Origin of the sequence: Micromonospora sp. ANENR4 (genome assembly GCF_015354395.1) — a bacterium.
GTDB lineage: Bacteria > Actinomycetota > Actinomycetes > Mycobacteriales > Micromonosporaceae > Micromonospora > Micromonospora aurantiaca.
Genome location: NZ_JADKYQ010000007.1, coordinates 225,617 through 338,582, shown reverse-complemented (window position 1 = coordinate 338,582; position 112,966 = coordinate 225,617). Strand labels below are relative to the sequence as shown.

At 73.0% G+C, this 112,966-nt stretch carries 105 protein-coding genes (1 of these 105 only partly in view); 57 read left to right on the top strand and 48 right to left on the bottom strand.

Annotated elements, in window-relative coordinates; all coding sequences use genetic code 11:
* Positions 1 to 22: 22 nt before the first annotated feature.
* Positions 23 to 790, top strand: coding sequence for a polyprenol monophosphomannose synthase (locus tag IRY44_RS15005; RefSeq protein WP_194801004.1), 768 nt, complete (start codon positions 23 to 25; stop codon positions 788 to 790).
* A 389-nt stretch (positions 791 to 1,179) separates the two neighbouring features.
* Here the strand turns inward: IRY44_RS15005 and IRY44_RS15000 are convergent, their stop codons facing one another.
* Positions 1,180 to 2,772 carry an NAD(P)/FAD-dependent oxidoreductase gene (locus IRY44_RS15000; protein ID WP_194801003.1) on the bottom strand — a complete coding sequence of 531 codons (1,593 nt, stop codon included), beginning with the start codon at positions 2,770 to 2,772 and terminating at the stop codon, positions 1,180 to 1,182.
* A gap of 72 nt (positions 2,773 to 2,844) precedes the next feature.
* Between IRY44_RS15000 and IRY44_RS14995 the strand changes: the two genes are divergently transcribed.
* On the top strand, positions 2,845 to 4,278 hold the full coding sequence (locus tag IRY44_RS14995) for an aldehyde dehydrogenase (RefSeq protein ID WP_194801002.1): 1,434 nt from the start codon (positions 2,845 to 2,847) through the stop codon (positions 4,276 to 4,278).
* Between the two features lie 60 nt (positions 4,279 to 4,338).
* Here IRY44_RS14995 and IRY44_RS14990 read toward each other — a convergent pair whose 3' ends face one another.
* Positions 4,339 to 4,743, bottom strand: a complete 405-nt coding sequence (locus tag IRY44_RS14990; protein WP_194801001.1) for a ChaB family protein — start codon at positions 4,741 to 4,743, stop codon at positions 4,339 to 4,341.
* Positions 4,744 to 4,880: 137 nt separating this feature from the next.
* Here IRY44_RS14990 and IRY44_RS14985 point away from each other — a divergent pair, with 137 nt between their 5' ends.
* The 5 genes from IRY44_RS14985 (at position 4,881) to IRY44_RS14965 (ending at position 7,667) form a co-directional block, all read left to right on the top strand.
* Positions 4,881 to 5,933 (top strand): YihY/virulence factor BrkB family protein, encoded by a 1,053-nt coding sequence (locus tag IRY44_RS14985; RefSeq protein ID WP_194801000.1) that lies wholly within the window; start codon positions 4,881 to 4,883, stop codon positions 5,931 to 5,933.
* Positions 5,934 to 5,990: 57 nt separating this feature from the next.
* Complete coding sequence (locus tag IRY44_RS14980; protein ID WP_194800999.1) at positions 5,991 to 6,407, top strand: DUF2795 domain-containing protein; 417 nt, start codon at positions 5,991 to 5,993, stop codon at positions 6,405 to 6,407.
* Between the two features lie 58 nt (positions 6,408 to 6,465).
* Positions 6,466 to 6,927 (top strand): SRPBCC family protein, encoded by a 462-nt coding sequence (locus IRY44_RS14975; protein WP_013285389.1) that lies wholly within the window; start codon positions 6,466 to 6,468, stop codon positions 6,925 to 6,927.
* A gap of 101 nt (positions 6,928 to 7,028) precedes the next feature.
* A complete protein-coding gene (locus tag IRY44_RS14970; RefSeq protein WP_194800998.1) occupies positions 7,029 to 7,289 on the top strand; it encodes a hypothetical protein in 261 nt (86 codons plus the stop codon).
* 165 nt (positions 7,290 to 7,454) lie between these two features.
* Positions 7,455 to 7,667, top strand: coding sequence for a hypothetical protein (locus tag IRY44_RS14965; RefSeq protein WP_018784964.1), 213 nt, complete (start codon positions 7,455 to 7,457; stop codon positions 7,665 to 7,667).
* Between the two features lies 1 nt (position 7,668).
* On the opposite strand, the gene IRY44_RS14960 is transcribed toward IRY44_RS14965, so the two are convergent.
* The gene (locus IRY44_RS14960) at positions 7,669 to 8,115 is read right to left on the bottom strand and encodes a hypothetical protein (RefSeq protein ID WP_194800997.1); all 447 of its coding nucleotides are present in this window, start codon (positions 8,113 to 8,115) and stop codon (positions 7,669 to 7,671) included.
* A gap of 163 nt (positions 8,116 to 8,278) precedes the next feature.
* Between IRY44_RS14960 and IRY44_RS14955 the strand changes: the two genes are divergently transcribed.
* Positions 8,279 to 8,641: a DUF6401 family natural product biosynthesis protein gene (locus tag IRY44_RS14955; protein WP_194800996.1), complete on the top strand. Its 363-nt coding sequence runs from the start codon at positions 8,279 to 8,281 to the stop codon at positions 8,639 to 8,641.
* A gap of 60 nt (positions 8,642 to 8,701) precedes the next feature.
* Here the strand turns inward: IRY44_RS14955 and IRY44_RS14950 are convergent, their stop codons facing one another.
* Positions 8,702 to 9,562, bottom strand: coding sequence for a hypothetical protein (locus tag IRY44_RS14950; RefSeq protein WP_194800995.1), 861 nt, complete (start codon positions 9,560 to 9,562; stop codon positions 8,702 to 8,704).
* 200 nt (positions 9,563 to 9,762) lie between these two features.
* Here IRY44_RS14950 and IRY44_RS14945 point away from each other — a divergent pair, with 200 nt between their 5' ends.
* The 3 genes from IRY44_RS14945 to IRY44_RS14935 all read left to right on the top strand — a co-directional run bounded on the left by IRY44_RS14945 (position 9,763) and on the right by IRY44_RS14935 (position 13,994).
* The gene (locus IRY44_RS14945) at positions 9,763 to 11,916 is read left to right on the top strand and encodes a SpoIIE family protein phosphatase (RefSeq protein WP_194800994.1); all 2,154 of its coding nucleotides are present in this window, start codon (positions 9,763 to 9,765) and stop codon (positions 11,914 to 11,916) included.
* A gap of 9 nt (positions 11,917 to 11,925) precedes the next feature.
* Positions 11,926 to 12,603, top strand: a complete 678-nt coding sequence (locus tag IRY44_RS14940) for an HAD family hydrolase (protein ID WP_194800993.1) — start codon at positions 11,926 to 11,928, stop codon at positions 12,601 to 12,603.
* A 101-nt stretch (positions 12,604 to 12,704) separates the two neighbouring features.
* Positions 12,705 to 13,994 (top strand): sodium:proton antiporter, encoded by a 1,290-nt coding sequence (locus IRY44_RS14935; RefSeq protein ID WP_194800992.1) that lies wholly within the window; start codon positions 12,705 to 12,707, stop codon positions 13,992 to 13,994.
* 10 nt (positions 13,995 to 14,004) lie between these two features.
* On the opposite strand, the gene IRY44_RS14930 is transcribed toward IRY44_RS14935, so the two are convergent.
* On the bottom strand, positions 14,005 to 14,946 hold the full coding sequence (locus IRY44_RS14930; RefSeq protein WP_194801053.1) for an FAD-dependent oxidoreductase: 942 nt from the start codon (positions 14,944 to 14,946) through the stop codon (positions 14,005 to 14,007).
* A gap of 101 nt (positions 14,947 to 15,047) precedes the next feature.
* Here IRY44_RS14930 and IRY44_RS14925 point away from each other — a divergent pair, with 101 nt between their 5' ends.
* Positions 15,048 to 15,272, top strand: coding sequence for a DUF3072 domain-containing protein (locus IRY44_RS14925; RefSeq protein WP_135239321.1), 225 nt, complete (start codon positions 15,048 to 15,050; stop codon positions 15,270 to 15,272).
* A 2-nt stretch (positions 15,273 to 15,274) separates the two neighbouring features.
* On the opposite strand, the gene IRY44_RS14920 is transcribed toward IRY44_RS14925, so the two are convergent.
* Together IRY44_RS14920 and IRY44_RS14915 are read right to left on the bottom strand one after the other, a co-directional pair.
* Positions 15,275 to 15,775, bottom strand: a complete 501-nt coding sequence (locus IRY44_RS14920) for a metallophosphoesterase (protein WP_194801052.1) — start codon at positions 15,773 to 15,775, stop codon at positions 15,275 to 15,277.
* A gap of 82 nt (positions 15,776 to 15,857) precedes the next feature.
* Positions 15,858 to 17,645 carry a glycoside hydrolase family 15 protein gene (locus IRY44_RS14915; protein WP_194800991.1) on the bottom strand — a complete coding sequence of 596 codons (1,788 nt, stop codon included), beginning with the start codon at positions 17,643 to 17,645 and terminating at the stop codon, positions 15,858 to 15,860.
* Positions 17,646 to 17,757: 112 nt separating this feature from the next.
* On the opposite strand from IRY44_RS14915, the gene IRY44_RS14910 reads away from it, so the two are divergent.
* Entirely contained in the window at positions 17,758 to 18,345 is a 588-nt protein-coding gene (locus tag IRY44_RS14910; RefSeq protein WP_013285375.1) for a general stress protein, read from the top strand.
* Positions 18,346 to 18,384: 39 nt separating this feature from the next.
* On the opposite strand, the gene IRY44_RS14905 is transcribed toward IRY44_RS14910, so the two are convergent.
* On the bottom strand, positions 18,385 to 18,972 hold the full coding sequence (locus tag IRY44_RS14905; RefSeq protein WP_194800990.1) for a DUF1684 domain-containing protein: 588 nt from the start codon (positions 18,970 to 18,972) through the stop codon (positions 18,385 to 18,387).
* Positions 18,973 to 19,085: 113 nt separating this feature from the next.
* Between IRY44_RS14905 and IRY44_RS14900 the strand changes: the two genes are divergently transcribed.
* Together IRY44_RS14900 and IRY44_RS14895 are read left to right on the top strand one after the other, a co-directional pair.
* A complete protein-coding gene (locus IRY44_RS14900; protein WP_194800989.1) occupies positions 19,086 to 19,568 on the top strand; it encodes a MarR family winged helix-turn-helix transcriptional regulator in 483 nt (160 codons plus the stop codon).
* An 11-nt stretch (positions 19,569 to 19,579) separates the two neighbouring features.
* On the top strand, positions 19,580 to 20,566 hold the full coding sequence (locus IRY44_RS14895) for a pirin family protein (RefSeq protein ID WP_194800988.1): 987 nt from the start codon (positions 19,580 to 19,582) through the stop codon (positions 20,564 to 20,566).
* 44 nt (positions 20,567 to 20,610) lie between these two features.
* On the opposite strand, the gene IRY44_RS31045 is transcribed toward IRY44_RS14895, so the two are convergent.
* Complete coding sequence (locus IRY44_RS31045; RefSeq protein ID WP_255533052.1) at positions 20,611 to 20,736, bottom strand: hypothetical protein; 126 nt, start codon at positions 20,734 to 20,736, stop codon at positions 20,611 to 20,613.
* A 141-nt stretch (positions 20,737 to 20,877) separates the two neighbouring features.
* Between IRY44_RS31045 and IRY44_RS14890 the strand changes: the two genes are divergently transcribed.
* Positions 20,878 to 22,467: a phospholipase D-like domain-containing protein gene (locus tag IRY44_RS14890; protein WP_194800987.1), complete on the top strand. Its 1,590-nt coding sequence runs from the start codon at positions 20,878 to 20,880 to the stop codon at positions 22,465 to 22,467.
* On the opposite strand, the gene IRY44_RS14885 is transcribed toward IRY44_RS14890, so the two are convergent.
* On the bottom strand, positions 22,416 to 23,153 hold the full coding sequence (locus IRY44_RS14885) for a hypothetical protein (RefSeq protein ID WP_194800986.1): 738 nt from the start codon (positions 23,151 to 23,153) through the stop codon (positions 22,416 to 22,418). The two genes, IRY44_RS14890 and IRY44_RS14885, sit on opposite strands and share 52 nt — an antisense overlap.
* A 288-nt stretch (positions 23,154 to 23,441) precedes the next feature.
* On the opposite strand from IRY44_RS14885, the gene IRY44_RS14880 reads away from it, so the two are divergent.
* Together IRY44_RS14880 and hrpB are read left to right on the top strand one after the other, a co-directional pair.
* Positions 23,442 to 24,263: a SigB/SigF/SigG family RNA polymerase sigma factor gene (locus tag IRY44_RS14880; RefSeq protein WP_194800985.1), complete on the top strand. Its 822-nt coding sequence runs from the start codon at positions 23,442 to 23,444 to the stop codon at positions 24,261 to 24,263.
* A gap of 132 nt (positions 24,264 to 24,395) precedes the next feature.
* Positions 24,396 to 26,903: an ATP-dependent helicase HrpB gene (gene hrpB, locus IRY44_RS14875; RefSeq protein ID WP_194800984.1), complete on the top strand. Its 2,508-nt coding sequence runs from the start codon at positions 24,396 to 24,398 to the stop codon at positions 26,901 to 26,903.
* A 3-nt stretch (positions 26,904 to 26,906) separates the two neighbouring features.
* Here the strand turns inward: hrpB and IRY44_RS14870 are convergent, their stop codons facing one another.
* Positions 26,907 to 27,632, bottom strand: coding sequence for a PP2C family serine/threonine-protein phosphatase (locus tag IRY44_RS14870; protein ID WP_194800983.1), 726 nt, complete (start codon positions 27,630 to 27,632; stop codon positions 26,907 to 26,909).
* Between the two features lie 212 nt (positions 27,633 to 27,844).
* Between IRY44_RS14870 and IRY44_RS14865 the strand changes: the two genes are divergently transcribed.
* Both IRY44_RS14865 and IRY44_RS14860 read left to right on the top strand, forming a co-directional pair.
* Complete coding sequence (locus tag IRY44_RS14865; protein ID WP_194800982.1) at positions 27,845 to 30,451, top strand: glycoside hydrolase family 9 protein; 2,607 nt, start codon at positions 27,845 to 27,847, stop codon at positions 30,449 to 30,451.
* 44 nt (positions 30,452 to 30,495) lie between these two features.
* The gene (locus IRY44_RS14860; RefSeq protein WP_194800981.1) at positions 30,496 to 30,816 is read left to right on the top strand and encodes a multidrug efflux SMR transporter; all 321 of its coding nucleotides are present in this window, start codon (positions 30,496 to 30,498) and stop codon (positions 30,814 to 30,816) included.
* On the opposite strand, the gene IRY44_RS14855 is transcribed toward IRY44_RS14860, so the two are convergent.
* The gene (locus IRY44_RS14855; RefSeq protein WP_194800980.1) at positions 30,794 to 31,336 is read right to left on the bottom strand and encodes a DinB family protein; all 543 of its coding nucleotides are present in this window, start codon (positions 31,334 to 31,336) and stop codon (positions 30,794 to 30,796) included. The two genes, IRY44_RS14860 and IRY44_RS14855, sit on opposite strands and share 23 nt — an antisense overlap.
* 367 nt (positions 31,337 to 31,703) lie before the next feature.
* A complete protein-coding gene (locus IRY44_RS14850) occupies positions 31,704 to 32,231 on the bottom strand; it encodes a GNAT family N-acetyltransferase (protein WP_269696524.1) in 528 nt (175 codons plus the stop codon).
* Positions 32,232 to 32,427: 196 nt separating this feature from the next.
* On the opposite strand from IRY44_RS14850, the gene IRY44_RS14845 reads away from it, so the two are divergent.
* Both IRY44_RS14845 and IRY44_RS14840 read left to right on the top strand, forming a co-directional pair.
* The gene (locus IRY44_RS14845; protein ID WP_194800979.1) at positions 32,428 to 33,690 is read left to right on the top strand and encodes an MFS transporter; all 1,263 of its coding nucleotides are present in this window, start codon (positions 32,428 to 32,430) and stop codon (positions 33,688 to 33,690) included.
* A gap of 23 nt (positions 33,691 to 33,713) precedes the next feature.
* Complete coding sequence (locus tag IRY44_RS14840; RefSeq protein ID WP_194800978.1) at positions 33,714 to 34,247, top strand: GNAT family N-acetyltransferase; 534 nt, start codon at positions 33,714 to 33,716, stop codon at positions 34,245 to 34,247.
* A 1-nt stretch (position 34,248) separates the two neighbouring features.
* On the opposite strand, the gene IRY44_RS14835 is transcribed toward IRY44_RS14840, so the two are convergent.
* From IRY44_RS14835 to IRY44_RS14815, 5 genes are read right to left on the bottom strand one after another with little or no spacing between them, the layout of a single operon-like run.
* Positions 34,249 to 34,506 (bottom strand): UBP-type zinc finger domain-containing protein, encoded by a 258-nt coding sequence (locus IRY44_RS14835; RefSeq protein ID WP_194800977.1) that lies wholly within the window; start codon positions 34,504 to 34,506, stop codon positions 34,249 to 34,251.
* Positions 34,503 to 36,083, bottom strand: a complete 1,581-nt coding sequence (locus tag IRY44_RS14830) for a Na+/H+ antiporter (protein WP_194800976.1) — start codon at positions 36,081 to 36,083, stop codon at positions 34,503 to 34,505. Before IRY44_RS14830 ends, IRY44_RS14835 begins: the two co-directional genes overlap by 4 nt.
* Positions 36,084 to 36,120: 37 nt before the next feature.
* Positions 36,121 to 37,086: a TIGR03885 family FMN-dependent LLM class oxidoreductase gene (locus IRY44_RS14825; RefSeq protein ID WP_194800975.1), complete on the bottom strand. Its 966-nt coding sequence runs from the start codon at positions 37,084 to 37,086 to the stop codon at positions 36,121 to 36,123.
* 41 nt (positions 37,087 to 37,127) lie between these two features.
* Positions 37,128 to 38,540 (bottom strand): NADP-dependent succinic semialdehyde dehydrogenase, encoded by a 1,413-nt coding sequence (locus IRY44_RS14820; protein WP_194800974.1) that lies wholly within the window; start codon positions 38,538 to 38,540, stop codon positions 37,128 to 37,130.
* A 12-nt stretch (positions 38,541 to 38,552) separates the two neighbouring features.
* Positions 38,553 to 38,816, bottom strand: a complete 264-nt coding sequence (locus tag IRY44_RS14815) for a DUF6343 family protein (RefSeq protein WP_013285356.1) — start codon at positions 38,814 to 38,816, stop codon at positions 38,553 to 38,555.
* 162 nt (positions 38,817 to 38,978) lie between these two features.
* Here IRY44_RS14815 and IRY44_RS14810 point away from each other — a divergent pair, with 162 nt between their 5' ends.
* A complete protein-coding gene (locus IRY44_RS14810; RefSeq protein ID WP_194800973.1) occupies positions 38,979 to 39,572 on the top strand; it encodes an antibiotic biosynthesis monooxygenase in 594 nt (197 codons plus the stop codon).
* A gap of 99 nt (positions 39,573 to 39,671) precedes the next feature.
* Positions 39,672 to 40,526 (top strand): GDSL-type esterase/lipase family protein, encoded by an 855-nt coding sequence (locus IRY44_RS14805; RefSeq protein ID WP_194800972.1) that lies wholly within the window; start codon positions 39,672 to 39,674, stop codon positions 40,524 to 40,526.
* Here IRY44_RS14805 and IRY44_RS14800 read toward each other — a convergent pair.
* The 3 genes from IRY44_RS14800 to IRY44_RS14790 all read right to left on the bottom strand — a co-directional run bounded on the left by IRY44_RS14800 (position 40,503) and on the right by IRY44_RS14790 (position 42,372).
* The gene (locus IRY44_RS14800; RefSeq protein WP_194800971.1) at positions 40,503 to 41,246 is read right to left on the bottom strand and encodes an EcsC family protein; all 744 of its coding nucleotides are present in this window, start codon (positions 41,244 to 41,246) and stop codon (positions 40,503 to 40,505) included. The two genes, IRY44_RS14805 and IRY44_RS14800, sit on opposite strands and share 24 nt — an antisense overlap.
* Before the next feature lie 38 nt (positions 41,247 to 41,284).
* Positions 41,285 to 41,431 (bottom strand): hypothetical protein, encoded by a 147-nt coding sequence (locus IRY44_RS14795; protein ID WP_166456378.1) that lies wholly within the window; start codon positions 41,429 to 41,431, stop codon positions 41,285 to 41,287.
* Between the two features lie 95 nt (positions 41,432 to 41,526).
* Positions 41,527 to 42,372, bottom strand: coding sequence for a peptidase M23 (locus tag IRY44_RS14790; RefSeq protein ID WP_194800970.1), 846 nt, complete (start codon positions 42,370 to 42,372; stop codon positions 41,527 to 41,529).
* A gap of 393 nt (positions 42,373 to 42,765) precedes the next feature.
* Here IRY44_RS14790 and IRY44_RS14785 point away from each other — a divergent pair, with 393 nt between their 5' ends.
* Genes IRY44_RS14785 through IRY44_RS14775 form a run of 3 tightly spaced genes read left to right on the top strand, consistent with a single transcriptional unit; the run spans position 42,766 to position 44,861 of the window.
* Positions 42,766 to 43,686, top strand: a complete 921-nt coding sequence (locus tag IRY44_RS14785; protein ID WP_194800969.1) for a proteasome assembly chaperone family protein — start codon at positions 42,766 to 42,768, stop codon at positions 43,684 to 43,686.
* 37 nt (positions 43,687 to 43,723) lie between these two features.
* On the top strand, positions 43,724 to 44,521 hold the full coding sequence (locus tag IRY44_RS14780) for an exodeoxyribonuclease III (protein WP_194800968.1): 798 nt from the start codon (positions 43,724 to 43,726) through the stop codon (positions 44,519 to 44,521).
* Between the two features lie 25 nt (positions 44,522 to 44,546).
* The gene (locus IRY44_RS14775; protein WP_194800967.1) at positions 44,547 to 44,861 is read left to right on the top strand and encodes an antibiotic biosynthesis monooxygenase; all 315 of its coding nucleotides are present in this window, start codon (positions 44,547 to 44,549) and stop codon (positions 44,859 to 44,861) included.
* 286 nt (positions 44,862 to 45,147) lie between these two features.
* Here IRY44_RS14775 and IRY44_RS14770 read toward each other — a convergent pair whose 3' ends face one another.
* Both IRY44_RS14770 and IRY44_RS14765 read right to left on the bottom strand, forming a co-directional pair.
* A complete protein-coding gene (locus IRY44_RS14770; RefSeq protein WP_228532082.1) occupies positions 45,148 to 45,909 on the bottom strand; it encodes a class F sortase in 762 nt (253 codons plus the stop codon).
* A 239-nt stretch (positions 45,910 to 46,148) separates the two neighbouring features.
* Positions 46,149 to 46,715 (bottom strand): hypothetical protein, encoded by a 567-nt coding sequence (locus tag IRY44_RS14765; protein ID WP_194800966.1) that lies wholly within the window; start codon positions 46,713 to 46,715, stop codon positions 46,149 to 46,151.
* Positions 46,716 to 46,854: 139 nt separating this feature from the next.
* Between IRY44_RS14765 and trmB the strand changes: the two genes are divergently transcribed.
* From trmB to IRY44_RS14745, 4 genes are all read left to right on the top strand, one after another.
* Entirely contained in the window at positions 46,855 to 47,481 is a 627-nt protein-coding gene (gene trmB, locus IRY44_RS14760; protein WP_228532151.1) for a tRNA (guanosine(46)-N7)-methyltransferase TrmB, read from the top strand.
* Between the two features lie 61 nt (positions 47,482 to 47,542).
* Positions 47,543 to 50,047, top strand: a complete 2,505-nt coding sequence (locus IRY44_RS14755; RefSeq protein ID WP_194800964.1) for an RNA helicase — start codon at positions 47,543 to 47,545, stop codon at positions 50,045 to 50,047.
* Between the two features lie 119 nt (positions 50,048 to 50,166).
* Positions 50,167 to 50,814 (top strand): hypothetical protein, encoded by a 648-nt coding sequence (locus IRY44_RS14750; protein WP_194800963.1) that lies wholly within the window; start codon positions 50,167 to 50,169, stop codon positions 50,812 to 50,814.
* A gap of 307 nt (positions 50,815 to 51,121) precedes the next feature.
* Positions 51,122 to 52,381 (top strand): Nramp family divalent metal transporter, encoded by a 1,260-nt coding sequence (locus IRY44_RS14745; RefSeq protein ID WP_194800962.1) that lies wholly within the window; start codon positions 51,122 to 51,124, stop codon positions 52,379 to 52,381.
* Positions 52,382 to 52,437: 56 nt separating this feature from the next.
* Here the strand turns inward: IRY44_RS14745 and IRY44_RS14740 are convergent, their stop codons facing one another.
* The 4 genes from IRY44_RS14740 to IRY44_RS14725 all read right to left on the bottom strand — a co-directional run bounded on the left by IRY44_RS14740 (position 52,438) and on the right by IRY44_RS14725 (position 56,472).
* Positions 52,438 to 53,382, bottom strand: a complete 945-nt coding sequence (locus IRY44_RS14740; protein WP_135239286.1) for an ABC transporter substrate-binding protein — start codon at positions 53,380 to 53,382, stop codon at positions 52,438 to 52,440.
* Between the two features lie 32 nt (positions 53,383 to 53,414).
* Positions 53,415 to 54,287, bottom strand: a complete 873-nt coding sequence (locus tag IRY44_RS14735; RefSeq protein ID WP_194800961.1) for an ABC transporter ATP-binding protein — start codon at positions 54,285 to 54,287, stop codon at positions 53,415 to 53,417.
* On the bottom strand, positions 54,284 to 55,318 hold the full coding sequence (locus IRY44_RS14730) for an iron chelate uptake ABC transporter family permease subunit (RefSeq protein ID WP_269696516.1): 1,035 nt from the start codon (positions 55,316 to 55,318) through the stop codon (positions 54,284 to 54,286). The genes IRY44_RS14735 and IRY44_RS14730 overlap by 4 nt, the downstream gene beginning before the upstream one ends.
* Positions 55,319 to 55,425: 107 nt before the next feature.
* Entirely contained in the window at positions 55,426 to 56,472 is a 1,047-nt protein-coding gene (locus IRY44_RS14725) for an iron ABC transporter permease (RefSeq protein ID WP_194800960.1), read from the bottom strand.
* A 105-nt stretch (positions 56,473 to 56,577) separates the two neighbouring features.
* On the opposite strand from IRY44_RS14725, the gene IRY44_RS14720 reads away from it, so the two are divergent.
* Positions 56,578 to 57,510: a MerR family transcriptional regulator gene (locus tag IRY44_RS14720; RefSeq protein WP_194800959.1), complete on the top strand. Its 933-nt coding sequence runs from the start codon at positions 56,578 to 56,580 to the stop codon at positions 57,508 to 57,510.
* 4 nt (positions 57,511 to 57,514) lie between these two features.
* Positions 57,515 to 57,874, top strand: a complete 360-nt coding sequence (locus IRY44_RS14715; RefSeq protein ID WP_194800958.1) for a YciI family protein — start codon at positions 57,515 to 57,517, stop codon at positions 57,872 to 57,874.
* A gap of 26 nt (positions 57,875 to 57,900) precedes the next feature.
* On the opposite strand, the gene IRY44_RS14710 is transcribed toward IRY44_RS14715, so the two are convergent.
* Complete coding sequence (locus tag IRY44_RS14710) at positions 57,901 to 58,368, bottom strand: cytidine deaminase (RefSeq protein ID WP_228532080.1); 468 nt, start codon at positions 58,366 to 58,368, stop codon at positions 57,901 to 57,903.
* 66 nt (positions 58,369 to 58,434) lie between these two features.
* Positions 58,435 to 58,992: a CGNR zinc finger domain-containing protein gene (locus IRY44_RS14705; protein WP_194800956.1), complete on the bottom strand. Its 558-nt coding sequence runs from the start codon at positions 58,990 to 58,992 to the stop codon at positions 58,435 to 58,437.
* 60 nt (positions 58,993 to 59,052) lie between these two features.
* Between IRY44_RS14705 and IRY44_RS14700 the strand changes: the two genes are divergently transcribed.
* On the top strand, positions 59,053 to 60,342 hold the full coding sequence (locus IRY44_RS14700; protein ID WP_194800955.1) for an MFS transporter: 1,290 nt from the start codon (positions 59,053 to 59,055) through the stop codon (positions 60,340 to 60,342).
* 44 nt (positions 60,343 to 60,386) lie between these two features.
* Positions 60,387 to 64,382: an ATP-dependent RNA helicase HrpA gene (gene hrpA, locus IRY44_RS14695; protein WP_194800954.1), complete on the top strand. Its 3,996-nt coding sequence runs from the start codon at positions 60,387 to 60,389 to the stop codon at positions 64,380 to 64,382.
* A gap of 107 nt (positions 64,383 to 64,489) precedes the next feature.
* Here the strand turns inward: hrpA and IRY44_RS14690 are convergent, their stop codons facing one another.
* Entirely contained in the window at positions 64,490 to 65,419 is a 930-nt protein-coding gene (locus tag IRY44_RS14690; RefSeq protein WP_194800953.1) for a LysR family transcriptional regulator, read from the bottom strand.
* An 83-nt stretch (positions 65,420 to 65,502) separates the two neighbouring features.
* On the opposite strand from IRY44_RS14690, the gene IRY44_RS14685 reads away from it, so the two are divergent.
* The 4 genes from IRY44_RS14685 (at position 65,503) to IRY44_RS14670 (ending at position 69,714) form a co-directional block, all read left to right on the top strand.
* Entirely contained in the window at positions 65,503 to 66,186 is a 684-nt protein-coding gene (locus tag IRY44_RS14685) for a succinate dehydrogenase cytochrome b subunit (RefSeq protein WP_269698066.1), read from the top strand.
* A gap of 1 nt (position 66,187) precedes the next feature.
* Positions 66,188 to 68,122, top strand: coding sequence for a fumarate reductase/succinate dehydrogenase flavoprotein subunit (locus IRY44_RS14680; protein ID WP_194800951.1), 1,935 nt, complete (start codon positions 66,188 to 66,190; stop codon positions 68,120 to 68,122).
* Positions 68,119 to 68,871, top strand: coding sequence for a succinate dehydrogenase/fumarate reductase iron-sulfur subunit (locus IRY44_RS14675; RefSeq protein WP_013285329.1), 753 nt, complete (start codon positions 68,119 to 68,121; stop codon positions 68,869 to 68,871). The genes IRY44_RS14680 and IRY44_RS14675 overlap by 4 nt, the downstream gene beginning before the upstream one ends.
* 135 nt (positions 68,872 to 69,006) lie before the next feature.
* The gene (locus tag IRY44_RS14670; protein ID WP_194800950.1) at positions 69,007 to 69,714 is read left to right on the top strand and encodes a TetR/AcrR family transcriptional regulator; all 708 of its coding nucleotides are present in this window, start codon (positions 69,007 to 69,009) and stop codon (positions 69,712 to 69,714) included.
* On the opposite strand, the gene IRY44_RS14665 is transcribed toward IRY44_RS14670, so the two are convergent.
* From IRY44_RS14665 to IRY44_RS14650, 4 genes are read right to left on the bottom strand one after another with little or no spacing between them, the layout of a single operon-like run.
* Positions 69,700 to 70,833, bottom strand: a complete 1,134-nt coding sequence (locus tag IRY44_RS14665) for an acyl-CoA dehydrogenase family protein (RefSeq protein WP_194800949.1) — start codon at positions 70,831 to 70,833, stop codon at positions 69,700 to 69,702. The two genes, IRY44_RS14670 and IRY44_RS14665, sit on opposite strands and share 15 nt — an antisense overlap.
* 22 nt (positions 70,834 to 70,855) lie before the next feature.
* Positions 70,856 to 71,884, bottom strand: coding sequence for an LLM class F420-dependent oxidoreductase (locus IRY44_RS14660; protein WP_194800948.1), 1,029 nt, complete (start codon positions 71,882 to 71,884; stop codon positions 70,856 to 70,858).
* Complete coding sequence (locus IRY44_RS14655) at positions 71,884 to 73,044, bottom strand: CaiB/BaiF CoA-transferase family protein (protein WP_194800947.1); 1,161 nt, start codon at positions 73,042 to 73,044, stop codon at positions 71,884 to 71,886. The genes IRY44_RS14660 and IRY44_RS14655 overlap by 1 nt, the downstream gene beginning before the upstream one ends.
* Entirely contained in the window at positions 73,041 to 73,862 is an 822-nt protein-coding gene (locus IRY44_RS14650; RefSeq protein ID WP_194800946.1) for an enoyl-CoA hydratase-related protein, read from the bottom strand. Before IRY44_RS14650 ends, IRY44_RS14655 begins: the two co-directional genes overlap by 4 nt.
* A gap of 43 nt (positions 73,863 to 73,905) precedes the next feature.
* Here IRY44_RS14650 and IRY44_RS14645 point away from each other — a divergent pair, with 43 nt between their 5' ends.
* Positions 73,906 to 74,586: a GntR family transcriptional regulator gene (locus IRY44_RS14645; protein WP_194800945.1), complete on the top strand. Its 681-nt coding sequence runs from the start codon at positions 73,906 to 73,908 to the stop codon at positions 74,584 to 74,586.
* Between the two features lies 1 nt (position 74,587).
* On the opposite strand, the gene IRY44_RS14640 is transcribed toward IRY44_RS14645, so the two are convergent.
* Positions 74,588 to 76,078, bottom strand: coding sequence for an aldehyde dehydrogenase family protein (locus tag IRY44_RS14640; protein WP_194800944.1), 1,491 nt, complete (start codon positions 76,076 to 76,078; stop codon positions 74,588 to 74,590).
* A 76-nt stretch (positions 76,079 to 76,154) separates the two neighbouring features.
* Here IRY44_RS14640 and IRY44_RS14635 point away from each other — a divergent pair, with 76 nt between their 5' ends.
* Positions 76,155 to 77,306, top strand: coding sequence for an acyl-CoA dehydrogenase family protein (locus tag IRY44_RS14635; RefSeq protein ID WP_194800943.1), 1,152 nt, complete (start codon positions 76,155 to 76,157; stop codon positions 77,304 to 77,306).
* Between the two features lie 55 nt (positions 77,307 to 77,361).
* On the opposite strand, the gene IRY44_RS14630 is transcribed toward IRY44_RS14635, so the two are convergent.
* On the bottom strand, positions 77,362 to 79,509 hold the full coding sequence (locus tag IRY44_RS14630) for a 3-hydroxyacyl-CoA dehydrogenase NAD-binding domain-containing protein (RefSeq protein WP_194800942.1): 2,148 nt from the start codon (positions 79,507 to 79,509) through the stop codon (positions 77,362 to 77,364).
* 9 nt (positions 79,510 to 79,518) lie between these two features.
* On the bottom strand, positions 79,519 to 80,733 hold the full coding sequence (locus IRY44_RS14625; protein ID WP_194800941.1) for an acetyl-CoA C-acetyltransferase: 1,215 nt from the start codon (positions 80,731 to 80,733) through the stop codon (positions 79,519 to 79,521).
* A 164-nt stretch (positions 80,734 to 80,897) separates the two neighbouring features.
* On the opposite strand from IRY44_RS14625, the gene IRY44_RS14620 reads away from it, so the two are divergent.
* Positions 80,898 to 82,100: a TetR/AcrR family transcriptional regulator gene (locus IRY44_RS14620; protein ID WP_194800940.1), complete on the top strand. Its 1,203-nt coding sequence runs from the start codon at positions 80,898 to 80,900 to the stop codon at positions 82,098 to 82,100.
* 63 nt (positions 82,101 to 82,163) lie between these two features.
* A complete protein-coding gene (locus tag IRY44_RS14615) occupies positions 82,164 to 83,357 on the top strand; it encodes a TetR/AcrR family transcriptional regulator (RefSeq protein WP_269696508.1) in 1,194 nt (397 codons plus the stop codon).
* A 12-nt stretch (positions 83,358 to 83,369) separates the two neighbouring features.
* Here IRY44_RS14615 and IRY44_RS14610 read toward each other — a convergent pair whose 3' ends face one another.
* Positions 83,370 to 84,587, bottom strand: a complete 1,218-nt coding sequence (locus IRY44_RS14610) for an oxygenase MpaB family protein (RefSeq protein WP_194800939.1) — start codon at positions 84,585 to 84,587, stop codon at positions 83,370 to 83,372.
* 153 nt (positions 84,588 to 84,740) lie between these two features.
* Here IRY44_RS14610 and IRY44_RS14605 point away from each other — a divergent pair, with 153 nt between their 5' ends.
* Positions 84,741 to 85,712 carry an oxygenase MpaB family protein gene (locus IRY44_RS14605; protein WP_194800938.1) on the top strand — a complete coding sequence of 324 codons (972 nt, stop codon included), beginning with the start codon at positions 84,741 to 84,743 and terminating at the stop codon, positions 85,710 to 85,712.
* Here the strand turns inward: IRY44_RS14605 and IRY44_RS14600 are convergent.
* Positions 85,620 to 87,482, bottom strand: a complete 1,863-nt coding sequence (locus IRY44_RS14600) for a long-chain fatty acid--CoA ligase (protein ID WP_194800937.1) — start codon at positions 87,480 to 87,482, stop codon at positions 85,620 to 85,622. The genes IRY44_RS14605 and IRY44_RS14600 overlap by 93 nt on opposite strands.
* Before the next feature lie 204 nt (positions 87,483 to 87,686).
* Complete coding sequence (locus IRY44_RS14595) at positions 87,687 to 88,436, bottom strand: SDR family NAD(P)-dependent oxidoreductase (protein ID WP_228532141.1); 750 nt, start codon at positions 88,434 to 88,436, stop codon at positions 87,687 to 87,689.
* A gap of 155 nt (positions 88,437 to 88,591) precedes the next feature.
* Here IRY44_RS14595 and IRY44_RS14590 point away from each other — a divergent pair, with 155 nt between their 5' ends.
* From IRY44_RS14590 to IRY44_RS14570, 5 genes are all read left to right on the top strand, one after another.
* The gene (locus IRY44_RS14590) at positions 88,592 to 89,815 is read left to right on the top strand and encodes an oxygenase MpaB family protein (RefSeq protein WP_194800935.1); all 1,224 of its coding nucleotides are present in this window, start codon (positions 88,592 to 88,594) and stop codon (positions 89,813 to 89,815) included.
* A 22-nt stretch (positions 89,816 to 89,837) separates the two neighbouring features.
* Positions 89,838 to 90,410, top strand: coding sequence for an isoquinoline 1-oxidoreductase (locus tag IRY44_RS14585; RefSeq protein WP_194800934.1), 573 nt, complete (start codon positions 89,838 to 89,840; stop codon positions 90,408 to 90,410).
* Positions 90,411 to 90,483: 73 nt separating this feature from the next.
* Complete coding sequence (locus tag IRY44_RS14580; protein ID WP_194800933.1) at positions 90,484 to 91,668, top strand: zinc-dependent alcohol dehydrogenase; 1,185 nt, start codon at positions 90,484 to 90,486, stop codon at positions 91,666 to 91,668.
* Complete coding sequence (locus IRY44_RS14575; RefSeq protein WP_194800932.1) at positions 91,665 to 92,609, top strand: SDR family NAD(P)-dependent oxidoreductase; 945 nt, start codon at positions 91,665 to 91,667, stop codon at positions 92,607 to 92,609. The genes IRY44_RS14580 and IRY44_RS14575 overlap by 4 nt, the downstream gene beginning before the upstream one ends.
* A 98-nt stretch (positions 92,610 to 92,707) precedes the next feature.
* On the top strand, positions 92,708 to 93,853 hold the full coding sequence (locus tag IRY44_RS14570; RefSeq protein ID WP_194800931.1) for an MBL fold metallo-hydrolase: 1,146 nt from the start codon (positions 92,708 to 92,710) through the stop codon (positions 93,851 to 93,853).
* A 49-nt stretch (positions 93,854 to 93,902) separates the two neighbouring features.
* Here IRY44_RS14570 and IRY44_RS14565 read toward each other — a convergent pair whose 3' ends face one another.
* Positions 93,903 to 95,414, bottom strand: a complete 1,512-nt coding sequence (locus IRY44_RS14565) for a deoxyguanosinetriphosphate triphosphohydrolase family protein (protein ID WP_194800930.1) — start codon at positions 95,412 to 95,414, stop codon at positions 93,903 to 93,905.
* 101 nt (positions 95,415 to 95,515) lie between these two features.
* Between IRY44_RS14565 and IRY44_RS14560 the strand changes: the two genes are divergently transcribed.
* Positions 95,516 to 97,960, top strand: coding sequence for a Tex family protein (locus IRY44_RS14560; RefSeq protein ID WP_370584939.1), 2,445 nt, complete (start codon positions 95,516 to 95,518; stop codon positions 97,958 to 97,960).
* A 39-nt stretch (positions 97,961 to 97,999) separates the two neighbouring features.
* On the opposite strand, the gene IRY44_RS14555 is transcribed toward IRY44_RS14560, so the two are convergent.
* A complete protein-coding gene (locus IRY44_RS14555; protein WP_194800928.1) occupies positions 98,000 to 99,013 on the bottom strand; it encodes a DUF389 domain-containing protein in 1,014 nt (337 codons plus the stop codon).
* Positions 99,014 to 99,160: 147 nt separating this feature from the next.
* Here IRY44_RS14555 and IRY44_RS14550 point away from each other — a divergent pair, with 147 nt between their 5' ends.
* From IRY44_RS14550 to IRY44_RS14535, 4 genes are all read left to right on the top strand, one after another.
* On the top strand, positions 99,161 to 99,592 hold the full coding sequence (locus IRY44_RS14550; RefSeq protein ID WP_194800927.1) for a hypothetical protein: 432 nt from the start codon (positions 99,161 to 99,163) through the stop codon (positions 99,590 to 99,592).
* A 111-nt stretch (positions 99,593 to 99,703) separates the two neighbouring features.
* The gene (locus tag IRY44_RS14545; protein ID WP_194800926.1) at positions 99,704 to 100,786 is read left to right on the top strand and encodes a GNAT family N-acetyltransferase; all 1,083 of its coding nucleotides are present in this window, start codon (positions 99,704 to 99,706) and stop codon (positions 100,784 to 100,786) included.
* A 166-nt stretch (positions 100,787 to 100,952) separates the two neighbouring features.
* Entirely contained in the window at positions 100,953 to 102,083 is a 1,131-nt protein-coding gene (locus IRY44_RS14540; protein WP_194800925.1) for a DegT/DnrJ/EryC1/StrS aminotransferase family protein, read from the top strand.
* Positions 102,084 to 102,093: 10 nt separating this feature from the next.
* On the top strand, positions 102,094 to 103,353 hold the full coding sequence (locus tag IRY44_RS14535; RefSeq protein WP_228532077.1) for a glycosyltransferase family 4 protein: 1,260 nt from the start codon (positions 102,094 to 102,096) through the stop codon (positions 103,351 to 103,353).
* Between the two features lie 30 nt (positions 103,354 to 103,383).
* Here IRY44_RS14535 and IRY44_RS14530 read toward each other — a convergent pair whose 3' ends face one another.
* Complete coding sequence (locus tag IRY44_RS14530; RefSeq protein ID WP_269696501.1) at positions 103,384 to 104,280, bottom strand: NAD(P)-dependent oxidoreductase; 897 nt, start codon at positions 104,278 to 104,280, stop codon at positions 103,384 to 103,386.
* A gap of 356 nt (positions 104,281 to 104,636) precedes the next feature.
* Here IRY44_RS14530 and IRY44_RS14525 point away from each other — a divergent pair, with 356 nt between their 5' ends.
* Both IRY44_RS14525 and IRY44_RS14520 read left to right on the top strand, forming a co-directional pair.
* Entirely contained in the window at positions 104,637 to 105,857 is a 1,221-nt protein-coding gene (locus IRY44_RS14525; protein WP_228532076.1) for a glycosyltransferase family 4 protein, read from the top strand.
* Positions 105,854 to 106,495: a sugar transferase gene (locus IRY44_RS14520; protein ID WP_194800923.1), complete on the top strand. Its 642-nt coding sequence runs from the start codon at positions 105,854 to 105,856 to the stop codon at positions 106,493 to 106,495. The genes IRY44_RS14525 and IRY44_RS14520 overlap by 4 nt, the downstream gene beginning before the upstream one ends.
* A gap of 46 nt (positions 106,496 to 106,541) precedes the next feature.
* Here the strand turns inward: IRY44_RS14520 and IRY44_RS14515 are convergent, their stop codons facing one another.
* From IRY44_RS14515 to IRY44_RS14495, 5 genes are all read right to left on the bottom strand, one after another.
* Positions 106,542 to 107,891, bottom strand: coding sequence for a glycosyltransferase (locus IRY44_RS14515; protein WP_194800922.1), 1,350 nt, complete (start codon positions 107,889 to 107,891; stop codon positions 106,542 to 106,544).
* Between the two features lie 129 nt (positions 107,892 to 108,020).
* Complete coding sequence (locus IRY44_RS14510; RefSeq protein ID WP_194800921.1) at positions 108,021 to 109,295, bottom strand: oligosaccharide flippase family protein; 1,275 nt, start codon at positions 109,293 to 109,295, stop codon at positions 108,021 to 108,023.
* 50 nt (positions 109,296 to 109,345) lie between these two features.
* The gene (locus IRY44_RS14505; protein ID WP_194800920.1) at positions 109,346 to 110,689 is read right to left on the bottom strand and encodes an O-antigen ligase; all 1,344 of its coding nucleotides are present in this window, start codon (positions 110,687 to 110,689) and stop codon (positions 109,346 to 109,348) included.
* A 36-nt stretch (positions 110,690 to 110,725) separates the two neighbouring features.
* Positions 110,726 to 111,733: an SDR family NAD(P)-dependent oxidoreductase gene (locus IRY44_RS14500; protein ID WP_194800919.1), complete on the bottom strand. Its 1,008-nt coding sequence runs from the start codon at positions 111,731 to 111,733 to the stop codon at positions 110,726 to 110,728.
* A 38-nt stretch (positions 111,734 to 111,771) separates the two neighbouring features.
* Positions 111,772 to 112,509 carry a sugar phosphate nucleotidyltransferase gene (locus tag IRY44_RS14495; RefSeq protein ID WP_194800918.1) on the bottom strand — a complete coding sequence of 246 codons (738 nt, stop codon included), beginning with the start codon at positions 112,507 to 112,509 and terminating at the stop codon, positions 111,772 to 111,774.
* A gap of 142 nt (positions 112,510 to 112,651) precedes the next feature.
* On the opposite strand from IRY44_RS14495, the gene IRY44_RS14490 reads away from it, so the two are divergent.
* Positions 112,652 to 112,966: the 5' end (the start) of an NAD(+)/NADH kinase gene (locus IRY44_RS14490; RefSeq protein ID WP_194800917.1), read on the top strand. It continues 615 nt past the right edge of the window; 315 of the gene's 930 nt are visible here — the first part of the coding sequence; its start codon is at positions 112,652 to 112,654; the stop codon falls past the right edge of the window.

Genomic DNA, 112,966 nt, shown 5'->3' with positions numbered 1-112,966 from the left:
CGGCTGACCGAGGATGTCCGTGATGATCGAACCCGTGCAGTTACCCTCCCCGTGGGGGGATGCGCGCCTGACCGTCGTCGTTCCGACCTACAACGAGGCGGGCAACCTCCCGGTGCTGGTCGAGCGCCTGCTCGCGCTGCCGCTGCCGGGGCTGAAGGTGCTGGTCGCCGACGACAACTCCCCGGACGGAACCGGCGAGGTCGCCGACAAGCTGGCCATCGAGCACCCGGACCGGGTGATGGTGGTGCACCGCCCGGGCAAGGAGGGCCTCGGCCGGGCGTACGTGGACGGCATCGGCCGGGCGCTCGACGACGGTGCGGACTTCGTCGCGCAGATGGACGCCGACCTGTCGCACCCGCCGGAGGCGCTGCCCGGCATGCTCGGCGCGCTGCTGTCCACCCAGGCTTCGGTGGTCATCGGCTCGCGTTACGTGCCCGGCGGTGAGCTGGACGAGAACTGGCCGCTGTACCGGCGCGCGCTCAGCGGCTGGGCGAACCTGTACGTGCACACGCTGCTGCGGGTCCGCATCCGCGACCTGACCGCCGGCTTCAAGATCTGGCGGGCGGACGCGCTGCGCGCGATCGGGCTGGACCGGGTCCAGTCGAACGGCTACAGCTTCCAGGTGGAGATGCACTACCTCGCCACCAAGCTCGGTCACACGATCCTCGAGGTGCCGATCCGTTTCGAGGAACGCCGCGACGGCGACTCGAAGATGACCACGGCCACGAAGATCGAGAGTGCGCTGATGCCGTTCAAGCTGCGCAGCCGGCACCGCAACCTGGACTCCTGACCCGCTCTCCCGCGCCTCCCCGCGCCCTCACGCCGCGTCATCGTCACCGCGCGTGAGGGCGCGGTCGTCCCGCCACATTCCCTCGTCGGCCCTTTGCTCTGCAGCCATCGGCGCAGCAGCGCTCTGAGCAGGGGCGCTGTCCGGGACACCGTCTCGCCGGCCGCCCGCCGCGGACACGGTGCGTGACCGATGCGTATGCGGGTGCAGAGCAAAGGCGGCGGTGCGGTCGCGCCTCGTCCCGGGCAGCCAGCAGATCTTGGTAGGAAACGGCCCCCATAGGGGCACTTTCGTACCAAGATCTACGGCGACTCCCAGGATGCGGGCTGCCGATCTCGTTTTCCGGGATCGCTCCGCCCGTCGTCGGGGCAGCCGGTGGGGGCGCGGGCGGGTCAGCGGTAGACGGTGCGGTGCGCGGCGGCGATCGTGCGGGCGTACACCTCGCCGGTGACCGCCCGGTCGCGTGCGAGCGCGGCGCGTGCCGCGTTCGCCCCCGGCGCACCGTGCACGCCACCGCCCGGGTGGGCGGAGGCGCTGGCCAGGTAAAGCCGGTCGACCGGGGTGTCGGCGCGGCCCAGGCCGGGGATCGGCCGCAGGAACAACTGCTGGTACGCCGCGGCGGTGCCCCCGCCGAGCGCTCCCCCGACCAGGCTCGGCTCGGCGGCCTCCAGATCGGCCGGGCCGGCCACGTGCCGCCCGACGATCGACGCCCGGAACCCGGGTGCCGCCGCCTCCAGCACCTCCTCCATCCGCGCCACGTGCCCCGCCACCTCCTCGGCCCGCCAGTCCCGGCGGAACGGCAGGTGCGTGTAGGACCAGAGCGACTCGGTGCCGGGCGGTGAATGGCTCGGGTCGGCCACCGACATCTGCCCCACCAGCAGGAACGGATCCCGTGGCAGCTCGCCGCGGGCCAGCTCGGCCGCGTACGTGGTGAGCCCGTCGAGGTCGGCGCCCAGGTGCACGGTGCCGGCGCCGGCCAGGTCGCGGTTCTTCCACGGCACCGGCGCGGACAGCGCCCAGTCGACCTTGAGTGTGGAGCCGTCCCACTTGAAGTGCGCCAGGTCCTCCACCATCCGGGATGGCAGCGCCGCCGCGCCGACCAGGTCGAGGAAGAGCGCCGGGGCGGGCACGTCGGCGAGCACCGCGCGCCGGGCCCGCCAGTCGGTGCCGCCGGCGGTGCGGACGCCCATCGCCCGGCCCCGGGCGGTGAGCACCCGCTCGACCCGGGCGCCGTACGTGATCCGCCCGCCCCGCTCGACCAGCCGCGCGACGAGCGCGTCGGTGATCTTCTGGGCGCCGCCGACCGGCACCGGCCAGCCCACCTGCTGGCCGAGCATGGCGAGCAGCCAGCCGTACACCCCGGAACCGGCGTCCTCCGGGGACAGGTCGGTGTGCAGGGCGCAGCCGGCCAGCAGCACCGTGCCGCCCTCGCCCTCGAACAGTTCCGCGCCGAGCTTGCGGACCGGCAGCACGAGGCGGCGGCCCAGGCGCAGCGCGCCGCCGACCCGGAGTTGCCGCAGCAGGCCCAGCCCGCCGCGTACCGGCGGGAACGGGGTGGTGATGGTCTGCAACATCGGCTCGGCCACCTGGCACCAGTCGGCGTACGCGTGCCGCCAGCGCTCCCCGTCGCCGGGGGCGAACGCCTCCAGCGAGGCGGCGGTGACGTCCAGGTCGCGGTTTACCACTGCGGCGCGCCCGTCCGGGAGCAGGTGCGCCAGCACGTCCGGCGCGTGCGTCCAGGACAGGCCGTGCCGTTCCAGGTCCAGCCCGTCGAGTACCGGGGAGGCGTAGCCGAGCGGGTAGAAGGAGCTGTAGAGGTCGCTGAGGTAACCGGGCGCCGTGACGTACGCGGAGCGCACGGCTCCGCCGGGCGCCTCGGTGGCCTCCAGGACCTCGACGTCCCAGCCGGCGTCCACCAGCAGGTTCGCGGCCACCAGCCCGTTGTGCCCGGCTCCGATGACGACGGCGTCTGCGGTGGAGGTCATCGGATCCGGCTACCCGGCCGGTCACCGGGCGAAACGCGTTTGTCCCGCCCAGGCCGGGGCAAGCACGGCCGCATGTACACGGTTGCGCAGCTCATTGGTGGGGTGTGGGGCGCCGGCGGCGAGGGCGGCGAGCTGGTCGTCCACGATCCGGCGGACGGGTCGCCGGTGACGCGGACGCCCGTCGCGACGGCCGACGAGGTGGCCAAGGCGGTGGAGGCGGCCCGGGGGGTGGCGGCGGAGTGGGCCGCGACCGCACCGGCGGAACGGGCCGCGGCGCTGCACCGGGCGGCGGACGCGGTCGAGGCGGCGGCAGGCGAGCTGGCCGAGGCGACCACGGCGGAGATGGGCAAGCCGCTCGAAGACGCGCGGGGCGGGGTGGCGGCGGGCGTCGGCACACTGCGACAGTACGCCGAACTGGCCCCCGTCCGGGGCGGCCGGACGCTGCACGGCGCGCACGACGCGCTGGACTTCATGGCCCCCGAGCCGCGCGGCGTCGTCGCCGTGATCACCCCGTGGAACGACCCGGTTGCGGTGTCCTGCGGCCTGCTCGGCGCCGCGCTGGTCACCGGCAACGTGGTGGTCCACAAGCCGAGCGAGCGGACCCCCGCCACCGGCTGGCTGCTGGCCCGCGCGCTGGACTCGGCGCTGCCGGCCGGGGTGCTGTCGCTGCTCACCGGCGGTAGCGAGGTGGGCGCCGCGCTGGCCGGGCAGGAACTGGACGTGATCGCGCACGTCGGTTCCACCGCCACCGGCCGGGCGATCGCCGCCGCGGGCGCGCGTACCGGGGCGAAGGTGCTGCTGGAGAACGGCGGCAGCGACCCGCTCGTGGTGGACGCGGACGTCGACCCGGTCTGGGCGGCCGGACAGGCGGCGCTCGGGTGCTTCGCCAACGCCGGTCAGATCTGTGTGGCGGTCGAGCGGATCTACGTGCACCGCGACGTCGCCGAGGGCTTCCTGGACGCGCTGGTGGCGCGCGCCGAGGCGCTCACAGTGGGCCCTGGCCGTGACCCGGGCACGCAGCTCGCGCCGCTGGTCGACCGGCGGCACCGGGACCACGTCCACGGTCAGGTGACCGCCGCGCTCGCCGACGGCGCCCGGGTACGCGCCGGCGGCGTACTGCCGGACGGGCCGGGCGCGTTCTACCCGGCGACGGTGATCGAGGGCTGCCGCCACGACATGACGTTGGTCCGCGAGGAGACGTTCGGGCCGGTCGCGCCGGTGGTGGTGGTCGACTCGTTCAGCGAGGGGCTGCGCTGCGCCGCCGACTCCCCGTACGGCCTGGCCGCCACCGTGCTGACCGGCTCGATGAGCCACGCCCAGCGCGCCTGGCGGGAGCTGCCGGTCGGGACCGTGAAGATCAATTCGGTGTTCGGCGGGGCACCCGGCGGTGCGGCCCAGCCGCGCCGGGGCAGCGGCCAGGGCTTCGGGTACGGCCCGGAACTGCTGGACGAGTTCAGCACCATGAAGGCGGTGCACCTGGAGGCGCCGGGCGGCGGCCACTGGTGAGGCGGCACGACACGAGCCCGGGACCGAGGCGGTCCCGGGCTCGACGCGTACCCCCAGGTGTCAGCGACCCCCGCGGGCCTTGCGGGTCGCGTTGTTGTTCGCCTTCTCGATGGCCTTGACCAGCTCCGGCTTGGTCATCCGGGACCGGCCGCGCACGTCCAGCTTCTTCGCCACCTCCATGAGGTGGTCCTTGGTGGCGTTGGCGTCCACCCCACCGGCGGTCGGCGCGCGCCGGGCCGGGCCGCCGCCTGCGGCCTGCTTGTCGCTGGGCCCCTTGCGGCCCTTGGGCTCCCAGTGGTCGCCCACCTTCTCGAACTCGTGCTTGACCGCGGCGAAGGCGGTGCGGTGCGCCCGCTCCCCCTCGCCGTACGTCTCGACCGCCGAGTCGTGCGTCTTCTCCCAGGTCCGCTGCGCCTTCGCCGGGGAGCGCCGCAGCGTGCTGGGCAGTACCTCGCGCCCGGGCATCTCGTCCTCCTGGAGTCGGGATCGGCTGTCTGGTGTGGTTCCCTCCCGCCCGGCGGGCAAACCGGCACCCGGTTTGTCGATTTCCCCCCGGGGGTACCGCCCGCCCACGCCCGTGGCGGGCCCTGGAGGAGGCGGACATGACCGCGACGACACCACAGACGGCCGGCACCCGGACGCGGTCCCGTTTCCCCCGCCGGATCCGTCAGCTCAACTGGCGCACCTGGCGCGGTGTGCTGGTGCGCAGCGGCAAGGGTTTCGTCACCGACAACTGCGCGGACTGGGCCGCGGCGCTCACCTACTACGGCGTGCTGGCCCTGTTCCCGTCCACGATCGTGGTGGTCGCGCTGGTCGGCCTGGTCTCCGACGGCCCGCGCACCGTCGACACCGTGATCGACCTGGCCCGGGAGATCGGCGCCGGCTCGGTGGTCGGCAACGACGCGTTCGTGGGCGTGGTGCGCAACGTGGTCGAGCAGCAGGGCTCGGCGAAGGTGCTGCTCAGCTTCGGTCTGCTCGGCGCGCTCTGGTCCGCGTCCGGGTTCATCGGCGCGTTCACCCGCGCCTCCAACGCGATCTACGGGGTGCGGGAGGGCCGGCCGTTCTACCGGCTGCGCCCGTTGCAGATCGGCATGGCCGCGGTGACGATCGTGCTGCTCGCCGTGGTGGCCACCGGGCTGATCGTCAGCGGCCCGGTCACCGACGCGGTCGGCGACCTGCTGCACGCCGGAGCGGTGGCCCGCACGACGTGGTCGGTGGCGAAGTGGCCGCTGCTCGCCGTGGTCGCGATGACGCTGCTGTCGCTGCTGTTCTGGATCGCGCCGAACGTGCGGCAGCCGCGGTTCCGCTGGCTCACCCCGGGTGGCGCGCTCGCACTCGTGGCCTGGGTGCTCGCGTCCTTCGGCTTCGGCCTGTACGTGGCGAACTTCGGCTCGTACGACGTCACGTACGGCAGTCTCGGCGCGGTCATCGCGTTCCTGGTGTGGCTCTACCTGTCCAACTGCGCGTTGATGCTCGGCGTGCAGGTGAACGCCGAACTGCAACGCGGGCGGGCGATGCAGGCCGGGGTCGAGGAGCCGGACGACCCGGTGCTGCCGCCCCGTGCCCCGGCCGACGACGAGAAGACGGACGGGCAGAAGGCCGGCGACGAGACGGCAGATGCGGAGAAGACGGCCGACCGGTTGCCGCCCGGATGACCGGCTCTCCCGGGCGGCGCCGGTTTACCGGCGGTCCCCCGGGGCATCTCCCAAGGCATGGAACGTGGCAGCAGCAAGCACTCGCCCAGGGTCGACGATCAGATGAGCAGCGAGGTCAGCGGTCTCGTCCAGAGCGCCGGCACCGGCGGTTCGCGGGCCGAGGAGTTCCGGATCCCGGAGCCGGCCGGCGAGGACCAGCCGGAGGCCACCACCGCGCCGGCCGGGGAGCTGCGCAGCGGCACGCCGCAGGGCATGAGCTCCGAGGACGTCGAGGCGCGCAGCCGTCTGGGGCGGTTCATCACGATGACCGCCCTGCCCGGTGACCGGGAGGCGCTGCTGGCGAACGCACGGGAGAACGAGGCGCCGACGGACATCGTCGCCGCCCTGGAGACCCTGCCCGCGGGCGCCCACTACCAGACGATCTCCGAGGTGTGGGCCGCACTCGGGCACAGGAACGAGACGACGCGCTGGTGAGCGGGCCGGCCCACGGCCCGTACGAGACACACACCGGCGGAACAGGAGGAACCCCGACATGAGTGGCGTTACCGAGCACGTGGACGTGGACGTCCCGATCCGGACCGCGTACGACCAGTGGACCCAGTTCGAGGAGTTCCCGCACTTCATGGACGGCGTGCAGGAGGTGCGGCAGCTCTCCGACACGATGACCCACTGGACCGTCGAGATCGCGGGCGTGAAGCGCGAGTTCGACGCCGAGATCACCGAGCAGCTGCCGGACGAGCGGGTGGCCTGGCGCTCCACCGGGGGCACCCAGCAGGCGGGCGTGGTGACCTTCCACCGGCTCGACGAGGGGCACACCCGGGTCACGCTGCAGATGGAGTTCGAGCCGCACGGCGTGGTCGAGCAGGCCGGCGACAAGCTGGGCGTGGTCGACCGGCGCGCCAAGGGCGATCTGGAGCGGTTCAAGCAGTTCATCGAGCGGCGCGGTCAGGAGACCGGCGCCTGGCGCGGCGCTGTCGACCGCCCCACCCCCTGAGCCACCTCCCCCGTACCCGAGTCTGGATGGCCGCCGGCGGTGCCGGCGGCCATCGCCGTGTCCGGCCGTTTGCGATCATCCGGTCCGGGTACCGCAGGGGAATGACCGACAACGACCGCCAGTGGCGCGACGAGGACCGCACTCCCCTGCACGAGCTGGACCAGGCCATCGCCCGGTCGGCCACGGACGGCCAGGGCGACGACGTCACCGCCAACGACGCCGGCGAGGAGGCCGCGTTCGGCCACGGCCCGGAGGCGGTGGACCGGGGCGCCGGCCCCGAGGCCGAGCGGCGTGAGATGACCGATGCGGACCGGGCCTACCGGCCGTCGACGATCGGGCGGACCGGCCCGGACGGCGGGTGATCGCGGGGTGGCTGCGGGCATCGGTGCCGATTCCCGCAGCCGCCGGATTCATGCTCGGCCGACACGACAAAAAGTGCGGTACGGACAGCCAGGAAAACGGACAGCCCATCCAGAATCGGCCGAACGGCTGACGGCACTCCCCCTGATGCGCGCAAGACTTTCGGGATGCAACAGGGCTCCGGTTTCCTCTCCAACCGTCAGCGCAAGCTCGCGTGGCTGGGCTTCCTGCTCGCCGCGATCCAGGCTCCGGTCTCCGCCCGGTTCACCGAGGACAGCTCCTGGCTGTTCAGCCTGGTGGTGGCGCTGATGGTCGCGACCGTGATCATCGCCGACGACGGCGCCCGCCGTCGCCCGGCCGAAGCACGCTCCTCCGACTGAGTCAGCGAGTGCCGGGGCGCGCCTCGTGCCCCGCCATCCCCCGGCTGCGGCGGCGCTCCTTCATCTCCGCCTCGTAGAGGTGCCGCCGGCCCGCGACGAGCTCGTCGCGGGCCTGCCGGTCCAGCTCCCGGAAGAGCGCGTAGTAGCCGTCGTCGAAGTCCTCGACGATCTGGAACGTCCACCGCCCGGCGATGACGTTGCGGCCGAGCAGTTCCCTGTCGATCCGCTCGGCGAGCGCCGGGTGACCGGCGGTGCGGAACATCTCCACCGCGTCGTCGAGCATCAGGTCGGCGTGGCCGATGAGCTGGTGCAGCTCGTAGAGGTGCCCACGGGCCCGCTCGACGCACTCCAGGGCCTCGCTGAGCTTGCCCAGCGCCTCGACCGTGGCGTCACTCACTCCCTCCGGGCGCCGGTGTGCCCGGTCCGGTCCGTCGGCCCGCTGTCCCATCGTGTCCCTCCGTGACCCCGATCGCGTGCTCTGCGTACCGGACTTCTGCCCCCGCACGGGCGACTCAATCCCGCCGGACGGCGCGACGGCTCCCCCGGACGACCCGGGCATCCCCCGCTCGGCCGAGGCCGGCCCCCGGCGGGCGGCGTTAGCCTCGGACACCATGCGCGTGCCGAACAACCGGGTCGCGACCCGCCGCTCCGCGGCCGTGGCCGCGCGGACGACCCTCACCTCCCTGATCGCCGCCGTCGGCACCGCCGGCCTCGCCGCGGCCCACGCGAACCCCGGGCTGCTCGCCGAGGTCGACCAGCACGCCGCCGGGGTACGCGACACCCTCGACGGCGACCGCCGCCCGCTCACCGTGGCGGCGCTCGCCGGGTACGCCGAGGGTCTGCGCGACGCGGCGGCCGAGTACGGCTGGACGCCGCCGACCGTGCCGGACTGGTCCGCGCCCGACTGGACGCTCACCCGCCTGCTCGCGGTGTGCCTGCTGGCCCGTGGACTGGACCCGCGCCACCTCGCCTGACCCGGACACGGCTACGGGGTGCCCGCGATCACCCCGCGGACACCCCGTCACCCGTTGCCGTCAGCCGTTCGGCCGGCGGAACTGCTGCGTCTCGTCGCCCATCTCGCCGGAGCGGTACGTGCCCGCGCCCGACATGGACGACTGCGGCGCCGCCGGTGCTGGTTGCCCGCCCCGGTCGGCCATCCGCCGCTCGTAGTCGCCGCGGCCGGCCTGCTGCGCCTGCCGCTGCTGCCGGATCGCCCGGGACTCCTCGGCGGCCCGGTGCAGCCAGCCGTCCCAGCGGTCCTGCATCGGCTTGACCAGACCACCACCGACACCGACGATCAGGATGCCGGCCACGGTGGCGAGGAACGCCACGAGCACCGGCGTGGTCACCGTGGTGGCGATGCCCACCTGGTTCAGCGCGGCGATGATGCCGAGCGCCAGGATGAAGATCGCCGTCACGTCGGCCAGCACCCGGCCGTACGAGAGCCCGCCGAGCGCACCCGAGACCAGGTCCCGGACGGCGTTGGCGATGGCGGCGGCGATCACCACGATCACGATCGCCACGAAGGCCCGCGGCAGCCAGGACACCACCCCACGGATCAGGTCGCTGATCGCGTTCGGTCCCCACACCCCGAAGGCGAACTGCAGGGTGAACAGCAGGACCGCGTAGTAGGCCAGTTTGGCCAGGATGTCGCTGGCGTCGTACTTGGTGCGTTCCAGGGCCCGTTTGACGCCGCCGCGTTCGACGGCGCGGTCGAAGCCGACCCGTTCCAGTGCCGCGTCCACGATTTTGAGGACGGCTCGGGCGATGAGCCAACCCACGACGAGGATCGCGATGAACGCGATCGCCCGCGGTACGAAGAGCAGCACCGACCTCCAGAAGTCGGTCCAGGCCGCACTGATGTCGACCTGCCCGACCGCGAGGGTTTTCGGCATGATGTCCCTCCTGTCGCGTGAACTGCGCCGCCCGCATACCCGGTGACCTGGGCAGCACGCCGGGCCGGACCGGGGGAATTTCCCGACATGGCCCGCCGAACCGGCCCTGACCTGCCCGAACATCCGCGCCGGGCGGCACCCGTATCCGCCACGGACGCATGATCGGAACCGCCCGGCCACGCTCCGGTTAGGCTGCGGTCATGCCAGGCACCGTCGGTCGGATTCCCACGCCGTCCGCTACCGCACCGGGAGCGCCCACCGATCCCGTCGTCGGCGGGCAGGCGGCCGGGACCGCCCACCCGTGGGCCGGTACGCCGCTGGGCGCCCCGCACACCTGGGACCCCGCGGTCCGCGCCGTCGCGGACGTGGTGCTCGCCTCCCCGGTCCCGATGGCCCTGCTCCTCGGCGACGACCTGGTGGTCTTCTACAACGACGGGTACGCCGAGCTGATCGGCGACCGGCACCCGGAGGCGCTGGGCCGGCCCGCGGCCGAGGCGTTCGCCGAGGTGTGGCGCGACCCGGGCGCAGGCGAGGCGCTGGAGCGGGTCTACCGGCACGGCGAGCCGTTCCTGCAACGGGAGGCGGTGCTGCCGGCCGACCGGCAGGGCCCGGCCGAACCGGCCGTGTTCACCAGGGGCCACTGCCCGGTCCGCGACTCGGCCGGCCGCATCGCCGGCGTGCTCACCGTCTCGGCGCAGACCACCCAGCTGACCCAGCAGTTGCAGAGCCTGAGCGACTTCGCGGCGGCGCTGGCCGGCACGCTCACGCTCGACGACGTGGCGCGGGTGGCGCTGCGCTACTGCCTGCACTCCTTCGACGCCGACCGGGTGTCGTTCGCGGTGGACGAGGGCAGCGCGTGGCGGCTGGTCCGCCGCATCCGCGGTGAGCTGCTCGACGAGGCCGACGAGCGGCTGCCCCCGCTGTGGCGGCGGATGTCCGCCGAGTCGGCGCTGCCCGCGGTGGTGACCGCGCGAAGCGGGGTCGCCTCGTTCACCGCCGACGGGCAGCCGCTGCGCGGCGTCGCGGCGGACCGGCACGACGAGAAGATCCGGGCGCTGGCGGCGCTGCCGCTGCGGACGACTGTGGTGCGGGGCTCGCTGACAGTGGGCTACCGGACGCCGCGGCCCTGGTCACCGGCGGAACGGGCGCTGCTGGCCGCGTCCGCCGAGCTGGTCGGCCAGGCCGCCGAGCGGGCCCGCCGTTTCGAGACCCAGCATGGCACCGCCCAGATGCTGCAGCGCAGCATGCTGCCGGAGCGGCTGCCGGACCTGCCCCGGCTGCGCATCGCCGCGCGTTACGACCCGGGCGTGGACGGCAACGCCGCGGGCGGCGACTTCTACGACGCGTTCCTGCTGCCCACCGGCGCTCTCGGTGTGGTGCTGGGCGACGTGGCCGGGCACGACGTGCAGGCTGCCGCCCGGATGGGCCAGGTACGCGCCGCGCTGCGCGCGCTCGCCCTGGTCGACTCCCGGCCGGACGCGGTGCTCGACGGGCTGGACCGGCTGGTCGCCAGCCTCGGCGTCGAGGGCGGAACCCAGGAGCTGTTCGTGACAGTGGTCTTCGGCGTGGTCGAGGCGGACCGGGAGTTGGTCACGCTGGCCAGCGCCGGTCATCCCGCGCCGCTGATCCGGCGCGCCGGCCCCGGCGCGCCGGTGGCCGAGTTCGTCGACGTGCCGCCCGCACCCCCGCTGGGCCTGGGTGGACGGGCGCGTACCACCACCGTGCCGTTCCGGCCCGGCGACACGCTGCTGCTCTACAGCGACGGCGTGGTGGAGCGGCGCTGGCAGGACCTGGCCGCCGGGATGGCCGGGCTGGGCGCGGCGGTGACCGGGGCGGCCGGCGGCGATCCGCGTGCGCTGTGCGCGGTGGCGACCGCGTCGGTGCCGGGCGCCACCGAGGACGACGTGGCGGTGCTCGCCGTCGAGTACGCGGTGCGCCCCAGCCGGTCGGCGAGCATGGAGGTGCCGGCCGAGCCGACTGCGCCGAGCCGGGTCCGGCACTGGATGACCGCGCAGCTCGGCGAGTGGCGGGTGCCGGAGGCGGTGATCGGCGCGGCGGTGCTGTGCACCAGCGAGCTGACCACGAACGCGCTGCTGCACGCCGGCACCGCCGCCCGGGTCGAGGTCGACCTGTCCGCGGAGCGGCTGCTGGTGTCGGTGGCCGACTCGGGCACCCGGGGTCAGGTCACCCGGGCGCAGACCGACACGCTCAGCAGCCGGGGCCGCGGGCTCGGCCTGATCGAGGAGCTGAGCGACGCGTGGGGCACCGACCCGGCCGTACGCGGATCGACCGTGTGGTTCGAGATCCTCATTCCGGCGGGTGAGTCGCGCGTCGGCGACGCCCCGGCCGGGTAGGAGCCGGACATGGCCGACGACAAGCGACGCGGTGTCCTGTTCGACGTTGACGGCACCCTGGTCGACACGACGTACCTGCACACGGTGAGCTGGTGGGAGGCGCTGCGCCAGGCCGACCACCGGGTGCCGATGGCGCGGATCCACAGGTCCATCGGCATGGGCTCGGACAAGATCCTCGACCACCTGCTCGGCGCGGAGCGGGACCGGGACGCCGACGGCCGGCTGCGCGACGCGCACGACACGCTGTACGCGGAGTACTGGGAGCGGCTGGCGCCGCTGCCCGGGGCGCGGGAACTGCTGCGCGCCTGCGCGGAACGCGGGCTGCGGGTGGTGCTGGCGACCTCGGCCGCCGAGCACGAGGTGACAGCGCTGCGCGCCGCGCTGGACGCGGACGACGTGATCGACTCGGTCACCTCGTCGGCCGACGCGCAGGAGAGCAAGCCGGCGCCGGACATTCTGGTCGCCGCGCTGGACCAGTCGGGGCTGGCCGCCGAGCGGGTGGTGTTCGTCGGGGACTCGGTGTGGGACGTGGCCGCCGCCGGCAAGCTGGACATCCCCTGTATCGGGCTGACCTGCGGCGGCACCGGCCGGGCGGAGCTGGCCGGCGCGGGCGCGGTGGCGGTCTACGACGACCCGGCGGCGCTGCTGGACGCCCTGCCGGACAGCGCCATCGCCACGCTCGGCTGACGGCCCGTCCGATCGACGGGCACGCACACGCTTAACCGGGCCCGCTTCGGGGCACTGCTGGACTCCGCCGCCCGGTCCACGGGCGGCCGAAGGGTGGTGTCGTGGAACCGGTCGATGTCGCGTTCGCTCTGCTGGGCGTCGGTGCGCTGCTGGCCGGGGTACTGCCCCGGGTCCTGGAGCGACGGCCGCTGTCGATGCCGATCGCGTTCCTCGGGCTCGGCATGCTCGTGTTCGTACTGCCCACCGGTCTGCCCACACCTGACCCGCTGCGCTGGCCGGAGCTGACCACCCACCTCACCGAGGTCGGGGTGATCGTCGCGCTGATGGGCGCCGGTCTGAAGATCGACCGCCCGTTGAGCTGGGCCCGTTGGTCGTCGACGTGGCGGCTGCTGGCGATCGCCATGCCGTTGTGCATCGCCGCGGTGGCGCTGCTCGGCTGGTGGTGGGCCGGTCTGGTGCCGGCCGCGGCGCTGCTGCTCGGCGCGGCGCTCGCGCCCACCGACCCGGTGCTCGCCTCGGACGTGCAGGTGGGTGAACCGACAGATGTGGAGGACTCGGAGGACGAGGTGCGCTTCGCGCTCACCTCCGAGGCGGGCCTGAACGACGGGCTCGCCTTCCCGTTCGTGTACGCGGCCATCGCGATCGCCACCACCGGGCTCGCGCCGTCCGGCTGGCTCGCCGAGTGGTTCGCCGTGGACGTGCTCTACAAGCTCGCCGCCGGGGTGGGCGGCGGGCTGCTCGTCGGCTGGCTGCTCGGCAAGTTGTTCTTCCGCGCCCCGAGCAAGCTGCGGCTGGCCAAGCACTCCGAGGGTTTCCTCGCGCTGGCCGCGACGTTCCTCGCGTACGGGCTGGTCGAGGTGATCGGCGGGTACGGCTTCCTGGCCGTGTTCGTGGCCGCTCGCGCGATCCGGGCCGCCGAGCGAACGCACGAGTTCCACTCCGTGCTGCACGACTTCGCCGAGCAGGTGGAGCGGCTGCTCACGGTGCTGTTGCTGCTGCTGTTCGGCGGGGCCGTGATCGGCGGGCTGCTCGCGCCGCTGACCTGGCCGGCGGCGCTGGCCGGGCTGGCCCTGGTGCTGGTGATCCGGCCGCTGGCCGGGTGGCTGTCGCTGCGCGGTGCGCCCGGCAAACCGGCCGAGCACTGGGTGATCTCGCTGTTCGGCATCCGCGGCGTCGGCTCGTTCTACTACCTGGCGTACGCCACCAGCAAGACCGACTTCCCGCAGGCGGATCTGGTCTGGGCCACCGTCGGTCTCGTGGTGGTGGTGTCGGTGGTGGCGCACGGGATCGCCGCGACACCGGTCATGCAGTTGCTGGACCGGGAGGGCGATCGCACCGGCGAGGACACGCGGGCCGGGTCGGCGGCCCAACCGGTGGGCGCCACCGGCTGACCGGCCCGGGCTATCCGCCCAGCCGGGCGGCGAGCGCGCGGCCCAGGTCCCGGCCGGAGCGCCAGGCGGTCTGTACGCGCGGGCGGCCGAACGCGTCACCGGCCAGGCCGATGCCGTCGTCGTCCAGGTGGTACGTGGCGCTCCCGGCGTGCGCGGCCGGGGACGCGTACGTCCAGCGGTGCACGTGGACCGACACCGCCGGCTCGGGGAGTCCGAGCAGGTCGCGGACCGCCTGCTCGACAGCCGGGCGGGCGGCGGTGGGCTGGAGCAGGTGCCCGGCGGCGAACCCGGCGGTGGTGTGCGCGACCAGCACCGGCGCGGCGTCGCCACGCCGGTCGCCGTCGTCGCAGACCAGGCTGAGCACGGGGTGGTCGTTGACGAACGCGCCACGGAAGTCCGCCCAGCGACGGGCCGGGAAGTGCAGCACCCCGGTCAGCGCCGACGACCAGCGCTGTGCGGCGACCGACCGGGTCGCCTCGGCCAGCGCCGGGTCCAGCAGCAGCGCCGCCTGCGGGCCGGGCATGGCGAGCACGACCGCCTCGGCAGCGGTGCCGTCCACCCGGGGGCCGGGCTCGACCGTCATCACCAGCCGGTCGTGCGTCACCGGCAGGTCGGCGGCGAGGTGTTCGACGAGCGAGCGCAGCCCGCGCGGGGCGGCCCAGCGCATCGGGCCTGCGACCTGCTCGCGTCCGCGCGGCCCGTACGCGACGAGCGTGTCGGTCCACTCCCGCGCCAGCCCGGCGTCCCGCCACCGGTCCACCACGGCGACGAAGTCCGGGTCGTCCACCGTGAAGTACGCGGCGCCCAGATCGGCAGGGCGGCCGTCGAAGCGCTTGCTGGCCATCCGACCGCCGGTGACCCGGGCCCGTTCGCGTACCCGCACCGGGATGCCGGCCCGCGCCAGCTCGGTCGCGCACGCCACCCCGGCGATGCCCGCGCCGACCACCACCACGCCCGCCCGCTCCGCCGTCACCAGGTGATCGTAGGCGGCGGGCGGCATGAACCCGCCGGGCCGGGGGTAGTGGTACACCTGTTCGAGGAGAGGTGATGAGCATGGCCGAGCGCGCCAACACCAGCGGCAGGAACGTGAATCCGGACGCCGCCGTCAAGGACCCGGACGACTGGGTCACCGGCGACGAGCCGCCCACCGCCGCCCAGGAGTCGTACCTGCACACCCTGGCCCAGGAGGCGGGCGAGCCGGTGCCGGAGGGCCTGACCAAGGCCGAGGCGTCCCGGCGGATCGACGAGCTCCAGGCGGAGACCGGCCGGGGCCGCTGAGGTCAGCGCGGGGGCAGGCGGTGCAGTTCGACCCGGTCGAGCCGCCCCGCCGCCACCCGCGCGGTCAGGTAGGTGGCGTACGGCTGCGCCCGCCGGTCGGTGGGTGAGCCGGGGTTGAGCAGGCGCAGGCCGCCCGGGGCGACGCTGTCCCAGGGGATGTGCGAGTGTCCGAAGACGAGCAGGTCGCAGTCGCCGTACGCGGCGGCGCAGCGCTCCTCGCGGCGGGTCTTCGGGCCGGTCTCGTGCACCACGGCGACGCGCAGGCCGTTCAGCTCGACGCGGGCCACCTCGGGCAGCCGGGCGCGCAACTCCGGCCCGTCGTTGTTGCCGTACACGCCGACCAGCCGGCGCGACCGCTTCTCCAGCGCGTCCAGCAGCGCCACGTCCACCCAGTCCCCGGCGTGCACGACGACATCCGCGGCCTCGACGGCCCCCCACAGCGCCCCCGGAAGATCCCGCGCCCGCTTGGGCACATGCGTGTCAGCCATCACGACCAGTTCCACCCCCTCATCCTCCCCCACCCCCGCTCCCCCGGGTCGATCATGAAGTTGGCGGCACTCAGGGAGATCGACTTCGCCGTCAACCTCATGATCGACGCGTAGAGGCGGCGGCGTCCGTTATGCGGCCGGCGGCGATGATCAGGCCGATGTGCGAGTACGCCTGCGGGAAGTTGCCCGTCTGCTCGCCGGTGTCCTGGTCGATCTGCTCGGCGTACAGGCCGAGGTCGTTGGTGCGGGCGGCCAGCCGCTCGAACAGCCGCCGGGCCCGGTCCAGCTCCCCCGCCTCGGCCAGGCAGGCGGCCAGCCAGAACGAGCAGATCACGAACCCGGCCGGGTCGCCGTCCCAGCGGCGCAGCAGCCCGTCGCGGGACAGCCGCCGCTCCAGCACGTCCATCGTCGCGCGCATCCGGGGATCGTTCGCGGGCAGGAAACCGACAAGCGGCATGACCAGCACCGAGGCGTCCAGGTCGTCGGCGCCGAACGCCCCGGTGTACGCGCCGACCCGCTCGTTCCAGCCGTGGGTGAGCACGGCCGCCCGGATCTCGTCGCGGGCGGCTGCCCAGCGCGCCACGTCGGCGGGCTCGCCGATGCGGGAGCCGAACCGGACCGCCCGGTCCAGCGCGGTCCAGCACTCGACCTTCGACGACACGTAGTGCCGCTGCGGGCCGCGCCCCTCCCACATCCCCGCGTCGGGCCGGTGCCAGCCGCGTTCGGCCTGGTCGGCGAGCGTACGCAGCAGGTCGCGGACCTCCGGTGACATCGGGTCGAGGTAGTACCGCATCAGCCAGGCGGCGTCGAGCACCTCGCCCAGCACGTCGTTCTGCCGCTGCCGCCAGGCGTCGTTGCCGACCAGCACCGGCCGGCTGTGCTCGTACCCGGCCAGGTGGTCGAGGTCGTGCTCGGTGAGGTCCCGTTCCCCCTCGACGCCGTACATGATCGGCACCGGCTCGTCGCCGATCCGGCCCATCGCCCGCGCCACCCAGGTGAACTGCCGGTCCGCCTCGTCCGGGCAGGCCGCCCGCCACAGCGCCTGGAGCGTGAGGCTGAAGTCGCGCAGCCACACGTAGCGGTAGTCGTAGTTGCGGTCGCCGCCGAGCTTCTCCGGCACCGAGGTGGTGGCCGCCGCGACGACGGCGCCGCTCGGCGCGTACGTCATGCCCTGCACCGCGAGGGCGCTGCGCCGCACCTCGTCGCGGTACTCACCCTGGTAGTCGTGCAGCGCCGACCAGGACCGCCAGGCGGCGACGGTCTCGGCCACCGCCTCGGCGGCGTCGGGCAGCGCCGGTGCGGCGCCGGCGTACGCCGGGGCGTACCCGAGGGTGAAGCGGTGGACGCTGCCGGCGCGGGCGGTGAATCGGCCGGCGGCGGCCCCCGCGGCGACTGTCAGCGGGACGTCGGCGCGCAGTTCCAGCCGGCAGGCGCCGGCGGTGGCGGCCACCACCCCGTCGTGCTCGGTGAGGTAGGCGCCGACCCGGCCGTACTCGAAGCGCGGCGCGTACTCGACACGCATCGCCACCTCGCCGGTGAGCCCCTCGACCAGCCGGGCGAGCACCCGGGGCGAGCGCATCCCGATGTCGTGGCCCCGCGCGCCGTGCTCCAGCGCCAGTGCGTCGGTGACGGCGACCGTGCCGGTCGCCGTGGTGAAGACGGTACGCAGCACCAGCGTGTCGTCCAGGTAGGACCGAGTGCTGGTGGCCGCGCCCTCGGGTCGGATGCTCCAGTGCCCGGCGTGCTCGTCGAGCAACCGCCCGAACACCGACGGCGCGTCGAACCGGGGCGGGCACCACCAGTTGACCGAGCCGTCGCGGTCGACCAGGGCCGCGCTGCGCCCGTCGGCGAGGAAGCCGTGCTCGCTGATGTGTCGGGTCGGCACGGATGTGGCTACCCGGCCCGGGGCATCGGCATGCCTCGCCACATCGGTCCGGCCCGGCGCGTTACCGCTGCCCGGCGCCGGGAACGCGGTGAGTTGACGAAGGAGGATGCTCATGACCAGACCCTCGACTCCGACCGCGGCCTGGCAACCCGGAATGCCGGGCAGCGACAACCTCCCGTCCGGCCCGGGCGGTCGCCCGACGCCGCCGAGCGGGGACGGGCACGGACCGCACGCCGGGGCGCCGACCGTCACGATCGGCTCGTACCCGGACTATCCGTCCGCCCAGCGCGTGGTGGACTATCTGGCCGACAACCGGTTCCCGGTGGAACGTACCTCGATCGTCGGTACGGACCTCACGCTCGTGGAGACCGTGATGGGACGGCTCACCACGGGCCGGGCGGCCCTGCTCGGGGCCGGCACCGGCGCCTGGTTCGGTTTGTTCATCGGGTTGCTGTTCGGCATCTTCACCGCCGGGAACTGGCTGGCGGTGATCCTGGTCGGGCTGGTGATCGGTGCGATCTGGGGTGCGGTGTTCGGTGCTGTGGCACACGCCATGAGCGGTGGGCAGCGTGACTTCACGTCGGCCAGTTCACTGCGGGCCGCGCAGTACGCGGTGACTGTGGACGCGGAGATGGCCGGTCAGGCCCAGCAACTGCTCAGCCGGATGCACCTGACACCAACCGGCGCCACCGCCCGCTGACCGGTAGGGCAATGAGGGGAGGGCCGGGCGGCCCTCCCCTCATTCGTGGTACGCCCGCTCCCCGGCGCGCAGCGGCACGTCCACCCGGTTCTCCGGCGGCGCCAGCGGGCAGGCCCACCTGTCGTCGTAGGCGCAGCTGGGGTTGTAGAGGTAGTTGGCGTCGAGCCGGACCCGGTCGCCGGGGAGCACTGTCAGTCCCCGGCCGAAGGTGCCCTTGACCGTGTCGGTGAGGTACCGGCCCCCGCCGTACGAGCCGTCGCCGCAGGTGCCGTCGCGCAGCGGCAGGAACAGCCCGCCGCCGTACGCCTCGATCCACCAGAGCGTCAGCGGGCCCCACGGCGTCTCGGCGACCGCCACCCGCCGGTACGCGACCACGCCGTCCGGGCCGCCGGTGTCGATGCGCAGCTCCCCGGTAGCGGGGCGCAGCGGCGCCTCGACCACAGCCGACGGGTCGGGAGGGTACCAGCGCAGCCCGGTGAAGGCGGGCCGGTCGGCGGGCGGCACCGGGCTGCTCGGGTGGGTGCGGAACAGCTCGTCGCGCGCGGCCCGGAACCCGGCCAGGTCGAGGCCGGACAGGTAGAGCCGGGCCACCCGCTCCCGCCAGTCGAGCAGGTCGAGATCGTCCATCCCCCGACCCTAGCCGGGTCATCTCTTCAGGTTTGAAGGAGGCCTACGGAGGAGCGCAGGTCCCCACGGCAGCAGAGCTTGTTTAAATTTTAAATAGTGCTACTCTCGGAGCCATGACGGAGAGCCTGGACGCGGAGCGGACGGCCTGCTGGCGCGCGTACATCGAGTCGAGCCAGCGGCTGTTCACCCGGCTCGAGGACGACCTGCGCGCCGACAGCGACCTGAGCTTCGCCGACTACCACGTGCTGGTGCTGCTCTCCGAGGCGCCCGGCCACCGGCTGCGCATGGGTGAGCTGGCCGACCGGCTGGTGTTCTCACCGAGCCGGCTGACCTACCAGATCACCACGATGCGCAAGCGCGGCCTGGTGGCGAAGGAGGCGTGTCCGGCTGACCGGCGCGGCAGCGAGGCCGTGCTCACCGCCGCCGGCCTGCTCGCCCTGCGCGAGGCCGCGCCGCACCACCTGCGCTCCGTGCGCGCCCACCTGATCGACGACCTCGACGACGCCGAGGTCGCCTGCCTCACCCGGGTCTTCGAGCGGCTCGGCCGGCGCCTGCGCGCCGACCGCACCGCGTCGTCCACCCCGGCCGACAAGTAAGGAGCCCCGCGATGCCCGCGATCACCGTCGACGACGTCCTCGTCCTGCCCCGCCTGCCGCAGCTCGGCGAGGCCACCGAATACCGCTCGGTCCGCCGGGTCACCACCGCCCCCAGCGGGTACGAGGGCGAGGGCTTCCCGGTCCGCCGGGCCTTCGCCGGCGTGCCGATGACCGAGCTGGACCCCTTCATCCACCTCGACCAGATGGGCGAGGTCGACTACGCGCCGGGCGAGCCGAAGGGCACCTCCTGGCACCCGCACCGCGGCTTCGAGACGGTGACCTACATGATCGACGGGATCATGGACCACCAGGACTCGACGGGTGGCGGCGGCACCATCACCGACGGCGACACCCAGTGGATGACTGCCGGCAGTGGCCTGCTCCACATCGAGGCGCCGCCGGAGCACCTGGTGATGAGCGGCGGGCTGTTCCACGGCCTGCAGCTCTGGGTCAACCTGCCCAGCGTCGCCAAGATGAGCGCGCCCCGCTACCAGGACATCCGCGGCCGGGAGTCGGCGCTGCTGACCACGCCCGACGGCGGCGGCCTGATCCGGGTCATCGCCGGTGAGGTCGCCGGGCACCAGGGTCCGGGCTCGACGCACACGCCGATCACCATCGCGCACGTCACGTTGCAACCCGGCGCCGAGCTGAGCCTGCCGTGGCGGTCCGACTTCAACGCGCTGGTGTACGTGCTGGCCGGCCGCGGCACCGTCGGAACCGACCGGCGGCCGATCCACCTCGGCCAGCTCGCCGTGCACGGGCCCGGTGAGGCGTTGCGGATCACCGCCGACCGGACACAGGACTCCAACACCCCGGCGCTGGAGCTCTACCTGATGGGCGGCCAGCCGATCCGCGAGCCGGTGGCGCACTACGGCCCGTTCGTCATGAACACCCGCGCCGAGCTGATCCAGGCGGTCGAGGACTTCCAGGCCGGCCGGCTCGGGGTGATCCCGACCGGGCGGGTGCCGCACACCGACGGCCAGGGCGACCGGCCCTGACCTGCTACGGGCGCCCCGGTTCGCCGGGGCGCCCGGCCGCGGTCTCAGGAGACGGCGAAGATCCCGGCCACCCCGAGGATCACCATCAACAGGACCGCCACCAGCGCACCCCGCTCCCCCTCCACCACCTGGTCGCGGTCGGTCACGGTGTTCGTCGTCTCGGCGGGCATGTCGGTGCCTCCTCGGTATCGCGATCCAGGGGTCCGGCGCACCCCTGACGCGCGGCACCGACGCCGACCTGCTGCTCGACGTGCGGGGCCCTGCCGGGGGTCCTACCGTGTGAGGACGTCGTCGACCTCGGGGGGTGGAACGTGACTCTGCGGGACTGGTTCCTCACCGCACAGGAACGCGCCAACCCGGGGTCTGAGTTACCCGTCTGGGCCGATGGAAACCTCGCCGAACCGTTGATTCACGGTGCCGCGTACTTCGACCGCCTGGTCAGCGAGGTGGAGGCGCTGTCCGCGGGCGACCACCTGTTCTTCACCGACTGGCGCGGTGACCCGGACGAGCGGATGCGCCCGGACGGCCCCACCGTGGCGCAGTTGTTCGCGCAGGCCGCCCAGCGCGGCGTCATCGTCAAGGGCCTGCTCTGGCGCTCCCACCTCGACACGCTCTCCTACAGCGAGGCGGAGAACCGCGACCTCAGCGAGGCGGTCCGCGCGGCCGGCGGCGAGGTGCTGCTCGACCAGCGGGTCCGGCGCGGCGGCTCGCACCACCAGAAGCTCGTGGTGCTGCGCCGGCCCGGCGACCCGAGCCGCGACATCGCCTTCGCCGGCGGCATCGACCTGTGCCACAGCCGCCGCGACGACGCCGGCCACGCCGGCGACCCGCAGCCGGTCGGCATGTCCCCGCGGTACGGCCCCACGCCACCCTGGCACGACGTGCAGCTCGCGCTACGCGGACCGGTGGTCGGCGCGCTCGACACCACGTTCCGGGAGCGGTGGACCGACCCGATGCCGCTGGACTCGGAGAACCCGATGGCGTACCTGCGGGACCGGCTGCGCGGCTCCGACCTGCGCCCGGACCCGCTGCCCGAGCAGCCTGCCGACCCGCCGCCCTGCGGACCGCACCACGTGCAGGTGCTGCGCACCTACCCGGCGGTGCGCCCCCGCTACTCGTTCGCCCCGGACGGCGAGCGCACAGTGGCCCGCGGCTACACCAAGGCGGTACGCCGGGCCCGGCGGCTGATCTACCTGGAGGACCAGTACCTCTGGTCGACCGAGGTGGCGGAACTGTTCGCGCAGGCGCTGCAGGAGCACCCGGACCTGCACCTGGTGGCGGTCGTGCCCCGGCATCCGGACGTGGACGGCCGGCTCGCGCTGCCGCCGAACATGGTCGGCCGGGAGCAGGCGCTGTCGCTGTGCCACCGGGCCGCGCCGGAGCGGGTGCACGTGTTCGACGTGGAGAACCACGACGGCACGCCGGTCTACGTGCACGCGAAGGTCTGCGTGGTGGACGACGTGTGGGCCAGCGTGGGCAGCGACAACTTCAACCGCCGGTCCTGGACGCACGACAGCGAGCTGTCCTGCGCGGTGCTCGACGACACCCGCGACGAGCGGGCGCCGGCCGACCCGGCGGGGCTGGGCGACGGCGCCCGGGTGTTCGCCCGCGACCTGCGGCTGCGGCTGTGGCGCGAACACCTGGACCGCGATCCGGGCGGCGCGCAGGACGACGACCTGCTGGACCCGGCGGACGCGGTCGCGGCGATCACCGCGGCGGCGGACGAGCTGGAGCGCTGGCACGCCGGGGGCCGGGCCGGTCCCCGTCCGCCGGGCCGGTTGCGGCCGCACCGCCCGGAGCGGTTGCCCTGGCATACGCGGCTCTGGGCGCTGCCCGCGTACCGGCTGGTCTACGACCCGGACGGCAGGCCGCTGCGGGCCCGCCGGGCCGGCACCTGGTGAAGGTCGGCCGGCTCGTCCGGCACGTTCGGGCGGGCCGGGTACGCGAACGACACGCGCGGCGAGTAGAAGCCCCAGCACACGTGCAGCGGGTTGGCCGGCCGCAACGCGTGGACCGGGTGCTCCGGGGCCGGGAACTCCACCGACTCGACCTCGAACGGTGACACCGGCTCGGCCACGTACGGATAGTCGGTGACGATCAGCTCGCCGTCGCTGCCTGTGAGGTAGCGATGGTGGCCCATGTGCGCCTCGGTGCCGGTGTGCCCGACCCGGGCGGTCACCCGGATCAGCAGCGTGCCGTCGGCGGCCCGGGTCTCGGCGGTGAGCCGGCCGCCCCGCAGGTCCAGGCGGGTCTGCCCGGCGGCGGCGGGTGCGCCCCGCGCGGCGGCGTACTGCCGGACCCGCTCACTGGAGGTGAGGTAGTGCGTCCACCAGCCGCCCGGCGTCTCGCCGTCGGGCGGATCCATGTCCGCCAGTGAGACACCCAGGTAGGTGAGCGAGTACGCGCCGAAGCCGGAGGTCTGCGTCTCGTCGTCGACCACGTACTGGTTCACGAACACCTGACGCTGCGGGTGCGGGCGCAGACCGGCGGGCAGCAAAGTCTCGACCGCGCCGGGATCCGCCGGGAGCCAGCTGAACAGCAGCGTCCGGGCGTTGATGACGAGTTGCGGCGCGGCGGGATCCAGCACGGTGCCTCCGTTGACGTGTCGCTACGGACGCTACGGGCGGTCCCGTCGGCGGGACAACGACAGAAAGCCGACACATCGACCACCTGTCGGATTCTTCGTTGACCGATCGGGACGCGCTATGCCCGGAAAAACGAGGTCCATACCCCGCCACACCTTAAGTACATCGTACTTTCGGCTAGATTTCCGCAGCACGATCGGGCTATGGTGGCTTCCGAACGTACTACCGACACCTAAACCTGAGCGTCACGTCTTTTTTCTTCCGTGGACGAGGTGCAGGGAGGACCACTCATGACCGCTCCCACGACCAGCGCCCCGGCGACCACGCCGGCCGGCTCCGCGAAGCTCGACCCCCGCTCGCTCACCGACAGCGCCGCCGACCTGCTCGCCGCGATGGCCGCGCTGCCGGCCGGCCACCCGTCCCGGCCCGCGCTGCGCGACCGCGCCATCGAGGCGTGGCTGCCGCTGGCGAACCACCTGGCCCACCGCTACAGCGGCCGCGGCGAACCGAACGACGACCTGGCGCAGACCGCGGCGATCGGCCTGATCAAGGCGATCGACAAGTTCGACCCGTCGCGCGGCGTCGACTTCGCCGGCTACGCCATCCCCACCATCATCGGCGAGCTGAAGCGCCACTTCCGCGACCGCACCTGGGACATCCGAGTGCCCCGCCGGCTCCAGGAGCTGCGCCTGGCGATCTCCGACGCCAACAGCACGCTGCTCCAGACGCTCGGCCGCTCCCCGACGGTCGCCGACATCGCCGCCCACCTCAAGCTCACCGAAGAAGAGGTGCTGGAGGGCCTGGAGGGCGCCCGCGCCTACAACGCGGTGTCGCTGTCCACCCCGACCGGCGACGGCGAGCGGGCCACCGAGCTGGGCGACCTGCTCGGCGGCGAGGACGGCGAGTTCGAGCTGGCCGAGATGCGCGTCGCCCTCGGCCCGGCGCTCGCCACGCTCGACCGGCGCGAGCAGAAGATCCTTACGCTGCGCTTCTACGGCAACCTGACCCAGTCGCAGATCGCCGAGCAGATCGGCGTCTCGCAGATGCACGTGTCCCGGCTGCTGGCCCGGGCCCTGACCAAGCTGCGCGGTCAGCTCGACGGAACGTACTAGCAAGGGGGCTGCGGCCGGGTCGGCGGACCCGGCGCGGCGGCCACCCGGCCCGGTCGGCGGTGCGCCGGCCGGGCCGTTCCGCGTCCCGGGGGCAGCGCGGACCGTCCGGCGGCGCGGTGCGAGAGTGGGGCCGTGCTCGCCGACATCCCGCTCGACCTGCCGGTCCGCCCGGTCCTGCCGGCGCTCGTCGGCGCGCTGCGCGAGCGCGGCGCCGCCGTCCTGGTGGCGCCGCCGGGCACCGGCAAGACCACCACCGCGCCGCTCGCGGTCGCCGACGCGGTGCCCGGCCGCGTGGTGATCGCCCAGCCCCGGCGGGTCGCCGCCCGCGCCGCCGCGCACCGGATGGCCGCCCTGCTCGGCGAGCGGGTCGGCGACCGGATCGGATACGCGGTGCGCGGCGAGCGCCGGACCGGCCCGCGTACCCGGGTCGAGGTGGTCACCACCGGCCTGCTGGTCCGCCGCCTGCACCACGACCCGGAGCTGCCCGGCGTGGACGCGGTAGTGCTCGACGAGTGTCACGAACGGCACCTCGACGCCGACCTGGCGCTGGCGTTCAGCGTCGAGGCCCGCGCGACGCTGCGCCCGGACCTGTGGCTGCTGGCGATGTCGGCCACCCCGCGGACGGACCGGTTCGCGGCGCTGCTCGGCGCCGGCGACCCCGCCCCGGTGGTACGCGCCGAGGCCGCGCTGCACCCGGTCGAGCGGGTGTGGGCGCCACCGCCGCGCCCGGTGACGCCGCCCGGCGCGGGCCGGGTCGATCCCGCGCTGCTCGACCACGTGGCCGCCACCGTGCGCCGGGCGCTGCGCGAACGCGACGGCGACGTGCTGGTCTTCCTGCCCGGCGCGGGTGAGATCGCCGCCGTCGCGGGCCGCCTGGCCGACCTGCGCGACATCGCGGTACTGCCCCTGCACGGCCGGCTGCCCGGGCCCGCCCAGGACGCGGCGCTCACCCCGGCCGCCGGACGGCGCGTGGTGCTCGCGACGGCGGTGGCGGAGAGCAGCCTGACCGTGCCCGGCGTCCGGGTGGTGGTGGACGCCGGACTGAGCCGGGTGCCGCGCACCGACCTGGCCCGAGGGCTGGGCGCGCTGGTCACGGTGCCGGTGTCCCGGGCCGGGGCCACCCAGCGCGCCGGCCGGGCCGGACGGGAGGCGCCCGGCGCGGTCTACCGCTGCTGGTCGGAGGCGGCACACGAACGGCTCGCCCCGCAGCCCGAACCGGAGATCGCCACCGCCGACCTGACCGGGTTCGCGCTGGAGCTGGCCGCCTGGGGCACACCGGACGGCACCGGGCTGGCGCTGCCCGACCCACCGCCACCGGCCGCGCTGACTGTGGCGCGGGAGACGCTCACCACGCTCGGCGCGGTGGACCACGACGGCCGGATCACCGCGCGGGGACGGGCGGTAGCGGCGGCGGGCACGCATCCCCGGCTGGCGCGGGCGCTGCTGGACGGCGCACCCCGGGTCGGTGCCGAACGGGCCGCCCAGGTGGTGGCGATCCTCGGCGAGGACACGCTGGGCGGGACCGGGGACGACCTGCCCGCCCGCTGGCGGCGACTGCGCGACGGCACCGACCCGGCCGCAACCGCGCGCTGGCGCACCGAGGTACGCCGCCTGCGCGCCGCCCTGCCCGCCGACGGCGCGGCCGAGCGGGGGCGCCTGCCGGACGATCTGGCCGCGGGGCTGCTCGCCGGACTGGCGTACCCGGAACGGCTGGCCCGGGCACGGCGGCCGGGCGGGTCCGCGTACCTGATGGCCGGCGGGACCGCCGCGGAGCTGGCGCCCGGCTCGGGGCTGCCCGGAGCGGCGTGGCTGGCCGTCGCGGTGGCCGACCGCTCCCCCGGCGCGCCCGCCGCCCGGGTGCGGCTCGCCGCGCCGATCGACGAGGCGACCGCCCGGGAGGCCGGGGCGGCGCTGCTGGACACCGGGCGGGAGGTGGCCTGGTCCGGCGGGGACGTGGTGGCCCGCGAGGTGGTCCGGCTCGGCGCCGTCGAGCTGGTCGACCGGCCGCTCACCGCGCCGGACCCGGAGCTGGTCGCGGCGGCGCTGCTGGACGGGCTGCGGCAGGAGGGACCGGGCCTGCTGCGCTGGACGCCGGAGGCGACCGGGCTGCGCCGCCGGCTGGCGTTCTGCCGCCAGGCGCTCGGCGACGACTGGCCGGACGTCTCCGACGCGGCGCTGCTCGCCGAGGCGCGCGTCTGGCTCGGCCCGGAGCTGGCCCACGCCCGGCGCCGGGCCGACCTGCACCGGGTGGACGTGGCGGCGGCGCTGCGGCGGCTGCTGGACTGGCGGCAGGCGGCGCGGCTGGACGAGCTGGCCCCGGAGCGCCTGGAGGTGCCCAGCGGCTCGCGGATCCGGGTCGACTACGCCGACCCGGCCGCGCCGGTGCTGGCGGTCAAGCTCCAGGAGACGTTCGGCTGGCGGGACGTGCCGCGCATCGGCGACGGGCGGGTGCCGGTGCTGCTGCACCTGCTCTCCCCCGCCGGGCGGCCGGTGGCGGTCACCGCCGACCTGGCCTCGTTCTGGCGCACCGGCTATCAGCAGGTACGGGCGGAGCTGCGCGGACGCTACCCGCGCCATCCGTGGCCGGAGGACCCGACCACCGCCGAGCCGACCCGAAGGGCCGCCCCGCGACGGCGGTGAGGGCTATTCCTCGACGACGTCGGCGATCACGACGGTGATGTTGTCCGGGCCGCCGGCCCGCAACGCCAGGTCGATCAGCCGGGCCGCGCAGGCGTCGCGTTCCGGCTGCTCGCTGAGCACCTCGGTGAGCGTGTCCGCGCGGACCACGTTGGAGAGGCCGTCGCTGCACAGCAGCCAGCGGTCACCGGCCCGGGGCACCATCGTGGCGTACGACGGGGAGACCTCGTCGCCCTGCAACGCCTGGGTCACCACCGCCCGCCGGGGATGGCTGCTGGCCTGCTCGGCGGTGATGACGCCCTGGTCGACGAGCATCTGCACGAACGTGTCGTCGCGGGTGACCTGCTTGAGCACGCCCTCGCGGTACAGGTAGGCCCGGGAGTCGCCGACGTGCGCCAGCGCGAGACAGCTGCCGGTACGGGCGAACAGCAGCGCGGTGAGCGTGGTGCCCATGCCCTGACGCTCCGGATCCTCCTCGACGGCCTGGCGGATCCGCGCGGTGGCCAGCTCGATCCCGCCCTGGAGTGCGGCGACGAGAGCGTCCTCCGGCGTCTCCACGTCCAGCGGGGCGACCGCGTCGATGGCGATGCGGCTGGCCAGGTCGCCGGCCGCCATGCCGCCCATGCCGTCGGCGACCGCGACCAGCCAGGCACCGGCGTGCTGCGCGTCCTGGTTACCGCTGCGGATCAGCCCACGGTCGCTCGCTCCGACGGAACGAAGCTTCAGGGTCATGGGTCGCAGCCTGCCAGGTCGAGGGCTCGGATGTCTCTAGGAGATCACTGACATCGTACGTGGCGCGCCGAATCGGGCCGCGCGCGGGCGGGATGCCTCATCGGGCCGGATCGATTGACAGCGACGGAACGCGGTGGAAACATCGGGCTGATATTGGGAGCGCTCCCAGCTCCCGGTCTCCCCCACCACCCCCGAGCACGGAAGGAACCTCCGTGACCCGATCCCGTCGTCGGCTCGCCGCACTCGCGGCCACCACGCTGGCGCTCACCGGCCTCACCGCCGGCCCGGCGAGCGCCGAGGTGCCGCCGGATGCCCCCGAACAACTGCGCAACGGCGACTTCAGCGCCGGCGTCTCCCCCTGGTTCTCGTACGGCACCGGCGACCTCGCGGTCGTCGACGGCCGGCTCTGCACCTCCGTCGCGGCGGGCACAGCCAACCCGTGGGACGCCGGGATCGGCCAGGACGCGGTGCCGCTGACCCAGGGCGCCGAGTACGAGCTGTCCTTCGACGTCTCCGCGACCCCCGGCGCGGCCGTCAAGGCGGTGCTCCAGCTCGGCAGCGCCCCCTACACCACCTACGCCAGCGTCGACGCCACAGCCACCGGCACCGCGAAGCACGTCACCACCACCTTCACCTCCCCGGCCGACAACCCCACCGCCCAGCTGATCTTCCAGGTCGGTGGCAGCGCCCAGGCGCAGACGTTCTGCCTGGACAACGTGTCGCTGCGCGGCGGAGAGCCGGCGCCGCCGTACGAGCCGGACACCGGGCCGCGGGTCCGGGTCAACCAGGTCGGCTACCTGCCCGGCGGGCCGAAGCACGCCACAGTGGTCACCGAGGCCACCGACGCCCTGCCCTGGCAGCTCAAGTCGGCCGGCGGCGCGGTGGTCGCCAGCGGGCAGACCACGCCGCGCGGCACCGACGCCGCCTCGGCGCAGAACGTGCAGACTGTCGACTTCTCCGCGTACCGGACGCCGGGCACCGGCTACACGCTGACAGTGGACGGCGAGACCAGCCACCCGTTCGACATCTCCGGCGCGCTCTACGACCGGCTGCGCGCCGACTCGCTGCAGTTCTTCTACGCCCAGCGCAGCGGCATCGAGATCGACGGCGACCTGATCGGCGAGGAGTACGCCCGCCCGGCCGGCCACCTCGGCGTCGAGCCGAACCAGGGTGACACCGACGTGCCGTGCCAGGCCGGCGTCTGCGACTACTCGCTGGACGTGCGCGGCGGCTGGTACGACGCGGGCGACCACGGCAAGTACGTCGTCAACGGCGGCATCGCCGCCTACCAGCTGCTGAGCACGTTCGAGCGGACCAAGACGGCCGAGACCGCCGCCGGCGGGGCCGCCCTGGGCGACTCGACGCTGCGACTGCCCGAGCGCGGCAACGACGTGCCGGACGTGCTCGACGAGGCCCGCTGGGAGGTGGAGTTCCTGCTGCGCATGCAGGTGCCGGCGGGCAAGCCGCTGGCCGGGATGGTCCACCACAAGATCCACGACCGGAACTGGACCGGCCTGCCGCTGCAGCCCCAGGACGACCCGCAGCCGCGTGAGCTGCACGCGCCGTCCACCGCCGCCACGCTGAACCTGGCCGCCGTCGCCGCGCAGTGCCAGCGGCTGTACGCCCCGTACGACGCCGCGTTCGCCGCGCGCTGCGGCACCGCCGCGAAGACCGCGTACGCGGCGGCCAAGGCGCACCCGGCGATCTACGCCTCGGCCAGCGACGGCACCGGCGGCGGCGCGTACGACGACACGAACGTCACCGACGAGTTCTACTGGGCCGCTGTCGAGCTGTGGCTGACCACCGGCGACAAGGCGTACCTGGCCGACATCACCGGCTCGCCGCTGCACACCGCCGACGTGTTCGCCCCGACCGGCGCGTTCGGCTGGCAGAGTGTCGCCGCGCTGGGCCGCCTGGACCTGGCCACCGTGCCGAACACGCTGCCCGCGGCGGAGAAGACCCGGATCCGCGAGTCGATCACCGCCGCCGCCGACGGATACCTGGCCACGATCGCCGGCCAGGCGTACGGGCTGCCGTTCCCGGGCAGCGCCGACGCGTACGTCTGGGGCAGCAACAGCAACCTGGTGAACAACGCGATCGTGCTCGCCACCGCGTTCGACCTGAGCCGGGACGCGAAGTACCGGGACGGCGCGGTGCAGGCCGCCGACTACCTGTTCGGCCGCAACGCGCTGAACATGTCGTACGTGACCGGGTGGGGCGAGCAGCACGCCCGCAACCAGCACAGCCGGATCTTCGGCCACCAGCTCAACCCGGACCTGCCGCGCCCGCCGGCCGGTTCGCTCGCCGGTGGTCCGAACGCCGCGCTCCAGGACCCGTTCGCGGCGAACCTGCTTGCCGGGTGCGCGCCGATGTTCTGCTACGTCGACGACATCAACTCGTACGCGACGAACGAGGTGGCGATCAACTGGAACTCGGCGCTGGCCTGGCTCGCGTCGTTCCTGGCCGACCAGGGTGACGCCGGCGCGGTGCCGGCGCCGTCCTGCGCGGTCACCTACACCACGCACGGGAGCTGGCCGTCCGGCTTCACCACCCAGGTGACGGTGCGCAACACCGGCACGACGGCGGTGAACGGGTGGAGCCTGCGCTGGGCGTTCCTCGGCGACCAGAAGGTCGACCACGCGTGGTCGGCACAGCTCGGCCAGAGCGGCGCCACGGTCACCGCGAAGAACCTGTCCTGGAACGCGAAGCTGGCGCCGGGCGCGTCCATCACGTTCGGCTTCAACGGGACCGCCTCCCGGTTCCCGAACCCGGATCCGGGGCTGGTCACCCTGAACGGAAAGGCCTGCACGGTCTCCTGACCGAGCTGACCGGACGCCATCGCAGGACCGGGTACGGTCCTGCGATGGCGTACCTGTTCCTGCTCGGCGCGATCACCGCCGAGGTGATCGGCACCAGTCTGCTCAAGGCCACCGACGGTTTCACCCGGCTCTGGCCCACACTGGGCCTGGCGGTGGCGTACCTGTCCGCGTTCGGGCTGCTCTCCCTGGCCGTGAAGGACATCCCGGTCGGTGTCGCGTACGCGGTCTGGTCCGGCCTCGGCACCGCCGCCATCATGGCGATCGGCGCGGCGTTCCTCGGTGAGCCGCTGAGCGTGACCAAGGTGATCGGCGCGGGGCTCGTCATCGCCGGGGTGGTGGTGCTCAACCTCGGCGGCGCCCACTGAGCCCGGCCGCTCGCAGCAGCCGGAGCTGGCCGATCTCGGCCACGTTCTTCATCAGCTCGGCGTTCACCCAGGCGGCCAGGTCCGCGACGGTGAACCCCGCGTCGGCCGGCCAGGGGTACGCCGACGGCCGCTCCAGGTCGGCCCCGGTCAGCCCGTCCAGCGCGTCCGTCCACTCCGTCCGCAGCTCCCGCAGCCAGGCGATGGTCTCCGGGCCCGGCCCGGGCCAGCGGATGTCGTCGCGTTCCCGCACCGGACGCTGCCGCACGTGGTCGGTCGCGACCGACCACCACCAGCCGACGTGCCAGGTCAGCCACGCGATCGTGGGCACCGGCACCGGGTCCGGCTCGCTGTCGGCCCAGTCGGGACGCCACCCGCCGTCCGGCTCGGGGCGCATGGTCCAGCAGACGCCGCCCACTTCCCAGAGGAAGTCCGCCGGCTCCAGCCGGTCGAGGTGGTACTCGGCGAGCGCCCAGGTCAGGTCGAACTGGCGGCGCAGCAGGCCGGTCACGGAGGCAGGCATCGCGCGATCGTGGCACGGCCCACGCCCGCGGTCGACCGGTTAACGCGCCGCCCGGGCTCGGCGTGTCGCCCCGGAAGAGAAGAGTTGCCCCGCCGGCGTCATGCCTCTCCGTCATAAATATGACCGAGAGGCATAAGGCTCGAAAAGCTCATCCTTCCGCGGGAGCCGCCGCCCGCGCTTGAGCGCGGCCCGCCCCCCGCCGAGCGCCGTTGCGGCGCCGCGTCACCGTTCCGCCAAGAATCCGGTGGACTCGGACAGGCAGGTGCGCGACCGTGGGCCACGTGGGCGGCGACGCGGAACATCGGGTGTGGGCGGCGATCAACCGGAACGTGGCACGGCCGCGATGCCCGGTCGACGGGTCAACCGCTCAGTCGGGTAGGCGTGCGGGGACGGGGCGGCGCATAGCGATCCGCTCGGCCGGGTCGAGGCCCAGCGCCGCCTCGGCGGCCAGCAGCTCGATCAGGCCCGCCGTCAGCTCCGTCCCGCTCAGCTCGCGGAATCCGCATCGCACGTAGTAGGGGCCGTTCCACGGCACCGAGCGGAACGTGGTCAGCGTCAGCGCCGGCAACCCCTGCGACGACGCCCACCCCGCCACCCGGTCGAGCAGACGCCGCCCGATGCCACGGCGGGCGTACGCCGGATCGACGCTGAGCTGCTGCACGTGCGCCGCGCCGTCGACCAGATCGGCGAGCGCGAACGCGATCGGCCGGTCGGCCGGGTCGGTCGCCACCCACAGCCGGCCGGCGCGCTGCCCGGCGCCCAGCGCCTCCAGCGGCAACGGCGGCATGTCGGCCACCAGGGTCATGCCGATCTCCCGGAACGGGGTGCCGGAAGCCACCTCGATCCGCTGCACCTCGGTCAGTTCCTCGGCCCTGGCGATCCTGCTGCGCTCCACGGCGCCGACCCTGGCAGAGCGGGGACCGGCAGGCGAGCGGATTTCCCGCACCGCGCTCGCTCCGGATGTTTCGGCGGTGACCAGCGGCGGCGACGCCCGGCGGGCTCGCGGTGTGACGGGCGTCGCCCCGAGCGGGGCTCCGGGCCAGCCGGAACAGTCCTAGCGTCGACCCCATGCCCCTCGCCCGACCCCGCTGATGGGACGCGTCTCGCCGCTCCCGCCGCCTGGGCCGCTGCGCACCCTCGCGTACGCCACGCTGGTCAACACGGTCGGCGCGGGGCTGTGGCTGGCGGGCGGGGCGCTCTACCTGACCCGGGACGTGGGCCTCTCCGCCACCTCGGTGGGCGCCGGGCTCACCGTCGCCGGGCTGGTCGGGCTCAGCGCGAGCGTGCCGCTGGGCGCGCTGGCCGACAGATGGGATCCGCGTACGCTCCGGGCCGTCCTCCAGGTGGGCCAGGCGGTCGCCGCGCTCGCGTACCTGCTGGTCGGCTCGTTCCCGGCGTTCCTGGCGGTGGCGGTGCCGGAGGCGCTGCTCGCGGCCGGCAACCTGGCGGTACGGGCGGCGCTCGTGGCCGCGGTGGGCGGCCCGGACGGCCGGGTGCACGCCTTCGCCACGCTGCGCGCGGTGGCGAACCTGGGCATCACCGTCGGTACCGCGCTGGCCGGGATCGCGCTCGCGGTGGACACGCACCGGGCGTACCAGGTGCTCGTGGTCGGCAACGCGGCCACCTACCTGCTCTCGGCGGCGCTGCTGATGCGCCTGCCGCCGCAGCCGGCCGGCGCCGGCACGCGACGCACGCCGGGCACGCGGCGCGGCGGAGGACGAAGGCGCGGCGGACCGCTGCGCGACGGACGGTTCCTCGCGGTGAGCGGCGTCTCGGCGGTGCTGAGCACGCACGTGACGGTGCTCGTGCTCGTCGTGCCGCTGTGGACGGTGGACCGAGCCGGCGCGCCGCCACCCGTGGTGTCGGCGGTGCTGCTCGCCAACACGGTCCTCACCGTGCTGCTCGCGGTCCGGCTGAGCCGGGGCGCGGAGCGTGCCGCGCCGGCCGCGCGGAAGCTGCGCCGGGCCGGGCTGGTGCTCGCGGCGGCGACACCGCTGTACGCGGCGACGGCCGGCCTGCCGGTGCTCCCGGCGGTCGTCCTGCTGCTCGTCGCGACCGCGGTGTGGACGGTGGGCGACCTGTGGCACGGCGCGGCCGGGGCGGGCCTCGCCTACGACCTGGCCCCGCCCGGCGCGATCGGGGCCTACCAGGGCGCGGACGGCCTGCTCACCGGGCTGGCCCAGGCGCTCGGCCGGGGCCTGCTCACGCTGCTGGTGCTCGGTGGCGGTCCGGTCGGCTGGCTGGTGCTCGGCGGGATCTTCGCCACCGCCGGGCTGGCCGCCCCGGCGCTGGCCGGCCGGGCGATCGCGAACCGGCGGGCGCCGGAACCACGGCCCGCCGGTGTGCCGGGGTGAGCCGCGTGTAGCAGCATGGCGGGATGACCGACCGGCAGAGCATCACGATCCGTCCGGGTGGGCCCGGCGACGCGCCCACGCTGCTGCGGCTGCTCGACAGCGCTACCGCCTGGCTGGCCGAACTGGGGCGTACCGACCAGTGGGGCACCGAGCCGGCGTCGATCGATCCGCGCCGCATCGCCCAGGCCGACGCGTGGGCGGCCGGGGACGGCCTGTACCTCGCCGAGATCGACGCGACGGTGGCCGGCGCGCTGGTGGTGGGCGCGGCGACCGACTACGTGCCGCCCGCCACCGAGCCGGAGCTGTACGTGAACCTGCTGGTCACCGACCGCGCGTACGCGGGGCGTGGCGTGGGGGCGCGGTTGCTCGCGTTCGCGGCGGAGCTGGCCCGCGAACGCGGCGTCGGCCTGCTGCGGGTGGACTGCTTCCGCAGCCCCGACCGGGCGCTCGTGCGGTTCTACGAGAGCTGCGGCTTCACCGCCACCGAGCCGTTCACGGTGGAGCGGCCGGGCCGCCCGACGTGGACCGGGCAGGTGCTGGAGCGCCGGGTCGGCTGAGTCAGCCGATCTCCTCGTCCACGAAGCACCAGCGCCACGACTCCCCCGGCTGGACCGACCGCATCACCGGGTGCCCGGCGGACTCGAAGTGCTTCGTGGCGTGCTGGTACGGCGAGGAGTCGCAGCAGCCCACGTGCCCGCAGGTCAGGCAGGCGCGCAGGTGCACCCAGTCGGGGTTGCCGACGGCCACGCAGTCCGGGCACTCGGTCGTGGTGGCGGGTTCGGCCGTGCCCGCCTCGGCCAGGTGCTGGCAGCTCACTCGACGACCTCCTGTCGCAGCATGGACTCCTCCAGATCCAGATCACGATAGGCGCGGGTGAGCACCTCCTCCGGGATCTGGCCGGAGTCGCGGGCAGCCCGGAACACCTCCCGCTCCGCGTCGATCATCTCCTGCCGCAGGCGCGCGTACGCCTGGGAGGGGGTTTCCCGTCCGGTGCCGCCGAGCCGCTCCCAGGCCAGGTTGGCCCGGGAGGTGGTGAGCCCGCGCAGGCGTTCCACCACCGCCTCCGGCGCACCAGCGGCCAGTTCGTCGAGGCGTTCCCGGGCGGCCCGGCTGGCCCGCTGCTGCACCCCGGCCGCGGACAGCGCGTCCTGCACCGGGTCGTCCGGGGGCAGCCGCAGCCGCCGGGCCACCCAGGGCAGCGTGGCGCCCTGCCCGACGAGCGTCGCGACGATCACCGCGAAGGCGAGCCAGATGAGCAGCGCACGCGGGTACGGCGCGTCGTCGGCGAGCGTGAGCGGCAGGCCCAGCGCGGCGGCGAGCGTCACCACGCCGCGCATGCCGGCCCAGCCGATGACGACGGGGAACTGCACCGGCGGCGCCGGGTCGCGCTGCCGGATCCGGGGCACGAGCCGGGCCAGGTAGGTGGCCGGGAACACCCAGACGAACCGGGACAGGAAGACGGCGACCAGCACCGCGGCGGTGATCGCGGCCAGCGAGCCGAACGGCTCGTCGAGGTCGCGGACCACCTCCGGCAGTTGCAGGCCGACCAGCAGGAACACCAGTCCTTCGAGGAGGAACCGGATCAGCCGCCAGAACGCGGTCACCTGGAGCCGGGAGGCGGCCGACAGCAGCGTGGGCAGCTTGTGCCCGATGCCGAGGCCGGTCACCACCACCGCGACCACGCCGGAGGCGTGGATCTCCTCGGCGGCGAAGACCACGGCGAACGGCACGATCAGCGACAGCGCGTTGTCCAGCACCGGGTCGGTGATGCGCTTGTGCAGGTAGCCGAAGACCACCACGCCGAGCAGGCCGACCAGGATGCCGCCACCGGCCGCGACGACCACCTCGCGGGCCACGTCGCCGACGCCGACGCCGCCGGTGGTGGCGGTCGCGGCGACGATCGCCACCCGCAGCAGCACCAGTGCGGTGGCGTCGTTGACCAGGCTCTCGCCCTCCAGGATGGTGACGACCCGCCGGGGCAGGCCGACCCGCCGGGCCACCGCGGTGGCGGCGACCGCGTCCGGCGGCGCCACCACCGCGCCGAGCGCCAGGCAGATCGCGTACGGCAGTTCGGGCAGGAACCAGTGCACGACGGTGCCCACCGCGAACGCGGTGAAGACGACCAGCCCGACGGCGAGCAGCAGGATCGGCCGCAGGTTGAGCCGGAACGCCGGCACCGACGTCTCCAGCGCCGCCACGTAGAGCAGCGGCGGCAGGATGCCCACCAGCACCAGGTCCGGGTCCAGCCGCACGTGCGGGAAGAACGGCAGGTAGGACAACGCGAGGCCGAGCACCACCAGCAGGATCGGCGCGAGCAGGCCGAGCCGACGGGCCAGCGCCGCACCGAAGGTCGCGATGGCCAGGAAGACCACGACCTCGAACAGAGCATCCACGAACGACGAGCCTAGGCGGCGACGGGCAGATGTGTGATCAGGCGGCGGAGCGCAACTTCGGCAGCACCTCGGCGCCGAACGTGTCGATGAACGCGCGCTGCTCCTGCCCGACGTGGTGCAGCGCGATCCGGTCGAAGCCCAGCGCCACGTACTCCTCCAGCCAGCCGATGTGCCGGCCCAGGTCGGCGGAGACGTTCACGGTCTCGGCGACCTTGGACATCGGCACGTCGGCGCTCGCCACGTCGAAGTGCTCGGGTGTCTCCAGGTCCCAGCAGACCGGCGGCGCGAACACGTTGCTGCGCCACTGCTCGTACGCGATCGCCTCGGCCTGCTCCTGCTCGGGCGCCCAGCTCACGTGCACCTGGAGGTGCAGCGGACCGCGTCCGCCCGCGTCCCGGTAGGCGTCGATCATCCGCCGCAGGTGCTCGACCGGCGCGTTGACGGTGATCAGCCCGTCGGCCCACTCGGCACACCAGCGCGCGGTGGCGATGCTGACGGCGGCGCCGACCAGCGCGGGCGGCTCCTCCGGCCGGGTCCACAGCTTCGCCCGGTCGACGGTGACGAGGCCGTCGTGACTGACCTCCTCGCCTGCGAGGAGCGCCCGGATCACGTCGACGCACTCACGCAGCCGGGCCGTACGGATGTCCTTGCGCGGCCAGACCTCGCCGGTGATGTGCTCGTTCGACGCCTCGCCGGTGCCCAGCGCGGCCCAGAACCGGCCCGGGTACATGGCGCCGAGCGTCCCGATGGCCTGCGCGATGATCGCCGGGTGGTAGCGCTGGCCGGGCGCGTTCACCACGCCGAAGGACAGGTTCGTGGCCTGGAGCGCGGCGCCGAGCCAGGACCAGGCGAACCCGGACTGGCCCTGCCGCTCGCTCCACGGTGAGAAGTGGTCGGAGCACATGGCCGCGTCGAAGCCGGCGCGCTCGGCGTGGATCACCGCCTCCAGCAGCCGGGCCGGGTGGATCTGCTCGTGGGATGCGTGGAAGCCGAACGCCGTCATGGTGGGCTTTCCTACCCGTGACGGCGTCCGGCCAATCGCCTTTACTCGGAGTGCGCGCCGGCGCCCGCGCCGGCCTCGCCCTCGCCGATCCACACGGTCTTGGTGTTGCAGAACTCGCGCATCCCGGCGGCGGACAGTTCGCGGCCGTACCCGGAGTTCTTCACGCCGCCGAACGGCAGCTCCGGATAGGACGTGGTCATGCCGTTGATGAACACGTTGCCGGCGTCCAGGTCGACGGCGAAGCGCTCCTGCTCGGCGGGGTCGTTGGTCCAGGCGTTGGAGCCGAGGCCGAAGCTGGTGCCGTTGGCGACCGCGATCGCCTCGTCGTACGAGCCGACCCGGTAGAGCCCGGCGACCGGCCCGAACACCTCCTCGCTCCACATCCGCATCTCCGGGCGCAGGTCGGTGACCACAGTCGGCGGGTAGTACCAGCCGTCCCCGGCCGGCTTCTCGCCGCCGCAGAGCACCGTCGCGCCCTGGTTCACCGCGTCGGTGACCTGCGCGTGCACCTCGTCGCGGCCGCGCTCGCTGGCGAGCGGACCGACGTCGGTGCCGTCGTCCATCGGGTCGCCGACCCGCAGCGCCGCCATCCGGGCGGCGAACTTCTCGGCGAACGCGTCGAAGACGTCGGTGTGCACGATGAACCGCTTCGCGGCGATGCAGGACTGCCCGTTGTTCTGGCAGCGGGCCGTGGTCGCGACCTCGGCGGCGGTGTCCAGGTCGGCCGAGGGCATCACCACGAACGGGTCGCTGCCGCCCAGCTCCAGCACCGTCTTCTTGATCTCCCGGCCGGCGATCTGGGCGATGGACCGGCCGGCCGGCTCGCTGCCGGTGAGCGTGGCGGCGCGGACGCGGGGGTCGCTGAGGATCCGGTCGACCGCGTCGGAGCCGACCAGCAGGGTGGTGAACGCGCCCTCGGGGAATCCGGCCCGGCGGAACAGGTCCTCCAGGTAGAGCGCGGTCTGCGGCACGTTCGAGGCGTGCTTGAGCAGGCCGGTGTTGCCCGCCATCAGGGCCGGGGCGGCGAACCGCATCACCTGCCACAGCGGGAAGTTCCACGGCATCACCGCGAGCACCGGGCCGATCGGCTGGTAGCGCACGTACGCCCGCTTCGCCTTGACCGCGGCGGCGTCGGCCGGCTCGTCCGCGAGCATCCGCGGCGCGTTCTGCGCATAGAAGCGGCAGGCGGTGGCGCACTTGGTGACCTCCGCCTTCGCGGCGGCGTACGTCTTGCCCATCTCGGTGGTCATCAGCCGGGCCGTCTCGTCGCGCTCGGCGTCGAGCAGGTCGGCGGCGGCGACGAGCCACCGGGCCCGCTGCGCGATCGTGGTGTCGCGCAACTGCCGGAAGGCGAGGTCGGCCCGCTCGATCGCGGCGTCGATCTGCTCGTCCGACATCGCCTCGTACGTCTTGAGCACCTGTCCGGTGGCGGGATTGGTGGTGGCGATGGGCATCTCGTACTCCTGTCACTCGAACAGCGAGTGCCGCACGCCCGGCTCCTCCCGGCGGCGCGCGGCGCGGCGGCGCTGGATCACGACCAGGTCGACCACCGCCACCACGGCGAGCAGCGCGCAGACGACACCCAGCCAGGCGATGTCTGCGGCGAACGCGAGCACCGCGAAGACGGTCATCACGACCAGACCGAACGTGGCGAGCGCGAGCCGCAGGTTCAGGGCGCTGTTCGCGTGGCCGACCGTGCCGCGGGCACGGCGGGGCTGTGATCGGGTCATTCCTGGGGCCTACCCCGGCACGGGCGGGGATAACCGGCCAGGGCGGGAACGCCGGTGATCCGGGACACCCGGCGGGCAGGCGCCGGATGCGCCCGGACAGCGGGTGCGTTACATCGGTGCGCCGGTACCGGCGGAGATCCCGCGGACGGTGGAGAGGATGGCATGACCACGACGCAGGCCGTACCCGTTACCGTCGCCGTGTCCCGGCGCGCCGACCCGGCGCGTACCGACGAGGTGGTGGCGTGGATGCGGGCCGGGACGGCGCTCGCGGAGAGCTTCCCGGGCTTCCTCGGCGCCGGTTTCGTCCGCAGCGCCCCCGGCTCGGGCGAGTGGCACGTGATGTACCGCTTCGCCGACGCGGACACGCTGCGCGACTGGGAGGACTCGCCGCAACGGCGTTGGTGGCTCAGCTCGGCGCAGGGCATCGTCGAGCACACCCGGGTGGAGCGCCGCACCGGCATCGAGGGCTGGTTCGACCCGCCGGTGGACCACGTGGTCGAGACGTTCGGCGAGCCGGAACCGGCCGCGCCGCCGCGCTGGAAGCAGGCGGTCACGATCTGGCTGGCGTTCTTCCCGCTCAGCCTGGCCGCCACGCTGCTGACCACCCGGTTCCTCGCCGGCGTGCCGCTGGCCGCCCGGACGCTGCTGATGACGCTCGTGCTCACCCCGCTGATGACCTACCTGGTGCTGCCCCGGATCACCCGGGCGCTGCACCGGTGGCTGCACGGCCGGCCTGCGCCGACACGACAGATGTGAACGACGGTGATCGGTGCCCGATAGCCGACAGAACCGCCACCGGGGCCCCGCCGGGGCATAGGGTCGACGCGCCCGTTGCCGCCGCCGGACGGGGGACCGATGAGACGCTGGATCGCCGCGCTGGCCTGCCTGGCGGCGCTCGTCGCGCTGGCCTGTGACGGCTCCGGCGAGGCGTCACCCCGGCCGTCCGGCACACCCGCCCCCGGCGAGCCCCGGGTGCTGGTCGCGCTCGGCGACTCGGTCAGCACCGGCTACGGCTCCTGCCTGGTGCTGGTGAGCTGCGAACGCAACTCCTGGTCGACCGGGGACGGCCTGCGGGTGGATAGCCTCTACCGGCGGCTGCGCGCCGACGCGCCGGGGCTGCGGGCGTACAACCGGGCGGTGCCCGGGGCGCGCGCGGCCGCGCTGGCCGGCCAGGCCCGGTCGGCGGTACGCGACAAGGCCGACCTGGTCACCGTGCTGATCGGGGCGAACGACGCCTGCCGGGGCGACGTCGACGACATGACGCCGGTCGCCACCTTCCGCGACCAGGTCGACGCGGGGCTGGGCGTGCTGCGCGAGGGCCGGCCGAAGGCCCGGGTGCTGGTGGTCAGCATCCCGGACCTGTACCGGCTCTGGCAGATCGGGCACACCGAGCCCCGCGCCGTGCGGGCCTGGTCGCGGGGCGTCTGCCCGTCGCTGCTCGCAGGCGCCACGTCGACCGCACCCGCCGCGGTGGCCCGCCGGGCCCGCGTCAAGGACCGGATCGAGGCGTACGACGGGCAACTGCGCGCCGCCTGCCGGGCGTACGGGTCACGCTGCCGGTGGGACGGCGGCGCGGTGCACCGCCACCGCTTCGACCTGGACCAGGTCAACGCGCTCGACTGGTTCCACCCGAACGCGACCGGGCAGGGCCGGCTGGCCGAGGTGGCCTGGGACGCCTCCGGCTGGTCAGGGCTGGCGCGGGCCGGGTAGCTGCGGGGGACCGGCGGCGCGGTAGAGGGCACGCGTACGGTCGGCCAGTTCCTTGGTGGCCGACGAGTTGGCCCAGGTGCCGAGCACGATCGCGGCGCCCGGCACGACCTTGGCGAACATCCGCTTGGCGGCCCGCACCCCGGCCATCCGGGCCAGCCGGACCCCGAGCTGGAGCATCACCCGGCCCAGCGCCCGGTCACCGGCGGAGCCGAACAGGGCTCCGGCGCGCTCCCGGCCGGCGGCCACGCCCAGCGCGAGGCGGGCCGTCTCGGCGACCTTGTGCACCCGCTGGAGCACCAGCAGGTCGGTGGCCCGGTCCGGGTGCGCCGGGTCGACGCCGTAGGCGGCCGCGACGTGCAGCACCAGCCGGGCCTGGGTCCAGGCCAGCACGCCCACGTCGATCACCGCGCCGGGCAGCCCGGCCGCGCCGGACACCGCACCGGAGAGCCGGGCGTGGTTGACGAACTTGCGGACCGCCTGGTCGGCCAGGTGCTCCGGCGGGGCGTCCGGCCGCAGCGCCCGCTCCCGGGCGGCCCACTGGGCGGCCTCCGGGCCGAGCCGGCGCACCGCCTCCAGGGCCAGGTGCTCCGGCGCGTACTGCGGATCCTCCCGCATCCGGTCCCACAGCTTGGCCGGTGGCGCCTCGGGCACCTCCACCGGCGGGACGGGGGCGGCGGGGACGGCGTTGGGCTCCCCGTCGACGGGGGCGGGGTCGGTCACGAAGGGCTCCGGAGGCTCGTGCGGCGGGGTGACGCGGGTCAGCGCCGGCGCGACTGCAGCCGGGTCGCGATCTGCCGCAGCCGGGCCTGGTTCTCCGGCTTCGACATCTCACGCCGGCCGCGATCGACCAGTTGCTGGCCCCGCGGCGACCGCAGGAAGGCGGTGATCCGTTGCATCAGCGACATGAGAGTCCTCCCGTCCCGCGGTCCCCTTCATGTGTACCTGGGACCGGCAAGCCCCCTGATACCCGAATCGGCCCTTCCGCAACCACCCGTCCGGGTCAGCCCAGGATCTCGGCCACCACCTCGCCGGCGCGCCACTCGTGCTGGGCGTACGCGTCCGGGAACGCGGAGATCTGCACGGCCTGGGCGGCCACCGAGAGCGGCAGGCTCTGCCAGCCGGGGATCTCGGCCAGCGCGGACAGGAACGCCTTCGTCGCGTACTCGGGGTCCATGAGCTGCTCGACGGTGCCCCAGCCGCTGCTGGGGCGCTGCTGGAACAGCCCGACCGAGTCGTGGTCCCAGCCGATGGCCTGGTGCGGGTAGTTCTGCGACTCGGGCAGCACGCCGCTGGCGTAGTTGAGCAGGGTGCTCTCCTGCATGGCGGTGGCCACCGCGATGACCAGGGCGCGGCGCGGCATGCCCATCTCCCTGCCGGCCTGCACGATCTTCTTGGCGTTGTTCATCTGGGTGCGGTCCAGACCGGCGACCGGGACGATCTGCCGGACGGTCTTCTTCGGCTTGGGCTTGGTGGTCGCCTTGGGGCTCGCCGTCGCGGACGGGGTGGCGCTGGGGGTGGCGGGGGCGGTGCTCGGCCGGGTCATGGCCCGGGAGGCCGGGTCGACCTCCGCGCGCTCGGCGACCTCCGCCGAGGGCGCCGGGGCGGCGGCGCGGTCCGGGGCGCCGAAGCCGGCCTGGCTGACACCGACCAGGCCGAGGCAGCAGGCCGCGCCGGTGGCGACCGCCAGCTTCGTCCGGCCGGGCCGGGGGTTCATGGGTGCCCAGAAGCGGGTACGCCGGAAGAGTCCCTGGAGCTTCGCCGAACGGTTGGTGGAGGGGGTACCGTCCGAACGGTCAGCCGGGCGGCCGGAGCCGAACGGGTCGTCGAGGTTGCCGTCGTTACGCATCCGACGAGGCTAGGCAGGGCAAACCGGGATCACCCAGGCCGAAAGGGTGGCCCTCGCCACACTTTGGCCGCTCCGAAGCGGACGGTCCACCCCGGTGCGGGCCGGCGAACCACGGACCTCGGGAACCGGACCAATCACCCGGGCGACGGCGCGCGCGGCGGCGCGGGCAGAAACGCCGCAGACCTCCAGGTCCCGCCCGATGATCGACTAACTCGTCCGTTCGGACGATCCGGATATGGGTCGCCGGACCGGGGCGTAGCCGAATCGTGATCATCATCCGGGCATCGGACGTGGCCGTAACGGAATGGACCACCCACCCCGGTACGTTTGCCGAACCGGGGAGTCCGCACACTCGGCGCTCCCCCGCACGCGTCGACAGGGAGGACCCCACCGGTGCTCGATCCACACGAGCTCTACGAACTCACCGACGAGCTGCCCGAGCTCGGCCAGCCGGTGCTGATCCAGGCGCTCACCGGCTTCGTCGACGCCGGCAACGCCACCCGGCTGGCCCGGGAACAGCTGCTCACCTCGCTCGACGCCCAGGTCATCGCCCGCTTCGACGTGGACCAGGTCTTCGACTACCGCTCCCGCCGCCCGGTGATGACGTTCGTCGAGGACCACTGGGAGTCATACGACGCCCCGGCGCTGGAGCTGCACCTGCTGCGCGACGACGACGAGACCCCGTTCCTGCTGCTCACCGGCCCGGAGCCGGACCTGCAGTGGGAGCGTTTCGTGGCCGCCGTCGCCGGGCTCAGCGCCCGCCTCGACGTCCGCCTCACCGTCGGGCTCAACTCGATCCCGATGGCCGTGCCGCACACCCGGCCCAGCGGCGTCACCGCGCACGCCACCCGCAAGGACCTGATCGCCGGGCACGAGCCGTGGCTGCAGAAGGTGCAGGTGCCGGCCGGCGTCGGTCACCTGCTGGAGTACCGCCTCGGCGAGCAGGGGCGCGACGCCCTCGGCTTCGCCGCGCACGTGCCGCACTACGTGGCCCAGGCCGAGTACCCGGCCGCCGCCGAGGCGCTGCTGTCCGCCGTGTCCCGCAGCACCGGCCTGCTGCTGCCCGTCGAGGCGCTGCGGACCGCCGCCGAGGCGGTCCGGGTGGAGATCGACCGCCAGGTCACCCAGACCGAGGAGGCGGCGACGCTGGTCCAGGCGCTGGAGGAGCAGTACGACGCGTTCGCCCGCGGCCGGGGCGAGAAGAACCTGCTCGCCGGCGAGACCGGGCCGCTGCCCACCGCCGACGAACTCGGGGCCGAGCTGGAACGCTTCCTCGCCGAGCAGACCCGCCCCGGCGACACCCCGGAGCGCTGAGGCGGCGGGGCGGGCGGCGATGCGGCAGGCTGGGGACATGCGCCTGGCGACCTGGAACGTCAACTCGGTGAAGGCCCGCCTGCCCCGGCTGCTCGACTGGCTGGCCACCACGAAACCCGACGTCGTGTGCCTGCAGGAGACCAAGTGCCCCGACGGGGCGTTCCCGGTCGCCGAGGTGGGCGAGCTGGGCTACGAGGTGGCCAGCCACAGCGACGGGCGGTGGAACGGCGTCGCCGTGCTGTCCCGGGTCGGGCTGGCCGACGTGGCGGTCGGCTTCCCGGGCGAGCCCGGGTTCCCCGAGCCCGAGGCCCGCGCCATCTCGGCCACCTGCGACGGGCTGCGGGTCTGGTCGGTGTACGTGCCGAACGGCCGTGCGCCGGACGACCCGCACTACGCGTACAAGCTGGCCTGGTTCGCGGCGCTGCGCGACGCGCTGGAAGCCGAGGTCGCCGGCCCCCTGCCGGTGGCCGTCTGCGGCGACTTCAACGTGGCGCCCACCGACGCCGACGTCTGGGACCCGGCGCTGTTCGTCACCTCCACCCACGTCACCCCAGCCGAGCGGGCCGCCCTCGCCGCGCTGCGTGACCTGGGACTGGAGGACGTGGTGCCGACGCCGATGAAGGGGCCGCACCCGTTCACGTACTGGGACTACCGGGCCGGGATGTTCCACCAGAACAAGGGCATGCGGATCGACCTGGTGTACGCGAGCGCGTCGTTCGCCCGCACGGTCCGCTCCGCGTACGTGGACCGGGAGGCCCGCAAGGGCAAGGGCCCGTCCGACCACGCCCCGATCGTGGTCGACGCGGACCTGGCACCGGCCGTCGAGACGTTCTGAGCGCGACGCTGGTTAGGGTGGACACATGGCTGTCGTGAAGATCAACGCGATCGACGTCCCGTCCGGCGCCGGCGAGGAGCTGGAGAAGCGGTTCGCGGCCCGGGCCGGCGCGGTGGAGAACTCCCCCGGCTTCCTCGGTTTCGAGCTGCTGCGCCCGGTCGCCGGGGACACCCGCTACTTCGTGTACACGCGCTGGGAGAGCGAGGAGGCCTATCAGGCGTGGGCGCAGGGCCCGTCCCGGGCCGCGCACGCCGAGGGCGGCGAACCCCGCAAGCCCGTCGCCACCGGCGCCACCCTGCTGGAGTTCGAGGTGGTCCAGCAGGTCCCCGCCACCCCCTGACCCCGCCTTCCCTTGTCTTCTCGGTCGATCATGAAGTTGGCGGTACAGGTTGCCCGTTTCGTCACCGCCAACCTCATGATCGACGTGGTCAGGGCCGGGGCGCGCGCAGATCTTGGAAGATTTGCGCCCCCATAGGGGCCGTTTCCTACCAAGATCTTCCACGGTCCCGGCGCTCCGTGTCTCCGCTCGGCGATCATGAAGTTGGCGGGGACGAAGCGGGCAACCTGCGCCGCTAACCTCATGATCGACGTGGTCAGGGCGGGTCGGGTGGGCCGGGCGGGAGCGGTCAGCGAGCGAGGGACGCGAAGACGATCACGTTGTCCTGGTAGCCGGTACGGCCGCCGACCCACTCGCCGCCGCAGGTGATCAGGCGCAGCTCGGCCGGGCCCGAATCGCCGTAGACCCGGGCGGCGGGCAGGTTCGACTTGTCGAAGTACTCGACGCTGTCCACCTTGAAGGTCACCACGCTGCGGTCGGCGCGGGTCACCTGGATCCGGGCGCCCGGCTTGAGCGAGCGCAGCCGGTAGAAGACGGCCGGCCCGCTCTTGGTGTCGACGTGGCCCACGATGATCGCCCGGCCCGGGTCGCCGGGCACCGCTGCCCTGTCGTACCAGCCGGTCTGGTCGTGCTCGGTCAGCGGCGGTACGTCCACCGAGCCGTCCTTCGCCTGCCCGACCGGGGTCACCGGCGCGTTGACCTTGATGGCCGGAACGGCCAGGCGTACCGGCCGGCTCGCCGGCTTCCGGACCGGTGCGGCAGCACTCGCCGGGGCCGCCGCACCCGGCCCGTTCGACCGGCTCGACCCGGTGGACGCATCGGCGAAGTCGAACGGCCCGGCCGTGCGCCCGAGGCCGGCCCCGGTGGCGAACACGCCGACCAGCACCAGCACCACCGCCAGCGGCTTCGACCAGGAACCCCGGCCCCGGTCCCCCCTGCCCGGCGGCGCCGGTGGCGGCTCGACCGGCGGCGGCCCGGCGGGCCCCGGGCGCAGGGCCGGCGGGTCGGCCGAGGGCGGATACCACGGTCGCGACGCGGCGGGCGGCGGCATCCACGGCCGCGACCCGGAGACCGGCACGGCAGACGGTCCGGTCCCGGCGGTCGGACCCGTCCCGGCGGCAGACCCACTCCCCGAGCGCGGTCCGGTCCGGGGCGCGGCGGCCGGATCAGCCCCGGAGAACCGGGCGGTGCCGGTCGGTGGCGCGGCGGGCGGAGGCAGGGCGAGGAACGGCCGGCCGAAGCGCCGGGATCCGGCGGGCGGCGGAACGAAGTGCTCGGCCATGACCGGCCTCAGCGTCCGGCGGCGCCGCGGGCCTGCCGGCGGGACGCGGCCACGCCGAGCCCGGCGCCGACCACTGTCACCGCCAGCCCGACCGGCACCAGCAGGCCACCGAGCCCGGGCCCGGCGGTGCCGCCGAAACCGGTCGCCGGGCCGCGGCTGGGCAGGTGACTGGGCGGGTGGGTCGGCTGCCGGGTGGGCTGCCCCTGCTTGACCACCTGGAGCATCGTGGAGGCGGTCTCCCCGCCCGGGCATTCCAGCTTGACCCGGTAGTTGCCGGGCCGGGTGCGCTCGTGGACCATCGGCGAGGCGGTGAGCAGGCCGCGCTGCGGCTGGACCTGGATCCTGCCGAACGCGTCCGAGGTGACGATCGCCGGCACTGTGTTGTTCCGGCAGCTCGCCCGGATGCCGACGAGGTAGCCGGGCGAGACGGTGCCCGGGGTGACCTCCACGAAGATCACGTCGGCCGGGGGCTGTTCCGGCACCGGCTCGGCCTGGGCGGGCAGCGCGCCGGCCAGCGGGGCGGCGCACGCGGCGGCCGCGACCAGCAGCGCCTCACGTACCCTGAACGACCCCATGACCCCTCCCGGCGTACGGGATGAATCCTCTCACCCCTGGGCGCACATCACATCCGATCCGGGCTAGGCTCGGGTCGCTGTGACCCTCCCCGACATCGCCGCCGGCCGCATCCGCACCTTCCATCCGCGTCGCGGACGGATGAGCGAGCGGCAGCGCGACGCGCTCACCCGGCTCTGGCCCGCGTACGGCCTGGAGATCGCCGCCCTCGACGGGCCGTGCGATCCGACGGCTCTGTTCGGACGACGGGCGCCGCTGGTGCTGGAGATCGGCTCCGGCATGGGCGACGCCACCGCCGTGATGGCGGCGGCCGACCGGGACCGACACTATCTGGCGGTCGAGGTCCATACGCCGGGAATCGCCAACCTGCTCGACCTGGTGGAACGCCACGGTCTGGACAACGTCCGGGTGGCCGAGGGGGACGCGCTGGACCTGGTCCGGGCCATGCCGGAGGGCTGCCTGGACGCGGTGCACGTCTTCTTCCCCGACCCGTGGCCGAAGACGCGCCACCACAAGCGGCGGATCATCGCGCCGGCGCACGTGGCGCTGCTGCGCTCCCGGCTGGCGCCGGGCGGCACGCTGCACTGCGCGACGGACTGGGCCGAGTACGCCGAGTCGATGCGCGAGACGCTCACCGCCGACCCGGAGCTGGTCGACGTGTACGGCGGCTTCGCGCCCCGCCCGGCGCACCGGCCGGTGACGAAGTTCGAACGCCGCGCGCTGACCGCCGGCCGGGAGGTCTTCGACCTGATCCACCGGCGGCGCTGAACCCGTTGCGCTGAACCCGGTTGGCGCGGCCGGGTGTGATCCAGGCACGATGGGAGCCGCCATGACTCTCACCGCCGCGCTGCCGAAGACCGCCGACCCCGACACCCTCTACGACGCGTTCGCCTCCTGGGCGTCCGAGCGCGGCCTGGACCTCTATCCCCATCAGGAGGAGGCGGTCATCGAGATCGTCTCCGGCGCGAACGTGATCATGAATACGCCGACCGGCTCGGGCAAGAGCCTGGTCGCGATCGCGGCGCACTTCGCCGCGCTGGCCGACGACCGGACGACCTTCTACACCGCGCCGATCAAGGCGCTGGTCTCGGAGAAGTTCTTCGCGCTCTGCGAGGTCTTCGGCGCGGAGAACGTCGGCATGCTCACCGGCGACGCCAGCGTCAACGCGGACGCGCCGATCATCTGCTGCACCGCGGAGATCCTGGCCAACCTGGCGCTGCGCGAGGGCCGCCGCGCCGACGTCGGCCAGGTGATCATGGACGAGTTCCACTTCTACGCCGAGCCGGACCGCGGCTGGGCGTGGCAGGTGCCGCTGATCGAGCTGCCGCAGGCCCAGTTCGTGCTGATGTCGGCCACGCTCGGCGACACCACCCGCTTCGTCGACGACCTGACCCGGCGCACCGGGCGGCCGACCGCCGTCGTCCGCTCGGCCGAGCGGCCGGTCCCGCTCCTCTTCTCGTACGCGACCACGCCGCTGCACGAGACGCTCGAGGAACTGCTGGAGACCAAGCAGGCCCCGGTGTACGTCGTGCACTTCACCCAGGCCGCCGCGCTGGAACGCGCCCAGGCGCTGATGAGCGTGAACGTCTGCACCCGCGCCGAGAAGGACATGATCGCGAGTGCGATCGGCAACTTCCGGTTCACCTCCGGCTTCGGCAAGACGCTGTCCCGGCTGGTCCGGCACGGCATCGGCGTGCACCACGCCGGCATGCTCCCGAAGTACCGCCGCCTGGTCGAGACGCTCGCCCAGGCCGGCCTGCTCAAGGTCATCTGCGGTACCGACACGCTCGGTGTCGGCATCAACGTGCCGATCCGTACCGTGCTGTTCACCGGCCTCTCGAAGTACGACGGGGTGCGGACGCGCCTGCTGAAGGCCCGCGAGTTCCACCAGATCGCCGGCCGGGCCGGGCGGGCCGGGTTCGACACGCTGGGCCGGGTCGTGGTGCAGGCCCCCGAGCACGTGATCGAGAACGAGAAGGCGCTCGCGAAGGCCGGCGACGACCCGCGCAAGCGCCGCAGGGTGGTGAAGAAGAAGCCGCCGGAGGGCTCGATCGGCTGGGGTGAGCCGACGTTCCAGCGCCTGGTCGAGGCCGAGCCGGAGCCGCTCACCTCCAGCTTCCAGGTCAGCCACTCGATGCTGCTCAACGTGATCGGCCGCCCCGGCGACGCGTTCGCCTCGATGCGGCACCTGCTCACCGACAACCACGAGGACCCGGCCGCGCAGCGACGGCACATCCGCCGGGCCATCGCCATCTACCGGGCGCTGCGCGCCGGCGGCGTGGTCGAGGAGCTGCCCGAGCCGGACGAGACCGGCCGCCGGGTACGCCTCACCGTCGACCTCCAGCTCGACTTCGCGCTCAACCAGCCGCTGTCGCCGCTCGCGCTGGCCACCGTCGAGCTGCTCGACCGGGAGTCCCCGTCGTACGCGCTCGACGTGCTCAGCGTGATCGAGTCGATCCTCGACGACCCGCGCCAGGTGCTGTCCGCGCAGCAGTTCAAGGCCCGCGGCGAGGCGGTCGCCGCGATGAAGGCCGAGGGCATCGAGTACGAGGCACGCCTCGAACTGCTCGACGAGGTGACCTGGCCCAAGCCGCTCGCCGAGCTGCTGGAGTCCGCGTACGAGATGTACCGGCAGGGCCACCCGTGGGTCGCCGACCACCAGCTCTCCCCCAAGTCCGTGGTGCGGGACATGTACGAGCGGGCCATGACGTTCCCCGAGTACGTCCAGTTCTACGGGCTGTCCCGGTCCGAGGGGCTGGTGCTGCGCTACCTCGCCGACGCGTACAAGACGCTGCGGCAGACCGTCCCCGAGGACGCCAAGACCGAGGAGCTGGTCGACCTCATCGAGTGGCTGGGCGAGCTGGTCCGCCAGGTCGACTCCAGCCTGATCGACGAGTGGGAGCGGCTGCGCAACCCGTCGGACGTGGCCGAGGTCGCCGCCTCGCTGGACGACCGGCCGCCGGCGGTGACGCGCAACGCGCGGGCGTTCCGGGTGCTGGTGCGCAACGCGATGTTCCGCCGCGTCGAGCTGGCCGCGCTGCGCCGCTGGGACCTGCTCGGCGAGCTGGACGCGGGCGACGGCTGGAACGCCGACGCCTGGGCCGACGCGCTGGAGCCGTACTTCGAGACGTACGACTCCATCGGGGTGGGGCCTGATGCGCGCGGGCCGGCGCTGCTGATGATCGAGCAGGGCCGCGACAGGTGGACCGTCCGGCAGATCCTGGACGACCCGGACGGCGACCACGACTGGGGCATCAGCGCCGAGATCGACCTGGCCGCCTCGGACGAGATCGGCGCGGCTGCGGTCCGGATCACCGACGTCGGCCAGCTGTAGGACTACGCGAAAAAGGGCCGCCCGGGATGTCCGGGCGGCCCTTTTCGTGCCCTGGGCGATGTCAGACCCGTCGATTAGAATGTATGTACTAATCGAGCTGCTGACCTGGGAGGATGCTCGTGACTGCGCCCACCTCCGCGACCCCTGTCACCCCCTACGCCACCCTCCTCGGATTCACCCGGTACGTCGACCGCACCGGCCCCACGAAGGCCACCTTCGTCGGCGGTCTGCGCCGGCAGCGGGCCAGCCGGCACGGCTTCAACCCGCACGGCCAGTTCGTCAAGGCGCTCAAGGCCGACGTCGCCTTCCACACCGGCGGCACGCACCTGGCGCAGGTCGCCGACCTGGTCAAGCCGCGCTGGCGCCCGCTCTACGAGGCGCTCGTGCCGGGCGCGACCCGCTGGCTGCACTCGCTGGGCGAGCCGGCCGGCGTCGACCTGGCCCAGACCCGCGACGCCCTGGCCATGCTGGGTGACCTGCCCGTGAAGATCAACCCACAGTTCGGCGTCCGGTACGCCGACGGCCGGGCCGAGGCGATCCGGCTGCACTTCGACGAGGCGCCGCCGAGCGAGGAGGCCACGCTCGCGACGCTGCACCTGATGGCCCGGCACATGGACGCGGTGCTGCCGCACGCCGAGCCGGTCCTGGTCGACGTGCGGCGCGGCGAGGCGCACCGGATGCCCGCCGACGTCAAGCCCGAGCAGATCGAGCAGTGGCTGGCCGGTGAGGCAGCCGCGTTCCGGGCCATCTGGTCCACCGCCGCCTGACCGACCGCCGCGATCCCCGTCCGGCGAACCGGAGCACCGCCCGACCAACGTATCCGGCGGCGACCGCCGCACCGCCCACCTACCGAACGGCCGCCCCGCTACCCGGGGGCGGCCGTTCGTCGTCCCGGGCGGTGCGCCGCAGGGGGACTCCGCCCGGTGGACGAACAGCGGGCGGCATCGTCCGTGCCTGCTTTCTCCCTACGGGTTCAGGTTGGTGGCATATGCGGGCATCCGTCGGGAACACCCCCGCGTGGCCGCCCTCCCGGCACCCCCGCCGTTCGTCGTCAGTCGTCGTCGAGGAGCACCAGTGGTAACGAACGACTCGCCTGTCGTACCCCCGCTACGGACCGCCCGCGCCCCGCGCCCGGTACGCGGCCGGCTCATCCTGCTCGGGCCCGCGTTCGTAGCGGCGGTCGCCTACGTCGACCCCGGCAACTTCGCCACCAACTCCACCGCCGGCGCCCGGTACGGGTACCTGCTGGTCTGGGTGGTGGTGGCGGCGAACCTCGCAGCCATGCTGGTGCAGACGCTGACCGCGAAGCTCGGCCTGGCCACCGGGCGCAGCCTGCCCGAACTGTGCCGGGAGCACCTGCCCCGGCCGCTCAACCGGGTCATGTGGGCGCAGGCCGAGCTGGTCGCCATGGCCACCGACCTGGCCGAGGTGATCGGCGGGGCGGTCGCGCTGTACCTGCTGTTCGGCGTCCCGCTGCTGCCCGGCGGCCTGATCATCGGTGCCGCCTCGTTCGCCATCCTGGCGCTGCGCGCCAGGGGTTTCCGGTCGTTCGAGATCGCCATCGCGGTGCTGCTCGGCGTGATCGTGCTGGCGTTCGCGGTCAACCTGGTCAGTGCACAACCGGACGTGTCCGACGCCGCGGCCGGGCTGCTGCCCCGGATGCAGGGCACCGACAGCATGCTGCTCGCCGCCGGCATCCTGGGCGCGACGGTGATGCCGCACGTCATCTACGTGCACTCGGCGCTGACCCCGAACCGCCTGCCCGCCGAGGGCGAGACGCAGCGGCGGGTGATCGCCAAGGGCCTGCGGATCGACGTGCTGATCGCGCTGGGCATCGCCGGCGCGGTCAACCTGGCCATGCTGCTCGTGGCCGCGAGCAGCTTCCACGGCACCTCGATCCCCGGCACCGACACCCTGGAAGGCGTGCACGCCGGGCTCGCCACCACGCTCGGCACGGCCGCCGCGGTCGGGTTCGCGGTCGCCCTGCTCCTGTCCGGCCTCGCCTCCACGAGCGTCGGCACGTACGCCGGCGAGATCATCATGCAGGGCTTCCTGCGCCGCCGGATCCCGCTGCTGGTACGCCGGATGATCACGCTGCTGCCCGCGCTGGCGGTGCTCGCGATCGGCGTCGACCCGACCCGCGCGCTGGTGCTGTCCCAGGTGGTGCTGAGCTTCGGCATCCCGTTCGCGCTGATCCCGGTGGTGATGTTCACGCGCCGCCGGGACCTGATGGGCAGCCTGGTCAACCGCCGGGCCACCACCGCCGCGGCGGTGGCGATCACCGCGTTCGTGGTGGCGCTCAACGCGTTCCTGCTCTGGCAGTTGACGGCCTGAGACACACCCGCGCCCGTCCGGCCTGGTGCGGCTGGACGGGCGCGGGTGATCGGGGCTCAGGCGGCCAGGTACTTCTCCAGGTCGTCCAGGATCTTGTTGGCGGCGCCCACGCCGATGCCGGTCATCCAGATCTCGTCGGAGACCACGTGCGCCTTGCCGGCCTTGACCGCGGACAGGCCCTTCCACAACGTGCCGCCGGTGACCTTCGCCTGCTCGGCGGCGGCCTTCTCGCCGTACGCGGTCACGAACACCACGTCGCCGTCGGCCTCGGCGATGCGCTCCGGGCTGACCCGGTCCATCCGCTTGTCCTCCTTGCCGGCGAGCATCTGCCGCTCGGGGCGGCCCAGGCCGGTGTCGCCGACGACGATGCCGGAGAACGAGTCCGGCCCGTACAGGCGGATCTCGGTCGGCATGAAGCGCACGATGGAGACCTTGCGGGACGAGGCGTCGCCGAGCTTCGCGCCGAAGTCCTTCGCCCGCTTCTCGTACTCGGCCAGCAGGTCCTTCGCCTGCTGCTCCTTGCCCAGTGCCGCGCCGTCGAGGAGGAAGTTCTCCTTCCAGGTGATGCCCACCTTCTCGGTGAACACGGTCGGGGCGATCTTGGACAGCTCGTCGTAGAACTTCTCCTGGCGGAACTTGCTGCCCAGGATCAGGTCCGGGTTGAGCGCGTTGATCGCCTCCAGGTCCGGCTCGGTGAGCACGCCGACCTCGGTGATGCCGGCGAGCTTGTCCGCGCCGAAGTAGGTGGGCCAGCTCTTCGCCTCACCGGCGGTCGCCGCGCCGACCGGGGTGACGCCCAGCGACAGCGCGGTGTCGATCTTGTCGGTGTCGAGCACGACCACGCGCTTGGGCTCGGCGGGCACCTTCGTGGTGCCCATGGCGTGGGTGATCTCCCGGGTCTCCCCGGTGCCGGTGCCGGCGACGGGGTCGCTCTCCCCGCATGCGGTGAGACCGACGCCGAGAGCGAGGGCGGCGGTGAGTGCGACGGCGAGACGACGCATCAGGTTCCTTTCGGTGGTGCGGGTCGGCGCGCTCAGGCGTCGCCGACGGGGGCGCCGGACGGAGCCGGCGTGACGGCCGGAACGGCCGAGGTCTGGGTGTGGAGGGCCCGGGTGGGGGCGCCCTGGCTGAGGGCCGGCACCACGAGCGGGGCGCCGCTGACCGGGCAGGGCACGACCACGCAGTCCAGCCCGAACACGTCGCGGACCAGGTCCGCGGTGAGGATCTCGCGCGGCTCGCCGGCGGCCACCACCGCGCCGTCGCGCATGGCGATCAGGTGGCCGGCGTACCGGGCGGCCTGGTTGAGGTCGTGCAGCACGGCCACCACTGTGCGGCCCCGCTCGGCGCGCAGCCGGTGCAGCAGGTCCAGCACCTCCACCTGGTGGGCCAGGTCGAGGAACGTGGTCGGTTCGTCCAGCAGCAGCGCGTCGGTGTCCTGGGCCAGCGTCATGGCGATCCACACCCGCTGGCGCTGCCCGCCGGAGAGCGTGTCCACCGGGCGGTCGGCGAGCGCGCTGACGTCGGCAAGCCGCATGGCCTCCTCGACCGCCCGTCCGTCCTCGGCCGACCACTGCCGCCACCAGCGCTGGTAGGGCTGCCGGCCGCGCCCGACCAGGTCGGCCACGGTGATCCCCTCGGGCACCAGCGGGCTCTGCGGCAGGACGCCGAGCCGCCGGGCCACGTCCCGGGTCGGCAGGTCCCGGATCGCCGCGCCGTCCAGCAGCACCGCGCCGCGCCGGGGCGTGAGCAACCGGGCCATCGTGCGCAGCAGCGTCGACTTGCCACAGGCGTTCGGGCCGACGATCACGGTGAACGTGTCGGCCGGCAGGTCGAGGTCGAGTCCGTCCAGCACGGTCCGGCCCTCGTAGCCGACGACCAGGTCGCGGGTGGACAGCAGCGCGGTCACGACCGCCTCCCTCGGGTGCGCAGCAGCACGAAGATCAGGTACGGCCCGCCGATCGCCGCGGTGAGCACGCCGGCCGGCAGTTGGGTCGGCGCCAGCAGCCGGCGGGCGCCGAGGTCGGCGAGGACCAGCAGCAACGCGCCCAGCAGCGCGGCGCACAGCAGCGGCGGACGCTCGGCGCGGACCAGCCGCCGGGCCACCTGCGGGGCCACCAGCGCCACGAAGTCGACGGCGCCGACCTGGGCGGTGACCATCGCGGCGGCCAGCACACCGGTGCCGGCCAGCCCCATGCGCCGGGCCACCGGCCGCAGGCCGATCCCCCGCGCGGTGTCGTCGTCGAGCGCGCTGCTGCGCAGCGCCCACCCGGCCCAGAGCAGCACCGGCAGCAGCACGGCGAGCGTGCCGGCGATCCACGCCGCCTCGCTCCATCCCTTGCCGGCGAGCGTGCCGATCAGCCAGATCTGCGCGCGCAGCCCGTCGATCGGGTCGGCGGTGAGCATCACCACCTCGATCAGCGCCCGGAACGCGAACGCCACCGCCACACCGGCGAGCACGAACCGCTGGGCGGCCAGGCCGTGCCGGGCGCCGAGCGCGAACACCGCCACCGCCGCGGCCAGGCCGCCGAGCAGCGCCGCCGGCGCCACCAGCACCGCCGCCGCGCCGCTGGTCAGCGCGATCGTCGCGGCCAGCCCGGCGCCCTGGGTGACGCCGATGACGTCGGGGCTGGCCAGCGGGTTGCGGGCCACGCTCTGGATCAGCGTGCCGGCCACGCCGAAGGCCGCCCCGGCCACCGCCGCGAGGACCGCGCGAGGCAGTCGCAGGTCGCGCACCACGAGGTCGTACGGGGTGCCCGCGCCGGAGAGCGACCGCACCACGTCGACGGGGGCGACGTACGGCGTACCCAGCGACAGGCTGACCACCACCGCGACGCACAGCAGCACGAACAGCACCACCGCCACGACGACCGGCCGCCACCGGAACGGCACCACCACCGCCCCGGCCCGCAGCACTCCACGCCCCCGCGGCCGTCGCACCCCTCGCCGTTGATCTTGTACTTCGGGCCCCTCGGGTGCCCGGAATGCCCCTTCCGCCCGGGCAGCAAGTGCAAGATCGCGGGAGCCGGGGGTGGGGGTGGGGGTGGTCATGTCGTCACCGTCTTGGCTCGGTGGACCAGGAAGGCCAGGAGGGGCGCGCCGAGCAGGGCCGTGATGATACCGGCGGGGATCTCGCCGGGTGGGGCGACGAGGCGGCCGGCCACGTCGGCGGTGAGCAGCAGGGCGGGGCCGAGCAGCGCGGCGACCAGCAGCGTCCACCGCTGGTCCGCGCCGACGAGCGCCCGGGCCAGGTGCGGCACCGCCAGCCCGACGAAGGCGATCGGCCCGGCGGCGGCCACCGCCGCACCGGTGAGCAGCACGCCACCCGCCCCGGCGGCGAGCCGCACCAGCGCGACCCGGTGCCCGAGTCCCCGGGCCACGTCGTCGCCGAGGGCGAGCGCGTCCAGTCCGCGGGCGGCGAGCGCGGCCAGCACCACCCCGGCCACCACGAACGGCAGCACCTGCCCGGCCACGCCGACGCCCCGGCCGGTCAGTCCGCCGACCACCCAGAAGCGGTACTCCTCGAACGTGCGGGCGTCGATGCTGAGCAGCGCGTACACGATGGCGCCGAGACCCGCGTCGAGGGCCGCGCCGACGAGCGCGAGGGTGACCGGGCTGGCGCCCTCGCGGGTGCGGTTGGCGATGGCGAACACGAGCAGTCCGGCGAGCAGCGCGCCGGCGATGCCGAACCAGACGTACCCGGCGAGCGTGCCCACCCCGAACACCGCGATGGCCAGCACCACGCCGAACGACGCCCCGGCGCTGATGCCGAGGATGCGCGGCTCGGCCAGCGGGTTGCGGGTGACCGCCTGGAACAGCACCCCGGCCAGTGCCAGCGCCAGGCCGACGACGAGCCCGAGGGCGGTACGCGGCATCCGCAGTTCCCGGACCACAGTGGTGGCGTCGCCGCCGTCCGGCGACACCAGCGCGTGCCACACCTGGTCGACGGGGAGGTGCCGGCTGCCGAGCGCCAGGCTGGCCAGCAGCGCGAGCAGGAGCAGGAGCGCCGCCGCCACGGTGACCGCGACGCGGCGGACGGTGCCGCGGCGGACGGGAGCCCCGGCCCGCGCGGGCCGGACGGCGACGGTGGTCACGAGGGATCTTGCCTTCCGGTTAGGTACGCCTTACCTTAGCTGACCTGCTAAGGCGTACCTGAACGGGTTGCGCCTCCACCAGGGGGAGGCGCAAAGGTGGATGCCATGGACGGTGCGGAGCGCTACTCGATCGGTGACCTTGCCCGGCGGACCGGGCTGCCGGTGAAGACCATCCGGTTCTGGTCCGACCGCGGCATCGTGCCGCCCACCGACCGGGGACCGGCCGGTCAGCGCCGCTACAACGCGGCCGCGGTGGCCCGGCTCGACCTGGTACGGACATTGCGCGAGTTGGGTGTGGACCTGCCCACTGTGCGCCGGGTGGTGACCCGGGAGGTCACCCTGGCCGAGGTCGCCTCGGCGCACGCGGACGCGCTGACCGCGCAGATCCGGCTGCTGCGGACGCGCCGCGCGGTGCTCACGGTGATCGCCCGGCGCGGGGCCACCCCGTCCGAGGCCGACCTGCTGCACCGGCTGGCCGGCCTGGTCGCGCGGGAGCGACGGCGGCTGGCCGACGAGTTCCTCGACGCGGCGTTCGGCGGCCTGACCGATCCGGGGTTCGCGGGCATCCGCCGGTCGCTGACGCCGGAGCTGCCGGACGATCCGGACGACGCCCAGATCGAGGCGTGGGTGGAGCTGGCCGAGCTGGCTCTGGACCCGGGATTCCGGGCCGGGCTGCGCCGGCTGGCCGAGCAGCACGCGGCGGACCGGGCCGGCGTCGAAGGCGTGCGCCGGGACGTGGTCGCCGTGGTCCGGGAGGAGGTGGCTCCGGCGCTCGCCGACGGCGTCGAGCCCGCCTCGCCCGACGCGGATCCGATCCTGGCCCGGGCGGCGGCCCGGTACGCGCGGCTCTGCGGCCGGCCGGACGACGCCGGCCTGCGCCGGCGGATGCTGGACCGGTTGCGGACCGCGCGCGACCCTCGCCGCGAGCGGTACCTGGAGCTGCTCTCGCTGGTCAACGGCTGGCCACCGGCCGAGAGCCTGGCGCCGGTGCTGGACTGGTCGATCCGGGCACTACAGGCCCGGCAGCACCTAGCCTGAGGTCATGCGATTCGACAGGCACACGGTGGTGCTCCTGGTCCGGCCGGACGACGCGCCGGACCTGCCGCAGGACGCCCTCGACCGGATCCAGGACGCCCACCTGGCGCACCAGGCCGGGTTGGTGGAGCAGGGCGCGGTGCTCGCGGCGGGACCGTTCCTGGACGGCGACGACGGGCGCGTCCGCGGTTTCGTGGTGCTGTCGGTGGACCCGCAGATGGCCCGTGAGCTGTACGCCAACGACCCGGCCGTCCGCGCGGGCCGGCTCGTCGCGCAGATCAGCAGCTGGATGGTGCCGGAGGGGCAGGTCCGCTTCGAGCAGGTGCCGGTCCCCCGCTCGATGCTGGAGGCCGCGGCCGGCGACTGAGTGTCGGGGCTCGGCCGGGGCGCGGGTCAGTCCTCGGCGGCCTGCCGGACTCCCGGCACCACCGGGGTCGGCCACAGCGGGGCCCGCGGTCCGGCCGGCACCTCGACCTGCTGGTCCGACCAGACGTACGTCTCGGGCAGCAGGTCGGCGATCGGGACCGCGCGCAGCCCGTCGGGCGGGCCGACGATCACCTTGATCGACGGGAAGTAGTCGAGCAGCACCTGACGGCAGCGCCCGCACGGCGGCAGGACGCCCCGGCCCCGGTCCCCCACCGCCACGATGGCCTCCAGCTCACCGGCGCCCTGGGTCGCGGCGGCGCCGAGGGCCACCACCTCGGCGCACGGGCCGCCGGTGAAGTGGTAGACGTTCACCCCGCTGAACACCCGGCCGTCGGTACTGCGTACGGCGGCGGCGACGGTGTGGTTGTCGCTGCGGCAGCGCAGCTTCGCGACGGCGGTGGCGGCCTGCACGAGCGCCCGGTCGGTGTCCCGCATGATCATCCCCGCCTCTCGTCGGACCCCGTCGGCGGCAACTCTAGTCGCGGCGGCCGGCGATCCCTGTCAGCCAGGCCGTTTGCGTTCCCGGTAGGCGCGCATCTTGGCCCGGGCGCCGCAGATGTCCATCGTGCACCAGCGGCTCCGCCCGCCGGGGCTGTGGTCGTAGTAGACCCACCGGCAGCCGTGCGCCGCGCACGCCTTCAGGCGCTGCCAGGTGCCGGCGGCGACCGCGTCGAGTACGGCCCGCCCGATCTCGGCCACGAGCGCGTCCGCGCCGGCCAGTCCCGGGGCGGGCGCCGGCCGCGCGCCCCCTGCCTCGTCGAACGCCACGGTCAGCGGGGCCCGGTCGAACAACCGGGCCAGCGTCTGCCGGGTCGGCGGCGACAGGTCGGCGCCGGTGTGCGCCTGGCAGGCGTCGCGCAGCCCTTCACGCAGGGCGCGTGCGGTCACCACGTCGTCGTCCGCACAGGTGATCGCGATGCCCCGGGCGGCGCAGAACGCGGCCAGGTCCTCGGCGGTGCGCAGGGTGTCCCGCCCGGCCTCGATGTCCCAGGTGTTGGCCAGGTCCTGGATCAGGGTGAGCGGCGCGGGGGCCGGAGCGCGGTCACCGGGCTGTCGCATGCGGCGAGCTTACCGGCATGGCATCCTCATCCGGTAACCGTTACTGGATGGAGGCTAGTGATGGTAACCAGGTCCTCTCTTCTCGCCCGCAACCGCGACTTCCGCTGGTACTGGTCCGGCCACACCATCTCCGTGCTGGGCGCCCAGGTCACCGTCGTCGCCCTGCCGCTCGTCGCCTCGGTGACGCTGGACGCCGGAGCGGCCGGCGTCGCCGCCGTGGCCACCGCCGGCCACCTGCCCAACCTGCTGCTTCCCCTGCTGGTCGGGCATTGGCTGGACCGGCGCCGCCGACGGCGGCTCATGGTCGCGGCCGACCTGGTCCGGGCGTCGGCGCTGGCCGTCGTGCCTGCCGCGTTCATCGCCGGGGCACTCTCGCTGCCGATGCTCGTGACGGTGGCGTTGGTCGTCGGGGCGGCCGGGGTGGTGTTCGACATCGGCGGGTTCGCCTACCTGCCGACCCTGGTCGACGAGACGGACCTGCCCTCAGCCAACCGGGCCGTCCAGGGCTCCAGCACGGCGGCGCAGGTCGCCGGTCCCGGCCTGGCCGGAGGGCTGGCCCAGATCGCCGGCCCGGCGCCGGCCCTCGCACTCGACGCGGCGAGCTATCTGGCCAGCGCGGTGGGTGTGGGCCGGGCCCGCCGACCGGAACCGGTTCCGCCCCGCGGTACGCGACGCGCCGGAATCCTCGACGGCCTGCGAGTGGTCGCCGTCAACCCCTGGCTCCGGGCCCTGACCGCACACGCCACCCTCTACAACGGCGCGGCGCAGATCCTCACCGTGAACCTGGTGATCTGGGTGGTCACCGATCGAGGTCTGAGCGCCGGGTGGTTCGGGCTCGCCCTGAGCGCGGCCGGCGTCGGCGCGTTCCTGGGGACCCTCGGCTCGCTGGCGGCGGCCCGCCGCCTCGGCTACGGCCGGACGTTCGTCAGCGCCCTGGCGCTGTCCACCGGCACCCCACTGCTGATCGCCACGCTCTCCGGGTCCACCGCGACCCTGGCGTTCGGTCTCGCGGCGGTGCAGTTCGTCAGCGGCGTCGGCCTCGGCGTGGCCAACGTCCTCTCGGTGACGCTTCGGCAGACCGTCATCCCGCGCGACGAACTGGCCCGCAGCAACGGTGGCTACCGCTTCCTGATCTACGGCGTCCTCCCGCTGGGCGCAGCGGGAGGCGGCTTCCTGGGGCAAGCGCTCGGCAGCCGGGCGGCGGTAGCAGCCGGCGCCGCCGGCCTCGCGCTGTCCACGGTGCCGATGCTCACCCGCCGGATCCGTACGCTGCGCCGCCCCGAGGATGCGCGTCCGGTCCCCGGCGCCCCACCCGCGCCCGTGGCGGCCGATGCCGGCGGCGCCCGGTAACCCGGGGGCGGTCCGCCGCGCGGCTGCCTATCCTTGGCGACGTCATGCAGAATCCAGCCGTACCCGCCGCCCCTGAGACCGCCCGCGACCTGCACCGCCGCCTCGCCCCCCTGATGTTCCGCGACCAGCGCCGGCTTCAGCGGCGGCTCGACGGCGTGCGCAAGCTGCGCGACCCGCAGCGGCGGGAGACGGCGCTGGCCGAGATCGCGGCCGAGGTGACCCGGGCCGAGGCGCGCCTGGAGTCGCGCCGCGCGGCCGTCCCGGCGATCACCTATCCGCCGCAGTTGCCGGTCAGTGAGCGCAAGGACGACATCGCCGCCGCGATCCGCGACCACCAGGTGGTGATCGTGGCCGGCGAGACCGGCTCCGGGAAGACCACCCAGCTCCCGAAGATCTGCCTGGAGCTGGGGCGCGGCGTCACCGGCCTGATCGGGCACACCCAGCCCCGCCGGCTGGCGGCCCGCACCGTCGCCGACCGGATCGCCGACGAACTCGGCACCGAGCTGGGTGACGTGGTCGGCTACAAGGTGCGCTTCACCGACCAGGTGGGCGACAACAGCCTGGTCAAGCTGATGACCGACGGCATCCTGCTGGCCGAGTTGCAGACCGACCGGATGCTGCGGCAGTACGACACGCTGATCATCGACGAGGCGCACGAGCGCAGCCTCAACATCGACTTCATCCTCGGGTACCTCAGGCAGCTCCTGCCCCGCCGGCCCGACCTCAAGGTGGTCATCACCTCGGCCACCATCGAGACCGACCGGTTCGCGAAGCACTTCGCCGACGCCGAGGGCAACCCGGCGCCGGTGGTCGAGGTGTCCGGGCGCACGTACCCGGTGGAGGTCCGCTACCGGCCGCTGGTCGAGGTCGCCGAGGCCGAGGAGGAGGACGAGGCCGACGAGGAGAACGTCCGGGACCAGATCCAGGCCATCGGCGACGCGGTCGAGGAACTGGCCGCCGAGGGGCCCGGCGACATCCTGGTGTTCCTCAGCGGGGAACGGGAGATCCGGGACACCGCCGACGCGCTGGGCAAGCTGGTGCAGTCCAAGCGATCGCTGCTCGGCACCGAGATCCTGCCGCTGTACGCCCGGCTCTCCACCGCCGAGCAGCACCGGGTCTTCGCCGCGCACTCCAACCGCCGGGTGGTGCTGGCCACGAACGTCGCGGAGACCTCGCTGACGGTGCCCGGCATCAAGTACGTGGTGGACCCGGGCACGGCCCGGATCTCCCGCTACTCCAGCCGGCTGAAGGTGCAGCGGCTGCCGATCGAGCCGGTCTCGCAGGCCAGCGCCAACCAGCGCAAGGGCCGCTGCGGGCGTACCTCCGACGGCATCTGCATCCGCCTCTACGACGAGCAGGACTTCGACTCCCGGCCCGAGTTCACCGACCCGGAGATCCTGCGGACCAACCTGGCCTCGGTCATCCTCCAGATGACAGCGATCGGGCTCGGCGACGTCGCGGCGTTCCCGTTCATCGATCCGCCGGACCGGCGCAACGTCACCGACGGCGTGAACCTGCTGCACGAGCTGGGCGCGCTCGACCCGGCCGGGACCGACCCGGCGAAGCGGCTCACCGCGCTGGGCCGGCGGCTGGCCCAGCTCCCGGTCGACCCCCGGCTGGCCCGGATGGTCCTCGAGGGCGAGCGCAACGGCTGCGCCACCGAGGTCGTGGTGATCGCCGCCGCGCTGTCCATCCAGGATCCGCGTGAACGCCCGGCCGACAAGCAGGCCCAGGCCGACCAGGCGCACGCCCGGTTCGCCGACAAGGAGTCCGACTTCGTCGCGTACCTGAACCTGTGGCGCTACCTGCGGGAGAAGCAGCGGGAACTGTCCTCCAGCGCGTTCCGCCGGATGTGCAAGGCCGAATACCTCAACTACCTTCGGGTACGCGAATGGCAGGACATCGTCAGCCAGTTGCGGCAGGTCCTGCGTACCTCGGACAAGGGTGAGGGCCGGCGCGGCGCCGGCGCCGACCTGCCCGAGGAGATCGACACCCCGAAGGTGCACCAGTCGCTGCTGCCCGGCCTGCTGTCGCACCTCGGCCTCAAGGACGCGCAGAAGCACGAATATCTGGGCGCGCGGGGCGCGAAGTTCGGGATCTTCCCCGGGTCGGCGCTGTTCAAGAAGCCGCCGCGCTGGGTGATGGCCGCCGAGTTGGTGGAGACGTCCCGGCTGTGGGGCCGGGTGGCCGGGCGGGTCGAGCCGGAGTGGGTCGAGCCGCTGGCCCAGCACCTGGTCAAGCGCAGCTACAGCGAGCCGCACTGGGAGAAGAAGCAGGCCGCGGTGATGGCCTACGAGAAGGTCACGCTGTACGGCATCCCGCTCGTCACCTCGCGGAAGGTGAACTTCGGGCGGATCGACCCAGTGCTGAGCCGGGAGCTGTTCATCAGGCACGCCCTGGTGGAGGGCGACTGGCAGACCCACCACCAGTTCTGGCGGGACAACCAGAAGCTGCTGACCGAGATCGAGGAGCTGGAGAACCGGGCCCGGCGCCGCGACATCCTGGTCGACGACGAGACCATCTTCGCCTTCTACGACCAGCGGATCCCCGCCGACGTGGTCTCCGGCCGGCACTTCGACTCGTGGTGGAAGAAGACCCGCCGGGAGCGGCCCGACCTGCTCACGTTCACCCGCGAACTGCTCGTCAACAACGGCCGGGGCGGGGTGGACGAGGAGGACTACCCGGACGAGTGGCGGGCCGACGGCGTGACGCTGCCGCTGACGTACACGTTCGACCCGACCGCGCCCACCGACGGCGTGACTGTGGACATCCCGCTGCCGCTGCTCAACCAGGTGCCGGCGGAGAGCTTCGACTGGCAGGTGCCGGGGCTGCGCGAGGAGCTGGTGATCGCGCTGATCCGGTCGCTGCCCAAGCCGGTACGGCGGAACTTCGTGCCGGTGCCCGACTACGCCCGCGCCGCGCTCGCCGCGATCACGCCGGGCGAGGAGCCGCTGCTCGCCGCGCTGACCCGGCAGTTGCGCCGGATGACCGGGGTGACCGTCCCGGCGGACGCGTGGGACCTGGGCCGGCTGCCGCCGCACCTGCGGGTCACGTTCCGGGTGCTCGGCGACGACGACAAACCGGTCGCCGAGGGCAAGGACCTGCCGGCGCTGCAACGCGAGCTGCGCCAGGAGGTACGCCAGGTCGTGGCCGCCGCCGCGCCCGACGTGGCCCGTACCGGGCTGACGGAGTGGTCGATCGGCACCCTGCCGCGCACCATCGAGCAGGTACGCGCCGGCTTCGCGGTGACCGCGTACCCGGCACTGGTGGACGAGGGCGCGACGGTCGGGGTGAAGGTGTTCGACTCCGCCGCCGAGCAGGAGGCGGCGCACTGGGCGGGCACCCGGCGGCTGCTGCGGCTGACGATGCCGTCCCCGGCGAAGTTCCTCCAGGGGCGGCTGAGCAACGAGGCGAAGCTGGCGCTGTCCCGCAATCCGCACGGCAGCGTGCCGGAGCTGATCGAGGACGCGGCCGGGGCGGCGATCGACAAGCTGATCGGCGACGCGGGCGGCCCCGCCTGGGACGCCGAGGGCTTCGCCGCGCTGCGCGACCGGGTCCGCGCCGACCTGGTGGACACGGTCGTCGAGGTGATGGAGCGGGTACGCCGGGTGCTCGCGTCCGCGTACGCGGTGGAGCAGCGGCTCGGCGCCACCCGCAACCTGGCCGTGGTGGCCGCGCTGGCCGACATCCGCAACCAGCTCACCGGCCTGGTGCACAGGGGCTTCGTCACCGAGACGGGGTACGCGCGGCTGCCCGACGTGCTGCGCTACCTGACCGCGATCGAGCGGCGGCTGGACCGGTTGCCGGGCAACCCGCAGCGCGACAAACAGCAGCAGGACCGCGTCGCCGTGGTGCAGAAGGAGTACCAGGACATGCTGGCCGCGCTGCCCCCGCCGAGGCGCGCGACCCCGGCGGCCCGCCAGATCCGCTGGATGATCGAGGAGCTGCGGGTGAACGTCTTCGCCCAGGCCCTCGGCACCCCCTACCCCGTCTCGGAGCAACGCATCTACCGAGCCATGGACGACGCCGAGTCCCGCTGACCCTGGCCCACTGCTCGTTGATCTTGCACTTCGTGCCCCCGCGCCGGGGCTTTCGCACCTTTCGCCGGGGCGGAAAGTGCAAGATCAACGGGGCGGGGGCACAGGGGCTACAAGGGCTCTACGCCTGGGGGGAGTTCGGCGGTGGCGGTGGCGTCGTGGACGTACTCCAGGAGGATGCGGCGCAGCTCGCGCCCGGCGTGGGTGGGCACCACGTCGCGGCGGCGGGCCACCGCGATGGTCCGGCGGACGCCGGGCGGCACGAGCCGGGTGACCCGGATGCCGGGTCGGCGGGCCACCACGATGCCGGGCACCAGCGCGACGCCGAGCCCGGCCTCGACGAAGCTGAGCACGGCGTCCATCTCCCCGCCGTCGACGGACAAGGTCGGCTCGAACCCGGCCGTCCGGCACGCCTGGAGCGTGGCGTCGCGCAGGTCGTAGCCCTCGCGGAACATGACGAGCGGCTGGTCGCGCAGGTCGGTGATGCGCAGCTCCCCGGCTTCCGAGGCACCGGGTAGCGGGTCCACCGAGGCGACCACCAGGCTCTCCCGCAGGATCGGGTCGGCGCGCAGGCCCGGGTCGGTGCCGGCCGACGGCATGATGATCAGGGCGAGGTCGAGGTCGCCGCGGAGCAGGTCGCGGACGAGGTCCTGCGAGCCGCCCTCCTCCACGCGCAGGTCGATCGTGGGGTGCGCGTCGCGGAACCGGCGCAGCACCGGCGGGGCGAGCGAGGTGGCGAGGCTGGGTGTGGCGCCGAGCCGGACCCGGCCCCGGCGCAGTCCCACCAGCTCCTGCACCTCGCGGGTGGCGGTCTCCACGTCGGCGAGGATCCGCTTGGCCAGCGGCAGCAGCACCTCACCTGCCGCGGTCAGTGTGATGTTGCCCCTTACCCGTTCGAACAGCGGGGCCCCCAGGTCGGTCTCCAGCGCGTGAATTTGCTTACTCAACGAGGGCTGGGTTATGCCGACAAGATCAGCCGCCTGGGTGAAATGTCGTACTTCGGCGACCGCCACGAAGTACCGAAGCTGATGGAGCTGCATCTACATAGCCTACGGCTATCAACGCTGCGATTTCGATGCATTGGACGCCTGATCGAAGTGCTCCTAGCGTCGACCGCGTGGTAATCACGAAAACTCGGTCGCCCATCCGCTCGAACGTCGGCCTCAAGGCCGTCATGGCGGTGACGGGCATCATCCTCGTGCTGTTCCTGATCGCGCACATGCTCGGCAACCTGAAGATCTTCACGGGCGAGACGTCGTTCGACCACTACGCGCACTGGCTGCGGGACATCGGCACGCCGCTGCTGCCGACGACGTGGTTCCTGTGGATCCAGCGCACCGTGCTCACCGTCGCCGTCCTCGGGCACATCGGCGCGGCCACCGTGCTCGCGATGCGCTCCCGGGCCGCCCGCCCGGTCCGGTACGCGCACCGTCGCAAGATCCACGTGAACTACGCGGCCCGCACGATGCGCTGGGGTGGTGTGATCATCCTGCTCTTCGTGATCTACCACATCCTCGACCTGACCACGGGTCACCTGAACCCGCAGGGCGACCCGTCGAACCCGTACGGCAACGTCGTCGCGGACTTCGCGCCGGAGCGCTGGTACGTCACGCTCTTCTACACCCTCGCGCTGGTGACCCTCGGCTTCCACCTGCGCCACGGCGCCTTCAGCGCGTTCCGCAGTCTCGGCCAGCAAACGCCGAAGGGCGAGCGGCGGGCCCGGATCGCCGCGCTCGTCTTCGCCGTCGCGCTCGTCGGCGGCTACCTGCTGGTTCCGTTCGCCGTGATCACCGGATTGGTGTCCTGACATGGATCTCTACACCGAGGGCGACCCGATCGCCGACACCCGGGCCCCGGACGGCCCGATCGAGACGCGGTGGGAGCGCCACCGCTTCGAGATGAAGCTGGTCAACCCGGCCAACCGCCGCAAGATGACGGTGATCGTGGTCGGCACCGGCCTGGCCGGCGGCTCCGCCGCCGCCACGCTCGCCGAGCAGGGCTACCAGGTGCGGTCCTACTGCTACCAGGACAGCCCGCGTCGGGCCCACTCGATCGCCGCGCAGGGCGGCATCAACGCCGCCAAGAACTACCGCAACGACGGCGACTCGGTGCACCGCCTCTTCTACGACACGGTCAAGGGCGGCGACTTCCGCTCCCGCGAGTCGAACGTGCACCGGCTGGCCGAAGTGTCGGTGAACATCATCGACCAGTGCGTGGCGCAGGGCGTGCCGTTCGCCCGCGAGTACGGCGGCCTGCTCGACACCCGCTCCTTCGGCGGCGCCCAGGTGCAGCGCACCTTCTACGCCCGGGGCCAGACGGGCCAGCAACTGCTGCTCGGCGCGTACCAGGCGCTGGAGCGGCAGATCGGCCTGGGCAACGTGGAGATGAACGCCCGCCACGAGATGCTCGAACTGGTGATCGTCGACGGCCGGGCGCGCGGCATCGTGGTCCGCGACATGGTCACCGGTGAGATCAGCACCGAGATGGCCGACGCGGTCGTGCTCGCCTCCGGCGGCTACGGCAACGTCTTCTACCTCTCCACGAACGCCAAGGGCTGCAACGTCACCGCCTCGTGGCGGGCGCACCGCAAGGGCGCGTACTTCGCGAACCCCTGCTACACGCAGATCCACCCGACCTGCATCCCGGTCTCCGGCGACCACCAGTCGAAGCTGACCCTGATGAGCGAGTCGCTGCGTAACGACGGCCGGGTGTGGGTGCCGAAGGCCAAGGGCGACCAGCGCAGCCCGCGGGACATCCCCGAGGACGAGCGGGACTACTACCTGGAGCGGATCTACCCGTCCTTCGGCAACCTGGTCCCCCGCGACATCGCGTCCCGCGCCGCGAAGAACGTGTGCGACGAGGGACGCGGCGTCGGCCCGACCGGCCTCGGCGTCTACCTGGACTTCGCCGACGCGATCAACCGGCTGGGCCGCAAGGCCATCGAGGCCAAGTACGGCAACCTCTTCGAGATGTACGAGCGGATCACCGGCGAGGACCCGTACGAGGTGCCGATGCGGATCTACCCCGCCGTGCACTACACGATGGGCGGCCTCTGGGTCGACTACGACCTGCAGTCGAGCATCCCCGGCCTGTTCGTGATCGGTGAGGCCAACTTCTCCGACCACGGCGCGAACCGGCTCGGCGCCTCGGCGCTGATGCAGGGCCTGGCCGACGGCTACTTCGTGCTGCCGAACACGCTCGCCAACTACCTGGCCTCCAGCTCGCTGGACAAGGTCGACGCCAGTCACCCCGAGGCGGTCGCGGCGCGGACCGAGGTCGAGGACCGGATCAAGCGGCTGCTGGCGATCAACGGCGACCGCACGGTGGACTCGTTCCACCGCGAGCTGGGCCAGATCATGTGGGAGCACTGCGGCATGGAGCGCTCCGAGGCCGGGCTGCGCAAGGCGATCGACGAGATCCGCGCGCTGCGCGAGCAGTTCTGGCAGCGGGTGCGCGTGCCGGGTGACGGCGAGGGCCTCAACCAGTCGCTGGAGAAGGCCGGCCGGGTGGCCGACTTCTTCGAGCTGGCCGAGCTGATGTGCATCGACGCCCTGCACCGCGAGGAGTCCTGCGGCGGCCACTTCCGGGCCGAGCACCAGACGCCCGACGGCGAGGCGCAGCGCGACGACGACCGGTTCGCCTACGTGGCGGCCTGGGAGTTCACCGGCACCGGTGAACCCGTGCTGCACAAGGAAGACCTGACCTTCGAATACGTCCACCCCACGCAGCGGAGCTACAAGTGAACCTGACCCTGCGCATCTGGCGCCAGACCGGCCCCGAGGACAAGGGTCGGATGGTGACCTACCCGGTGCAGGACGTGTCCCCGGACATGTCCTTCCTGGAGATGCTCGACGTACTCAACGAGCGGCTCATCCTCGACGGCGAGGAGCCGGTGGCGTTCGACCACGACTGCCGCGAGGGCATCTGCGGCATGTGCAGCCTCATGATCAACGGTGAGGCGCACGGCCCGCAGCGCGGCACCACCGCATGCCAGCTGCACATGCGGCAGTTCTCCGACGGCGACACGATCGACATCGAGCCGTGGCGGGCCCGGGCCTTCCCGGTCGTCAAGGACCTGGTGGTCAACCGCAACGCGTTCGACCAGATCATCGCCGCCGGCGGCTACGTCACCGCGCCGACCGGCAGCGCCCCGGAGGCGCACTCGGTGCCGGTACCGAAGGCCGACGCGGACGCCGCGTTCGAGTCGGCCGCCTGCATCGGCTGCGGCGCCTGCGTGGCGGCCTGCCCGAACGGCTCCGGCATGCTGTTCACCGCCGCGAAGATCACCCAGCTCTCGCTGCTGCCGCAGGGCCAGCCGGAGCGCTACACCCGGGTGATCGGCATGGTGGACGCGCACGACGAGGCCGGCTTCGGCGGCTGCACCAACATCGGCGAGTGCGCGGCGGCCTGCCCGAAGGGCATCCCGCTGAACACCATCGGCCGCCTCAACCGGGACTACCTCAAGGCGACCGCCAAGCGCTCCGGTTCCTGACCGGACACCGCACCACAGACGCGACCGCCGCGTCCTGCATCCGGGACGCGGCGGTCGCGCTTGTCCAGGGGTACGCCCCGGCGATTGGTACGGTGAAGCGCCAACCGCGTCACCGTCTCTCCCGGGAGGGCATTCATGGCCCGGACCGCTCCCGTGCAGGCGTCCTCCCCCGAGGCGGTTCACGACGAACCGGCCGACCGGCCCGAGTCGCTGCTGGAACGCGCCTTCACCGAGGCGTTGCACAGTGCCGACGACAGCGACGAGGTGGCCACCCGGATCCTCGACGCCGCCTACGACCAGTTCTGCCGGATGGGCATCCGCCGCTCCACGATGGAGGACGTGGCCAAGCGGGCGGGAGTCTCCCGGATCACCGCGTACCGCCGGTTCGCCACCAAGGACCGGCTGGTCGAGCAGGTGGTCCGCCGCGAGTTCCGGCGCTACTTCGACCGGTTCCTGGTCGACATCCAGCAGGCGGCCACGGTCGGCGACCGGGTGGTGCTGGGCTTCGTCAGCGCGCTGGACGCGATCCGCCGCAACCCGCTGATCGGCGGGCTCATGAGCGTCGAACCGGACGTGCTCATCCCCTCGATGATCAGCGACGGCGGGCGGACGCTGGCGACCGTGCAGCGGTTCGTCGCCGGGCAGTTGCGCCGCGAGCAGCGCGCCGGCACCATCGCCGCCACAGTGGACGTGGAGGTGGCCGCCGAGCTGATGACCCGCCTGTCCTGTTCCTTCCTGCTCACCCCGAGCCACGTCGTCGACCTCGACGACGCCGACGCGCTGCGGGAGATGGCCCGGCGGTTCCTCGTACCCATGCTGGAGCCCGGCTCACAGACCGAGTGACCGGCCGATCACCTCCTTCATGATCTCGGTGGTGCCGCCGTAGATGGTCTGGACGCGGGCGTCCAGGTAGGCGCGGGCCACCGGGTACTCGCGCATGTAGCCGTAGCCGCCGTGCAGCTGGAGGCACCGGTCCACGACGCGCTGCTGCAACTCGGTGCACCACCACTTCGCCATCGCCGCCGTCTCCGCGGTGAGGTCCGGCGCGACCAGGCACTGGTCCACGAAGACCCGGCCCAGGCGCAGCTCGGTGGCGAGTTCGGCGAGCACGAACCGGTTGTGCTGGAAACTGCCGATGGGACGGCCGAACGCCTGGCGCTGCTTGCAGTAGTCGAGCGTCTGCGCGAACACCGTCTCGGCGCCGGCGAGCGCCGCGACGGCTATCGACAGCCGCTCCAGCGGCAGGTTGCGCATCAGGTAGGCGAAGCCCTCGCCCTCCGTGCCGAGCAGGTTGGCCGCCGGTACACGGACGTCGGAGAAGAACAGCTCGGCGGTGTCCTGCGCCTTCTGCCCGAGCTTGTCGAGGTTGCGGCCGCGCTCGAACCCCGGCATGCCGCGCTCGACCACGAGCAGGCTGATCCCCCGCCGCCCGGCGCCGGGATCGGTACGGGCGACCACGACGACCAGGTCGGCCAGGATGCCGTTGCTGATGAACGTCTTCTGCCCGTTGAGGACCCAGTCGTCGCCGTCGCGTACCGCTGTGGTGGTGATGCCCTGAAGGTCGCTGCCCGCGCCGGGCTCGGACATGGCGATGGCTGTGACGATCTCACCGGAGCAGAAGCCCGGCAGCCAGCGCTGCTTCTGCTCCTCGGTGGTCAGGTCGGTCAGGTACGGGCCGATGATGTCGTTGTGCAGGCCGAACGCGGGTCCGCTCGCACCGGCCCGGGCGAGTTCCTCGGTCAGGACGGCGTGGAAGCGCCGGTCGGTGACCCCGGCGCCGCCGTACCGTTCGTCGACGAAGAAGCCGAGCAGCCCGGCGGCGCCGGCGGCCCGCCACACGCCGCGATCGACGATGCCGTCGGCCTCCCAGCGCTCGTGGTGCGGGGTGATCTCCTTGTCGATGAAGGCGCGCACCAGCTCGGCGAACGCCAGGTGGTCGGCGGTGAAGATCGCGCGGTTCATGTGTGTCGGCTCCTCCCCTGCGCTACCGGGCCATGTCCGCGACGGCGGCGACGAGGCGCCGGGGGTCCTCGCCCAGCGGCGCGACGTTGAGGATCGTCACGCCGGCGTCGCGGTACTCCTGGACCCGGTCGCGCACGTAGCTCTCCGGTCCGATCAGGCTGGTGCGTTCCAGCAGTTCCGCCGGCACCGCGGCGGCGGCCTCGGCCTTGCGCCCGGCCAGGTAGAGGTCCTGGATGCGGTCGGCCTCGGCTTCGTAGCCGTAGCGGCACAGCAGGTCGTGGTAGAAGTTGCGGCCCTTGGCGCCCATCCCGCCCACGTACAGGGCGATCAGCGGCCGGGCGAGGTCGCGCAGCCCGGTCACGTCCGGGCCGATCGCCAGCGGCCCGCCGGCCACCACCTCCAGCGGCCCGAGGTCAGGGGACCGCTTCGCCCGGCCGGCTGCCAGCGCGGCACCCCAGACGTCGCCGGCGCGCTGCGGGTCGTAGAGGAACGGCAGCCACCCGTCGGCGATCTCGGCGGTCATCCGGACGTTCCGGTCACCGAGGCTCGCCACGTGGATCGGGATGCGGTCGCGGACCGGGTGGGTGAGGATCTTCAGCGGCTTGCCCAGCCCGGTGCCCTCGCCGGGCGGCAGCGGCAGCCGGTAGAGGCCGTCGTTCGTCAGCGTCTCGCGTCGCCACACCCGGCGGCAGATGTCGATCACCTCGCGGGTGCGGGCCAGCGGCCTGTCGTACGCGACGCCGTGCCAGCCCTCGATCACCTGCGGTCCGGACGCGCCGAGGCCGAGGATGGCCCGGCCACCGGACATCGCGTCCAGGCCCGCCGCGGTCTGCGCCAGCAGAGCCGGGGTACGCGAGAAGATCGGCAGGATCGCGGAGCCGATGTGCACGCGGCTCGTCCGGGCGGCGAGGTAACCCATCACGGTGGGCGCGTCGAAGCCGTACGCCTCGGACACCCAGACCACGTCCAGGCCGTCCTGTTCCCAGGCGGCCACGTCGTCGGCGCCGCCGCGGGGGTCGGCGGCGTACGCCAGTGTCGTCCCGATACGCATCAGTGCGCTGCTCCCTGCTTCCGGCCGACGACGCCGTCGTCCAGCCACCGCGGTAGGTGTGCGCCCAGTCCCCAGTCGGTGAGGACGGGCTCGGTGTCCGCGCCGGGCGCGGGCGGCGGGCCGCCGACCCGGCCGGGTGTCGCGGACAGGCGGGGCGCCACGGCCGGTTGCCGGACGCCGAAGTGCTCCTCGTACGTGCCGCGCGCGGCCAGGTGCGGGTGGCCCGGCGCCTCGGCGAGCGACAGCACCGGCGCGACGCAGGCGTCGGTGCCGTCGAACACCGCCGTCCACTCGGCGCGGGTGCGGCCGGCGAACACCTCGGCGAAGCGGGCGCGCAGCACCGGCCATCCGGCCACGTCGTGCTGTGCCGGCAGGTCCGCGTCGCCCAGCCCGAGCAGCCGCAGCAGTTCGGCGTAGAACTGCGGTTCCAGCGCGCCCACCGCCATGTGCCCGCCGTCGGCGGTGGCGTACACGTCGTAGAACGGCGCGCCGCCGTCGAGCAGGTTGCGGCCCCGCTCGGGTAGCCAGGTGCCCTGCGCGAGCATCCCGGCGAACGGGGTGGTGAGGTGCGCCGCGCCGTCCACGATGGCGGCGTCGACGACCTGGCCCCGGCCGGTGGCGGCGGCGACGTGCAGCGCGGCCAGGATGCCGACGACCAGGTAGAGCGAGCCGCCGCCGAAGTCGCCGACCAGGTTGAGCGGGATCTGCGGCGGCCCGCCGGCGCGGCCGATCGGGTGCAGCGCCCCCGCTACGGCGATGTAGCCGATGTCGTGGCCGGCGGCGCGGGCCAGCGGCCCGTCCTGTCCCCAGCCGGTCATCCGCCCGTACACCAGGCCGGGGTTGCGGGCCAGCGCGGCCTGCGGTCCGACGCCGAGCCGTTCGGCCACGCCGGGGCGCCAGCCCTCGATCAGGATCGCGGCCCGGCCGGCCAGCGCGAGGACCACCTCGGCGCCGTCGGGGTGCTTCAGGTCCACCACGATCGAGCGCTTGCCCCGGTTGAGCAGGTTCCGCGCGGGGTCACCGGCCGGGAGCGCGCCGGGTTCCGGCCGGTCGACCCGGACCACGTCGGCGCCGAGGTCGGCCAGCAGCATGGCGGCGAACGGGCCGGGTCCGATCCCGGCCAGTTCCACGACCCGGACGCCGTCCAGGGGCCCGCTCACGCGCCGGCCCGGGGGGCGAAGCGGGGTGCGCGGCCCTGGGCCCGGCTGAGCAGGGCCTCGCCGAAGTCGGGGCCGGCCAGGGACTCGACCATGAGCCGGATCGCGTCGGCGGCGGCCTCGGCGACGCCGGTCTCCGAGCCCGACCACACCTGCCGCCGGATCACCGACATGGACGCCGGTGAGCAGTGCTGCGCCAGGGCCGCGGCATAGGCTTGTGCCTCGGCCAGCACCTCGTCGCGCGGGAGCACGCGTTGCACAAGTCCGATCCGGAACGCCTCGACCGCGTCGACCTTGCGGCCGGACAGCAGCAGGTCCAGCGCGGCGCCGACGCCGATCAGTCGGGGCAGCAGCCAGGCGCTGCCGTACTCGGCGACGAGGCCGAGCCGGCTGAACGAGGTGGACAGGCGCGCCTCCGCCGCCATGAAGCGCACGTCGGCGTAGAGCGCGTGGACCAGGCCGAGGCCGGCCGTGCCGCCGTTCATCGCGGCGACGATCGGTGTGCCGAGCGTCAGCGGCAGGTGCGGCGGGAAGCCGAACTCGCCGGCGAGCAGGTCGCGGTTGCGTTCGTCGAGCAGCGCCGCGAGCGCCTCCGGGTCCGCGCCGGCGCAGAACCAGTCACCGGAGCCGGTGACCACCACCGCCCGGACCTCCGGGTCGGCGTCCGCCGCCACCAGGGCCGCGTAGTAGTCGCGGAACATCTCCAGCGACATCGCGTTGCGCCGGTCGGGCCGGTCGAACCAGATGGTCCGCACGCCGTCGCTGGTGGCGGCCCGCAGTCCGGCGCCGGCCGGTTCGGACTCCGGCAGGGTCGAGCTCATCGGCGCTCCTGTTCTGACATTTGACATTTGATACCCTGAACTGGTGGCGGACCGCGGCAGGATCCAGAACGTCTCTCAGCCCCAGCTCTCCGAGACCGTGGCGAGCCTGCTGCGCGACCGGATCATGTCCGGCCAGCTGCGCCCCGGCGAACGCATCCGGCTCGAAGAGGTCGCCCAGGAGACCGGGCTGAGCATCACGCCGGTACGCGAGGCGCTGCTGATGCTGCGCGCGGAGGACATGGTCGAGCTGCAACCGCGTCGCGGGCACGTGGTGGCGCCGCTGTCGAGGCAGGACATCATCGACGTGTTCAGCCTCCAGGGCCACATCGCCGGTGAGCTGGCCGCCCGGGTCGCCGTCAGTATCACCCCGGAGCAGCTCGACGACCTGCGGCAGCAGCACGAGCGGCTGCGCCGCGCCGCCCAGGCCCGGCAGATCAGCCGGGTCGAGCAGCTCGAATACGAGTTCCACCGGCGGATCAACCGGCTCGCCGACGCGCGCAAGCTGTCCTGGCTGCTGCGCACCGTCACCCGCTACACGCCGTCGCGGTTCTACGCCGCCGACGCGGAGTGGCGGGCCGGCATGGTCGCCGATCACGAGGCGCTGCTCGACGCGCTCGCGGCGGGCGACCCGGAGGCGGTCCGGCCGGTCATGGCCCGGCACTTCACCGACGGCGCGGAGCGGCTGGTCAAGCACCTGGACGGCCTGGGCGTGTGGAACGAGTGAGTCACCGGCGGCCATGACGCCACGCGAACATCGCCAGCGAGCGCTTCATCGCGGCGGCGGACGGCTGAAGCGTCATCACCTCGATCAGCGGCCGGAACCGCTGCCACGTCACCGATCGCGCCCGGGCGAACTCGCGCAGGCCGTCCGCGCCGTGGACCCGCCCGAACCCCGAGTCGCCCACGCCACCGAAGGGCAGTGACGGCACGCCCGCGTACCCCAGCACCGAGTTGACCGACACCGCGCCGGCCCGCAGCCGCCCGGCGAGCGCCAGGCCACGACGGCGGTCACGGGTGAAGATCGAGCCGGAGAGCCCGTAGCTGGTCGCGTTCGTGCGGCGGACCGCCTCGTCCGCGTCGGCCACCGGGTTGACCACGAGCACCGGGCCGAACGTCTCCTCGGTGACGGCGGTGCTGTCCTCGGGCACGTCGGTCAGCACGACCGGCTCCACGAACGGGGGCCGCACCGAAGCCGCGTCACCGACCACCGCCCGGCCGCCCCGGTCGAGCGCGTCGGTGACGTGGCGCCGCACGACCTCGGGCTGGGTGGGCGTGGTCATCGGCCCGTACGGCGCGTCCGGCTCGGCACCCGGCCGCACCTGCCGCGCCAGCTCGGTGAGTGTGGCCAGGAACGGCTCGTAGACGGACCGTTCGACGTAGACGCGCTCGACGCCGGCACAGGTCTGCCCGGCGTTGCCCAGGCCGCCGAAGACCGCCGCGTGCGCGGCCGCGTCGAGGTCGGCGTCGGCGGTGACGATCAGTGCGTCCTTGCCGCCGCCCTCGATCACCACCGGTGTCAGGCTCTCGGCGCAGGCGGCCATGACGGCGCGCCCGGTCGCTGCCGAGCCGGTGAACGCGATCTTGTCGACCGAGGCGCGGCACAGCGCGGCGCCGGTCGTGCCGTCACCGGTGACCACCTGGAGGACCGGGTGGGCGGGAAGCATCTCGTGCCAGCGCTCGGCCAGCCACACCCCGACGCCCGGGGTGAACTCGCTGGGCTTGAACACCACCGCGTTGCCGGCGGCGAGCGCGTGCGACACCGCACCCATCGGCGTGTAGACGGGGTAGTTCCACGGCCCGATCACGCCGACCACGCCGTACGGCACGTACTCGACGGAGGCGGCCTGGTTGAACGCGAGCATGCCGGAGGAGACCGACCGCCGCCTGAGCACACGTGCGGCGTGCCGGGCCGCCCAGTCCAGGTGCTCGACGGCGAGCATCACCTCGAGCTGGGCCCCGGCGAGACTCTTGCCGGTCTCGCTCCGGACGATCCCGGCCAGCTCCTCGATGCCGCCCGCGACCGCCGCCTTGTACGCCAGCAGGTGCCGGCGACGCTGCCTGGCGTCCAGACCGGCCCACCAGCCGGCCGCCTCGCGGGCCCGCGTCACGGCGGCGCGTACGGCGGTGTCGTCGGCGATGTCGTAGTCGGCGCGGTGCTCACCTGTCACCGGGTCGACGACGCGCAGCCGGCGGGGGTGCTCCACGAGGGACGTCATCGGCAGCCTCCTGACATTTGATATTCGATAGTCTAGCCTTGCTGTCAATCCCTCACGATGCGCTGGAGGTACCGCGGTGGAGTGGAGCGACGAGCAACTGTCACTTGTCGAGGCGGTGCGGGACTTCTGCCGCCGCGAGGTCGGCACCCGCGAGCAACGGCACCGTCTCACCGACGGCGGGCGGGAACCGCACAGCCCGGAGCTGTACCGGAAGATGGCCGACCTCGGCTGGCTGGGCCTGTCGCTGCCGGAGGAGTTCGACGGCGGCGGCGCCGGCATGACCGAGCTGTGCCTGTTCCTGGAGGAGACCAGCCGGGCGATGGCGCCCATCGGCGGTTTCACCACCTCGATCATCGTCGCCGCCACCTACCAGCGGTTCGGCACGCCGGAGCAGAAGAAGCTGATCCTCAGCGGCGTGGCCCGCGGCGTGGTCGAGGCGGTCGCGATGTCCGAGCCGGAGGCCGGCTCCGACGTGGCGAACCTGAGCTGCCGGGCCGAGCGGCGCGGCGACGGGTGGGTGGTCAACGGGCAGAAGACCTGGTGCTCCAACGCCCACCTGGCCGAGCACATCCTGCTCGTCGCGCGCACCTCGGGCCGGGCCGGCGACCACCAGGGCCTGACCATGTTCCTGGTCCCGACCGGCGCGCCCGGCCTGACCGTCTCCGGCATCGACACCATGAGCGGCCGCGAGGTGAACGACCTCTACTTCACCGACTGCGTGCTGCCCGCCGACGCGGTGGTCGGCCGGGTCGACCACGGCTGGCGGCAGCTGATGGCCGGGCTCAACATGGAGCGGCTGATCCTCGCCAGCGTGGTGCTCGGCATCGCCCGGCGCGCGTTCGACGACGTGGTGGCGTACGTGAAGGACCGCCGCCAGTTCCGCCGGCCGATCGGGTCGTTCCAGGTGATCCGGCACCGCCTGGCCGACCTGGCCACCGAGATCGAGTGCGCCCGGCTGCTCGTCTACGACACCGCCGCGCAAGTGGACAAGGCGCCGGACACGGTGCTGCCCCGGGAGAGTTCGATGGCGAAGCTCAAGGCCACCGAGACGGCCCGGCGCGTCGCGCTGGACGCGATGCAGATGATGGGCGGCTACGGCTACACCACCGAGTTCGACATGGAGCGCCTGGTCCGCTCGGCGATCGTGTCCACCGTGTACGGCGGCGCCAGCGAGATCCAGCGCGAGATCATCGCCAAGACGTACGGGCTGTCCGAGCAGATGTCCTGACACGACGTGGCCCGGCCGGTGAGGGGCATGCCCACCGGCCGGGCCGCGTCGTCGTCTACTCGAACCGTTCGCCCCGCTCGGCCACGGCCACCAGCAGTGGGGGCGGGTCGAACCGCTCGCCGTAGCGCTCGGCCAGCACCCGGGCGCGGGCCACGAAGCCCGGCAACCCGCCGTCGTACTGGTTGACGTACTGCAGGACGCCGCCGGTCCAGCTCGGGTATCCGATGCCCAGGATCGAGCCGACGTTGGCGTCGGCCACCGAGGTCAGCACGCCCTCGTCCAGACACCGCACCGACTCGATCGCCTCGATGAAGAGCATCCGCTCCTTGAGGTCCTCGAACGGCGTGTCCAGGTTCGTGCCGCCGAACTGCTCCCGCAGCCCTGGCCAGAGCCCGGCCCGCTTCCCGTCGCGGTAGTCGTAGAAGCCGGCGCCGCCGGAGCGTCCGGTACGGCCGCACTCGTCGATCATCCGGTCGATCACCGCGTCGGCGGCGTGCGGCTGCCAGGTGCCCCCGGCGGCCACAGTCGCCGCGGCTGTCTCCAGGCGGATCTTCCGGGGCAGGGTCAGGGTCAGCTCGTCCATCAGCGCGAGGACCGGCGCGGGATACCCGGCCTGGCTGCTGGCCTGCTCGATGGTCGCCGCCGGGATGCCCTCGGCCAGCATCGCCACGCCCTCGTTGGTGAACGTGCCGATGACGCGGCTGGTGAAGAAGCCCCGGCTGTCGTTGACGACGATCGGCGTCTTGCGCAGCTGACGGACGACGCCCAGCGCCCGGCCCAGCGTGGCCTCGTCGGTCCGCTCCCCGCGGATCACCTCGACCAGCGGCATCTTGTCCACCGGGGAGAAGAAGTGCAGCCCGACGAACTCCTCCGGCCGGCTGACGCCCTCGGCGAGCAGGGTGATGGGCAGTGTGGAGGTGTTGGAGGCGATGAGCGCGTCCGGCGCGACCTGCTCGATCTCGGCGTACACCTTGTGCTTGAGCGCCGGGTCCTCGAAGACCGCCTCGATGGCGAGGTCGACGCCGGCCAGGTCGGCGAGGTCGCCGGTGGCGTGGATGCGGCCCAGGATCTCGTCCCGCTTCTCCGGCGTGGACCGGCCTCGGGCGACCGCCTTGTCGAGCAGGCCCGCCGAGTACGCCTTGCCGCGCGCCGCACCCTCGGCGGTGACGTCCTTGAGCACCACCCGCATGCCGGCGCGGGCGCAGACGTACGCGATGGCGGCGCCCATCATGCCCGCGCCGACGACGGCGACGCTGCGCACCGGCTCGTGGTCGCCGCCGGCGGTACGGGACCGGGCGGTCTGGAGGTCGAAGAAGAGCGCCTTGATCATGTTCTTGGCGACCTGGCCGGTGGCCAGTTCGGTGAAGTACCGCCCCTCGATGGTGAACGCGGTGTCCAGGTCCACCTGGGCGCCCTCGACGGCGGCGGCGAGGATGTTGCGCGGCGCCGGGTACGGCGCGCCCTTGAGCTGCTTGCGCAGCAGCGCGGGCATGGCCGGCAACTGCATCGCGAGTCCCGGGCCGGACGGGGTGCCGCCGGGCATCCGGTAGCCCTTGCGGTCGTACGGCTGGGTCGCGGCCGGGTTCGCGGCGATCCACTCCCGGGCGGCGGCCATCAGGGCGTCCCGGTCGGCGGCGAGTTCGTCGACCAGCCCGTGCGCGAGCGCGTCCTGCGGCCGGCGGCGCTGGCCGCGCAGCAGCCAGTCGGTCAGCGCGGCGGTGACGCCGAGCAGCCGGACGGTACGCACCACGCCGCCGCAGCCGGGCAGCAGGCCGAGCGTGACCTCGGGAAAGCCGATCTCGATGGCCGGGTCGTCGAGCACGATGCGGTGGTGGCAGCCCAGGGCGAGCTCCAGTCCCCCGCCGAGCGCGGATCCGTTGACGGCGGCGACGACCGGGCGGCCGAGCGTCTCCAGCCGGCGTACGGCCTGCTTGAGCGCGGCCGCGTCGGCCGCCGACGCCTCGGCGTCGGCGGGCGTGAGCCGCACCAGGGTCTCCAGGTCACCGCCGGCGAAGAACGTCTTCTTGGCCGAGGTGACGATCACGCCGGTGATCCGGTCGCGCTCGGCCTCGAGCCGGTCCACCGTGGCGGTCAGGCTCTCGCCGAACTCCGCGTTCATCACGTTCGCCGAGCGGCCGGGGTGGTCCAGGGTGAGCAGCACGATGCCGTCGTCGCCGTGCTCCCACCGGATGGTGTTTGCCATTCGTGCTCCTCAGATTCGTTCGATCACGGTCGCGATGCCCATGCCGCCACCCGCGCAGAGCGTGGCCAGGCCGTAGCGGCCGCCGCGTCGTTCCAGTTCGTCGACGAGCGTGCCGAGGATCATGGCGCCGGTCGCGCCGAGTGGGTGGCCCATCGCGATCGCCCCGCCGTTGGCGTTGACGATGTCCGGGTTCAGGCCGAGGTCGGCGACGAACCGCAGGACCACCGCGGCGAACGCCTCGTTGATCTCGACCAGGTCGAGGTCGTCGACGCCGAGACCGGCCTTCGCCAGCGCCTTGCGGGCGGCCGGCGCCGGGCCGGTGAGCATGATGGTGGGGTCGGCGCCGCTGAGCGCGGTGGCCACGACGCGGGCGCGCGGGGTCAGACCGGCGGCCGCGCCGGCGGCCTCGCTGCCGATCGCGACGAGTGCGGCGCCGTCGACGATGCCGGAGGAGTTGCCCGCCGTGTGGACGTGCTCGATGCGCTCGACCCAGTGGTACTTCTGCAACGCGACCGCGTCGAAGCCGGCCTTCTCGCCGATCTCGGCGAACGAGGGGCGCAGCGCGCCGAGGCTCTCCGCCGTCGAGTCGGCCCGGATGTGCTCGTCCCGGTCCAGCACGGTCAGCCCGTTGCGGTCGCGGACCGGGACCACGGACCGGGTGAAGTAGCCGTTGGCCCATGCCTTCGCGGCCCGCGCCTGCGACTGGAGCGCATACGCGTCGACCGTCTCCCGGTCGAAGCCGGCGATGGTGGCGATGAGGTCGGCGCTGATGCCCTGCGGCACGAAGCCGGTGGTGTAGTTGGTCTCCGGGTCCAGCGCCCACGCCCCGCCGTCGGAGCCCATCGGCACCCGGGACATCGACTCGACACCACCGGCGAGGACGAGATCCTCCCAGCCGGAGCGCACCTTCTGCGCGGCGATGTTCACCGCCTCCAGGCCGGAGGCGCAGAAGCGGTTGAGCTGGACGCCGGCCACCGTGTCGGGCAGGCCGGCGGCGACGGCGGCGGTCCGGGCGATGTCGGCGCCCTGGTCGCCGAGCGGGGACACCACCCCGAGCACGATGTCGTCGATCAGCGCCGGATCGAGGCCGGGCATCCGCCGCAGGGTCTCCTCGATCAGGCCGGTGATCAGCGAAACCGGCTTCACCCCGTACAGCGATCCGGTCGGCTTGCCCCGCCCGCGCGGCGTGCGCAACGCGTCGTAGATGAACGCATCGGTCGTCATGCCAAGCTCCTCATCGCTCACCCGCATGCGAATTTCGCCTAACTTTTCTTGAGCCTGCCGCCGCTTGTCAAGAAGCGTCAGGCGCTGTCCGGCTCCGAACCTGGGCGACGAGAACCGCCGAGGGGTGTCACCTGGGGCACGCGAGGGAGCGCTAACGTGTACGGGTGCGACGAGCAGCAGGCGACACCGCCCCGGCCCCGGTCAGACGGCCGAAGGACCGCAAGGCCCGGATCGCGCTCGCCGGCGCCGAGTTGTTCTGCGAGCGGGGCTACCACGGCGTCTCGGTGGACGAGATCGCCGCCGCCGTCGGCATCAGCGGGCCGGCCGTCTACCGGCACTTCCCGAACAAGTACGCGATCCTCGTGCACGCCACCCGGGAGGTCGTCGGCGCCCTGCTCGCCGCGACCGAGCAGCCGGCGGCGAGCAGCGCGGACGGGCTGCTCGACGAACTGCTGCGCGCGCTCGCCGAGGTCGCGGTGAGCAGGCGGCGGGTGGCCGGGCTGTACCAGTGGGAGGGCCGCTACCTGACGCCCGAGCACCGGCAGGAGTTCGCCGTCTCGATGGCCACGCTGGTCGGCCGCGTCGCCGCGCCGCTGCGCGAGCTGCGTCCCGAGCTGACCGCAGCGCAGGCCGACCTGCTGGTGAACGCGGCGCTGAGCGCGTTCGGCAGCGTGACCACGTACCGGACCGCCGGCGCCGACACCGAGCATCTGCTCACCCGTGTCGCCTGGACGCTGCTGCGGACCGACGCGCCCACGGTGCCACCCCGGCGCGATCCCGCGCCGCGGGACACGCCCGCCACCGGGCCGGTGCGCCCGGTCTCGCGGCGCGAACTGCTGCTCGTCGAGGCGATGCGGCTGTTCCACAGGCACGGCTACCACGCCGTCGCGGTGGAGGACATCGGCCGCGCCGCGGGCATGCAGGCCTCCAGTGTGTACCGCTACTTCCCGGGCAAGGCCGACCTGCTCGCGGCCGCCTACTACCGGGCCACCGACCGGCTGACCGGGGCCACCACCGCGGCGATCGCCGAGGCGAGCGACCCGGCCGACGCGCTGCACCGGGTGGTGCGCGCGTACGTCGACTTCGCCTTCGGTCAGAGCGATCTGATCGCGGTGTACCTGGCGGAGAACAACAACCTGCCGGACCGGGACCGCCACCAGTTGCGCGGCGCGCAGCGGCTGCACGTCGAGGAGTGGGTGGGCCTGGTCCGGGCGGTACGACCGGACCTGCCGGCCGCCGACGCCCGTGTGCTCGTGCACGCCGCGCTGAACGTGGTCACCGACGTCGGGCGGCTCGGCCGCTTCGACCGCAGCGAGGGCTACGACGACCAGACCGCCCGGCTCGCGCTCGCCGTCCTGCACGCCTGACCGGCGTCACCGCGAGCGCGCGGGCGGCGTGAGGCGCTGTGGTTGACTGACACTCATGGTCCCGTGCCCGTCCGCGTCCGCCCGGGCGATCCGGTGACCACCGGGCCGGCCGCGGCCACCCGGCCCCGCAACCGCAGGCAGGTCATCGTCGAGTCGGCCGGGCAGGTGTTCAGCGAGCGCGGCTACCACGGCGCGTCGATGGAGGAGATCGCCGCGGCGGTCGGGATCAGCGCGCCGGCGCTGTACCGGCACTTCCCGAACAAGTACGCGTTGTTCGCCGAGTGCGCCAACGTGATGGTGGACAACCTGGTCGGGGCCGTCGACGCGTGGCCGCCGGACGCGGCGCTGGCCGACGTGCTGCTGGCCCTCACCCGGGTCACCGTCGCGCACCGCGCCTCCGGCGGCCTCTACCGGTGGGAGGCCCGCTACCTCGGCCGTCCGGACCGCCACCTGCTCCGCGCGAAGTTCGGCCACGTCGTGGGCCGGGTGACCGAGATGGTACGGCGGGAGTACCCGCTGCCCGACGAGCGGCTGCGGGCGGTGGCCGCGCTCGGGGTGATCGGCTCGGTGACCATGCACCGCACCTCGATCGCCCAGCGCCGGATCGAGGATCTGGTGCTGCGGTCCGCGATGCGGGTCGTCGCCACCGATCCGACCACCGCCGCCGGGACGGCGCGGCTGGTCGAGCTGCCCGCCCAGCCGGTGCCCCGGACCCGGCGCGCGGAGATCCTGGCCGCGGCCGTACCGCTGTTCGCCCGGGACGGCTTCGCCACCGTCACCAACGCGCAGATCGCCCAGGCGGTGGGGCTCGCACCGTCCGCGATCTACCGCCACTACCCCGGCAAGGTGGACATCCTCGTGGCCGCCTGCCTCCAGGCGGCGGAACTGCTCGCGCAGGCGGTGGACCGCAGCCTCCAGCGGGCGGCCGACCCCCGGCAGGCGGTGGTCGCGCTGGCGGCGGCGTACGTGGCCTACTGCTTCGAGCACAACACCCTCAACAGCGTCGCCGAGGCGGAGGTGGCCGGCCTGCCGGACGACGTACGGCGCCCGCTCATCCTCGCCCAGCGGGAGCACATCGCGGTCTGGGAGCAGCAGTTGCGGGCGGTCCGGCCGGACCTGGACCGGCGGCAGGCCCGGCTGCTCGTGCACGCCGGGTTCGGCGTGGCGGTGGAGGCCGGGCGCGCCCTGCGCTGGCAGGACTCGCCCGGCCACCGGGACGCGGTCACCGCGCTGGTCACCGGTGCCCTGACGCTCTGAACCGGCACGGACTCAGGTGCCCGGCCGGTTCATGACCGGGATCGTGATCGGGGTGTGCGACGCGGACGAGCCGTTGTTGAGGAACAGCATCGCCAGCCCGCGGATGAACCTGTCGAACAGGCCGAACGTCTCCGGCATGAGCGGCGAGAGCCCTTCGCGGAACATCACGTACGTGGGCCATCCGGCCTCGATCACGCCCCGGGAGATGTAGTCGCGCGGCAGCCGCAGCCAGTCGCCGATGCGGTCGGTGAGCACGTAGCGGGCGAACTCCCGCTGGAATCCCCGGGTGACGCCCAGGTCCACCGAGGACGTCAGGTTCAGCAGGATGTCGGCCAGGTCGATGCCCTCGGGTGTCGGCGCGAGGAGCGGGGACAGCGCGTACCGGGACTGCTCCTCGGCGGCGGCCCAGCTGTTCGGGATGAACTCGTCGCGGACCCCGAGCAGGTGCAGCGCGACCTGCCACATGTGCAGGTAGGCCTCCTCCTCCGCGGCCGACATCCGCAGTCCCCAGCGACGCCAGTCGAGCAGCTTGCGGTGCACGTACGTGCCGAGGCTGTGGAAGGTGATGAGGATGTCGCCGTTGCTGATCGGGATCGGGTGGTCGGTGACGCCGCGCCACGGCGCGGACTGCGGCAGCAGGTGCCGTACGGCCGCGTGGGTGAGCCGCGTCTTGTGCGAGGTGACCACGAAGCTGCCGGTGGCCTTGAACGCGTCGGGGGCGCTCAGGTCGTAGCCGTAGGTGAAGGTCTTCGCGGCGCGCGACTTCATGTCCGCGCCGCCCTCGGACCAGTAGACGTTGCGGGCCTCGCGCGGGATCACCGTGCTCATGATCCCGCTGCCCAGGCCGTAGAGCAGGAACAGGTACATGCTCATGCGCTTGTTGAACTGGGCGGCGCGGTCCAGCTTGGCCTGATCGGCCCAGGACGGCAGCGTGTTGACGCGCCGCAGATAGGTGGTGAGCGCCGAGGGCAGGCCGGCGGGCAGCGCGTCGCCGTTGCGGATCCAGGACGCGAACGCGGTGTTCACCGCCGGGATCTGACCGGCGTCCAGCAGCGAGGCGACGAGCGGGTCGGTGTCGTCGTCCCAGACGTCCCACGGGTCGGTCACCGTGTCGGTTCCGGCGATCGAGCCGGACGACGACCACGCCCACGCCTTCGGGGCGTCCGCCACGGCTACCAGTCCCAGCGCGGCACCGAGCGTCAGGACGCTTCGTCTACTGAGATTCTCCATTAGCACCACTTCCCGGTTTCGACCGGACATCGCCCTGAACACCGGCCCGTGAGGTGCGCACAAGCAGGTTTCGAGTTATCCGGGGATGTGATTTTCTATTAACATAGAGGAGCTTGACTGCATCGGCAAGGGTGGACGGTGGGGGTGGTGGCGATGGCTCGTGAGGGGCGGTACCGCTGGTTGCGCCGGATCGAGACGCTCGATCCGGTCCACGACCACCACGAGATCTACCGGCTCTCCGCCGGGTACGAGTTCCCCTTCGACTACCAGCGGGCGCTGGAGCTGGCGCTGCTGCGCACGTATTGCGTGCCGAGCATCTCCGCGCTGCTCGACGCGACAGGCGAGTTCCGGTTGCGGGCGCAGCAGCGCTACGACGACACCGCGCTGCTGATGGCCGAGCTGCTGGAGCACGGCTACGACTCGCCGCGCGGCCGGGAGGCGCTGCGGGTGGTCAACCGGGCGCACGGCCGGTACGCGATCTCGAACGACGACATGCGCTACGTGCTGTCCACGTTCGTCTACGAGCCGATCGACTGGCTGGACCGGTACGGCTGGCGCCCGCTGCACGAGCACGAGCGGCTGGCCGCGTTCCACTACTACCGCGCGCTCGGCGCGCGCATGGGCATCCGGGACGTCCCGGCGGACTTCGACGCGTTCCGCGCCGTCAAGGACGCGTACGAGCGGGAGACGTTCCGCCGCACGCCGAGCAACGAGCGGGTCGCGGCGTACACGCTGGACCTGTTCGCGTCCTGGTACCCGGCGCCGCTGCGCCCGGCCGCGCGGCTCGCGGTGCGCGCACTGCTGCCGCCCGAGATGCGGGCCGCCTTCGGGCTGCCGGCCGCGCCGCGACCGCTGACCGCGCTGGTCGGCGGCGCGCTGCGCGCCCGGGCCGCCGTGGTGCGGCTGCTGCCCGCGCGAACGGTGAGCCGGCTGACCCGCGCGCCGCGCAACCGCACCTATCCCGGCTACCCGCGGGGGTACCGGCCCGCCGATCTCGGCGCGCCGCCACCCCCGCCCGGCATCGACCCGGCGCTACTCCGTGACGGGCTCCGCCACCGCGTCACCCGGCCGGTAGAGGGCGTCGATCCGGTCGCCGTACCGGTCGACGACGACCCGGCGCCGTAGCTTCAGCGTCGGGGTCAGCTCGCCCGACTCCGGCGTCCACGCCGACGGCAGCACCTGGAACGTCTTTACCTGCTCGGGCCGGGCCAGCCGCGCGTTCGCCGCGTCCACAGCGGCCTGGATCTCGGCCCGCAGCACCGGATCCGAGGCCAGCGCGGGCAGCCGCGGGTCGCTGATGCCGTGCGTACGCGCCCACTGGGGCGCCACCTCCTCGTCCAGCACTATCAGCGCCGTGACGTACGGCCGCCGGTCGCCGATCGCGACCGCCTGGCCGATGAGCGGGTGCGCCCGCAGCAGGTTCTCGATCTGCGCCGGTGAAATGTTCTTCCCGCTGGACGTGATGATGAGTTCCTTCTTGCGGTCGGTGATGGTGAGGAACCCGTCCTCGTCGAGCGTCCCGACGTCACCTGTCGCCAGCCAGCCGTCCGCGTCGACCACCGGCTCGACGCCGCCGTCCTCGCGCAGGTAGCCGGAGCAGACCAGCGGACCCCGGACGAGGATCTCGCCGTCGTCGGCGAGGCGTACCTCCATGCCCACGTTCGGGCGGCCGACCGTCCCGGTGCGGAAGCAGTAGGGGGTGTTGAGGGTGGCGGTGCCGGTGGTCTCGGTCAGACCCCACACCTCCAGCACGTCGATGCCGAGCCCGGCGAGGAACCGCAGCACGTCCACCGGGATCGGGGCGGCGCCGCTGCCGGGCCAGGTCATGTTCTGCAGACCGAGGCTCGCCTGCAGCGGTCGCAGCACGGTGTCCCGGGCCTGCGCCACCCGGGCGGCCAGCTCGTCCGGCACCGGCTTCCCGGCCGCGCGCAGCTCGTACGCCTCCAGGGTCACCGCGGTCGCGGCGGCGACGGCGGCGCGAACCGCGGGCTCGGCGGCGGCCAGGTGGGCCTGGACGCCGGCGGCCATCTTCTCCCAGACCCGCGGCACCCCGAAGAACGAGGCGGGACCGACGGTGCGCAGCGCCGCGACGAGCTGTGTGGCGTCGGGGCAGATGGTCACGTGCCCGGCGCGGTAGATCGGGTTGTAGATGCCGAGGAACCGTTCGGCGATGTGCGCGAGCGGCAGGTAGGCCACAGTCGGCGCGTGGTCGGGGACGGACACCATCGCGTCCAGCGCCACCGCCTGGTAGATCACGTTGTGGTGGCTGAGCACGACGCCCTTCGGGTCACCAGTCGTCCCGGACGTGTAGAGCAGCGTCACCGGCTGCTCGGGCCGGATCGTGCGCCAGCACCGTTCGAAGGCGTCCGGGTCCGCCTCGCGGGCGGCCCGGCCGAGGGTACGCACGCGCGACAGCGGCACCGTGTCGGTGGCCGCTTCGGCGGGCTCGTCCACCAGCACCACCCGGAGCAGGTCCGGCAGCTCGGCCAGGATCGGCCGCCAGCGCTCCAGCTCCGCCGGACCTTCCAGCACGAGCACCTGGGCGGCGCTGTGCCGGGCCAGGTAGCGCATCTGCTCGGCGCTGAGCGTCGGGTAGATCGTGGACGGCACCGCGCCCAGGTGGACCGCGGCGAGGTCGACCAGCCAGTGCTCGGTGCGGCCGGACATCATGATCAGCATGTGCCGCCCGGCCTCCAGGCCGATCTCGGCCAGGCCGGCGGACAGCTCGGCGACCTCGTCGCGCAGCTGCGCCCAGGTGCGGGTGTCGTCCCGGCCGAGCGTGGTCAGGGCAGGCAGGTCGGCGTACTCGGTGGCGTTACGGTGCAGCAGCGCCGGGACGGTCAGGTCGGCGGCTTTCTTGGCGCAGTCCTCGGCGAGGACGTCGGCGGGGTCCATGGGCTACTCCTTCACACGCAACCGGGCCTGGTGGTGGCAGGGCTGGCCGCACCCCTCGCCGTGGTGCCCGCTCGGGTTCCGCAGCCGATGGCAGCACTGTAAACGAGGGTTAACTTTCTGGGAAGAAGTGCCGGTGAATCGCGCCTGAAACGAGCCGCATCAATGATCCGGCGACGAACCGGGACTAACCAAGCGGGTCGCCGGTCACTGCGCGGTCCAGCCACCGTCCACGTGCAGCACGCTGCCGGTGACGTAGCTCGCGGCGTCCGAGGCCAGGAACAGCACCGCGCCGACCACCTCCTCGGGACGGCCGAAGCGGCCCATCGGGATGCGGTCGCGCAACCGCTTCGACCACTGCTCGTGGCCGCGTAGCCCCTCCGTCATCGGGGTCTCCAGGTAGCCGGGCGCGACCGCGTTGACGCGCACGCCGGCCGCCGCCCACTCCAGCGCCAGCGTGCGGGTGAGCTGCTCGACGCCGCCCTTGCTGGCGCTGTACGCGGCCAGGCGCGGGAAGCCGACCTGACCGTGCACGGAGGACATGTTGACGATGCTGCCCGCGCCCTGTTCGACCATGAGCGCACCGGCCGCGCGGGCGCAGACGAACACGCCGGACAGGTTGGTGTCGATCACCTGCCGCCAGTCACCGAGACTCAGCCGCTCGCTGCGGTGCAGCGCCGGGCTGATGCCGGCGTTGTTGACGAGGACGTCCAACCGGCCCCAGCGCTGCCGCGCGAGGCCGACGACGGCGTCGGCGGCGGACTCGTCCGCGACGTCCCCGGCGACCACAGCCGCCGTGCCGCCGCCGGCCGCGATCCGGTCCCGCACCTCGTCCAGCGCGTCCGGCCGCCGGGACTGGAGGATCACCGACGCGCCGGCCCGCGCCAGCCCTTCGGCGATCGCCGCGCCGACGCCCTGGCTGGCTCCGGTCACCCACGCGACCCTGCCCGACAGCATCCCCTCGACCACCGCCACCGTGGACTCCCCTCATCGCAAACCATCGACAGATGTCGTCATGAGCCTTGTGGACACCGTTACCACGTGCTCTCATGTGATACACGGGCGCAACATTTGTTTCACCGTATCAGTGGCCTCGACCCCGAGGAGTGAGCGTGGAACCGGTAAGCAGGCGCAAGATGTTGAAGGCCGGCGGGGCACTGGGAGCGCTCGGCGCGTTCAGCGTCGCCGCTCCGGCACAGGCCCGGTCGGCGTGGACCTGGTCTCCGACGGGATCAGTGGCCGGCGCCGGCGCGGGCGTGGACCCCCGCTGGGTGTGGGACGAGGAGGCCGACCCACTCGTCGCCTCCCTCCTGGACCGGGGCGAGGCACCACTGGTCAACCAGCTGCTGCGGACGTGGACGAAGAACGGCCAGCCGCTGCCCTCCGGCCTCCCGGCGGACGTCCGCGCGTTCATCGAACGCGCACGCGTGCTGCCGTCCTGGGTGGACCAGGGCAAGCTGGCCACCGCCGTGCGCTTCAACGAGAAGCGCGGCCTCTACCTCGGCGTGCTCTACGGCCTGGCCAGCGGCATGATGAGCACCGTCATCCCGAAGGAGGCGCGCGCCGTCTACTACTCCAAGGGCGGCGCGGACATGAAGGACCGCATCTCCAAGACCGCCAAGCTCGGGTACGACATCGGCACCGCAAACGCCTACCAGCCCGACGGCTCGATGATCGTGACCGCCGTGAAGACCCGGCTCGCGCACGCCGGTGTGCGTCACCTCCTGCCGCAGTCGCCCGAGTGGGCCGACGTCGCGCCCGAGGACATCCCGATCAGCCAGCGCGACATGATGGTCACCTGGCACAGCCTGCCGACCACTGTGATGCGGAAGCTGACCGACTGGCGGGTGCCGATCCCCGCCGCCGAGTCGACCGCCTTCCTGCACCTGTGGCAGGTGGCCGCGCACATGCTCGGCATCAGGGACGAGTACATCCCCGCCACGTGGAGCGAGGCGAACTCCCAGGCCGGCGAGGTCCTCGACCCGATCCTCGCGCCCACCCGCGAGGGCAACGCGCTCGCCGACATCCTGCTCGGCCTCGGCAAGGAGATCGACGCCGGGCTGCTCAGCAAGCCCATCCTCGGCTCGTTCACCCGGTTCATGCTCGGCAACCAGATCGCCAACTGGCTGGAGATCCCGCGCGACCTGCTCTGGGACACGCTGCTGCGGACGAGCTGGGGTCCGTTCATCGCGGTCCGCGAGGCGCTGCTGCCGTTCCCGCTCGCACCGGAGTGCTACTGGTTGTTCGACGAGTTCCTGCGCAAGCTCGCCCTGCTGTTCCTCTCCGAGGGGCAGTCCATAAACATCGAGATCCCGCTCGGCAACCGCGAGTTCTGACCACCGCGTCGCGGTGGGCACCATGACCGCGCCCCTCCCCCCGTTCCTGGGGTACGTGCTGGCCGCGCCGGTCCTCGTGGCCGCGGCCGAACTCAGCGCCGCGTACCCGGCCGCCCGGACGCCGTCGCCGGACGTGGCCGGACTGCTCGGCCTCGGCGAGATCATGACGGCGGCGGCCCTGCCCGGGGCGGCACTGATCTCCGTCGAGGTCGGCCCGGACGGGACCGTGTCGTTCACGCTGCCGCCGGACCGGTACGACCGCGACACCTCGGCCGCCGAACTGATCGCCGACGGGCTGTCGGTGCCGCGCCGCCGCGTTCGTGTGCCACCGCCACGGCCGGCAGCGGGCCGGGCGCGTGGCGCACCCCATCCGGCCGTCGGAACCCGTACCCCGGTCCGGGTCGCCGTGGCGGTGGCCCGGCGGCGGCTGCTGGAGGCCGCGTCGGCGGCGCTCGGTACGCCCGTCGCCGGCCTGCGGCTCACGGCCGGCGCCGTCACCGACCGCGCCGGCCGCCGCCTCGACATCGGCGCCCTCGCCGCCACCGCGGCCAGCACCAGCACCATCGCGGTGACTGTCGACCTCACGTCACGGTGACCGCGCCGCCGATTCAACGGCCCTCTGCCGGGTAGCAGTCCGATGGACGGCACCGGAGAGGGGACAGACAGGCATGAAGGCACTGACCTGGCACGGCAAGCGGGACGTCCGCGTCGAGGACGTCCCGGACCCCCGGATCGAGGAGCCGACCGACGCGATCGTCCGGCTCACCTCGACCGCCATCTGCGGTTCCGACCTGCACCTGTACGAGGTGCTCGGGCCGTACCTGAAGCCCGGCGACATCCTCGGGCACGAGCCGATGGGCGTCGTCGAGGAGGTCGGGCCCGGCGTGACCCGGCTCAAGAAGGGCGACCGGGTGGTCGTCCCGTTCAACATCTCCTGCGGCTCGTGCTGGATGTGCGAACGGCAGCTCTACGCGCAGTGCGAGACCACGCAGGTGACCAGCCAGGGCAAGGGCGCGTCCCTGTTCGGCTACACCTCGCTGTACGGCTCGGTCCCCGGCGGCCAGGCCGAGTACCTGCGCGTCCCGCAGGCCCAGTTCGGCCCGATCAAGATCCCGGACAGCGGCCCGGACGAGCGCTGGCTATACCTCTCCGACATCCTGCCCACCGCCTGGCAGGCGGTGAAGTACGCCGACGTCCCGCCCGGCGGCACGCTCGCCGTGTTCGGGCTCGGCCCGGTCGGGCAGTTCAGCGCCCGGATCGGCCGCCACCTCGGCGCCGGCCGGGTGATCGGGCTCGACCTGGTGCCGGAGCGGCTGGAGATGGCCCGCCGCCACGGCATCGAGGTGCTCGACGTCAGCCAGCTCGACGACGTACCCGGAACGCTCATCGACCTGGTCGACGGGCGCGGCCCGGACGCGGTGATCGACGCGGTCGGCATGGAGGCGCACGGCGCGCCGCTGGGCAAGATGGCCCAGACCGCCGCCGGGCTGCTGCCGGACAAGCTGGCCCAGGCCATGACCGACAAGGCCGGCGTGGACCGGCTCGTGGTGCTGCACGCCGCGCTCAAGGCGGTACGGCGCGGCGGCACCGTGTCGATCTCCGGCGTGTACGGCGGCGAGCAGGACCCGATGCCGCTGATGGAGATGTTCGACAGGGGCATCCAGCTACGCATGGGCCAGTGCCACGTGCGGCGCTGGGTCGACGAGATCATCCCGCTGCTGGAGCGCGACGACGACCCGCTGGGCGTGGAGGACCTGCGGACCCACCGGCTGCCGCTGACCGACGCGCCGCAGGCGTACGAGATGTTCCAGAAGAAGGAGGACGGCTGCGTCAAGGTCGTGCTCGCGCCGTGACCCGGACGGTGGTCGTCACCGGCGCGACCAGCGGGATCGGCCGGGCGACCGCCAGGGAGCTGGCGGGCCGCGGGGACCGGCTGGTCCTCGCGGCCCGCTCCCCCGCCACGCTCGACGAGGTGCGCGACGAGTGCCGGGCGGCGGGCGCGCGGGCGATCGCCGTACCGATGGACGTGACCGAGCCCGGCGCGTTGGCCGCGCTCGCCGACGCGGCGCAGGCCGAGTTCGGCCGCGTCGACGCCTGGGTGCACACCGCCGCGGTGATGTCCTACGGCCGCTTCGACGAGACGCCGGCCGAGGTGTTCGAGCAGGTGGTCCGCACCGACCTGCTGGCCGCCGCGGCGGTGGCCCGGGAGGCGCTGCGCCGGTTCCGGGACGCCGGCGGCGGCACGCTCGTGCTCACCGGCTCGGTGCTCGGGCACATCACCGCGCCCTACATGAGCGGCTACGTGGCCGCCAAGTGGGGCCTGCAGGGACTGGCCCGCACGCTCCAGCAGGAGGCGCGGGAGACGCCGGGCGTCGCGATCTGCCTGGTCAACCCGGGCAGCGTCGACACGCCCGTCTACCGGCAGGCGGCCAACTACCTGGGCCGGATCGGCCGGCCGCCGCCCCCGATCGCCTCGCCCGAACGGGTGGCGCGGGCCATCGTCGGATGCCTCGACCGGCCGCGTCGGGAGGTGTCGGTGGGCCGGCTCAACGTGGTCATGCGCTTCGGGTTCACCGTCCTGCCCGGCGTGTACGACGTGCTGGTCGGGCCGCTGATGCGCCGGGCCGGGCTGACCCGGACGCCCGTCGCCGCGCACCAGGGCATCGTGTTCACGCCCAACCCGGCTGGCGAGGCGGTCCGGGGCGGTTGGCTGCCCGACGTGTCCCAGGTGGTCCGGGCCGTGGGCGGACGCGCGGCGACAGTGGCGTCCGCGGTGCGCCGCCGGGTGCCCTGACCGTCGCGGGGGTGGCTGTCGCGCGGGCGGGCCGTCGCGTGGGCGGGCCGGGACGACTGTGGTTACCGTGTACGGCGGGACACGGCGGAGGGATAAGCATGGGGCAGGCAACGGGGCAGGAACCGGACCGGACGCGCGGCGGGCGGGTGTGGAAGCTCGCCGGGCTGGCCGCCGTCGCCGGGCTGGCCTGGGCGGCGCGGGACGTACCGGCGCAGCTCGGCGGCCGGCTCACCGGCAATCGGGCGGAACGGGCGGCCCGGTCACCGCGCTTCCGCGACGGCACCTTCCACAACCCGGCCGGCGCCAGCGCCACGATGGTCGCCGACCCGGGCCGCAACCTGCTCCGGGAGCTGATCTTCGGCAAGCAGAAGCGGCGGCCGGGCAGCCCGGTGCCGCTGCTGCGCCCCGGCGCCGCACCGGCCACCGACCCGGCGCGCGAGCTGAACGTCGTCTGGTACGGCCACGCCTCCACGCTCGTCGAGATCGAGGGACACCGGGTGCTGCTCGACCCGGTGTGGAGCGACAGGTGCTCCCCGTCCGGGCTGGTCGGCCCCCGGCGCATCCACGAGCCGCCGGTCCGCCTGACCGACCTGCCCCCGCTCGACGCGGTGCTGATCTCGCACGACCACTACGACCACCTCGACATGGAGACCGTCCGCACGCTGGCCGACCTCCAGTCCGCGCCGTTCGTGGTGCCGCTGGGCGTCGGCGCCCACCTGGCCCGCTGGGGCGTACCCGAGCACCGCATCGTCGAGCTGGACTGGTCGGAGAGCCACCGGGCCGGCAGCCTGACGCTCACCGCGACCGCCGCGCAGCACTTCTCCGGGCGCGGGCTGCGCCGCGACGGCACGCTCTGGAGCTCCTGGACGATCACCGGCACGCACCGGAAGGTCTTCTACACCGGCGACTCCGGCTACTTCGACGGGTACGCCGCGATCGGCGCCGAGCACGGCCCGTTCGACCTGACGCTCATGCAGATCGGCGCGTACGACCGGGCGTGGCCGCACATCCACATGTTCCCGGAGGAGGCGGTCGCCGCCCACCTCGACGTACGCGGCGGGCTGCTGGTGCCGGTGCACTGGGGCACGTTCAACCTGGCCCTGCACGACTGGTCCGAGCCGGTGGACCGGCTCTGGGCCGAGGCGAAGGCGCGCGACGTGCGGCTCGCGGTGCCGCGTCCCGGTGAGCGGGTGGTGGTCGACGAGCCGCCGGCGGTGGACGGGTGGTGGCAGTCGGTCGCCTGACCCGGAGCTGTCCCTGGGTGGCGCTGCCGCCTTCGTGCTCTGAGCCGGCTCAGAGCACGAAGGCGTCCGTCCACAGCGCGCCGGAGCGGCCCGACAACGCGTCGAGCATCGCCACCGCCTGACCGTCGGTGAGCTGCGCGACGAAGTCGATGATCGCCCGGCCACGGGCCCGGCCGATCCGGTCCGGGGTACGCGGGTGCAGCTCCGCCTCGGCCAGCTCCACCAGGTCGTGCAGGCGGCGCGGCAGCCGGGACTCCTCGTCCGGGTCCAGCAGCCACTCCCAGAGCGCCTCCACCAGCGTGCCCAGCAGCCGGGCCTGGCCGCGCTGGTGCAGGGCCAGGTCCGGGCGGGCCAGCACGAACCGGTGGTGCACGAACTTGAGCACCTGCACCTCGTGCCACTGCGCCTTGGCCAGCAGCACGTATCCGGAGCGGACGTGCGGCTCCGGGGTGACGGTGATGGCGTCCACGAAGCGGGTGGTCCAGCGGGCGGAGAACCGGGCCACGTACTGCTCCGCCTCGATCGAGCCGTCGAACGGCAGCGCGAGCAGCCCTTCCACCAGTTCCTCGCGTACGTGCTCGACAGCGGCGGCGAACGCCTCGTCGTCGGCGATCCAGGCGTCCTTGCGGTGCAGTTGCCGGCGCAGCCGCTCGATCGCCGCTCCCGGCCGCCGGCCCGCCGCCTCCAACGCGGGCGCGGTGATCGACCGCAGGTGCCCGCACTCGCGCTGCCAGGCCATCAGCTCGGCCGCCACAGCGCCCTGCTGGAGCACTCCGACGCGGTAGAAGTCCTCGACGTCGTGGATCGCGTAGGCGATGTCGTCGGCCGTGTCCATCACCGACGCCTCGGGCGTCTGCTGCCAGTCCGGGATGCGCCCGGCGAACGGCTCCCGCGCCTGACGCAGGTCGTCCAGCTCGGTGCGGTACGCGCCGAACTTCACCGAACCGCTCTCCGGATCCTCCGGCGGAGCCGCCGCGCCCCGGGGCGCGGGGTCGAGGTGACGCGGATGCGGATCGGGGTGGTCCAGCCGGGTCCACGGATACTTCAGCATGGCCGCCCGGACCGCCGCGGTCAGGTCCAAGCCGGTGGTCGCCGCGCCGCGGATCTCGGTGCTGGTGACGATCCGGTACGACTGGGCGTTGCCCTCGAAGCCGTCGGCCAGCCCGAGCCGCTGGCGGGCCAGCCGGTCGAGCACCCGCTCCCCCAGGTGCCCGAACGGCGGGTGCCCGAGGTCGTGCGCGAGCGCGGCGGCCTCCACCACCTCCGGGTCGCAGCCGCCGAGCTTGTCCAGCAGGTCCCGATCGGCCGGGTCGGCGATGAGCCGCTCGGCGATCGCCCGGGCCACCTGGGCCACCTTCAGGCTGTGGGTGAGCCGGTTGTGCACGAGCAGCCCGGACCCGCCCGGGCTGATCACCTGGGTCACCCCGCCCAGCCGGGTGAAGAACGGCGAGCCGACGATCCGGTCCCGGTCGGCCCGGAACGGGCCGGCGGCCAGGTCGCCGAGCGCCCGGGCGCTGCCGCCGAACAGCCGCCGGGCCCGCGGATCCGCAGGTGCCTCCATGATCGCCACGCTAGCGCAGCCGGCGGCGGGCCGGGCACAGCCGGTCGGAGGCGAACGGCACAATGCAGGGCGGAAACCACCCGAGAAGGCGGATGACAATCGTGACCCAGTCTGTGCACCAGCGGATCGCCGAGGAACTCGGCGTCGCCGAACGGCAGGTACGGGCGGCAGTCGAGCTGCTCGACGGCGGCGCCACAGTGCCGTTCATCGCCCGCTACCGCAAGGAGGCCACCGGCCTGCTCGACGACGCGCAGCTGCGCACGCTGGAGGAGCGGCTGCGCTACCTGCGCGAGCTGGACGAGCGTCGCGCGGCGGTGCTGGAGTCGATCCGCAGTCAGGGCAAGCTCGACGAGGCGCTGGAGGCGCAGATCCTCGCCGCCGACTCCAAGTCCCGCCTGGAGGACATCTACCTGCCCTACAAGCCGAAACGGCGCACCCGCGCGCAGATCGCCCGCGAGGCCGGGCTGGAGCCGCTCGCGGACACGCTCCTGGCCGACCCGGCGCAGGACCCGAAGACGGTCGCCGCCGGGTTCGCCGACCCGGACAGGGGCGTCGCGGACGCCGCTGCCGCCCTGGACGGGGCGCGGGCCATCCTGATCGAGCGCTTCGCCGAGGACGCCGACCTGATCGGCACGCTGCGCGAGCAGATGTGGTCGCGGGGCCGGCTGGTCTCCCGGGTACGCGACGGCCAGGAGACCGCGGGCGCGAAGTTCGCCGACTACTTCGACTTCGCCGAGCCGTACCCGAAGCTGCCCTCGCACCGCATCCTCGCCGTGTTCCGGGGCGAGAAGGAGGGCGTGCTGGAGCTGACCATGGACCCGGAGGCCGACGGCGACGCCGACGCCACCGGACCGAGCCGCTACGAGGCCGCCGTGGCCGGACGCTTCGGCATCAGCGACCAGGGGCGGCCCGCCGACAAGTGGCTGGCCGACACGGTGCGCTGGGCCTGGCGTACCCGGATCCTCATCCACCTCGGCGCCGACCTGCGGATGCGGCTGTGGCAGGCGGCCGAGGAGGAGGCCGTCCGGGTCTTCGCCACCAACCTGCGCGACCTGCTGCTGGCCGCGCCGGCCGGGGCGCGGGCGACGATGGGCCTCGACCCGGGCCTGCGGACCGGTGTGAAGGTGGCGGTGGTCGACGCCACCGGCAAGGTGGTCGCCACCGACACGATCTATCCGCACGAGCCGCGCCGGCAGTGGGACGCCTCGCTGCACACGCTCGCCACGCTCGCCGCCGCGCACGGCGTCGAGCTGGTCGCGATCGGCAACGGCACCGCCAGCCGGGAGACCGACAAGCTCGCCGGTGACCTGATCAAGCGGCACCCGGAACTGAAGCTGACGAAGGTGGTGGTCTCCGAGGCCGGTGCGTCGGTCTACTCCGCCTCCGCGTACGCCTCGCAGGAGCTGCCCGGCCTGGACGTCTCGCTGCGCGGTGCGGTGTCGATCGCCCGTCGCCTCCAGGACCCGCTGGCCGAGCTGGTGAAGATCGACCCGCGGTCGATCGGTGTCGGGCAGTACCAGCACGACCTGTCCGAGGTGAAGCTGTCCCGCTCGCTCGACGCGGTGGTCGAGGACTGCGTCAACGCGGTCGGCGTGGATGTCAACACCGCCTCCGCGCCGCTGCTCACCCGGGTGTCCGGCATCGGCGCCGGGCTGGCCGAGAACATCGTGCTGCACCGCGACGCCAACGGGCCGTTCCGCACCCGGGCGGAGCTGAAGAAGGTGCCGCGGCTCGGGCCGAAGGCGTTCGAGCAGTGCGCCGGCTTCCTGCGCATCCCCGGCGGCGACGACCCGCTGGACTCCTCCAGCGTGCACCCGGAGTCGTACCCGGTGGTGCGCCGCATCCTCTCCTCCACCGGGCAGGACCTGCGCGCGCTGATCGGCAGGTCGGCCATCCTGCGCGGCCTGCGCGCGACCGACTTCGTCGACGAGACGTTCGGCCTGCCCACCGTCACCGACATCCTGGCCGAGCTGGAGAAGCCGGGCCGCGACCCGCGTCCGGAGTTCCGTACCGCGACGTTCGTCGAGGGCGTGGAGAAGATCAGCGACCTGACGCCCGGCATGGTGCTGGAGGGCGTGGTGACGAACGTGGCCGCGTTCGGCGCGTTCGTCGACGTGGGCGTGCACCAGGACGGACTGGTGCACGTCTCGGCCATGTCGCACACCTTCGTGAAGGACCCGCGCGACGTGGTGAAGTCCGGCGACGTGGTGAAGGTCCGGGTACTCGACGTGGACGTGCCGCGCAAGCGGATCTCGCTGACGCTGCGGCTGGACGACGAGGCGCCGGCCGGTGGCCGTCCCGCCGCCAAGGGTCCGGGCGGCGAGGAGCGCGGCGGCCGGCGCGGTGGCGGGCAGCGCGGCGACGGCGGTGGGCAGCGGGGTGACCGCGGCGGACAGCGCGGCGACGCCGGCGCCCGGCGTGGCGGCCAGGGCGAACGGGGCGGCTCACGCGGTGGTCCGTCGCAGCGGCAGGGACGAGGCGGCGGATCGGCGGCACCGGTGAACGACGCCATGGCCGAGGCGCTGCGCCGCGCCGGCCTGGCCTGACGGTCCGCGGCCGCCGGTCGGGCTGACGTCACGAACGAGTCAGCTCGACCGGTGCCCGCCCGACGACGGATCGGTCCGGGCGGACGCCGGGTCACGGTCGGCCCGCTGCCGGGGCACCGGCTGCCGGGACCGCCGCGCCACACGCCGCCACCAGGAGCGCTGGACCAGCAGCGTGAGCAGACCCGCCAGCACGATGGCGGCCAGGTTGACGACCAACTGGAGCGCGGAACCGGCCGCCTCGTGCCAGACGCCGTACGCGGCGGCGACCGCCACGTTCGCGGCCGCCGGCACGGTGGTCACCGAGATCAGGACGCCGACCAGGGAGCCGGACTTCTTCGAGGTCAGCGACAGCATCCCGGCGATGCCGGCGAGCAGGCCGACCACCCACGACAGGGCGTCCGGGCGCCAGATGAAGTCCGTCAACGGCCGCTCGGCCAGCAGCATCTCCCGGCTCACCAGACCGGCCGCGTCCAGCGCCCAGGTGCTGACCACGGTGGCGAGCATCGCCGCCACGAAGCCGACAACGAGCGCCTGCACCGACCGGACGACGACGCCCCCCTTGCCGCGCAGCAGCGCCACGCATAGCGCCGCGAGCGGGCCGAACTCCGGGCCGACGACCATCGCGCCGACGATGAGGATGGGCTGGTCGAGCAGCACGCCGATGCCGGCGATCATGGTGGCGACGACGATCAGCGCCAGGAAGATACCGGTGAGCACCGTCTGCTCACCCGTCTTCGCGGCGACCTCGTCCCAGATCAGGGCGTCGTCACCGTGGCCCGGGGCCGCCTCGGCGGCCCGGTCCGCTGCGGCCGAGAGGGTCAGCTCCACGTCGTCGGCGGCGATCGCCCCGCGCGCCTCGACCCCCATCTCCCGCAGCCGGCGCAGGACACCGTCGGCGCTCTCCCGGACCACGTCGCAGGTGATGTAGTCGCCGGCCGGCTGACGGGCCGCGCCCGGCAACACCACCAGGTGGGTCACGCCGGGCTCCGCGGTAAGCATGTCGGCGATGTCGGACGAGCGGTCCGCTGGTGCGATCACCCGGATGTGCAGCACGGACCAGGCTCCTCGATGGGCGCGACGGACGTCAGCACTCTAGACGATCCGCGCGAGGGCGGCAGGAGGTCGCGCGACGGCCCGGCACGCCTCCCCCGCCCGGAGCGGCCGCGGGGCGGGCGCGGCTGTGGGCGTACCCTCGCGGTCGTGGGTGCCGACGACGAGCGGTGGCGGGAGCGGCGACGCCACGCGGTGCGGGCGCACGCCGAGGCCGACGCCCGGCAGCGCGCCGCGGAGCAGGCCGAAGCCGCGGAGTTGGTCGCCCGGTTCGCGGCCGAGGCCGCCCGGCGCGGCCTGCGCACCGAGCGGCTCGTGGCCACGCCCTACAGCGGACGCGGCCGTTACCGCACCCCGCTGGTCGGCTGGTACGTGGACCGGGCCCGGAGCCGGGCGGTGGACACCGAGGGCCGCTACTACCTGCTGACCGTGCCGGCCGGGCTGCGCGCCCGGCTGCTCGGCGCCCGGCCGGAGCCGTCCACGCCGTCACTAGTCATCGGCCGCGGCGGGCGCGACGGGGAGTCCCTTCCGCTGACGGCGTTGCTCGGCGCGCGCCTCGAAGCGGGCGACGACTGGCCCTGACCCGGCCCGGTCACCTGTCGACACCGTCCCGGCCGATCCTCGTTACCCAGAACGGACGACACGTGGCCGGCCGCCAGCGGGGCGGCCGTGGCCAGGCGACGGGGAGCGCAGATGCGACTGGAGATCCTGGACGCCCGCAAGCCGGCGGACGACGAGCGCTGGCGCGCTCTGCACCGCGACTGGGACCGGCGTGAGGTCTTCGCCCACCCGGCCTACCTCCGGCTCTTCGCCGGGCCGCAGGACGAGCCGCTGGCCGCGTACGCCCGGACCGAGCACGGTTTCGTGCTGTATCCGTTCCTGCTCCGTCCCGTTGACGCGCCACACCTGGACCTGCCACCTGGCCGGTATCACGACATCACCAGTCCGTACGGCTATGGCGGCGCCTTCCAGGAGGACACGGACGAGCGGGAGGCCAAGGAGTTCTGGGAGTCGTTCGACGCCTTCTGCGCCCGCCGCCACGTGGTGTCCGAGGTCACCCGACTGTCGCTATTCGAGGACGAGCGGCTCTCCCCGCCGGGCCCGGTCCAGGAGAAGCAGTTGAACGTGGTGCGTGACCTGCGGACCAGCGACGAGGACATGTGGCGGGAGTTCGACCACAAGGTGCGGAAGAACGTCAACAAGGCCCGCCGGAACGGAGTGACCGTCGAGGTCGACCTCGCCGGCGCGCGGCTCGACGACTTCCTACGGATCTACCAGAGCACCATGGATCGGCGGGCGGCGACAAGCGGCTATTACTTCCCGCGTGGCTTCTTCACCACGATCGTCCGCGAACTGCCGGGACAGTTTGCGTTCTTCCACGCGCTGCACGAAGGACGGGTCGTCTCCACCGAGTTGGTGCTGTTGTCCGCACGGAGCCTTTACTCCTACCTCGGCGGCACCGACCAGGACGCGTTCGACCTGCGACCGAACGACCTGCTCAAGTTCGAGATCTGCCGTTGGGGTCGGTCCCAGCGCCGGACCCGGTTCGTCCTGGGCGGCGGATACGCACCGGACGACGGGATCTTTCGCTACAAGCGCTCCTTCGCTCCCCACGGGCTCGTCCCGTTCCACCTCGGCACCCGGGTGCTCGACGAACCCGTCTACCGGCGCCTGTGTGCCGCTCACCGGGAGGAGGCCGTCCGGCGGGATCCGGCTTGGCCGGCGTCGCCAGACTTCTTTCCCGAGTACCGGAGCGCGTTGCCCGACGCGAACTGACGCCGTACGAGAAGTTTTCCGAATGGCGCCGCCAAGCATTCGCTCAACGAACGGACAGCTTATTGGGTGACGGCGTTGAAACGATTATCTCAACAACCCGAACAGCAACCGGCGGGGCCGATTGTGGTGAACAATGGTGGCGGTCCCAAAATCGCATTGGAGCGTCATGGGCGTTCACGTATTCCTATCTCCACCGGATGTCGGCCCGCTCGAGGAGTCGTACCTGTCGTCGGCTCTGCGCTCCGGCTGGGTCGCGCCGGTCGGGCCCGACCTCGACGCCTTCGAGCAGGAGATTGCGCAGCGGGCGGGACGCAGACACGCAGTCGCGGTCAGTTCCGGTACGGCGGCCCTGCATCTCGCGCTGCTCGGCGTCGGCGCCCGGCCGGGCACGGTGGTCGTGGTCCCGACCCTGACCTTCGCCGCAACGGCGAACGCCGTGGTCTACACCGGCGCGGAACCGGTTTTTGTGGATTGCGATCCAACCACCGGCAACATCGACGTGCCCCTGCTCCGCGATGCCCTGGACCGGCTGCGCGCCGAGGACGCCCAGGTCGCAGCAGTGGTGCCGGTCGACCTCTTCGGCGCCTGCGCGGACTACTCGTCGCTGCTTCCGGCGTGCGCGGCGGCGGGTGTGCCGGTGGTGGCCGACGCCGCCGAATCGCTGGGCGCCACCCACGAGGGCCGGCCAGCTGGGTCGTTCGGCCGAATCGCCGCCTTCTCGTTCAACGGAAACAAGATCCTCACCACATCCGGCGGAGGAATGCTCGTCTCCGACGACCAGGCACTCATCGCGCGCTGCCGGTACCTCGCGACCCAGGCACGGCAGGAGACGGTGCACTATGAGCACACCGAGGTCGGTTACAACTACCGGCTCAGCAATCTCCTGGCCGCTCTGGGCCGCGCCCAACTGCGTCGGCTGGACCAGATGATCACGCGACGCCGTGAGACCCGGGAGCGGTATGCCAAACTCTTCGCCGCCAGCCCGGGAGTGCGCCTGCTCAACGATGCCGATCCGGCGGCCAATTGCTGGCTGACGGTCATCGTGGTCGATCCCGATCAGGCCGGTTGGCAGGCGTCCGATCTTGCCGCGCATCTGGCACAGCGCGGAATCGAGACCCGTCCAGTATGGAAGCCGATGCACCTGCAACCGGTTTTCCGGCACGCCCGGAGCATCACCACCGGAGCCGCGGAGCGGCTTTTCGACCGCGGGCTCGCGTTGCCCAGCGGCTCCAACCTCACTGCAGGCGAGGCCCGACTGATCGACGACACGATCAGTGATTTCCTGCTCAACGTGTGATCGGCAGAGCTTGCGACTCTCCATCGGAAGGACTGCTGTGCGGCTAACCATCACGGAGGAGTGCCGATTCGTCCGCACTCCCGACAACCAGTTCTGGGTCACATTCGGCACCGACTACGCACTCTGGTCGCGCTACCTGGTCGCCTTCGACGAAGTACAGGTCGTGGCCCGCGCGCGGGACGTCGGGGAGATTCCGCCGAACGCCCTGCGCGTGGACGGCGAGAGAGTAACCGTGGCCCCGCTCCCCTACTACGAGGGCCCTCAGCAGTACTTGCGGCAGCTGCCACGGATCGACAGGACAGTACGGGCGATCGCAGCCGACGCGGAGGCGGTGCTGCTGAGAGCGCCGTCGACCATCGCCACGCTGATGCATCGGCACATCACTCGACGTGGGCTCCGCTACGCCATGGAGGTCATCGGCGACCCCCACGCCGTCTTCGCCCCGGGGGTGATCGAGCATCCGCTGCGGCCCTTTCTACGTGTGTGGAGCACACGCAACCTTGAGCGGCAGTGCCGCTCGGCGGTAGCGGTGTCCTACGAGACGAGCCGTTCCCTCCAGGCCCGTTACCCGACCCGGCCCGGCACGCTCTGCACCGGCATCAGCTCGGTGAACCTCCCGCCGGAGGCGTACGTGCCACAGCCCCGTGGCCGGCGATCAGCGGACGGGCCGATGACGCTCGTGTCAGTGGGCTCGCTGGAGCAGCTCTACAAGGGGATCGACATTCTGATCAAGGCCATCCCGCAGTTGGATCCGTCGGTCCGCCACGTACACATCGGCCCCGGCCGTTACCAGCCCACGCTGGAGGAGCTCGCCGACCGGTTGGGAGTGCGCGACCGGATCACCTTCGCCGGCTGGATCCCCACGGTCGAAGGGCTCCGGAATCAACTCGACGCCGCTGACCTGCTGGTCATGCCGTCCCGGACGGAAGGTCTTCCCCGCGCACTGATCGAGGCGATGGCCCGTGGACTACCGGCCGTGGCCTCCGACGTCGGCGGTATCCCGGAGCTTCTGCCCCCGCAGATGCTGTTCCGCCCCGGCGATCCGGACGATTTGGCTGCAGTGCTGGGCCGGGTCCTGGCGGACCCGGAGGGCTTGGCCGCCGCCTCACGGCGCAACCTCGACGTCGCCCGCGCGTTCGCCGCGGACCGACTGGCGGTACGCCGCACGGAGTTCTACCGGGCGGCCCGTAACCTGATGACCGACCGCCGATCACTGCCTCGGCCCGCCGCCGTCCCGGATGCCGTCCGGCCCTCGGACCGGACGGCCTGAGGGCCTGTACCCAGACGATCCGAGGCGGCGTCAGTCGTCAACGGTCGAGTCGGAAACGGCTGCCCAGACAGCCTTCACCGTGTCGTTCAGCTCGTGGTGTGGATTCCAGCCGAGCTGACGGATGGCGGAGATGTCGGCACACATCCACGGCACCCCGACCGATCGACGACCGCCTCCGGTCGGCGCAGCCTCCCGGACCGCGCCGGTGAATCCGGCGACACCGGCCAGGGCTCTGACCACTGCGCGCACCTGCACCGCCCGGCCGGTGCCGACATTGAGCAAGCGGTGCGGCACGGTCGGCGCCGCAACGACGGCGGCCACCGCGTGCGCGACATCCCGCACGTCCACGAAGTCCCGGTACGCGTCTAGCGGCCCTAGCGTGATCTCCGAATCGCCGTGTACCAGTCCGGACCGCCGGAGCAGGCGTACCGCCCGGCCCAGCACGCTCTCCACCGACAGCCCTGGGCCGATGGGGTTGAACACTCGGAGCACGACGCCGTCCAGCCGACCCGCTGCGACAGCGAGATCCATCAGCCGGGTGGCGGCCAGATGGCTCAGTCCGTATCCGCTCACGGGTTCGGCGGGCCAGGTCTCCGGTACGGCGGTACCGGCAGGAACAGCACCGTACTCCCCGGCCGATCCGAGTCGCACCAGCCTGGCCCGGGGTGCGGCGGTCGCCACGGCCTCGATGAGCCTGGCGGTCACGAGTGTATGAGCTGCGACCATGTCGGCGTCGGTCCCGGTCAGCCGGCCCGCGCAGTTCACCACAGCGACAGGCTGATGAATCCGGATCAGTTCCACCAGCTCATCCGTCGTGGCACGGACCAGGTCGCACCCGGCGCGGCTCGGACGGACAACGGCGTACGCCGGGGCGAGTGTCGCACTCACGTGGCGACCCACGAAGCCGGTCGCGCCGAAGAGCAGCACGGTTCTCACAGAATCTCCCCGTTCGCCAGCCGGCCCGCTTCTGACCGGGTCGGAGCTGATGGGACCTGCGCTGCCCGGAGACGACGCACACCGGTCACGTCCACCCTCGGCAGGGCCAACGGAAGGCTCCGGCATTAGTTACTAAAGCCTTCGTGTCTCGTTTTATCTGTCATAGCTCCCCAGCAACCCACTGATCGGGTGCAAACCATGCAAACCGAACCATGTAAGAGAAGACCCCAGATGCTGATAGAACAGGTTCGTTCTGGTTCCGAGCGGCCGGAGGCGGCTCGGTGAAGCCGGTCCCTCCGCACTCTCCCGAGGACGACGCACCGGGGGGCCGGACGCTGCGTGTCGCCTTGATCGTCAAGACCAACTACGGCGGACTGTGGACCATCCCGCAGGCGTGCGCTCTACGCGACCGCGGTCACGTCGTCGTGGTGATCTGTCCGCCAGGTGGTCGTCTGAACGCCCGCTTGGCCGAGGCGGGCATCCGCACGGTCGCGTCGCCCTTCTCGTTCCGCTTCCGGCCCACACCGGCCACAGTGGTGCAGCTCTGGCAGCTCCGCCGCCTGGTCCGCCGTCTCCGTGTGCAGGTGCTCTACCACCACCTGTACGCGGCGACCCTGGCCGCGCGATTGGCCACTGTCGGCCTGCCGCTGGCGCGGGTGCAGTTCGTCGCCGGCCCCGCCTTCCTGGAGTCGCGGGCGGTCCGCGTCGTCGAACGCGTGCTCTGGCGGCTGGACCGCGTGATCATCTGTGGCACCCGGTACACCTCCCACCGCTACGGCGAGTTGGGCGTGCCGGCGTCGCGTCGACCAGCCGTGACAAGCGGGCTCAATCTGGCTTGGGCGACCGCCGACCTGCCCGACGACACGGCGGCGACACGCGCGGAGGCCCGAGCGAAGGCCCGAGCGGACCTCGGGCTCACGCCCGACCAGTTCGTGGTGATCATGGTGGCGTACGTGTACCCGCCCCGGAAGCTCGCTGCCCACCGCAACCGCGCGTTCAAGGGACACGACGTGCTGCTCGCGGCTTGGCAGAAGTTTCGGTCCGGGCATCCCGACGCGGTGCTGATGCTGGTCGGCGGCGGCTCGGACGAGGCCGGCGAGGAGCATCGGCAGGATCTCATCCGCCGCTTCGGCCTTGCCGACGACCCGTCCGTGCGCTGGATTGACACCGCCGACGACGTGCGGTCCTACTACCGGGCGGCGGATCTCAGCGTCAGCCCGTCGCTCAGCGAGGGACACGGCGCACCACCCGAGGCGGCGCTGCTGGACGTGCCGAGCATCGTCAGCGACGCCGGCGGGCTGCCGGAGACGGTGGACGAGACGTGCGGGTGGGTGGTGCCCCGGGACGACGTGATGATGCTGGCCCGGGCCCTCGCGCACGCGCACACGGAGTTCCGGTCGGGTGGGCTCGCCGAGCGCGGGGTGCGGGCTCGCGAACGGTCGTGGCAGCACTTCGACAACCGGATCTCAGCGGTGCGGATGGCCGAGATCGTCGAGTATGCCGCGGGGATCGGCGGGTCACCACAGGAGTACGCACCGCCGGCAACCGGAAAGGTGCTGGCCCGGTGACCGGTCCTCGTCGCACGGTCGAGCGGCGGATCAAGCGGGTCATCGACGTCACCGTGGCCCTGGTCGTCCTCGTGCTGACCGCACCGGTCCTGGCGGTCGCCGCGCTGTTGGTGCTGGCCCAGTTCGGAGCTCCGGTGTTCTTTCGGCAGGAGCGTACCGGCCGCCACGAACGCCGGATTCGTGTCCTCAAGCTGCGGACGATGTCTGACGAACGCGACGCGCACGGTCGGCTGCTGCCGGACGGGGTCCGCTGCCGGGGCGTTGGTCGTACGCTGCGTCGGTTGAGCATCGACGAGCTGCCCCAACTGGTCAACGTGCTCCGCGGTGACCTCAGCCTGGTCGGGCCACGCCCCCTCCTCCTGCGCTACGACCCCTGGTACACGGAGCGGGAGCGGCTGCGGTTCGCCGTCCAACCGGGTATCACCGGTCTCGCCCAGGTCAACGGGCGCAACGGTCTTGGCTGGACCGATCGCCTGGAACTCGACGTCCGATACGTCCTCGGTTGGTCGCTCTGGCTCGACCTACGGATCCTCGCCCGAACGGTCGGCAAGGTTCTGCGGGCTTCCGGGGTGTCCGTCGATCCTTCGTCGGAGATGCTCGATCTCGACGAGGAGCGGCGCCTCACCTGCGTTCGATGATCGGACGCTCCCCGCACACGACGGCGCGGGGAGCGTGCCATGAGATCTATCCGCGGCCGGTGCGGGCTGGTCCGTCAGCAGCCTCGCGGAGGAGCTGAAGGTATGGCCCGAACTGATCCTCGCGAAAGAGGCCGTCCAGCGCACCGGGCGGAACGGGTGGTACCGCACCGGCCTGCTGCTTCACCCCGAGCCACTCCCGCAGCTGAGCGGCGATCGCAGCTGGCTCGTTGTGGACGACTCCCACGCCTCGCTCCCGCACCAGATTCGCCGCCACCCCGTGCTCATAGCCCAGCAGGAGGATCGGACGCCGCGCCTGGAAATAGTCGAACATCTTGCCGGTGACCGTTCCGGCATCCCGGGGGTCATTCCACATGAGCTGAACCAGAACGTCCGCGTCTGCCTGGATCTGCCATGACTTCTCCGGGGTGACATAGCCGAGGACGGTGACGCAGTCAGCAACGCCTGCACGCTCGGCCGCAGCACGAACGATGCCGTCGTCCTCACCGGCGAAGACGACATGCACCCGAGCGGCGTCATCACCGAGCAGGGCGATCGCGGCGAGTAGAGGCCCCGGATCCCGCCTACCCCCATATAGATGCCCGGTGTACGCAAGGGTCAGTGTCGCCTCACCCCGCACTCCGGAGACCGGACGAACGTCCACGGAACGGGAGAGCACGGGCCGACGGTCGATCCCGTTCATGACGACGCGGGCATCCACACCGAACGTACTCCGGAGCGTCTCCGCAAGTGGTTGCGAGACGGTGACGCACCTCGTCACCGATCGGAGCACCCGGCGTTCCAGCTTTTCATCGATCGCGCGGCGCAGCGAGGAACGCACCCAGTAGTCGTTGCCGACGGACCAGAGATCCCGGTAGTCGGCCACCCACGGTACGCCCAGCCGGCGGGCGATCGCCGCCGCCACCAAGAACCCGGAGAATGGCGGCGCCGACGCCAGGACGACATCGGGACGCCAGTCGCCAGCCGCTCGGCCGAAGGCCCGCAGTGCCGGGCGAATCCAGTTGACCTGCGGATCGGGCACGAGGAGTTCCAGGCCGGCCCTCCGGACTGAGCCTTTGACGCCCGCTTTCAGCCAAGTCAGTCGCGACACTCGCCGCGCCGGCCCGCCGGCGGAGGAGGACATGTCCGGGTCGCTGCCGAGTCGCGGAAGCCGCGGCGATGGTGGCGCGTGGATCACCCGAACCCGCGGAAACCGCGCCGATTCGCCGACCCGGTCCGCGCCTGTGGCGGTCAGGATCCGGACGTCCCATCCGTGCTCGTCAGCGAAGGCCGCAAGGGCAGCCGGTCGACTGGCGGCAACCGTCTCGGCCGACGGAAGGTGGTACGAGACGACAAGCAGTCGTGGTGTGGACGCGGGATCCCGCTGGTGGTCCGTCATTGCCGGCACCCCCACCATCGGCGGCACGAACCCTGCATCTGGGCACACTCCTTCCCCGGTTGATACAGGGATCAACGTGTAGAAATGGTCGAAGAAACGCGGAACCTTCAAGAAGAGGCAGACTGGTGTTCAGCCCGGGGATACCAGATGCCGCTCCGCGCCTGCCCCGCCACCGACCCGGCTTGCCGCGGTGACCACTCGCAACGACATCAGCCAGCCGACGCCGTACGAAAGCGCGCCGGCGATACCGAAAGACCAGACGGCGGTCAGCGGTGATCCGCCAACCGACGCCACGACGGCGACGGTGCCCGCCACGAGAAGGAGACGCCCGGCGTCCCAGGCAAGTTGCAGCCCTTGGCGTTCGAACACGATGAGTGTCTGCGACAGCGGCGACGCCACGAGTTGCGCTGCCATGAAGACGGCCATGGCCTGGGCGTAGCCGCCGCTGCTGCGCCATTGCGGACCGAAGACCAGCGAGAACAGCATCGGCGCGGCGACCACGACGGCAAGGGCGCTCGGGCCCGCCACCAGGGCCAGCTTCCGGCTCGCCCTCACGAACACGCGCCGGCCGGCCGCCGGCTGCTCCCGCGCGATCCGGGCGATCTCGGCCAGGTAGACCTGCGCGACCGCGGATGCCACCAGAGCGACAGGCATCGCGACCACTCGCTGGGTGAGACCCAACCAGCCCGCCACCGTGCTGCCGTACCAGTAGGCGACGAGTAGGACCGGTAGCTGCGTGCCGAGCACGTTGAGCAGGCCTGACGGTGCCATCAGCAGCGGGAAACGGCGATACCGCCGGGCCACCGCCAGCAGTCGCCGGGGTTCGTGGTCGGCCTTCCCGTCCTGGCCGCGTCGACGCGCGTCCCGCAGCAGAACTGCGGCGGCCACCACCTGGCCGAATCCGAAGCCGAGTATCAGACCGCCGGACCGAAGGCCCGCGACACCGGCAGTGATCTGTGTGAACACCACGCCAAGGGACTGGAACAGGTTGCGCCGGCCGATCGTCGCGTACCGAAAGTGCCGAACGGCGAGTTGGTTGAGCACGAGAACCGCACCCAACGCCGCTGCGGAGGGCGGCACCACCCATAGCCAGGGCGCCAGCTCGGGCTGACCGAACCACCATGCCACCTCGCCACCCGCCACGAGGACCGCAACAGCCCCGACAAAGCCGGTCCCACAGGCAGCGACGAGGCCGAGGGTCACCAGCGCCTGTGCGTCACTCTCCCGCTTCGGCAGCGGAATCGCCATCTCGAACCGCAGCGCCGCCACCGTGCCGAGGGTGACCGCCAACGCGGTGACGACAGCGAGATGACCGAAGTCAGCCGGGCGGTAGATCCGGGCCAGCAGCGGAACGGCCGCCAAGGCGAGTAGTTGGCCTCCCGCAGAGCCGGCCGCGATGCTCAACACTCCCCGTCGGCCGTCCGACAACGTAGGACGCAGTAAAGGTCGCCATCTCACTCGACGCCCCTGGCCGGACCGATCGGTACGGGGAGCCCGGCACCGCGCCACGGATGGACCGACGGAGGTGGTGGCATACCACGCCCGCCAACTCCCGCCCGGCCTGTCCGCGGCCGGCGCCACACCCTGGGCATCGTGGCCCCGGACAGGACGAGCACGCCGAGAGCCAGCGCGGCGAAGAGTGGACGGTCCCCGTTTATGTCGCCGGATGTCGACACCGCCACCGCGTAGAACGCCACCAGGGCGAGAACGAACCCGGCGGCGGGATCACGCCGGGCAGCGCGCCACAGTCCGGTGACCACGGTCAGGACTGCCAGGCCGAACGCACCGGCCACCAGCCAGCCGGCCTCGGCCGGCAACTCCAACCACAGGTTGTGCGGGTACTTGTGGATTTCCATCCCGGCATGGATTCCCCAGTTGCCGTACCCGACTCCGCCGGGGTGCTCGGCGATGATCGGCAGCGTGACCTCCCGCATCGTCGCCCGGGTGCTGTCGAACAGTTCGTCGCTCGGATCCACCACCAGTTCATACATCCGGGTCGGAATCAAGGAGGGCATGGCGGCCACGGCCATCGCCAGGGTTCCCATCAGCGCGAGGGCGCCCCACGCACGACGGCTCTTGCGCATCCGGAGCCCGGCGAGGACGAGGACGAACAGAGCGAGGACGGTCGCCAGCAAGGGCCCTCGGGAGCCGGTAGCGAACAGGCCGAGGAAGAGCAGCACCATCGGGCCGGCGGCCCAGGTGGCCGTGATGCGCTTGCGCAGGCACAGCCAGGTCAGGGCAAGAATTCCGCCACCGATCGCCCGCCCCAGCCAGATCGGATTGGATCCGAAGCCGCTCGCCCGACCGGCCTCCGATTCGCCGGTCATTGCGGCGACAGCGAGCACCAGACCGCACAGCGCGAACAGGGCGGCGAACATCTCGACGTCGCGCCTGCCGCGCAGCAACGCGACTGCCAGCGCCGCTGCCATCGTCAAGGTCACGAGAAGCAGGAGCTTCTGTTGGCCGTACTCCGTCTGCGGGGGTGAGAGGATTCCCGGCGACGCCAGGATGCCGAAGATCAATAAGCTCCAGAAGACCACCACCCGGGCGCGAGAGGACACCCGAAGGATCTCGTGCAGAGCCAGCGGCACCGCCAGGAGCACCGCTACGACCAGAAAGCTTCGGCCCATCAGGCGCGGGAACACGTCGAAGTTGAGCAGCATCACCACCGCTGCGGCCCGCAACACTGCCGAGAGCCGCCCGCCCTCCCGTGCCTTGCTCCGCACTGGTGCGCCGAACGATCCACGGGTAGATCGGCCGAACGCACCAGGCAAACGGGCGTGGTCATACGCCACCATCACACCGGATCCTCTCGGGCAGCGCCTGCTGACCGGTCACACCGCCCGGTCCGAGCGGTAGCGGGCGAGATTGGCGGGATCGAGGAACCACTCGACCGTCGCCTTCAGCCCGTCGTCGATGTCCTTGGTCGGTTGCCAACCAGTCCGCGCCCGCAGGAGACCAGGATCGCCGACCAGGCGTTCCACCTCGGATTCCGGCGGACGCAACCGGGAGTCGCTGACGATCAGCTCCGGCTGGACGCCGAAGATGGCGGAAATTTTCCTGACAAGATCACCAATCGACGTCTCCCGACCAGTCGCTGCCTGGAACACCCCACCCACCACGGCGTCATCGGCAGCGGTACCGACCGCTTGAAAGGCTGCGACGGTGTCGGTCACGTAGAGCAGGTCGCGGGTGGTACCGAGCGCGCCCAGCCGGACCTTTCCCTCGTCCTTCGCCAACTGGCTGATGATGGTGGGAATGACGGCTCGGGTCGACTGCCGTGGACCGTACGTGTTGAACGGTCGAAGCGTCACGACCGGGAGGCCGAAGCTGAGGTGGTAGCTCTCCGCGAGCTTGTCAGCGCCGATCTTCGACGCCGAGTACGGCGACTGCCCGCGCAACCGATGCTCCTCGGTCATCGGCACGGTGGTGGCCGTCCCGTACACCTCGCTCGTGGAGGTCACCACCACACGGCCGACCGAGGCCGTCCGGGCGCTCTCCAGCACGTTGAGTGTGCCGGTGATGTTCGTCTCGACATAAGACTGCGGTGCCAGGTAGGAGTACGGGATACCGCCCAGGGCGGCCAGGTGGTAGACGACGGAGGCGCCGTCGACGAGCCGCTGCACCATCCCCCGGTCGCGGATGTCGCCGGCGACCACGTCGACGCCCGCTCTCTGGTCCTCCCCAAGGGCGTCCAGCCAGCCGTGAGTGCCGGCACCGTTGTAGTGCACGAAGGCACGCACCCGGTGACCCGCGCCGACGAGTGCTTCAACCAGGTGGGATCCGATGAAGCCACCGGCTCCGGTCACCACCACCGGGTCGCCGTACGAGTGCGTGGTCATGGCATTCCTCCTCGTTGCCGGCCGGCCACCCGGTCGGCTCAACTCGTGCCGGCCGTCACCGGCGCACCGGCGGGCAGCAGCATGTCCCGAACGTCAGCGAAGCAACGGTTTGCTTCGTCGTAATCCTCCGGGCGACCGATGTCGAGCCAGTAGCCGTCGCACTCGTAGCTCGCCGGCGGCTCGCCCCGGTCCAGGAGGTCAAGGACCAGTTGGTCGAACCCGAAGGGCCGGCCGACCTGATAGCGGGCGATGGTGCTCCGGGAGAGGCCGTAGACGCCCATGCTCACCCGGTAGTGGAGGACCGGCTTCTCGGCGAACGAGGTGATCTTGTCGCCGGCCAACTCGAGGACGCCAAAGTCGATCTTGACCGTCCGCCGGTAGGTGGCAATCGTCAGTGGCGCCCCCGACCGCTGATGCGTGGTCAGCAGGTCGACGTAGTCGAGATCGGTGAGCACGTCGCCGTTCATCACGAGGAAGTGTTCGGGCAGCCGGTCCCGGATGCCGAAGAGCGGGCCGATCGTGGACAGCGGCCGGTCTTCCTCGACGTAGTCGACCGTCAGCCCGAATCGCGAGCCGTCGCCGACGAACGCCCGTATCAGCGCCCCGAGGTGGTTGATCGCCAGCGTCACGTGGGTGAACCCGCGGGCCGCGAGCTGACGCAACACGATCTCAAGGATCGCGTAGCTGTCCCCGATCGGCACGAGCGGCTTCGGTAGGGTCGACGTGTAGGGACGGAGTCGCACTCCAGCGCCACCCGCCATGATCACGGCATGCATCGACCCTCCGTTCGTCCCCACTCCACCTGCGTCCAACGACGAAAGGGCCGACAGGGTACGGGAAAATCCCATACACCCGAATCATCTGCTTCCGCATCGCGTACCCCCGACGGTCCGCATTCCGGTGTGATGAGCTGTACGGGTGGCGGGCTATGTGTTCGGGCTGGTGCTGCACCCGACCCGGAACGTCTCCGAGGTGGTGGAGACGATCGCGCGGTGGGCGGCCCGGCACAGCAAGACCCTTGCCGTGAGATGCGAGGACCGGCACCGGGTGCCGGCCTCGGTGGAAGCGGTCCCCGTCGGTGACCTCGCCGCTCACTGCGACGCGCTCATCAGCATCGGCGGCGACGGCACCATGCTGGGCGCGCTGCGGATGGCTGTCCGCGATCCGAAGCCGGTGCTCGGGGTGCACCTGGGACGGCTGGGCTTCCTGGTGGAGGTGGAACCGCCCGACCTG

Coding starts and splice junctions, on each gene's coding strand:
- IRY44_RS15005 (WP_194801004.1), top strand. CDS start 23: ATGATCGAACCCGTGCAGTTACCCTCCCCGTGGGGGGATGCGCGCCTG.
- IRY44_RS15000 (WP_194801003.1), bottom strand. CDS start 2,772: ATGACCTCCACCGCAGACGCCGTCGTCATCGGAGCCGGGCACAACGGG.
- IRY44_RS14995 (WP_194801002.1), top strand. CDS start 2,845: ATGTACACGGTTGCGCAGCTCATTGGTGGGGTGTGGGGCGCCGGCGGC.
- IRY44_RS14990 (WP_194801001.1), bottom strand. CDS start 4,743: ATGCCCGGGCGCGAGGTACTGCCCAGCACGCTGCGGCGCTCCCCGGCG.
- IRY44_RS14985 (WP_194801000.1), top strand. CDS start 4,881: ATGACCGCGACGACACCACAGACGGCCGGCACCCGGACGCGGTCCCGT.
- IRY44_RS14980 (WP_194800999.1), top strand. CDS start 5,991: ATGGAACGTGGCAGCAGCAAGCACTCGCCCAGGGTCGACGATCAGATG.
- IRY44_RS14975 (WP_013285389.1), top strand. CDS start 6,466: ATGAGTGGCGTTACCGAGCACGTGGACGTGGACGTCCCGATCCGGACC.
- IRY44_RS14970 (WP_194800998.1), top strand. CDS start 7,029: ATGACCGACAACGACCGCCAGTGGCGCGACGAGGACCGCACTCCCCTG.
- IRY44_RS14965 (WP_018784964.1), top strand. CDS start 7,455: ATGCAACAGGGCTCCGGTTTCCTCTCCAACCGTCAGCGCAAGCTCGCG.
- IRY44_RS14960 (WP_194800997.1), bottom strand. CDS start 8,115: ATGGGACAGCGGGCCGACGGACCGGACCGGGCACACCGGCGCCCGGAG.
- IRY44_RS14955 (WP_194800996.1), top strand. CDS start 8,279: ATGCGCGTGCCGAACAACCGGGTCGCGACCCGCCGCTCCGCGGCCGTG.
- IRY44_RS14950 (WP_194800995.1), bottom strand. CDS start 9,562: ATGCCGAAAACCCTCGCGGTCGGGCAGGTCGACATCAGTGCGGCCTGG.
- IRY44_RS14945 (WP_194800994.1), top strand. CDS start 9,763: ATGCCAGGCACCGTCGGTCGGATTCCCACGCCGTCCGCTACCGCACCG.
- IRY44_RS14940 (WP_194800993.1), top strand. CDS start 11,926: ATGGCCGACGACAAGCGACGCGGTGTCCTGTTCGACGTTGACGGCACC.
- IRY44_RS14925 (WP_135239321.1), top strand. CDS start 15,048: ATGGCCGAGCGCGCCAACACCAGCGGCAGGAACGTGAATCCGGACGCC.
- IRY44_RS14910 (WP_013285375.1), top strand. CDS start 17,758: ATGACCAGACCCTCGACTCCGACCGCGGCCTGGCAACCCGGAATGCCG.
- IRY44_RS14905 (WP_194800990.1), bottom strand. CDS start 18,972: ATGGACGATCTCGACCTGCTCGACTGGCGGGAGCGGGTGGCCCGGCTC.
- IRY44_RS14900 (WP_194800989.1), top strand. CDS start 19,086: ATGACGGAGAGCCTGGACGCGGAGCGGACGGCCTGCTGGCGCGCGTAC.
- IRY44_RS14895 (WP_194800988.1), top strand. CDS start 19,580: ATGCCCGCGATCACCGTCGACGACGTCCTCGTCCTGCCCCGCCTGCCG.
- IRY44_RS31045 (WP_255533052.1), bottom strand. CDS start 20,736: ATGCCCGCCGAGACGACGAACACCGTGACCGACCGCGACCAGGTGGTG.
- IRY44_RS14880 (WP_194800985.1), top strand. CDS start 23,442: ATGACCGCTCCCACGACCAGCGCCCCGGCGACCACGCCGGCCGGCTCC.
- IRY44_RS14870 (WP_194800983.1), bottom strand. CDS start 27,632: ATGACCCTGAAGCTTCGTTCCGTCGGAGCGAGCGACCGTGGGCTGATC.
- IRY44_RS14860 (WP_194800981.1), top strand. CDS start 30,496: ATGGCGTACCTGTTCCTGCTCGGCGCGATCACCGCCGAGGTGATCGGC.
- IRY44_RS14855 (WP_194800980.1), bottom strand. CDS start 31,336: ATGCCTGCCTCCGTGACCGGCCTGCTGCGCCGCCAGTTCGACCTGACC.
- IRY44_RS14845 (WP_194800979.1), top strand. CDS start 32,428: ATGGGACGCGTCTCGCCGCTCCCGCCGCCTGGGCCGCTGCGCACCCTC.
- IRY44_RS14840 (WP_194800978.1), top strand. CDS start 33,714: ATGACCGACCGGCAGAGCATCACGATCCGTCCGGGTGGGCCCGGCGAC.
- IRY44_RS14825 (WP_194800975.1), bottom strand. CDS start 37,086: ATGACGGCGTTCGGCTTCCACGCATCCCACGAGCAGATCCACCCGGCC.
- IRY44_RS14820 (WP_194800974.1), bottom strand. CDS start 38,540: ATGCCCATCGCCACCACCAATCCCGCCACCGGACAGGTGCTCAAGACG.
- IRY44_RS14815 (WP_013285356.1), bottom strand. CDS start 38,816: ATGACCCGATCACAGCCCCGCCGTGCCCGCGGCACGGTCGGCCACGCG.
- IRY44_RS14810 (WP_194800973.1), top strand. CDS start 38,979: ATGACCACGACGCAGGCCGTACCCGTTACCGTCGCCGTGTCCCGGCGC.
- IRY44_RS14805 (WP_194800972.1), top strand. CDS start 39,672: ATGAGACGCTGGATCGCCGCGCTGGCCTGCCTGGCGGCGCTCGTCGCG.
- IRY44_RS14795 (WP_166456378.1), bottom strand. CDS start 41,431: ATGTCGCTGATGCAACGGATCACCGCCTTCCTGCGGTCGCCGCGGGGC.
- IRY44_RS14790 (WP_194800970.1), bottom strand. CDS start 42,372: ATGCGTAACGACGGCAACCTCGACGACCCGTTCGGCTCCGGCCGCCCG.
- IRY44_RS14780 (WP_194800968.1), top strand. CDS start 43,724: ATGCGCCTGGCGACCTGGAACGTCAACTCGGTGAAGGCCCGCCTGCCC.
- IRY44_RS14775 (WP_194800967.1), top strand. CDS start 44,547: ATGGCTGTCGTGAAGATCAACGCGATCGACGTCCCGTCCGGCGCCGGC.
- IRY44_RS14770 (WP_228532082.1), bottom strand. CDS start 45,909: ATGCCGCCGCCCGCCGCGTCGCGACCGTGGTATCCGCCCTCGGCCGAC.
- IRY44_RS14765 (WP_194800966.1), bottom strand. CDS start 46,715: ATGGGGTCGTTCAGGGTACGTGAGGCGCTGCTGGTCGCGGCCGCCGCG.
- trmB (WP_228532151.1), top strand. CDS start 46,855: ATGAGCGAGCGGCAGCGCGACGCGCTCACCCGGCTCTGGCCCGCGTAC.
- IRY44_RS14755 (WP_194800964.1), top strand. CDS start 47,543: ATGACTCTCACCGCCGCGCTGCCGAAGACCGCCGACCCCGACACCCTC.
- IRY44_RS14740 (WP_135239286.1), bottom strand. CDS start 53,382: ATGCGTCGTCTCGCCGTCGCACTCACCGCCGCCCTCGCTCTCGGCGTC.
- IRY44_RS14720 (WP_194800959.1), top strand. CDS start 56,578: ATGGACGGTGCGGAGCGCTACTCGATCGGTGACCTTGCCCGGCGGACC.
- IRY44_RS14715 (WP_194800958.1), top strand. CDS start 57,515: ATGCGATTCGACAGGCACACGGTGGTGCTCCTGGTCCGGCCGGACGAC.
- IRY44_RS14710 (WP_228532080.1), bottom strand. CDS start 58,368: ATGCGGGACACCGACCGGGCGCTCGTGCAGGCCGCCACCGCCGTCGCG.
- IRY44_RS14705 (WP_194800956.1), bottom strand. CDS start 58,992: ATGCGACAGCCCGGTGACCGCGCTCCGGCCCCCGCGCCGCTCACCCTG.
- IRY44_RS14700 (WP_194800955.1), top strand. CDS start 59,053: ATGGTAACCAGGTCCTCTCTTCTCGCCCGCAACCGCGACTTCCGCTGG.
- hrpA (WP_194800954.1), top strand. CDS start 60,387: ATGCAGAATCCAGCCGTACCCGCCGCCCCTGAGACCGCCCGCGACCTG.
- IRY44_RS14690 (WP_194800953.1), bottom strand. CDS start 65,419: ATGCAGCTCCATCAGCTTCGGTACTTCGTGGCGGTCGCCGAAGTACGA.
- IRY44_RS14680 (WP_194800951.1), top strand. CDS start 66,188: ATGGATCTCTACACCGAGGGCGACCCGATCGCCGACACCCGGGCCCCG.
- IRY44_RS14670 (WP_194800950.1), top strand. CDS start 69,007: ATGGCCCGGACCGCTCCCGTGCAGGCGTCCTCCCCCGAGGCGGTTCAC.
- IRY44_RS14665 (WP_194800949.1), bottom strand. CDS start 70,833: ATGAACCGCGCGATCTTCACCGCCGACCACCTGGCGTTCGCCGAGCTG.
- IRY44_RS14660 (WP_194800948.1), bottom strand. CDS start 71,884: ATGCGTATCGGGACGACACTGGCGTACGCCGCCGACCCCCGCGGCGGC.
- IRY44_RS14650 (WP_194800946.1), bottom strand. CDS start 73,862: ATGAGCTCGACCCTGCCGGAGTCCGAACCGGCCGGCGCCGGACTGCGG.
- IRY44_RS14640 (WP_194800944.1), bottom strand. CDS start 76,078: ATGACGTCCCTCGTGGAGCACCCCCGCCGGCTGCGCGTCGTCGACCCG.
- IRY44_RS14630 (WP_194800942.1), bottom strand. CDS start 79,509: ATGGCAAACACCATCCGGTGGGAGCACGGCGACGACGGCATCGTGCTG.
- IRY44_RS14625 (WP_194800941.1), bottom strand. CDS start 80,733: ATGACGACCGATGCGTTCATCTACGACGCGTTGCGCACGCCGCGCGGG.
- IRY44_RS14610 (WP_194800939.1), bottom strand. CDS start 84,587: ATGGAGAATCTCAGTAGACGAAGCGTCCTGACGCTCGGTGCCGCGCTG.
- IRY44_RS14605 (WP_194800938.1), top strand. CDS start 84,741: ATGGCTCGTGAGGGGCGGTACCGCTGGTTGCGCCGGATCGAGACGCTC.
- IRY44_RS14600 (WP_194800937.1), bottom strand. CDS start 87,482: ATGGACCCCGCCGACGTCCTCGCCGAGGACTGCGCCAAGAAAGCCGCC.
- IRY44_RS14595 (WP_228532141.1), bottom strand. CDS start 88,436: ATGCTGTCGGGCAGGGTCGCGTGGGTGACCGGAGCCAGCCAGGGCGTC.
- IRY44_RS14585 (WP_194800934.1), top strand. CDS start 89,838: ATGACCGCGCCCCTCCCCCCGTTCCTGGGGTACGTGCTGGCCGCGCCG.
- IRY44_RS14580 (WP_194800933.1), top strand. CDS start 90,484: ATGAAGGCACTGACCTGGCACGGCAAGCGGGACGTCCGCGTCGAGGAC.
- IRY44_RS14570 (WP_194800931.1), top strand. CDS start 92,708: ATGGGGCAGGCAACGGGGCAGGAACCGGACCGGACGCGCGGCGGGCGG.
- IRY44_RS14565 (WP_194800930.1), bottom strand. CDS start 95,414: ATGGAGGCACCTGCGGATCCGCGGGCCCGGCGGCTGTTCGGCGGCAGC.
- IRY44_RS14545 (WP_194800926.1), top strand. CDS start 99,704: ATGCGACTGGAGATCCTGGACGCCCGCAAGCCGGCGGACGACGAGCGC.
- IRY44_RS14540 (WP_194800925.1), top strand. CDS start 100,953: ATGGGCGTTCACGTATTCCTATCTCCACCGGATGTCGGCCCGCTCGAG.
- IRY44_RS14515 (WP_194800922.1), bottom strand. CDS start 107,891: ATGACGGACCACCAGCGGGATCCCGCGTCCACACCACGACTGCTTGTC.
- IRY44_RS14505 (WP_194800920.1), bottom strand. CDS start 110,689: ATGGTGGCGTATGACCACGCCCGTTTGCCTGGTGCGTTCGGCCGATCT.
- IRY44_RS14500 (WP_194800919.1), bottom strand. CDS start 111,733: ATGACCACGCACTCGTACGGCGACCCGGTGGTGGTGACCGGAGCCGGT.
- IRY44_RS14495 (WP_194800918.1), bottom strand. CDS start 112,509: ATGCATGCCGTGATCATGGCGGGTGGCGCTGGAGTGCGACTCCGTCCC.